At 70.3% G+C, this 112,603-nt stretch carries 108 protein-coding genes (1 of these 108 only partly in view); 70 read left to right on the forward strand and 38 right to left on the reverse strand.

Annotated elements, in window-relative coordinates; translation table 11 throughout:
• The coding region (locus ACWAUO_RS01380) for a substrate-binding domain-containing protein (protein ID WP_460772420.1) at positions 1-499 on the forward strand (499 nt) is incomplete at its 5' end.
• 189 nt (positions 500-688) lie between these two features.
• Here ACWAUO_RS01380 and ACWAUO_RS01385 read toward each other — a convergent pair.
• From ACWAUO_RS01385 to flgN, 7 genes are all read right to left on the reverse strand, one after another.
• Complete coding sequence (locus tag ACWAUO_RS01385; protein WP_460772421.1) at positions 689-5,608, reverse strand: ExeM/NucH family extracellular endonuclease; 4,920 nt, start codon at positions 5,606-5,608, stop codon at positions 689-691.
• A 192-nt stretch (positions 5,609-5,800) separates the two neighbouring features.
• Complete coding sequence (gene rplL, locus ACWAUO_RS01390) at positions 5,801-6,184, reverse strand: 50S ribosomal protein L7/L12 (RefSeq protein ID WP_460772423.1); 384 nt, start codon at positions 6,182-6,184, stop codon at positions 5,801-5,803.
• A 49-nt stretch (positions 6,185-6,233) separates the two neighbouring features.
• Entirely contained in the window at positions 6,234-6,722 is a 489-nt protein-coding gene (gene rplJ / locus ACWAUO_RS01395) for a 50S ribosomal protein L10 (RefSeq protein ID WP_460772425.1), read from the reverse strand.
• Positions 6,723-6,971: 249 nt separating this feature from the next.
• Positions 6,972-7,334, reverse strand: a complete 363-nt coding sequence (gene fliW, locus ACWAUO_RS01400; RefSeq protein WP_460772427.1) for a flagellar assembly protein FliW — start codon at positions 7,332-7,334, stop codon at positions 6,972-6,974.
• A gap of 5 nt (positions 7,335-7,339) precedes the next feature.
• Complete coding sequence (gene flgL / locus ACWAUO_RS01405; protein WP_460772429.1) at positions 7,340-8,224, reverse strand: flagellar hook-associated protein FlgL; 885 nt, start codon at positions 8,222-8,224, stop codon at positions 7,340-7,342.
• A 13-nt stretch (positions 8,225-8,237) separates the two neighbouring features.
• Complete coding sequence (flgK, locus tag ACWAUO_RS01410) at positions 8,238-9,644, reverse strand: flagellar hook-associated protein FlgK (protein ID WP_460772430.1); 1,407 nt, start codon at positions 9,642-9,644, stop codon at positions 8,238-8,240.
• Positions 9,645-9,654: 10 nt separating this feature from the next.
• Positions 9,655-10,137 carry a flagellar export chaperone FlgN gene (gene flgN, locus ACWAUO_RS01415; RefSeq protein ID WP_460772432.1) on the reverse strand — a complete coding sequence of 161 codons (483 nt, stop codon included), beginning with the start codon at positions 10,135-10,137 and terminating at the stop codon, positions 9,655-9,657.
• A gap of 205 nt (positions 10,138-10,342) precedes the next feature.
• On the opposite strand from flgN, the gene ACWAUO_RS01420 reads away from it, so the two are divergent.
• The 28 genes from ACWAUO_RS01420 to csrA all read left to right on the forward strand — a co-directional run bounded on the left by ACWAUO_RS01420 (position 10,343) and on the right by csrA (position 33,471).
• Positions 10,343-11,158 (forward strand): sigma-70 family RNA polymerase sigma factor, encoded by an 816-nt coding sequence (locus ACWAUO_RS01420; protein ID WP_460772433.1) that lies wholly within the window; start codon positions 10,343-10,345, stop codon positions 11,156-11,158.
• A gap of 82 nt (positions 11,159-11,240) precedes the next feature.
• Positions 11,241-12,107: a flagellin N-terminal helical domain-containing protein gene (locus tag ACWAUO_RS01425; protein ID WP_460772434.1), complete on the forward strand. Its 867-nt coding sequence runs from the start codon at positions 11,241-11,243 to the stop codon at positions 12,105-12,107.
• An 80-nt stretch (positions 12,108-12,187) separates the two neighbouring features.
• Entirely contained in the window at positions 12,188-13,567 is a 1,380-nt protein-coding gene (gene fliD, locus ACWAUO_RS01430; protein WP_460772436.1) for a flagellar filament capping protein FliD, read from the forward strand.
• On the forward strand, positions 13,564-13,977 hold the full coding sequence (gene fliS, locus ACWAUO_RS01435; RefSeq protein WP_460772437.1) for a flagellar export chaperone FliS: 414 nt from the start codon (positions 13,564-13,566) through the stop codon (positions 13,975-13,977). The genes fliD and fliS overlap by 4 nt, the downstream gene beginning before the upstream one ends.
• Entirely contained in the window at positions 13,974-14,246 is a 273-nt protein-coding gene (locus ACWAUO_RS01440) for a hypothetical protein (protein WP_460772439.1), read from the forward strand. The genes fliS and ACWAUO_RS01440 overlap by 4 nt, the downstream gene beginning before the upstream one ends.
• A 104-nt stretch (positions 14,247-14,350) precedes the next feature.
• The gene (locus tag ACWAUO_RS01445) at positions 14,351-14,695 is read left to right on the forward strand and encodes a flagellar basal body rod protein FlgB (protein WP_460772440.1); all 345 of its coding nucleotides are present in this window, start codon (positions 14,351-14,353) and stop codon (positions 14,693-14,695) included.
• Positions 14,692-15,084: a flagellar basal body rod protein FlgC gene (locus ACWAUO_RS01450; protein WP_460772442.1), complete on the forward strand. Its 393-nt coding sequence runs from the start codon at positions 14,692-14,694 to the stop codon at positions 15,082-15,084. Before ACWAUO_RS01445 ends, ACWAUO_RS01450 begins: the two co-directional genes overlap by 4 nt.
• Positions 15,084-15,392: a flagellar hook-basal body complex protein FliE gene (gene fliE / locus ACWAUO_RS01455; protein ID WP_460772443.1), complete on the forward strand. Its 309-nt coding sequence runs from the start codon at positions 15,084-15,086 to the stop codon at positions 15,390-15,392. Before ACWAUO_RS01450 ends, fliE begins: the two co-directional genes overlap by 1 nt.
• Positions 15,392-17,059: a flagellar basal-body MS-ring/collar protein FliF gene (gene fliF / locus ACWAUO_RS01460; RefSeq protein ID WP_460772445.1), complete on the forward strand. Its 1,668-nt coding sequence runs from the start codon at positions 15,392-15,394 to the stop codon at positions 17,057-17,059. The genes fliE and fliF overlap by 1 nt, the downstream gene beginning before the upstream one ends.
• Positions 17,056-18,057, forward strand: a complete 1,002-nt coding sequence (gene fliG / locus ACWAUO_RS01465; RefSeq protein ID WP_460772447.1) for a flagellar motor switch protein FliG — start codon at positions 17,056-17,058, stop codon at positions 18,055-18,057. The genes fliF and fliG overlap by 4 nt, the downstream gene beginning before the upstream one ends.
• The gene (locus ACWAUO_RS01470; protein WP_460772449.1) at positions 18,047-18,652 is read left to right on the forward strand and encodes a FliH/SctL family protein; all 606 of its coding nucleotides are present in this window, start codon (positions 18,047-18,049) and stop codon (positions 18,650-18,652) included. The genes fliG and ACWAUO_RS01470 overlap by 11 nt, the downstream gene beginning before the upstream one ends.
• Positions 18,649-19,944, forward strand: coding sequence for a FliI/YscN family ATPase (locus tag ACWAUO_RS01475; RefSeq protein ID WP_460772451.1), 1,296 nt, complete (start codon positions 18,649-18,651; stop codon positions 19,942-19,944). Before ACWAUO_RS01470 ends, ACWAUO_RS01475 begins: the two co-directional genes overlap by 4 nt.
• A complete protein-coding gene (locus ACWAUO_RS01480; RefSeq protein WP_460772452.1) occupies positions 19,941-20,360 on the forward strand; it encodes a hypothetical protein in 420 nt (139 codons plus the stop codon). The genes ACWAUO_RS01475 and ACWAUO_RS01480 overlap by 4 nt, the downstream gene beginning before the upstream one ends.
• A complete protein-coding gene (locus tag ACWAUO_RS01485; RefSeq protein WP_460772454.1) occupies positions 20,357-21,595 on the forward strand; it encodes a flagellar hook-length control protein FliK in 1,239 nt (412 codons plus the stop codon). Before ACWAUO_RS01480 ends, ACWAUO_RS01485 begins: the two co-directional genes overlap by 4 nt.
• Positions 21,596-21,608: 13 nt before the next feature.
• On the forward strand, positions 21,609-22,031 hold the full coding sequence (locus ACWAUO_RS01490) for a flagellar hook capping FlgD N-terminal domain-containing protein (RefSeq protein WP_460772455.1): 423 nt from the start codon (positions 21,609-21,611) through the stop codon (positions 22,029-22,031).
• A 21-nt stretch (positions 22,032-22,052) separates the two neighbouring features.
• The gene (locus ACWAUO_RS01495) at positions 22,053-23,213 is read left to right on the forward strand and encodes a flagellar hook protein FlgE (protein ID WP_460772457.1); all 1,161 of its coding nucleotides are present in this window, start codon (positions 22,053-22,055) and stop codon (positions 23,211-23,213) included.
• A gap of 1,022 nt (positions 23,214-24,235) precedes the next feature.
• Complete coding sequence (locus ACWAUO_RS01500; protein ID WP_460772458.1) at positions 24,236-24,451, forward strand: flagellar FlbD family protein; 216 nt, start codon at positions 24,236-24,238, stop codon at positions 24,449-24,451.
• The gene (locus ACWAUO_RS01505) at positions 24,451-25,278 is read left to right on the forward strand and encodes a motility protein A (RefSeq protein ID WP_460772459.1); all 828 of its coding nucleotides are present in this window, start codon (positions 24,451-24,453) and stop codon (positions 25,276-25,278) included. The genes ACWAUO_RS01500 and ACWAUO_RS01505 overlap by 1 nt, the downstream gene beginning before the upstream one ends.
• A complete protein-coding gene (locus ACWAUO_RS01510; RefSeq protein WP_460772461.1) occupies positions 25,275-26,084 on the forward strand; it encodes an OmpA/MotB family protein in 810 nt (269 codons plus the stop codon). Before ACWAUO_RS01505 ends, ACWAUO_RS01510 begins: the two co-directional genes overlap by 4 nt.
• 54 nt (positions 26,085-26,138) lie before the next feature.
• Positions 26,139-27,071, forward strand: coding sequence for a flagellar motor switch protein FliM (locus ACWAUO_RS01515; RefSeq protein ID WP_460772462.1), 933 nt, complete (start codon positions 26,139-26,141; stop codon positions 27,069-27,071).
• On the forward strand, positions 27,068-27,727 hold the full coding sequence (gene fliN / locus ACWAUO_RS01520) for a flagellar motor switch protein FliN (protein WP_460772464.1): 660 nt from the start codon (positions 27,068-27,070) through the stop codon (positions 27,725-27,727). The genes ACWAUO_RS01515 and fliN overlap by 4 nt, the downstream gene beginning before the upstream one ends.
• On the forward strand, positions 27,724-28,179 hold the full coding sequence (locus ACWAUO_RS01525; RefSeq protein WP_460772465.1) for a FliO/MopB family protein: 456 nt from the start codon (positions 27,724-27,726) through the stop codon (positions 28,177-28,179). Before fliN ends, ACWAUO_RS01525 begins: the two co-directional genes overlap by 4 nt.
• Positions 28,176-29,021 (forward strand): flagellar type III secretion system pore protein FliP, encoded by an 846-nt coding sequence (gene fliP / locus ACWAUO_RS01530; RefSeq protein ID WP_460772467.1) that lies wholly within the window; start codon positions 28,176-28,178, stop codon positions 29,019-29,021. Before ACWAUO_RS01525 ends, fliP begins: the two co-directional genes overlap by 4 nt.
• Entirely contained in the window at positions 29,018-29,293 is a 276-nt protein-coding gene (gene fliQ, locus ACWAUO_RS01535; RefSeq protein WP_460772469.1) for a flagellar biosynthesis protein FliQ, read from the forward strand. The genes fliP and fliQ overlap by 4 nt, the downstream gene beginning before the upstream one ends.
• A gap of 1 nt (position 29,294) precedes the next feature.
• Positions 29,295-30,056: a flagellar biosynthetic protein FliR gene (locus ACWAUO_RS01540; protein WP_460772470.1), complete on the forward strand. Its 762-nt coding sequence runs from the start codon at positions 29,295-29,297 to the stop codon at positions 30,054-30,056.
• Positions 30,053-31,144, forward strand: coding sequence for an EscU/YscU/HrcU family type III secretion system export apparatus switch protein (locus ACWAUO_RS01545; RefSeq protein WP_460772472.1), 1,092 nt, complete (start codon positions 30,053-30,055; stop codon positions 31,142-31,144). Before ACWAUO_RS01540 ends, ACWAUO_RS01545 begins: the two co-directional genes overlap by 4 nt.
• On the forward strand, positions 31,141-33,213 hold the full coding sequence (locus tag ACWAUO_RS01550) for a flagellar biosynthesis protein FlhA (RefSeq protein WP_460772474.1): 2,073 nt from the start codon (positions 31,141-31,143) through the stop codon (positions 33,211-33,213). The genes ACWAUO_RS01545 and ACWAUO_RS01550 overlap by 4 nt, the downstream gene beginning before the upstream one ends.
• 9 nt (positions 33,214-33,222) lie before the next feature.
• Positions 33,223-33,471, forward strand: a complete 249-nt coding sequence (gene csrA / locus ACWAUO_RS01555) for a carbon storage regulator CsrA (protein WP_460772475.1) — start codon at positions 33,223-33,225, stop codon at positions 33,469-33,471.
• Between the two features lie 486 nt (positions 33,472-33,957).
• On the opposite strand, the gene coaA is transcribed toward csrA, so the two are convergent.
• Positions 33,958-34,905: a type I pantothenate kinase gene (gene coaA / locus ACWAUO_RS01560; RefSeq protein ID WP_460772477.1), complete on the reverse strand. Its 948-nt coding sequence runs from the start codon at positions 34,903-34,905 to the stop codon at positions 33,958-33,960.
• 443 nt (positions 34,906-35,348) lie between these two features.
• Between coaA and ACWAUO_RS01565 the strand changes: the two genes are divergently transcribed.
• Positions 35,349-36,134, forward strand: a complete 786-nt coding sequence (locus ACWAUO_RS01565; RefSeq protein ID WP_460772478.1) for a TetR/AcrR family transcriptional regulator — start codon at positions 35,349-35,351, stop codon at positions 36,132-36,134.
• Between the two features lie 741 nt (positions 36,135-36,875).
• Here ACWAUO_RS01565 and glmM read toward each other — a convergent pair.
• From glmM to rplM, 3 genes are read right to left on the reverse strand one after another with little or no spacing between them, the layout of a single operon-like run.
• Positions 36,876-38,231: a phosphoglucosamine mutase gene (glmM, locus tag ACWAUO_RS01570; RefSeq protein WP_460772480.1), complete on the reverse strand. Its 1,356-nt coding sequence runs from the start codon at positions 38,229-38,231 to the stop codon at positions 36,876-36,878.
• A gap of 3 nt (positions 38,232-38,234) precedes the next feature.
• A complete protein-coding gene (gene rpsI / locus ACWAUO_RS01575) occupies positions 38,235-38,717 on the reverse strand; it encodes a 30S ribosomal protein S9 (protein WP_460772482.1) in 483 nt (160 codons plus the stop codon).
• A gap of 27 nt (positions 38,718-38,744) precedes the next feature.
• The gene (rplM, locus tag ACWAUO_RS01580) at positions 38,745-39,191 is read right to left on the reverse strand and encodes a 50S ribosomal protein L13 (protein ID WP_460772484.1); all 447 of its coding nucleotides are present in this window, start codon (positions 39,189-39,191) and stop codon (positions 38,745-38,747) included.
• A gap of 358 nt (positions 39,192-39,549) precedes the next feature.
• On the opposite strand from rplM, the gene ACWAUO_RS01585 reads away from it, so the two are divergent.
• The gene (locus ACWAUO_RS01585) at positions 39,550-40,446 is read left to right on the forward strand and encodes an SDR family oxidoreductase (protein ID WP_460772486.1); all 897 of its coding nucleotides are present in this window, start codon (positions 39,550-39,552) and stop codon (positions 40,444-40,446) included.
• A 354-nt stretch (positions 40,447-40,800) separates the two neighbouring features.
• Positions 40,801-42,303 (forward strand): helix-turn-helix transcriptional regulator, encoded by a 1,503-nt coding sequence (locus ACWAUO_RS01590; protein ID WP_460772488.1) that lies wholly within the window; start codon positions 40,801-40,803, stop codon positions 42,301-42,303.
• Here ACWAUO_RS01590 and ACWAUO_RS01595 read toward each other — a convergent pair.
• Positions 42,296-43,252 (reverse strand): lysostaphin resistance A-like protein, encoded by a 957-nt coding sequence (locus tag ACWAUO_RS01595; protein ID WP_460772489.1) that lies wholly within the window; start codon positions 43,250-43,252, stop codon positions 42,296-42,298. The two genes, ACWAUO_RS01590 and ACWAUO_RS01595, sit on opposite strands and share 8 nt — an antisense overlap.
• A 183-nt stretch (positions 43,253-43,435) precedes the next feature.
• On the opposite strand from ACWAUO_RS01595, the gene ACWAUO_RS01600 reads away from it, so the two are divergent.
• The 4 genes from ACWAUO_RS01600 to ACWAUO_RS01615 all read left to right on the forward strand — a co-directional run bounded on the left by ACWAUO_RS01600 (position 43,436) and on the right by ACWAUO_RS01615 (position 47,669).
• A complete protein-coding gene (locus ACWAUO_RS01600; protein WP_460772491.1) occupies positions 43,436-45,052 on the forward strand; it encodes a DHA2 family efflux MFS transporter permease subunit in 1,617 nt (538 codons plus the stop codon).
• A gap of 106 nt (positions 45,053-45,158) precedes the next feature.
• The gene (locus tag ACWAUO_RS01605) at positions 45,159-45,749 is read left to right on the forward strand and encodes an arsenate reductase/protein-tyrosine-phosphatase family protein (protein ID WP_460772493.1); all 591 of its coding nucleotides are present in this window, start codon (positions 45,159-45,161) and stop codon (positions 45,747-45,749) included.
• A gap of 160 nt (positions 45,750-45,909) precedes the next feature.
• Positions 45,910-46,179 (forward strand): hypothetical protein, encoded by a 270-nt coding sequence (locus tag ACWAUO_RS01610; protein WP_460772495.1) that lies wholly within the window; start codon positions 45,910-45,912, stop codon positions 46,177-46,179.
• 311 nt (positions 46,180-46,490) lie between these two features.
• A complete protein-coding gene (locus ACWAUO_RS01615; protein WP_460772497.1) occupies positions 46,491-47,669 on the forward strand; it encodes an alcohol dehydrogenase catalytic domain-containing protein in 1,179 nt (392 codons plus the stop codon).
• 164 nt (positions 47,670-47,833) lie between these two features.
• Here ACWAUO_RS01615 and ACWAUO_RS01620 read toward each other — a convergent pair whose 3' ends face one another.
• The 3 genes from ACWAUO_RS01620 to ACWAUO_RS01630 form a co-directional block, all read right to left on the reverse strand.
• Complete coding sequence (locus ACWAUO_RS01620; RefSeq protein WP_460772498.1) at positions 47,834-48,952, reverse strand: sensor histidine kinase; 1,119 nt, start codon at positions 48,950-48,952, stop codon at positions 47,834-47,836.
• Between the two features lie 89 nt (positions 48,953-49,041).
• Positions 49,042-49,716, reverse strand: coding sequence for a response regulator (locus ACWAUO_RS01625; RefSeq protein ID WP_460772499.1), 675 nt, complete (start codon positions 49,714-49,716; stop codon positions 49,042-49,044).
• 110 nt (positions 49,717-49,826) lie between these two features.
• Positions 49,827-52,469 (reverse strand): carboxypeptidase regulatory-like domain-containing protein, encoded by a 2,643-nt coding sequence (locus tag ACWAUO_RS01630; protein ID WP_460772501.1) that lies wholly within the window; start codon positions 52,467-52,469, stop codon positions 49,827-49,829.
• Positions 52,470-52,659: 190 nt separating this feature from the next.
• On the opposite strand from ACWAUO_RS01630, the gene ACWAUO_RS01635 reads away from it, so the two are divergent.
• The 5 genes from ACWAUO_RS01635 (at position 52,660) to ACWAUO_RS01655 (ending at position 57,387) form a co-directional block, all read left to right on the forward strand.
• Positions 52,660-54,111: a tyrosine-protein kinase domain-containing protein gene (locus tag ACWAUO_RS01635; RefSeq protein ID WP_460772503.1), complete on the forward strand. Its 1,452-nt coding sequence runs from the start codon at positions 52,660-52,662 to the stop codon at positions 54,109-54,111.
• A gap of 71 nt (positions 54,112-54,182) precedes the next feature.
• A complete protein-coding gene (locus ACWAUO_RS01640) occupies positions 54,183-55,025 on the forward strand; it encodes a hypothetical protein (protein ID WP_460772505.1) in 843 nt (280 codons plus the stop codon).
• A gap of 103 nt (positions 55,026-55,128) precedes the next feature.
• Entirely contained in the window at positions 55,129-55,938 is an 810-nt protein-coding gene (gene aqpZ / locus ACWAUO_RS01645; protein WP_460772507.1) for an aquaporin Z, read from the forward strand.
• Between the two features lie 92 nt (positions 55,939-56,030).
• Positions 56,031-56,840, forward strand: a complete 810-nt coding sequence (locus tag ACWAUO_RS01650) for an alpha/beta fold hydrolase (RefSeq protein WP_460772509.1) — start codon at positions 56,031-56,033, stop codon at positions 56,838-56,840.
• Entirely contained in the window at positions 56,833-57,387 is a 555-nt protein-coding gene (locus tag ACWAUO_RS01655) for a TetR/AcrR family transcriptional regulator (protein ID WP_460772511.1), read from the forward strand. Before ACWAUO_RS01650 ends, ACWAUO_RS01655 begins: the two co-directional genes overlap by 8 nt.
• 261 nt (positions 57,388-57,648) lie before the next feature.
• On the opposite strand, the gene ACWAUO_RS01660 is transcribed toward ACWAUO_RS01655, so the two are convergent.
• A complete protein-coding gene (locus tag ACWAUO_RS01660; RefSeq protein WP_460772512.1) occupies positions 57,649-57,891 on the reverse strand; it encodes a hypothetical protein in 243 nt (80 codons plus the stop codon).
• 723 nt (positions 57,892-58,614) lie between these two features.
• Entirely contained in the window at positions 58,615-59,493 is an 879-nt protein-coding gene (locus ACWAUO_RS01665; RefSeq protein ID WP_460772513.1) for a glycosyltransferase, read from the reverse strand.
• A gap of 239 nt (positions 59,494-59,732) precedes the next feature.
• Here ACWAUO_RS01665 and ACWAUO_RS01670 point away from each other — a divergent pair, with 239 nt between their 5' ends.
• The 6 genes from ACWAUO_RS01670 to ACWAUO_RS01695 all read left to right on the forward strand — a co-directional run bounded on the left by ACWAUO_RS01670 (position 59,733) and on the right by ACWAUO_RS01695 (position 67,013).
• Positions 59,733-61,292, forward strand: a complete 1,560-nt coding sequence (locus tag ACWAUO_RS01670) for a sugar transferase (RefSeq protein ID WP_460772515.1) — start codon at positions 59,733-59,735, stop codon at positions 61,290-61,292.
• Positions 61,293-61,522: 230 nt separating this feature from the next.
• Positions 61,523-62,575: a glycosyltransferase gene (locus tag ACWAUO_RS01675; protein WP_460772516.1), complete on the forward strand. Its 1,053-nt coding sequence runs from the start codon at positions 61,523-61,525 to the stop codon at positions 62,573-62,575.
• Complete coding sequence (locus ACWAUO_RS01680) at positions 62,572-63,510, forward strand: polysaccharide pyruvyl transferase family protein (RefSeq protein WP_460772518.1); 939 nt, start codon at positions 62,572-62,574, stop codon at positions 63,508-63,510. Before ACWAUO_RS01675 ends, ACWAUO_RS01680 begins: the two co-directional genes overlap by 4 nt.
• Before the next feature lie 14 nt (positions 63,511-63,524).
• Complete coding sequence (locus tag ACWAUO_RS01685) at positions 63,525-64,709, forward strand: O-antigen ligase family protein (RefSeq protein ID WP_460772519.1); 1,185 nt, start codon at positions 63,525-63,527, stop codon at positions 64,707-64,709.
• A 214-nt stretch (positions 64,710-64,923) separates the two neighbouring features.
• Positions 64,924-65,841: a glycosyltransferase gene (locus tag ACWAUO_RS01690; protein WP_460772520.1), complete on the forward strand. Its 918-nt coding sequence runs from the start codon at positions 64,924-64,926 to the stop codon at positions 65,839-65,841.
• Positions 65,838-67,013, forward strand: coding sequence for an MATE family efflux transporter (locus tag ACWAUO_RS01695; protein WP_460772522.1), 1,176 nt, complete (start codon positions 65,838-65,840; stop codon positions 67,011-67,013). Before ACWAUO_RS01690 ends, ACWAUO_RS01695 begins: the two co-directional genes overlap by 4 nt.
• Positions 67,014-67,522: 509 nt before the next feature.
• On the opposite strand, the gene ACWAUO_RS01700 is transcribed toward ACWAUO_RS01695, so the two are convergent.
• Complete coding sequence (locus ACWAUO_RS01700) at positions 67,523-68,596, reverse strand: glycosyltransferase family 4 protein (protein WP_460772524.1); 1,074 nt, start codon at positions 68,594-68,596, stop codon at positions 67,523-67,525.
• Positions 68,593-69,333, reverse strand: coding sequence for a WecB/TagA/CpsF family glycosyltransferase (locus ACWAUO_RS01705; RefSeq protein WP_460772525.1), 741 nt, complete (start codon positions 69,331-69,333; stop codon positions 68,593-68,595). Before ACWAUO_RS01705 ends, ACWAUO_RS01700 begins: the two co-directional genes overlap by 4 nt.
• 247 nt (positions 69,334-69,580) lie before the next feature.
• Between ACWAUO_RS01705 and gmd the strand changes: the two genes are divergently transcribed.
• Genes gmd through ACWAUO_RS01720 form a run of 3 tightly spaced genes read left to right on the forward strand, consistent with a single transcriptional unit; the run spans position 69,581 to position 71,875 of the window.
• Positions 69,581-70,609, forward strand: coding sequence for a GDP-mannose 4,6-dehydratase (gene gmd, locus ACWAUO_RS01710; RefSeq protein ID WP_460772527.1), 1,029 nt, complete (start codon positions 69,581-69,583; stop codon positions 70,607-70,609).
• Positions 70,606-71,589 carry a GDP-L-fucose synthase family protein gene (locus tag ACWAUO_RS01715; RefSeq protein WP_460772529.1) on the forward strand — a complete coding sequence of 328 codons (984 nt, stop codon included), beginning with the start codon at positions 70,606-70,608 and terminating at the stop codon, positions 71,587-71,589. Before gmd ends, ACWAUO_RS01715 begins: the two co-directional genes overlap by 4 nt.
• 19 nt (positions 71,590-71,608) lie before the next feature.
• A complete protein-coding gene (locus tag ACWAUO_RS01720; protein WP_460772531.1) occupies positions 71,609-71,875 on the forward strand; it encodes a Dabb family protein in 267 nt (88 codons plus the stop codon).
• Positions 71,876-71,879: 4 nt separating this feature from the next.
• On the opposite strand, the gene ACWAUO_RS01725 is transcribed toward ACWAUO_RS01720, so the two are convergent.
• Positions 71,880-72,365 (reverse strand): DUF4916 domain-containing protein, encoded by a 486-nt coding sequence (locus ACWAUO_RS01725; RefSeq protein ID WP_460772533.1) that lies wholly within the window; start codon positions 72,363-72,365, stop codon positions 71,880-71,882.
• A 29-nt stretch (positions 72,366-72,394) separates the two neighbouring features.
• Positions 72,395-73,249 carry a hypothetical protein gene (locus ACWAUO_RS01730; protein WP_460772534.1) on the reverse strand — a complete coding sequence of 285 codons (855 nt, stop codon included), beginning with the start codon at positions 73,247-73,249 and terminating at the stop codon, positions 72,395-72,397.
• Positions 73,250-73,429: 180 nt separating this feature from the next.
• On the opposite strand from ACWAUO_RS01730, the gene ACWAUO_RS01735 reads away from it, so the two are divergent.
• Both ACWAUO_RS01735 and ACWAUO_RS01740 read left to right on the forward strand, forming a co-directional pair.
• A complete protein-coding gene (locus ACWAUO_RS01735; protein WP_460772536.1) occupies positions 73,430-74,308 on the forward strand; it encodes a glycosyltransferase family 2 protein in 879 nt (292 codons plus the stop codon).
• Positions 74,305-75,558, forward strand: coding sequence for a glycosyltransferase (locus ACWAUO_RS01740; RefSeq protein ID WP_460772537.1), 1,254 nt, complete (start codon positions 74,305-74,307; stop codon positions 75,556-75,558). Before ACWAUO_RS01735 ends, ACWAUO_RS01740 begins: the two co-directional genes overlap by 4 nt.
• Here ACWAUO_RS01740 and ACWAUO_RS01745 read toward each other — a convergent pair.
• The 3 genes from ACWAUO_RS01745 to ACWAUO_RS01755 form a co-directional block, all read right to left on the reverse strand.
• Positions 75,507-76,532, reverse strand: a complete 1,026-nt coding sequence (locus ACWAUO_RS01745; RefSeq protein WP_460772538.1) for a glycoside hydrolase family 6 protein — start codon at positions 76,530-76,532, stop codon at positions 75,507-75,509. The two genes, ACWAUO_RS01740 and ACWAUO_RS01745, sit on opposite strands and share 52 nt — an antisense overlap.
• A complete protein-coding gene (locus ACWAUO_RS01750; protein ID WP_460772540.1) occupies positions 76,522-77,808 on the reverse strand; it encodes an O-antigen ligase family protein in 1,287 nt (428 codons plus the stop codon). The genes ACWAUO_RS01745 and ACWAUO_RS01750 overlap by 11 nt, the downstream gene beginning before the upstream one ends.
• A gap of 97 nt (positions 77,809-77,905) precedes the next feature.
• Positions 77,906-79,318 carry an oligosaccharide flippase family protein gene (locus ACWAUO_RS01755; RefSeq protein WP_460772541.1) on the reverse strand — a complete coding sequence of 471 codons (1,413 nt, stop codon included), beginning with the start codon at positions 79,316-79,318 and terminating at the stop codon, positions 77,906-77,908.
• A gap of 173 nt (positions 79,319-79,491) precedes the next feature.
• Here ACWAUO_RS01755 and ACWAUO_RS01760 point away from each other — a divergent pair, with 173 nt between their 5' ends.
• The 4 genes from ACWAUO_RS01760 (at position 79,492) to ACWAUO_RS01775 (ending at position 83,137) form a co-directional block, all read left to right on the forward strand.
• Complete coding sequence (locus tag ACWAUO_RS01760; RefSeq protein WP_460772543.1) at positions 79,492-80,442, forward strand: DUF6492 family protein; 951 nt, start codon at positions 79,492-79,494, stop codon at positions 80,440-80,442.
• A gap of 46 nt (positions 80,443-80,488) precedes the next feature.
• Positions 80,489-81,877, forward strand: coding sequence for a tyrosine-protein kinase domain-containing protein (locus tag ACWAUO_RS01765; RefSeq protein WP_460772545.1), 1,389 nt, complete (start codon positions 80,489-80,491; stop codon positions 81,875-81,877).
• 179 nt (positions 81,878-82,056) lie between these two features.
• Positions 82,057-82,863, forward strand: coding sequence for a WecB/TagA/CpsF family glycosyltransferase (locus tag ACWAUO_RS01770; protein WP_460772546.1), 807 nt, complete (start codon positions 82,057-82,059; stop codon positions 82,861-82,863).
• Positions 82,864-82,921: 58 nt separating this feature from the next.
• Positions 82,922-83,137, forward strand: a complete 216-nt coding sequence (locus ACWAUO_RS01775) for an antitoxin (RefSeq protein WP_460772548.1) — start codon at positions 82,922-82,924, stop codon at positions 83,135-83,137.
• A 120-nt stretch (positions 83,138-83,257) separates the two neighbouring features.
• Here ACWAUO_RS01775 and ACWAUO_RS01780 read toward each other — a convergent pair whose 3' ends face one another.
• A complete protein-coding gene (locus ACWAUO_RS01780) occupies positions 83,258-84,226 on the reverse strand; it encodes a LysR family transcriptional regulator (protein ID WP_460772549.1) in 969 nt (322 codons plus the stop codon).
• A gap of 42 nt (positions 84,227-84,268) precedes the next feature.
• Here ACWAUO_RS01780 and ACWAUO_RS01785 point away from each other — a divergent pair, with 42 nt between their 5' ends.
• Genes ACWAUO_RS01785 through ACWAUO_RS01815 form a run of 7 tightly spaced genes read left to right on the forward strand, consistent with a single transcriptional unit; the run spans position 84,269 to position 91,443 of the window.
• Positions 84,269-85,603: an MFS transporter gene (locus tag ACWAUO_RS01785; protein ID WP_460772551.1), complete on the forward strand. Its 1,335-nt coding sequence runs from the start codon at positions 84,269-84,271 to the stop codon at positions 85,601-85,603.
• Complete coding sequence (locus ACWAUO_RS01790; RefSeq protein ID WP_460772553.1) at positions 85,596-86,573, forward strand: carbon-nitrogen hydrolase family protein; 978 nt, start codon at positions 85,596-85,598, stop codon at positions 86,571-86,573. Before ACWAUO_RS01785 ends, ACWAUO_RS01790 begins: the two co-directional genes overlap by 8 nt.
• Positions 86,573-87,829, forward strand: coding sequence for an alpha/beta fold hydrolase (locus ACWAUO_RS01795; protein ID WP_460772554.1), 1,257 nt, complete (start codon positions 86,573-86,575; stop codon positions 87,827-87,829). The genes ACWAUO_RS01790 and ACWAUO_RS01795 overlap by 1 nt, the downstream gene beginning before the upstream one ends.
• Positions 87,826-88,713: an NAD(P)-dependent oxidoreductase gene (locus ACWAUO_RS01800; protein ID WP_460772556.1), complete on the forward strand. Its 888-nt coding sequence runs from the start codon at positions 87,826-87,828 to the stop codon at positions 88,711-88,713. The genes ACWAUO_RS01795 and ACWAUO_RS01800 overlap by 4 nt, the downstream gene beginning before the upstream one ends.
• A gap of 27 nt (positions 88,714-88,740) precedes the next feature.
• Entirely contained in the window at positions 88,741-89,148 is a 408-nt protein-coding gene (locus ACWAUO_RS01805) for a carboxymuconolactone decarboxylase family protein (RefSeq protein WP_460772557.1), read from the forward strand.
• 5 nt (positions 89,149-89,153) lie between these two features.
• Positions 89,154-89,951 (forward strand): N-acyl homoserine lactonase family protein, encoded by a 798-nt coding sequence (locus tag ACWAUO_RS01810; protein WP_460772559.1) that lies wholly within the window; start codon positions 89,154-89,156, stop codon positions 89,949-89,951.
• Positions 89,952-89,973: 22 nt separating this feature from the next.
• Positions 89,974-91,443 carry an NAD-dependent succinate-semialdehyde dehydrogenase gene (locus tag ACWAUO_RS01815; RefSeq protein WP_460772560.1) on the forward strand — a complete coding sequence of 490 codons (1,470 nt, stop codon included), beginning with the start codon at positions 89,974-89,976 and terminating at the stop codon, positions 91,441-91,443.
• Between the two features lie 32 nt (positions 91,444-91,475).
• Here the strand turns inward: ACWAUO_RS01815 and ACWAUO_RS01820 are convergent, their stop codons facing one another.
• Entirely contained in the window at positions 91,476-92,495 is a 1,020-nt protein-coding gene (locus ACWAUO_RS01820; RefSeq protein ID WP_460772561.1) for an NADPH:quinone reductase, read from the reverse strand.
• A 102-nt stretch (positions 92,496-92,597) separates the two neighbouring features.
• On the opposite strand from ACWAUO_RS01820, the gene ACWAUO_RS01825 reads away from it, so the two are divergent.
• The 3 genes from ACWAUO_RS01825 (at position 92,598) to ACWAUO_RS01835 (ending at position 95,946) form a co-directional block, all read left to right on the forward strand.
• Complete coding sequence (locus ACWAUO_RS01825; RefSeq protein WP_460772563.1) at positions 92,598-94,139, forward strand: HNH endonuclease; 1,542 nt, start codon at positions 92,598-92,600, stop codon at positions 94,137-94,139.
• Between the two features lie 339 nt (positions 94,140-94,478).
• A complete protein-coding gene (locus tag ACWAUO_RS01830; RefSeq protein ID WP_460772564.1) occupies positions 94,479-95,240 on the forward strand; it encodes a peptidase M23 in 762 nt (253 codons plus the stop codon).
• Between the two features lie 82 nt (positions 95,241-95,322).
• The gene (locus tag ACWAUO_RS01835; RefSeq protein WP_460772565.1) at positions 95,323-95,946 is read left to right on the forward strand and encodes a hypothetical protein; all 624 of its coding nucleotides are present in this window, start codon (positions 95,323-95,325) and stop codon (positions 95,944-95,946) included.
• On the opposite strand, the gene ACWAUO_RS01840 is transcribed toward ACWAUO_RS01835, so the two are convergent.
• The 7 genes from ACWAUO_RS01840 to ACWAUO_RS01870 form a co-directional block, all read right to left on the reverse strand.
• Positions 95,879-96,100: a DUF1653 domain-containing protein gene (locus ACWAUO_RS01840; protein WP_460772567.1), complete on the reverse strand. Its 222-nt coding sequence runs from the start codon at positions 96,098-96,100 to the stop codon at positions 95,879-95,881. The genes ACWAUO_RS01835 and ACWAUO_RS01840 overlap by 68 nt on opposite strands.
• Before the next feature lie 21 nt (positions 96,101-96,121).
• Positions 96,122-96,766 (reverse strand): YoaK family protein, encoded by a 645-nt coding sequence (locus tag ACWAUO_RS01845; protein WP_460772568.1) that lies wholly within the window; start codon positions 96,764-96,766, stop codon positions 96,122-96,124.
• A gap of 83 nt (positions 96,767-96,849) precedes the next feature.
• Positions 96,850-98,421, reverse strand: coding sequence for a hypothetical protein (locus tag ACWAUO_RS01850; RefSeq protein ID WP_460772570.1), 1,572 nt, complete (start codon positions 98,419-98,421; stop codon positions 96,850-96,852).
• Between the two features lie 87 nt (positions 98,422-98,508).
• On the reverse strand, positions 98,509-100,500 hold the full coding sequence (locus ACWAUO_RS01855; protein ID WP_460772571.1) for a sensor histidine kinase: 1,992 nt from the start codon (positions 100,498-100,500) through the stop codon (positions 98,509-98,511).
• Between the two features lie 62 nt (positions 100,501-100,562).
• A complete protein-coding gene (locus ACWAUO_RS01860; protein WP_460772573.1) occupies positions 100,563-102,212 on the reverse strand; it encodes a sigma-70 family RNA polymerase sigma factor in 1,650 nt (549 codons plus the stop codon).
• A 132-nt stretch (positions 102,213-102,344) separates the two neighbouring features.
• A complete protein-coding gene (locus ACWAUO_RS01865) occupies positions 102,345-103,889 on the reverse strand; it encodes an Ig-like domain-containing protein (RefSeq protein ID WP_460772574.1) in 1,545 nt (514 codons plus the stop codon).
• A 123-nt stretch (positions 103,890-104,012) separates the two neighbouring features.
• The gene (locus ACWAUO_RS01870) at positions 104,013-104,471 is read right to left on the reverse strand and encodes an acyl-CoA thioesterase (protein ID WP_460772576.1); all 459 of its coding nucleotides are present in this window, start codon (positions 104,469-104,471) and stop codon (positions 104,013-104,015) included.
• 115 nt (positions 104,472-104,586) lie between these two features.
• Between ACWAUO_RS01870 and ACWAUO_RS01875 the strand changes: the two genes are divergently transcribed.
• Both ACWAUO_RS01875 and ACWAUO_RS01880 read left to right on the forward strand, forming a co-directional pair.
• On the forward strand, positions 104,587-104,721 hold the full coding sequence (locus ACWAUO_RS01875; RefSeq protein WP_460772578.1) for a hypothetical protein: 135 nt from the start codon (positions 104,587-104,589) through the stop codon (positions 104,719-104,721).
• A 66-nt stretch (positions 104,722-104,787) separates the two neighbouring features.
• Complete coding sequence (locus ACWAUO_RS01880) at positions 104,788-104,985, forward strand: hypothetical protein (protein WP_460772579.1); 198 nt, start codon at positions 104,788-104,790, stop codon at positions 104,983-104,985.
• Between the two features lie 225 nt (positions 104,986-105,210).
• Here ACWAUO_RS01880 and ACWAUO_RS01885 read toward each other — a convergent pair whose 3' ends face one another.
• The 3 genes from ACWAUO_RS01885 to ACWAUO_RS01895 are packed head-to-tail and all read right to left on the reverse strand — an operon-like array spanning position 105,211 to position 108,247.
• Entirely contained in the window at positions 105,211-106,032 is an 822-nt protein-coding gene (locus tag ACWAUO_RS01885) for a carbohydrate ABC transporter permease (protein ID WP_460772581.1), read from the reverse strand.
• Between the two features lie 9 nt (positions 106,033-106,041).
• Entirely contained in the window at positions 106,042-106,986 is a 945-nt protein-coding gene (locus ACWAUO_RS01890) for a carbohydrate ABC transporter permease (RefSeq protein ID WP_460772583.1), read from the reverse strand.
• Between the two features lie 28 nt (positions 106,987-107,014).
• On the reverse strand, positions 107,015-108,247 hold the full coding sequence (locus ACWAUO_RS01895; protein WP_460772585.1) for a sugar ABC transporter substrate-binding protein: 1,233 nt from the start codon (positions 108,245-108,247) through the stop codon (positions 107,015-107,017).
• A 237-nt stretch (positions 108,248-108,484) separates the two neighbouring features.
• Here ACWAUO_RS01895 and ACWAUO_RS01900 point away from each other — a divergent pair, with 237 nt between their 5' ends.
• Both ACWAUO_RS01900 and yicI read left to right on the forward strand, forming a co-directional pair.
• Positions 108,485-109,543: a LacI family DNA-binding transcriptional regulator gene (locus tag ACWAUO_RS01900; RefSeq protein WP_460772587.1), complete on the forward strand. Its 1,059-nt coding sequence runs from the start codon at positions 108,485-108,487 to the stop codon at positions 109,541-109,543.
• Positions 109,540-111,831, forward strand: coding sequence for an alpha-xylosidase (gene yicI / locus ACWAUO_RS01905; protein ID WP_460772589.1), 2,292 nt, complete (start codon positions 109,540-109,542; stop codon positions 111,829-111,831). The genes ACWAUO_RS01900 and yicI overlap by 4 nt, the downstream gene beginning before the upstream one ends.
• A 175-nt stretch (positions 111,832-112,006) precedes the next feature.
• On the opposite strand, the gene ACWAUO_RS01910 is transcribed toward yicI, so the two are convergent.
• Positions 112,007-112,462 (reverse strand): SRPBCC family protein, encoded by a 456-nt coding sequence (locus ACWAUO_RS01910; protein ID WP_460772591.1) that lies wholly within the window; start codon positions 112,460-112,462, stop codon positions 112,007-112,009.
• A gap of 122 nt (positions 112,463-112,584) precedes the next feature.
• Positions 112,585-112,603: the 3' end of a metallophosphoesterase family protein gene (locus ACWAUO_RS01915; RefSeq protein ID WP_460772593.1), read on the reverse strand. The gene runs 476 nt beyond the window's last position; 19 of the gene's 495 nt are visible here — the last part of the coding sequence; its start codon lies beyond the right edge, outside the window; its stop codon occupies positions 112,585-112,587.

A 112,603-nucleotide genomic window follows, 5' to 3' on the forward strand; every position in this document is an offset into this window, starting at 1 on the left:
GTTCCTCGGCGGCGGCTCCTCCGTCCGTGACCAGCACGTCGAGACCGCCCGGGTGAAGGGCTACCGCGACGCGATGACCGAGGCGGGGCTGGCCGAGGAGATCCGGCAGCTCCCGGCGCAGTTGTCGATGCCCGACGGCTACGCCGCCGCGGTCGACCTGCTGAGCGACGCGAGACACCGCCCCACGGCGGTGGTCGCCGCCTGCGACGAGGTCGCGATCGGTGCCATGGTCGCCGCCCGGCGCCTCGGCATCCAGGTGCCGTCGGGGCTCAGCATCATCGGGATCGACGACCACGAGTACGCCGACATGTTCGCGCTCACCACGATGCAGCAGGTGCCGCGGGAGCAGGGCGTGCACGCCGTCGACCTGCTGGTGCAGCAGATCGAGGACCCGGACGCGCCGGCGGTCGACGTCATCATCAAACCGCGACTCATCGTCCGCAGCTCGACGGCGCCGATCGGCCGGGGCGCGGTGCCCCGCATCGACGGCGTCGCCTGACCCCCGCCCTCGCGCCGCCCTCGCGCCGCCGTCGCCCCCGCTCTCACCCTCGCCTTCGCCGAGCCACCCCTCTTTCTGCGACCCACCCCCTTTCCTGCGGCAGAAAGAGGGGTGGGTCGCAGAAAAGGGGGTGGCTCGGCGGCGTCAGGCGCAGGGCGCCGGGCCGCGCGTGAGGCGGCAGGCCGGGGGTCAGGCCTGCTGTCGCCGACGGATGCCGACCCGGATCGCCGCGCCCGAGCCGAGCAGGAGCAGCGCCGCGAGCGAGGCGATGCCCGCCGCGTCGAGGCCACCGCCGGTCGCCGCCAGCGTCCGAATCGTCACCTGCTGCCAGCCGATGACGGCGCCGTCGGGTCCGACGACGACGAGCCGGTGCGAACCGGTGACGTCGTCGGGCAGCCGCACGGTGATGTTCCCCTGGGCATCGACCTGGTGCTGTCCGAGGAACACCGGGTCGGAGTACAGCCACACCGAGACCCACTGGCCGCTGAACTGCACGCCCACGTTGATCGTGATCGTGCCGCCCGCCACGAGCTGGCCCGAGATCACCTGGATGAGGTCGCGCAGCGCCGCGATGAGCGCGGAGACCGGGGCCGGCTGCGGCTGTGCGATCGGCGGCACGGGCTGCTCCCCGCCCGGCTGGCCGCCGTCGCCGGGGACGCCGCCGCCGGGCGCCTGCACGGTGACCGGCACGCGCACGGTCGTGCCGCTCTCGGATGCGGTGAGCACCACCTCGACGTCGCCGGAGACGCCGTCGGGGATCGTGAGCTCGACGTCCGCGGCGCCGTCCGTCACCGGGATCGGCGGGTACACGGTGTCGCCGATCCGCGCCTCGAGCGTAGTGTTGCGGGGTGCGCCGAGCGAGGTGAGGTCGAGCCCGGAGACGGAGAACGAGATCGTCCCGCCGGCGCTCGCCGTCTCCGGCGCGCCGGTCACGGCCACGCCGCGGTTGGCGTAGTCGGGGCTGATCGGCGAGCGGTCGGTGAGGAACGCGATCCATGCGTCGCGGTCGACGAGGCCGGAGTCGCGGGTGTCGGTGCCCTCGGCGAGCGTCGAGAAGTTGTCGCCGCCGGTGAGCAGGAAGTTGAACGAACCGATGCGGTACGCCCCGGCGGGGTCGATCGGCTCGCCGTCGATCCAGATGCCGGTGATGCGCGAGCCGCGGGGAGCGGTCGGGTCGGACGTGTAGGTCACGTTCGACGAGACGCCGAGCTGCAGATAGGGGCGCGACGAGCCGTCGGGCTGCCACTGCTCCTCGAGCACGTCCTTGAACTGGGCGCCGGTGATCGTCGTCGTCCAGAGGTTGTTGACGAAGGGCAGCACGGCGTTCGCCTCGGCGTAGGTGATGACGCCGTCGTCGCCGTACAGCAGTTCCGCACGCAGGCCGCCGGGGTTCACGAGACCGATCTCGGCGCCGCCGCGGGCAGGGTCGGACAGCGACGCGACGAGCGAGTCGGCGACGAGGTTGCCGAGCGTGGACGGCGCCGAGCGGTCGTCGCGCCCCTGCGGCACGCCGTCGCCGTCGTCCGGCACGGTGTATCCCGCATCCGTGTAGGTGCCGCCGGTGAACGCGGTCGTGATGTCGCCCGTCACCGAACCCACGGGCGTGCCGCCGACCTCCGCCGCCTCCGCGAGCGCCGCCTCGACGATGCCGGCGACCTCCGCGACACGGGGGTAGGAGGCGATGAGCGCCTCGTCGTCGACGTCGGTGCGGGGCACGTTCCGCGCCTCGTACGAGCGGACGTCGCCGGTGGCGGCGTCGAGCTGCAGCACGACCTGCCCGATGTTCTCGCCGTAGTTGCCGGTCTGCACGATCGGACGGGTGCGGTCGGTGCCGGCGACGGGGCCGTCCCACACGTACTGCTTGTGCGTGTGGCCGGTGAAGATCGCGTCGACCTCCGGGGCGGTGTCGGTGACGATCCGCGCGAACGCGCCGCCGAGGGCGAGTTCGTCGTCGAGGTCGTGCGTCTCGGACGCGCTGTCGACGGCACCCTCGTGGTACTCGGCGATGAGCACGTCGGCCTCGCCGTTGGCGGGGTCGCCGTCGGTGAGGGCGGCGGCCACACGGTTCACCGCGGCGACCGGGTCGCCGAAGTCGATGTCGGCGATGCCGTCGGGCGAGACGAGCGTGGCGGTCTCCTCGCTGACGGCGCCGATGACGGCGACCGTCAGCCCGTCCGCCTCGAGCGTCGTGTATTCGGGCAGGGCCGGGTCGGTCGTGCCCTTCGCGTAGACGTTCGCGCCGAGGTAGGGGAAGTCCGCGAGGTCCGACACGCGGCCCTGCAGGTCGTCGAGCCCCTGGTCGAACTCGTGGTTGCCGACGGCGGATGCGGCCAGCCCGAGCGCGTTCAGCACCTCGATCGTGGGCTGGTCGCCCGCGACGGCGGATGCGAACAGCGACGCGCCGATGTTGTCGCCGTCGGAGAGGAACAGCGACCTGTCGTCGCCGTACTCCGCCCGCAGCTGCTCGATCGTCCCGGCGAAGGCGACGGTGTTCCCGTCGATGCGGCCGTGGAAGTCGTTGATGTTCAGCAGGTTCAGCGGCACGGTGTCGTCCGCCGCATCCGGCAGGTCGAGTCCGACGACGATCGGGTCGTGGTCGCTGGAGCGGTAGGGCGAGGTGTCGTAGAGATCGAGCACGTTCGCGTTGTACCGGCTGTACTCCAGCGCGATGGACTCGCCGGAGTTCACGTTCCAGATGTCGGCACCGGTGACGCGGGCGTCGGCGGCGGGGCTGGCGAGGATGTGGTCGAGCGAGCCGACCGCGCCGTCGTACGCGTACGTGTACTTCCCGGTCTTCGCGCCCTGGTCGACGTAGCCCGCGTCCCGCAGCACCCGGATGGGGTCCTCCTGGGTGTAGGCGTTGAAGTCGCCCATGAGGAAGGCGAGGTCGGTGCCGAGCTCGTCCTGCAGCCGGGCCGAGAAGTCGACGAGCGCCGTGGCTTGCGCGACGCGGGACGAATTCGAGGCACCCTGGCCGTCGCCGGTGTCCGCATCGGCGCCGGTGCCGGAACCCTTCGACTTGAAGTGGTTGACGATCGCGAGGAACACGCCCTCGTCGTCCTCGGCGCCCGCCGGCTGGAAGGCCTGCGCGAGCGGGTACCGAGCGTTGTCGAAGGCCGGGTCCTCGTCGATGACGCCCTCCCCCACCGGGGTCACCGCCGCCTGGCGGTAGATGAAGGCGGTGCGGATGACGTCCTCGTCGGCGGGGACGGCCGCGGGCGAGGGTGCATACGCCCACTCCTCGGTGCCGAGCGCGTCGTTCAGCGCGTCGACGAGGGTGGCCACGGCAGCATCCCGGTCCTTGCCGGCGATGCGGGAGTTCTCGATCTCCTCGAGCGAGACGACGTCGGCGTCGAGGGCGTTGATCGCCGCGACGATCTTGGCCTCCTGGCGGGCGAGGTTCGCCTCGTCGGCGGCACCCCGGACGCCCGGTCCGCCGGTGCAGGTGTTCACCGTGATCGGGTTGCCTTGGCGGTCGGTGTAGAAGGAGCAGTTCGCACCGGCGGCGACCGCGTCGGCGCCGGTCGTCGCGAAGTAGTTCAGCACGTTGAAGGACGCGAGCCGCACGTCGCCGCCGACGTCGGCGGGGCCTGCGGTGCGGGTGTTCCCGAACGTGACCGGCTGCACGTCGCCGGCGTTGTCGGCGGTGAGCTGCTGCACGGGCTGGAGGTTCCAACCGTCGTTGCGGTAGTCGAGCACGACGGGGCGCGTGAAGGTGACGGGGGCGCCGACCCGGACGGGGGCGTCGAGGCTCAGGTACGGCAGCGGGATGCCGGTGTTCGCGGCCGAGGCGAAGTTCAGCGTCGCACCGTCGTCGAGCACGATGGCGCGGGCGGCGGCATCCGCGACGGCTGCGTCGTACTCGGCGGTGCCGGGGCGGGCGATCTCGGTGGGGGTGAGGAGCGGCGTGCCGCCGGCGGCCAGGCCGATGGCGCCGTAGCGGTTGGCGTCGTAGGTGTCGGTGACGGTGAACTCGCCCTGAGGTGCGAGCAGCATCCCCTCGAGCGCTTCGCGGGCGGCCTCGTCGGCGGGCCAGCCGGTCTGGGTGGCGGGCACCTCGGCGGCGGGTTCGTCGAGCACGGTCACACCGGCTGCCGTGGGGCTCAGCTGGGTCATGCCGCGGTACTCGGAGACGGGGCCGGTGACCTCGACGTGGTCGCCGATCGTCACCTTCGCGACCGCCGTCGACCCGTAGACGAACACGGCGTCGGAAGCGCCGGGAGTGGCGTCCTCGGTGCCGCCGGTCCCGGGAGTCTGGAGGTAGAAGCCGTTCATGCCGCCGGAGGGATATGCCGCGGTGACGACGCCGCGGGTGGTGACGGTCTGCCCGGCGAGCGGGCTGGTGTCGCCGGTGCCCTGGATCTCGGCGATCGCGGTCACGCCGGGCGGGGTGGCCGGCTCCTCCGGGTCGGTGGGCTCCGGGTCGGACGGCTCCGGGTCGGAGGGTGCGGGCTCCTCGGGGTCGACCGGCGCGGCCCCGGCCGAGGCCTGCGGGGTCACCGTGGTGGTGACCGTGACGTCGGCGGCGTTGTCGTCGGTGTCGACGAAGTCGGTGCGCACGAGCGAGTTGCCCCCTCCGGCGGGAGAGGCGGCCGGTGCGGTCTCCGACGTGTCGGCCGCGCCGTAGCCGATGAGGTCGACGATGCCCGGCACGTCGACGGCGGACGGCAGCGGCGGGGTCACGCGCTCGGTGGTGTCGGCGAGCCACAGCACACCGTCGGACCCGGACGGCGTGATCGAGGACCCGGTGAGGTCGGCCGTCACCGGCAGCGGCTGCTGCCCGCTCGAGCTGCCGGGCAGTGCCACGAGGAAGTAGTCCCCCGCGTCGATCGCGCCCGAGAGCGCCTGCACACCGATGTTCGTGCCGGTGGCCGACTTGTACTGCAGCGACCATCCGTCGAGGGACTGCGCCGCATCCCCTGCGTTGTACAGCTCGACGAACCGCTGCGTGTACAGCGCCCCGGCGCTCCCGTTCACGTACGCCTCGTTGATGACGACGTCGGAGCCGCTGTCCGCGTGCGCCGGGAGGGGGACGAGCAGGCCGGCGATGAGGGCGGTGCCGATGCCGACGGCGGAACGGTGGCGCAGGCGCGAGGACGCAGCGGACATGAGTCTCCTGAGGATTCCGGGGGTTGGAATGCTCCGAGGCTATGGGGCCACCGGCCTCCGATCATGAGCCGACGGTGACGGACGTGTGAACATCGCAGGAGATTTCTCTCATCCGGGTGCCATGGACGTCCCCGGATGCGGGAAGACCCCCGGACGCCGAGGCGTCCGGGGGTCTTCGAGACCTGAAGGGTCTTACTTGAGGGTGACGGTCGCGCCGGCAGCCTCGAGGTCGGCCTTCGCCTTCTCGGCGGTCTCCTTGTTGGCGCCCTCGAGGACGGCCTTCGGAGCACCGTCGACGACGGCCTTGGCCTCACCCAGGCCGAGCGAGGTGAGCTCGCGGACGACCTTGATGACCTGGATCTTCTTGTCGCCGGCAGCCTCGAGGATGACGTCGAACGAGTCCTTCTCCTCCTCGGCGGCCGCGTCGCCGGCACCGCCGGCGGCACCTGCGACGGCCACGGGGGCGGCAGCGGTGACGTCGAACTTCTCCTCGAACGCCTTCACGAACTCGCTGAGCTCGACGAGGGTCAGGCCGGCAAACTGCTCGAGCAGCTCCTCAGTGGTGAGCTTCGCCATGATGTATCTCCTAGATAGTGGGGGTTGTGGTGAAGAGAACGCCGGTCGCTTACGCGGCCTCTGCGGTCTCCAGCTTTTCGCGAAGCGCGTCGATGGTGGCGGCAGCCTTGCCCATCGTCGCCTTCATCATGCCCGCGGCCTTCGCCAGCAGAACCTCACGGCTCTCGAGCGAGGCGTACTTGTTGACCTCGTCGGCACTCAGGGCGTTGCCCTCGAAGATGCCGCCCTTGATCACGAGAAGCGGGTTGGCCTTGGCGAAGTCACGCAGGGCCTTCGCGGTGGCGACGAAGTCGCCGTGCACGAACGCGACGGCCGACGGACCCTTGAGGTCCTCGTCCAGCGCCGTGATCCCCGCGTTGTTCGCGGCGATCTTGGTCAGCGTGTTCTTCACCACGGCGTACTGCGCGTCCTGACGGATGCTGTTGCGCAGCTCCTTGAGCTGGGCAACCGTCAGACCGCGGTACTCGGTCAGCAGGACGGCGTTCGAGTTCTCGAAGTTCTTCGTGAGCTCGGCGACCGATGCATCCTTCTGCGCCATGGTCACTCCTTGATGTGTACGAGGCGCTCCGCGGTGGCGGGGCGCCGGCCTCGACCGCACCCTGGAATGACGAGAGCTCCGGCGCATGCGCACGGAGCTCTGGATTCCCGGACCGGGAGGACTTCGTACACCTGCGCGGGCCCCTGCATCGCAGAGCTTCGATCGTCTCGCATTCGTACGCGCGACGATGACCAGCGGTCTTCGGCTTCCCTCCACTGTACCGCGCCCGGGCGCGTCGCCCAAATCGGGTCAGGCGAGCGGCGCCCGGAGGGGGTAGTCCTGGTCTTCGAGGATGACCTGCGCGGCGAGCCCGTTCGTGCGGTTGACGACCACCGGTGCCATGAGGTTCAGGCTCGGCCCCTCCGCGGCGGGGTGCACGACGACGAGCACCATGGCGTCGTCGGGCGAGGGCAGCTGCAGATCGGCCGCCTGCTCGTCGGTGAGCACCGGCGCGTATCCGTCCATGACCGTCGCCGGATCGAGCAGGTACAGCCGCAGCCCGGCGTCCTCGACGGCACGGAGCGAGAAGAGGCCCTCGGTGCCCTCGACCGGATTCAGCGCGAAGTCGGTGTGCGGCGCGAGACCGGGAGGCGACTGCACGAAGGTCAGCACCGCCGTCACTGGAGGAACTCCATGAGCGAGGGCTGCAGCACGCGGCCGGTGACGGCGAGGGCGGAGCGGTAGACGAGCTCCTGCGCCTGCAGCTGCACGAGCACCTCGACCGCGTCGACGTCCTCGACCGCTGCGCGGCGGGACTCCAGCGAAACGGATGCACTCACGGTGGCCTCCTTGGCCCGCTCGAGCTGATTCTGCCGTGCGCCGACGGCGCCCTGGACGGAGAGCATAGCGGTGCGCCGGTCGTCGATCGCGCCCAGGTGCGACCCGACGTTCACGCCCGCACGGAGGTCGGCGACGATGGTGTCGAGCAGGGCGAAGACGGACTGGTCGCCGTCGCCGAACACGGCGGCGCCGTCCGCATCCACCCGCACGGTGACGCCGTCGCCGATGCGGCGGTTCACCTCGGCGCCGGGCACACCGGTGAAGGAGAGGTCGGCGGCGAAGGCCGAACCCGCGTCGGTCGTGCCGGCGAAGACGAGGCGGTCCTGGACACGGGTGTTCGCGTCGGAGAGCAGTGCGGAGCGGATGCCTTCGAGCTCGACCGCGATGGCCTCGCGCGCGGTCTCGCTGAGCGCACCGTCGTTCGCGCCCTGCACCGTGAGGTCGCGGGCGCGGGAGAGGAGCGAGGTCGCCGAGGTGATGGCGCTGTCGATCGTGGTGACCCAGGCGAGGCCGTCGTCGATGTTCCGGGCGTACTGCTCGGTGCGGCGCTGATCGGCGTGCAGTCCCAGCGCGGTCGCGGCGGCGGCCGGATCGGCCGACGGGGTGGCGAAGGCGCGCTGCGAGGTCGCCTGCTCCTGCAGCTTGGCGAGCCGGCCCATGTTCGACTGCAGGTGACGCAGCGCGTTGTCCGCCATGGCGGACCCGGTCACACGGGAGATCATCGGTTTCCTCCAGTCATCGGCCGACGAGGCCCATGCGGTTGATGACGGTGTCGAGCGCCTCGTCCACGGCGGTGACGACGCGTGCGGCGGCCTGGTACGCGGCCTGGTACGTGACGAGGTTCACGGTCTCCTCGTCGCCGTCGACCGCGGCCACCGACTGCTGCGCGGCGACGGCGGTGACAGTCGTCGTCTCGGCGAGGCGGGCGCGCTGCACGTCACCGGCGGTCGCGACCGCGAAGGCGGAGACGCGCTGGGTCCACAGCCGGTCGGGCGAGCCCGCACCGCTGCCGAGCTGCGAGATGGCGTCGGCGTTCGTCGCGTCCTGCGCGCCGGCGCCGGGGGCGGCGAGTGCGAGCTCCTCCGCGCCGCCGACCGCGACCTGCAGGCCGAGGGCGGCGGGGCCGGTCGGCGCGAGCGTGAAGAAGTCGCCGCCGGGCGTCCCGGTCGCGGTGGCGCCGGCGCGGTGCGCGAGGTTGACGGCGCCGGCGAGCGTGGTGGCGACGGCGTCGATGGATGCGGCGAGTTCGGCGAGGGTGCCGCCGTCCGAGGCGGGGGCGAGCACCGAGAGCTGCCCGCCGAGCTCCCCCTGCGAGACGGTGACGGCGGCGCCCGAGTCGGCCCAGCGGATCGCGACCCGCTCGCCGGCCTCGAGGCTCTCGGCACCCGATGCCGTGATGGTGCGTGCGCGGTCGCCGGACACCAGCGCGTTGCCGTCGAGGCGGAGGGTCATGGTGCCGTCGGCCTCGAGCCCCGCGGTGACGCCGGCGCTGTAGGCGAGGGTCTGCGCGAGCACGGCGCGCTGGTCGATGAGTTCGTTCGCGGAGCGGCCGGCAGACAGCGCGTCGCGGATGTCGCGGTTCAGGGCGGCGACCTGTTCCGCGGCCGCGTTCACGTCGGTGATCGTGCGGTCGACCGTCTCGCGGGTCTGCGACCACTGCGTGGCGACGCTGCGGTAGGCGGTGGCGAGGTGCGCGGCGACCTCGCGGCCTGACTCGATGACGACCGCGGCCGCGGCACCGGAGGTGGGCTGGTTCGCGAGATCCTGCCAGCTGTTCCAGAACACCGAGAGGCGGGCGGCGAGACCGTCCTCCGTGGGCTCTGCGAGCGCGGCCTCCGCGGTGGTCGCGGCCAGTGCCCGCACCGAGGTGTGCCCGGCGGCGGCGAGGCTGTCGCGCACCCGCGCGTCGAGCACCTGGTCGCCCAGGCGAGCGACGCCGGTGACGGCGACCCCCTGGCCGGGTGCCGCACCGACGCTGAAGCGCCCCTGGGTCGCGGCGGCCGCCACCGCCTCGGTCGTCACCCGCTGCCGGGTGTACCCCTCGGTGGTCTGGTTGACGATGTTCTGCCCGACGACGTCCATGGCGCGTCGTGCGGCGGCGAGGCCGGATGCGGCGGTCTGGAGTCCGCTGAAAGTCGACATGGTCCCCTGCTCACATGCTCGTGTCGATGATGCGGGCGGAGTCGTCCGACGCCTTGCCGCCTCGTGTCGTGTACTCGCCGGTGTCGATGCCGAGCCCGGCGATGGTCTCCTGGGTCGCGCGCAGGACGGTGCGCAGCTGTTGCTCGCTCGTGTCGCGCAGGTGCGCGATCTCGCTCGTCACCTGCGTGAGAGCGCGGAAGTGCTCGGCGAAGATCTCCCGCCACGGCCCCTCCGGCGCGCCGTCGATCAGTTCGCGCAGGGTCGCGGTCTCGTCGAGGCCCCATTCCTCGGCGACCGCGGCCGCGGCGACGACGCGCGAGACACCCGTCCCCTGCAGGCGGCTCAGTACTTCCTCGATCTCGCGGGATGCGTGGTGGATCCAGCGGGAACGGCCTGCTGCGAGGAGCAGTTCCTGCTCCTCGAGTTTGAACAGCAGCAGCTCGAGCAGCTCTCGCTCTCGCCACAGCTGCACCGACAGCTCATTCGGGCCCATCCGGCTCTCCGCCCCATTTCTCGAAACCCCCCCAAAAGGGGGACACGAAAACACTATCGACGGCCGTCCGCGTGTGGTTATGTGAGAACTGGATGAGGACTTCCTGAGAGCTTTACAAGAAATGTCAATGCGTCCCAGCGGCCCTCATCCACCCATCTCGGAGCCGAGAACCCCAGACCAGGCAGAGAGAAACAGGCAGATCCGCATGACGAGCCGCACGGACCGAAACCGCCTCATCGAGGAGAACCTCCCGCTTGTGGGATTCCTGGCGGCCGACGTCCATGCGCGAGCCACGCATCTCGCCCACGAGGACCTCGCCGCGGTCGGCGCCCTCGCCCTCGTCCAGGCGGCGGACGCCTTCGACCCGAGCCTGGGCGTCCCGTTCGGCGCGTACGCGCGCCGGCGCATCCTCGGCGCGTTCGCCGACGAGATGCGCTCGCTGGACTGGGCGAGCCGCGGCATCCGCAAGCGCATCAAGGAGACCACCGCGGTGCGCGACACCCTCACGGCGGCCCTCGGCCGCACCCCGTCGGTCCGCGAGATCGCGACGACCATGGGCGTGCCGGAGGAGCAGGTGACCGAGGCCCTCACGGATGCCGCCCGCACCGTCACCACGATCGACGACCCGACGGCGCGCGAGACGCCGTCGGCGATGGAGCTGCCGGAGGAGACGGCCGAGGCCGCCGAGCGCCGCCGCATCCTCGCCGCCGCGGTCGACGCGCTCCCGTCGCGGATGCGGCTCATCGTCAAGGCGGTCTACGTCGACGAGCGTCCGGTGAAGGAGGTCGCCGAGCAGCTCGGCGTGTCGCACTCGGCCGTGTCGCAGCAGCGGTCGGAGGCGATCCGGCTGATGCGCGACGCGCTGGAGACGTTCTTCGGCGAGGGCGCTGCGCCGCCCGCGACCTCGCGCGCCTCGGTCGCCGTGCGCACCGCGTTCCTCGAGCGCGTCGCCGACGCGCTCGGGCGGGAGCTCCCCGCCGTCCGCACCGAGCGGGCGGCGGAATTCGCGATCTCCGGCTAACGCGCCGGTTCCGACTGCCGATAGCAGTCACACGAAGCCCACGGACGGGCTTCGGCACCACCCAGTCACGGAGGAGAACACCATGGGTATGCAGATCAACACCAACGTGTCGGCGCTCAACGCCTACCGCAACCTGTCGTCCACGCAGAACGACCTGTCGAAGTCCCTCGAGAAGCTCTCGAGCGGTCTCCGCATCAACCGCGCTGCCGACGACGCCGCGGGTCTCGCGATCTCCGAGGGCCTGCGTTCGCAGGTCAACGGCCTGAACGTGGCGGCCCGCAACGCCCAGGACGGCATCTCGGTCATCCAGACCGCGGAAGGCGCCCTGACCGAGGTCCACTCCATCCTGCAGCGCATGCGCGACCTGTCGGTGCAGGCCGGGAACGACTCGAACAACGCAGAGTCGCGCGCGGCGATCCAGACTGAGATCGTCGGGCTTGCCTCAGAGCTGAACCGCATCGGGACCAACACCCAGTTCAACGGCATCAACCTGATGGACGGATCGGAGATGTCGTTCCAGGTCGGCGCCAACGGGAACACCACCGACGACCTGTCAAACACCATCAAGGTCAAGCTCGCCGATCTTGCGGATGACATTGTCACCGTGGCTGTTCTTACGGACACCGGCGCCGACCTGACGGCTGCCGCGATCGACGTCACTGCGGTCGGGGGCGCGGCTCTCGCCATCGAAGCAATCGACACCGCGATTGAGAAGATCTCGACGTCACGTGCCAGCCTCGGTGCCTCGCAGAACCGTCTCGAGTCGACGATCAACTCGCTCGCCGTGTCGGCGGAGAACCTGGCTGCGGCCGAGTCCCGCATCCGCGACACCGACATGGCGTCCGAGATGGTCAAGTACACCGCCTCGAACATCCTGTCGCAGGCCGGTACCGCGATGCTCGCCCAGGCCAACCAGGCCAACCAGGGCATCCTGCAGCTCCTGCGCTGAGCCGCATCCCGCGACGCCCTGCCGGGAGGCCACCCGCCTCCCGGCAGGGCTCACCCGCACCACCGACGGAAGGACTCGGCATGGGTCTCACGCTCCCCGGTCTCGCCTCGAACCTCGACACGGCCGCGATCATCAACGCGCTCATGGACGTCCAGGCCATCCCGCGCACGCTGCTGTCGAACAAGATCGACGACAAGAAGTTCGTCGTCACGCAGCTGCAGTCGCTGAACACCTCGGTGCAGAACCTGGCCACCGCGGCGAAGAAGCTCAGCGGCGCAGATGCACTCAACCAGCTCACCGCGCGCGCCTCGTCCGACGCGGTCACCGTCTCGACCACCGCGAGCGCCGGCGCCGTCCGTGCCGACATCGTCGTCGACCGGCTCGCCCAGCACCACACGGTCGTCACCGCCGCCCTCGCCGCCTGGCCCGACGAGCCGCCCGTGCTCACGCTCGAGAACGCCGCCGGCGAGCGCCTCGAACTCTCCCCCGCGTCCTCCTCCCTGCAGGACATCGCCCGCGCCGTCAACGACGCCGGCTTCGGCGTCACTGCGACGGTCGTCTCCGCCGGCGTCGACGGGCTCGGCACCCCGGTCTCCCGCATCCAGTTCACCGCCACCGAATCCGGGACCGCGGGCTCGTTCCGCGTCTTCCGCGGTGACGAGGCGGCGGTCGCCGCCGCAACCGCGACCGACATCGCCGCAGAACCCGGTGCCGCGGTCGTCGCGACCGGCACCGACGCACAGGTGCGCCTCTGGGCCGGCACCGCCGCCGAGCAGGTCGTCACCTCCTCCGCCAACACGTTCACGAACCTGTTCCAGGGCGTCGACGTGACGGTCGCGAAGGTCTCGGCCGAGCCGGTCACCGTCACCGTCGCCCCCGACACCACCGCGAAGACGAAGACCGTGAACGACTTCGTCACGCAGATCGCGACGCTCCTGTCGAACATCAAGAAGGGCTCGACCGCGACCCCCGCGACGGCGACGGGTGAGACCACGACACTGGGGGTCTTCAGCGGCGACACCACCGTGCGCGCGCTCCGCCAGGCGCTCGAGCAGGCGGTGCAGTATCCCGTCGACGGCGTCTCCCCGTCATCGATCGGCATCTCCATCGACCGCTACGGCGTGCTCTCGTTCGACAGCGCGAAGTTCGCGTCGGCGCTGGAGGACGACCCCGCCGCCGCCGACGCGCTGTTCGGCGCGGTCGCCGGCCGGGTCGAGGCCGTCGCCGTGCAGTACTCCGACAAGTACGACGGCCTCCTCACCTCCCGCATCACCGGGCAGGAGAGCGAGCTGCGCACGCTCGGCACGCAGATGGACGCCTGGGACCTGCGCCTCTCCCAGCGTCGAGCCACCCTCGAGGCCACCTACGCACGGATGGAGACCATGCTCTCGCAGCTCAACTCGCAGTCGTCGTACCTCGAATCGCAGCTGTCCGCCCTCACGACCTCGAGCGACTCGTGAACGCCGCCGCCGCCCTCCGCGCCCAGCAGCGCTACCGCGACGACGCCGTCCTCTCGGCGACACCGGAGCGCCTCGTCACGATGCTCTACGACCGGATGCTGCTCGACATCGAGCGCGGCGAGGCCGCGCAGCGCGCCGGCGACTGGGCCGAGGCGAACCGCCAGCTCCAGCACGCGCAGGCGATCGTCGCCGAGCTGCAGTCCTCGCTCACCGACGCGTGGTCGGGCAGCGCCGACCTCCGCGCGCTCTACGCGTTCCTCACCGCGACCCTCATCCGTGCGAACCTCAGCCACGACGCCGACGCCACCCACACCTGCGCCGAGCTCGTCGCGCCCCTGCGCGACGCCTGGCACGCCGCCGCGGCACAGCTGGCCCCGGCAGCGGCGGCGACCGTCGCCATCGCCGGATGAGCACCGAACGCGCCCGCGCCGAGTGGGAGCGGCTGCTCGACGCCTTCACTGCGGCCGCCGCGGCCGACGCCGTCCCGGCCGCCTGGACCGAGCCGTCGTCGCCCATGCCGCCCGAACTCGCCGAGCGCGCCCGCGAGGTGCTCGCGAAGACCCGCGCGCGCATCGTCGCGACGCAGGCGGAGATGGATGCGGTCGCCGACCGCCTCGGCGCGCTCGACCGGCAGCAGCACGCCGACGCGAGTCCCGTCTACCTCGACGTCACGGGTTGACCTAACGCGGAGGAGGAACCTCCCGATAGTGCCTATGCGAGCAGGGATCGCTCGACGAACCGGCCAGGGATGGGCCATCAGCACCTCTTGATAGGGACGCGCCTGTGTTCGATTCTGTGTCCATCTCTGCGCTGACAAGCGCCCTGGACGGCCTCTCGCAGCGGCAGAACGCGATCGCCGACAACATCGCGAACGTCAACACCCCCGACTACCACGCCAAGCGCGTCGCCTTCGAGGAGGCCCTCGCCAAGTCGGTGGCCGCCGGTGACGGCCGGGTGCAGGCGACCGTCGGCGAGTCGTTGGAGCCGACGCGCACCGACGGCAACAACGTCAACCTCGACACCGAGACGCTCTCCAGCGTCGACACGCTGCTGCGCTATCAGCTGGCGTCGCAGACCCTCAGCGGCACGTTCTCCTCGCTCCGCTCGGCGATGCGGACCGCCTCATGACCTTCGACGCGATCGGCATCGCCGGCACCGGCCTCAACGTGCACCGCAAGTGGCTCGACGCCATCAGCGACAACATCGCCAACGTCAACACCGCGGTCTCGACGAACGACGACGCCTTCCGCGCCCGCTACGTGGCGGTGGCGAACAGCGACGAGTCCCCCGGCGTGTACGTGGCCGGTGTCCGCCTCGGCGACGCGGAGGGACGCCTCGTGCACGAGCCGGACAACCCGCTCGCCGACGCCGACGGCTACGTGCGCTACCCCGACATCGACTTCGGCGATCAGATGAGCCAACTCATCCTCGCGCAGCGCGGCTACCAGGCCAGCGCCGCGGTGGTCGACCGTGCCCGCTCCGCCTATGAGGCGGCCCTCCAGATCGGACGCAACTGATGGACGCCGTGTCGGGCATCGAGGCCGTCGGCGGCCTCTCCTCCCTCGTCTCCCCCACGCAGTCCTCCGCGACCCGCTCCACCGACGGCTCCGCGTTCGCGGCGAGCATCACCGGCGCGATCGACGACGTGCGGGCGCTGCAGTCCGAGGCCTCCGACCTCGCGGTCAAGGCCGTCACCGGTGAGCTCGACGACGTCCACTCCGCGATGATCGCCTCCACGCGCGCCGCCGTCACGCTCGAGCTCGTCGCGGCCGTGCGCAACAAGGGCGTCGACGCGTTCAACGAGATCATGCGGATGCAGGCCTGATGCCCACCGCCGTCAAGGGAGTGCTCGACCGGCTCAAGCAGTTCGTCGCGGGCTTCTCGGTCGCGCAGCGCACGATCGCGCTCATCGGCGCGGCGGTGCTCGTCATGGGCGTCGTGGCGCTCGGCGCATGGCTCAGCCGCCCTACGCTCACGCCGCTGTTCTCGGGGCTCAGCGCCTCCGATGCGAACGCGGTCGTCGAGCAGCTGCGCTCCGCATCCGTGCAGTACGAACTCACCGACGGCGGCAGCACGATCCTCGTCCCGCAGGACGCGGTCTACGAGCAGCGCCTCGTCGCCGCGGCCGCCGGCCTGCCGAGCTCCAGCTCCGAGGGCTATTCGCTCCTCGACGAGATGGGCGTCACGTCGTCGGAGTTCCAGCAGTCCGTCACCTACAAGCGTGCGATCGAGGGCGAGCTCGCTGCCACGATCGGTTCGCTCGAGGGGGTCTCGGCCGCATCGGTGAAGCTCGCGATCCCCGAGGAGAGCGTCTTCGTCTCCGAGGCGGTCGAACCCACCGCATCCGTCTTCGTGAAGACCCGCAACAACGCCACGCTGTCGCAGAAGCAGGTCGAGGCGATCGTGCACCTCACCGCCGCGGCGGTGTCCGGGATGCCGCCGGCCAACGTCGCGGTCGTCGACCAGTCCGGCAACACGCTCTCCGCCGTGGGCGTCGACGCCGCGGGCGGGGTCGACCAGGCCGCCGGCGACTACGAGACCCGCGTCGCCGCGGGCGTGAAGAAGCTCCTGGAGACCGTCGTCGGCCCCGGCAAGGCGACCGTCACGGTCATCGCCGACATCGACCGGTCCGTCACCGAGCAGCTCAGCGAGGTCTACACCCCCGCCGAGGGTGCGCCGCCCGCATCCGAGCAGGTGCGCACCGAGACCCAGACCGGCGGCACCGGCGGTGCGGGCGTGCTCGGGCCGGACAACATCGCCGTGCCGGACGGCGCCGACGGCGCCTACGAGTCCAGCGAGGAGACCCGCAACAACGTCATCAACAAGACGGTCGAGTCCCGCACGACGCCCGCCGGCTCCGTGACGCGCCAGTCCGTGTCGGTCGCGGTCGACACCGAGGCCGCGGAGGGCGTCGGCATGGCGAAGCTCCGCGAGCTCGTCGCCTCCGCCGCCGGCATCGACACCGACCGCGGCGACCAGATCACGGTCGAACTCGTCCGCTTCTCCAGCACGGATGCGGAGGCGGCCCAGGCCGCGCTGAAGGCCGCCGAGGAGGAGGCCGCCGCCGAACGGAACGCCGCGATCCTGAAGACCGTCATCGTCGTGGCGGCCGTGCTGCTCGTGATCGGCGCGATCGCCGCGTTCCTCATCGTCCGCGCCCGCCGCCGGGCCCGGCCGGTCGAGGAGGAGTTCGACAAGCTCTTCGGCGACCGTCCCCCGCCGCTGTCCGCGCTCCCCGCGTTCGACACGGCCGCAGCCACGGCGACGCCGCCGACCCCGCCCGCCGCGGAGCCGCCGACCGTGCCGATGCAGCTCGACCTGCCGGCCGCCGAGGAGACGGTGGCACTGGAGATCGACCCCGACCCGGGTCCGGCACCCGCGCAGATCAGCCTGCAGCGGCGCCGCGCCGAGATCGACGCGCTGGCGCGCACCGACCCGAAGCGGACCGCGGACCTCCTCCGACGGCTCCTCGACGAAAGGCAACCGGTGTGACCGAGCTGACCGGACGCCAGACCGCGGCGGTCGTGCTGATGAACCTCGACCGCGCCCGTGCGGTCGAGGTGATGAAGCACCTGTCCGAGCCCGAGGCGGAGGCGATCGCCACCGAGATCATCCAGCTGCAGCACCTGGATGCCGAGACCACCGCACGCGCCCTGTCGCAGTTCCACCGCATCGCCAGCGGCCAGCTGCCGCCCGGTCGCGGCGGCCGCGAGGTCGCGGTGGGCCTGCTCGAGGCCTCGTTCGGGTCCGAGCGCGCCGCCGCCGTGCTCGGCCGGGTGAGCTCGTCCGAGGACGACTCGTTCGACTTCCTCGGCGCGGCCGACCCCGAGCATCTCGCGACCCTGCTCGACGGCGAGCTGCCGGCGACCGTGGCGCTCGTGCTCGCCCACATGCCCGCCGACCGTGCCGCGACCGTCTTCGCGGCCATGCCGGAGGCGACCCGCACCGACGTCGCACAGGCCCTGGCGACCATGGGCACCGCCACGCAGGAGGCGATCACGATCGTCGCGGAGGCGCTGAAGTCCCGGACGGGGCTGTTCGCCGCACGCAAGACGCCGGAGAGCCTCGGCGGCGTGGTCCCCCTCGTCGAGATCATCAACCGCTCCGACGCGAGCATCGAGAAGGCGCTGCTGGAGAGCATCGAGGACCGCGACAGCGCGCTGGCGGAGGACATCCGCTCGCGCATGTTCACCTTCGCCGACATCGTGAAGCTCGAGGACCGCGACGCCCAGCGGGTGCTCCGCGGCACCGACATCCGCTCGCTCGCGCTGGCGCTGAAGGGCGCGAACCAGGCGATCACCGAGGTCATCCGCCGGAACGTCTCGGAGCGCAACCGCGAGAACCTCGACGACGAGTCGAAGGCGCTGGGTCCGGTGCGCATGTCGCAGGTCGAGGAGGCCCGCGCCGAGATCGTCCGCACCATCCGTGCGCTCGAGGCGGCCGGCGAGATCACCGTGCAGCGCGTGGACGAGGACGAATATGTCTACTGAGGCGTTCGCCCCCGCGGTCTTCCCGCCCCTGCAGCCGCCCGCGGTCTCCGCGGAGCGCGAGCAGGCGCGGGTGCGGGGCTACGCCGAGGGGCACGCCGAGGGATACCGCGCCGGGCTCGCCGCGGCGGCCGTCGAGGCCGAGCGCACGGCCGCCGCGCACGCGCGTGCCGAAGCGGCGCGTGCCGAGGACGCGACGCGCGCGATGGCCGTGCTGGCGGCTGCGGCCCGGCAGCTCGCGCAGCGGATCGACGAGCTCTCGGATGCGGCGGAGCACCGCATCCACACCGCCGCCGTCGAGCTGGCAGAGCTCATCCTCGCCACCGAACTGGCCGACCGCGGCGCGTCGTCGCGTGCGGCCCTGCGGCGCGCGTTCGCGGCGGTCGACGCCGGTGAGGCGCTCGGCGTGCGGCTGCACCCGGATGACCTGGCCGTGCTCGAGGCCGCCGGGCTCGACGTCGAGGGCGTGCCGCTCACCGCCGACGAGACCTTGGCACCCGGCGACGCGGTCGTCATCGTGCCCGACGGGCTCGTGGACGCGCGGGTGGCGGGCGCGCTCGAGCGGGCGCGCGAGGTCGTCGAGGAGTCGCTGCGATGAGCACCTGGGGCGCGGTCCTGGACGCCGCCCGGCCGCTGCGGCTGGGAGAGGTCTCGCGGGTGCGCGGCCTGTCGGTCGAGGTGCGGGGGCTGCCCCGCGCGGTCGGCGACGTCGTCGTGCTCGAGGGCGGGGTGCGCGCGGAGGTCGTGGCCACCGGCCGCGACGGGCTGCGGTGCATGCCGCTCGGCCCGGTGTCGGGGCTCACGGTCGGCGCGCCGGTGCGGCCGCTCGGCGGACGGATGCGGGTGCCCACCGGACCGGGCCTGCTCGGCCGCGTGCTCGACGCGCTCGGCGACCCCATCGACGGGCTCGGCCCGGTCCGCGGGCCCCGTGTCGGACTCGATCACGACACCCCGTCGATCATGGGCCGCGACCGGATCGACACCCCGCTCTCGCTCGGCGTCCGCGTGCTCGACACCATGACCACCGTCGGTCGCGGGCAGCGGGTGGGCCTGTTCGCGGGGTCGGGGGTGGGCAAGTCGTCGCTGCTGTCGATGATCGCCCGCGGCACCGAGGCCGAGGTGAGCGTCATCGCCCTCGTGGGCGAGCGCGGCCGCGAGGTGCGCGAGTTCATCGAGGACGACCTCGGGCCGGAGGGGCTCGCCCGGTCCGTGGTCGTCGTCGCCACGAGCGACCAGCCCGCGATGGCCCGCATGCGGGCGGCGTTCACCGCGACCCGCATCGCCGAGGCCTACCGCGACGAGGGCGCGCATGTCGTGCTCATGATGGACTCCCTCACCCGCGTCGCGATGGCGCAGCGCGAGATCGGCCTCTCGGCCGGCGAACCGCCCGCGACCCGCGGCTACCCGCCGTCCACGTTCTCCCTGCTCGCGGGGCTCCTCGAACGCGCCGGCACCGACCGGGGCGGCTCCATCACCGGGATCTACAGCGTCCTCGTCGACGGCGACGACCACAACGAGCCGATCGCCGACGCCGTGCGCTCGATCCTCGACGGGCACATCGTGCTGGACCGGTCGATCGCGGTGACCGGTCACCATCCGGCCGTCGACGTGCTGGGATCGGTGTCGCGCGTCGCGTCGAAGGTGACCGCGCCGGACCAGCGGGCGATGGCATCCTCCCTCCGCGCGGTGCTCGCCGCCCGCAAGGTGGCCGCCGACCTCATCGACATCGGTGCGTACCAGCACGGCGCGAACCCGAAGGTCGACGCGGCGCTGGCGAACGAGCAGCAGATCTCCGCGTTCCTGCGTCAGTCGCTCGACGAGCGGGCGGATGCGGCCGACTCGTGGCGGCGGCTCGCGTCGCTCGTGGCGGCGTTCGGGGGTGTCGCATGAGCGGGTTCCGGCTGGACGGACTCCTCCGCGTCCGCCGCATCCAGGAGCAAGCCGCGGCCGAGCGCCTGTCGCGCGCGTCGGTCGCCGCGAACCAGACCGCCGCGCACGACCGCCGCGTCCGGGCCGCCCTCGCGGCCACGGATGCGGACGCCGCCGATGTGCGTTCGCTCGCGGCGCTCGCGGCCTCCCGCGTCGCCGCCCGGGCGATGCTCGCCGAACTCGACGCCCTCGCCGAGCTGCAGGCGCAGGAACTCGACACCGCCCGCAACGACCACACCCGCGCCCGCCGGGCGGTCCGCGGCCTCGACCGGATGGCGGCCGCGCACGAGGTGCGTCGCCGCGCCGAGGAGGCGCGCGTCGAGCAGGCCGCGCTCGACGAGATCGCGAGCCGCGACGCCCACGAGGAGGACCGATGACGATCGTGACCGCGACCGATCTCGCCGCCCCGCGCCCCGCCGGGACCGGGCGACCGGGGTCGTCCGCCGCCGCGGACCTGTTCGCGCAGGTGGTCGGCGCCGTGGCGGGGGACGCGGAGGCGCTGCTCGGCGATGCCGCCGCGTCCCCCGACCTCACCGGCGCGCTGCTGCCGGAGGGGACCGTCGCGGAGGAACACCGGGACGCGCTCCCGGACGCGGCGCCGGGCGGGTACCCGACCCTGCCCACGCCGAGTGCGCCCGCGGTCGAGCCCGCGCTCTCATCACCGCTGCCCCCGCAGACCGAGGACGCGCCCACTGCGGACACCCCCGAGGCGCCGGCGTCCGCGACCGAGGCCGCGGTTCCCGCCGTCCCCCCTGCCCCGACGCCTCCGGTCCCCGCCGACTCCGCTGACTCGACGCCTCCGGTCCCCGCCGTCTCCGCGACTCCCGACCCGTTCGCGTCCGTGCCGGACGCCGAAGCCGAGGTGTCCGAGACCACCGCCTCGCGCCCTGCACCGGTCTCACCGACTCCCGTGGCGGCAGCCGCAGCCGCCGCGCCCGCCGCCCCGGCGCCCGCCGCCGCATCCGTCTCAGCCGTGCCGACGCCCGCACTCGCGACCGCGCCCGGCGCCGACACCGCACGATCGGGCGCCGAGCAGGTCTCCACCGCGGCTGCCCCGCTCGTCGCCGACACCGCACCGGAACCGCTCGTGCCCGTGGCACCGGCGACGCCCGCACCGGTCGGGACGATCGCCCCGACGGCACCGGCCGCCCCCGTCGCCCCGCCGCCCGCGGTCCGCGTGCCGATGCAGCCGCAGCCGGTCGCGGAGGCCGTCGTCTCGCTCGCCTCGGCGCCCGACGGCGACCACCGCATCACCGTGACGGTCTCGCCCGAGCGGCTCGGACCGGTGACCGTGCGTGCGACGGTCCACGGCGGCACGATCCACATCGACCTCACCGCGCCGACCGACGCCGGCCGCGAGGCGCTCCGCGCGATCCTCACCGACCTCCGCCGCGACCTCGCCGCGGCCGCCCCGCAGGCCTCGCTCGCGATCGCCGACGGCGACGCACCCGCGAGCGCGCAGGGTGATGCGGACTCCGGTCGCGGCGACACCGCCGACGGCCGCGCCCCGCACTCCCGGCCCGCGGTCGCGGCCGAGGCCTCCCCCCGCATCGCGGCGCCCGCCGCATCCGTGCTCCCACCTTCCGGCGTCGGCCTCGACGTCCTCGCCTGAACGAGAGGAACCCATGACCACCGTCGACCCCATCTCCGCCACGTCGGGGCTGCAGACCGGCAGCACCACCGAGGCGACCGCGCGCAAGACGACGCTCGACGCCGAGGTGTTCCTGAAGCTCCTGGTCACCCAGCTGTCGAACCAGGACCCGAGCTCGCCGCTGAACACGAACGAGATGATCGCGCAGACGACGCAGCTCGCGTCGATGGAGCAGCTCACCTCGCTCACCTCGACGACCTCCGAGGCGTTCGCGCTGAGCATGCGGCAGACCGCCGCATCCCTCATCGGCAAGCAGGCGCAGTACATCGACGAGGACGGCAGCACGAAGTCCGGGCTCGTCGCCTCCGTCTCGTTCTCGACCGGCGTGCCCACCATCAACATCGGCGGCACCGCCATCCGTCTCGACGCCGTCACCGGCCTCGCCGCAATCTCCTGACCTCAGAGAAAGGCATCACCCATGCTCCGATCCCTCTACTCCGGCATCTCGGGCCTGCGTTCGCACCAGACGATGCTCGACGTGACCGGCAACAACATCGCCAACGTGAACACCACCGGGTTCAAGGCCTCCGCCGTGCAGTTCCAGGACTCGCTGTCGCAGCTCGTGCGCAACTCGATGCTGCCGCAGCAGGATGCGGGCGGCTCGAACCCGGCGCAGGTGGGCCTCGGCGTGCAGGTCGCCGGCATCACCACGAACTTCGCGCAGGGCGCCGCGCAGTCCACCGGTGTGCCCACCGACCTCATGATCTCCGGCGACGGGTTCTTCGTCGTGCGCTCGGGCGGCGAGACGCTGTACACCCGCAACGGCGGGTTCTCCTTCGACACCACGGGCCGGCTCGTCACCGCTGACGGCGCCCTGGTGCAGGGGTGGACCGCGCAGAACGGTGTGATCACGGCGGGCCAGGCGCTCGGCGCGATCACCCTGCCGGTCGGTGCGATCGCGGCCGCCACCCCGACCGCCGGTGCCCGCGCGGCGGGGAACCTCCCCTCCGGCACCGCCGTCGGCGAGTCGCTCATGCGCGACATCGAGGTCTACGACGCCGAGGGCGGCACCCGTTCCCTCGAGCTCACCTTCACGCGCACGGCGAGCGGGTGGGACGTCTCGGAGCCGGGCGGCGCCGTCACCTCGCTTGCGTTCACCGACGGCCGCCTGACCGGTCCGGCCGCGATCGTCTCGGGCGGCGTCACGGTCGACCTCTCGGCGGTCACCGGGTTCGCCGACGTCAACACGATCGCGATCGCCGAGCAGGACGGCCGCGCCGCGGGCACGCTGAGCTCGTACGCCCTCGCCGAGGACGGCAGCCTCATCGGCACGTTCACGAACGGCGAGACCGCGGTGCTCGCCCGTATCGCGATGGCGAACTTCGTCAACCCGGGCGGGCTCGAGAAGGCGGGCTCCTCGCAGTACCGCACGAGCGTCAACTCGGGCCAGGCCACCATCGGCGTCGCCGGCTCCGACGGCTTCGGCTCGCTCGTCAGCGGCGCGCTGGAGATGTCGAACGTCGACCTCTCGCAGGAGTTCACCAACCTCATCGTCGCCCAGCGCGGCTTCCAGGCGAACGCCCGCATCATCACCACGAGCGACGAGGTGCTGCAGGAGCTGACGAACCTCAAGCGCTGACCCTCGCCGCGGCGCCGCGAGCACCGGCCACCGCGGGCACCGGCCACCGCGAGCACCGGCCACCGCGAGCACAACTGCGGAGTTCACGGCCGACACGCCGTGCCCACCGCATCCGCCACCGGCGTGTCGCCCACCGACTCCGCAGTTGTGCACGCCCGACCGGCCGCACGCCGCGCCCCACCCACACTTGCGCACGACACCCTCGAGTGCGCAGACCGGCCGCTCCGGCACCCCGGCCGCGAGTGCGCACCCGTTTCGCGAACGAGCACCCGATCGGGTGCGCACTCACGGAACGGGTGCGCACTCGCGTCCCGACCCGGCTCCCGGGCACGCGGATGCTGCGAGCCCGCTGCCGCGCCGTGCGGCCGCCACCGCGAGCACAACTGCGGAGTTCACGGCCGACACGCCGTGCCCACCACATCCGCCACCGGCGTGTCGCCCACCGTCTCCGCAGTTGTGCACGCCCCGCCGGCCCCGGCCCCGGGCTGCGCCGCCGGCCCCTCGGGCACAGCACCCTCGAGTGCGCAGACCCGCCGCTCGGACGCCCCGGCCGCGAGTGCGCATCCGTTTCGCGAACGAGCATCCGATCGGGTGCGCACTCACGGAACGGGTGCGCACTCGCGTCCCCGCGACCGGCCCCGGAGGCACGCGGATGCTGCGAGCCCGCGGCCGCGGCGTGCGGCCGCCACCGCGAGCACAACTGCGGAGTCCACGGCCGACACGCCGTGCCCGCCGCATCCCGCACCGGCGTGTCGCTCACCGTCTCCGCAGTTGTGCACGCCCGACCGGCCGCACGCCGTGGCCGACCCACCGCGCCCGCACGCCAACCCCCGCACACCCACCCGCGCACCCCGCACCCCGCACCCGCGCACCCCGCGCCCCGCACGCCGGCACGCGCGACACCCCACCCCCGGCGCTAACGGACCGCACCGGGCTGCCGACAGTCCGTACCGACGGCCCAGGAGGGGCCGCCGCAGTCCGCCCCGGCGACGGGGTGGGACGACCTTTCCAGGATGGAGCCCATGATCGTCCTCACGCGTCTGAACCGTTCCAGGTTCGCGGTGAACCCGGATGTCATCGAGCGCATCCATGCCGCGCCCGACACCACCGTCGTGCTCGTCGACGGCGCCACCTTCGTGGTGAGCGAGACCATCGACGAGGTCATCGACCGCATCACCGGCTACCGCGCCAAGGTGCTCGCGGCCGCCGCGCGGCTGACGAAGGAGGACGAGCTCTGATGGACATCGCGCTGATCCTCGGCATGGTGCTCGCCTTCGGCGCACTGCTCGGCATGATCTCGCTCGAGGGCGCGTCGGTCACCGCGCTGCTGCTGCCGGCGCCGATGCTGCTCGTGTTCTTCGGCACGATCGCCGTCGGCATCGCCTCCGGCACGATCCGCGACGCGAAGAACGCCGTCGCCGCCCTCCCCCGCGCGTTCCGCGGCGACAAGCGCACCCCGGCGAGCATGATCGACTCGGTCGTCGGCTACGCCGAACGCGCCCGCAGCGAGGGCCTGCTCGCGCTCGAGTCCGGCCTCGACTCCGAGGACGACCCGTTCGTGCGCAAGGCCCTGCAGAACATCGCGGACGGCATGGACCCGGAGGAGCTCCGCGTCGTGATGGAGGACGAGATCGGCTCCGCCGCCGCCCGCAACCGGGCGACCTCCAAGTTCTACAGCACGCTCGGCGGGTACGCGCCGACCGTCGGCATCATCGGCACCGTCGTCTCGCTCACCCACGTGCTGGAGAAGCTCGACGAGCCCTCCGAACTCGGCCCCATGATCGCGGCCGCGTTCGTCGCGACCCTGTGGGGCCTCCTCTCGGCGAACTTCATCTGGCTGCCGATCGGCAACCGGCTGCAGCGCCTGGGCGAGCTCGAGCTCGAGCGGATGAACCTCGTCATGGAGGGGATGCTGGCGGTGCAGTCCGGCGCCTCGCCGCACCACGTCTCCGACCGGCTGCAGGCCCTCGTCTCCACCCCGGCCGGCGGCCGTCGCAAGGCGAAGCCGAAGGCCGACGAGGCCGGCGAGGACGAGCCGTCGCTCGAAGAGGCGCTCCTCCCATGAGCGTGCGCAGGCGTCGCCGGGAGGCGGAACCTGAGCACGAAGGACCCGACGAGCGCTGGATGGCGTCGTACCTCGACATGATCACGGTGCTCATGTGCCTGTTCATCGTGCTGTTCGCCATGTCGACGGTCGACAAGGAGAAGTTCCAGGAGCTCGCCAACTCCCTCGCCACCGGGTTCGGCCAGACCGAGACCGAGCGGCGCGACCTCGCCGAGGGCGTGGTCGTGCCGGAGGAGCTCGTCGAGGAGGACGGCACCGGGTTCGCCGACGAGACCGAGGAGCTCGCCCAGCTCGAGTTCGACGAGCTGTCGGCCCTCCGCGAGCAGCTGCGCAGCGAGCTCGCCGTGCGCGGGCTGGAGAGCGCCGCGACGTTCCGGATCGACGAGGTCGGGCTCACCGTCGGCCTCGTGAGCGCCGAGACCCTGTTCGCGACGAACAGCACCCAGCTCACCGGCAAGGCCGTCGACGTCCTGGATGCGGTCGGCAACGTGCTGTCGCAGACCACGAAGGAGATCTCGGTCGAGGGGCACGCGGACTACCGCACCCCGTCCTCGCCGTTCCCGACGAACTGGGAGCTGAGCTCCGGGCGGTCGACCCAGGTGCTGCGTTTCCTGGTCGAGTCCAAGCAGATCCCGGCCACGAAGATCCGCGCCGTCGGCTTCGGCGACGCGCGCCCGGTGTCCTCGGGCACCACCGATCAGGAACTCGCGGCCGACCGCCGCGTGGACATCGTCGTCCTCTCCGATGCGAGCGAGGAGGTGCGTCACCTCGTCTCCCGGGTCGCCCAGACCCAGCCCGCATCCTGAGACCGTTCCCGGTCTCCCCTAACGCGCGCCGATCGCCTCCCGACAGTAGAGGACGTGGTGATCGAGGACAGCGCGCGCTCGGGCGTGCCCGCGCAGGCGCAGCCCCAGCGGACCGAACCCGAGGTGTACGACTTCGGTCGTCCGGCGACCCTCTCCCGTGAGCACGCCCGCGTGCTCGACCTGTCGCTCGAGACGTTCGCCCGGCAGTGGGCGAGCCAGCTCTCCGCCCGCACCCGCAGCCGCGTGCAGCTGACGGTCGACGAGCTCGCGATGCTCACGTACGACGAGTACGCCGACTCGCTGCCGCCCACCACGATGGTCGTCACCTTCGCCCTCCCGGGCGAGGACGCCCGCGCGATCCTGCAGTTCCCGGTCGCGACCGCGGTCGGCTGGATCGTGCAGATGCTCGGGGGCAGGAACGCCCCGCAGTCGCCCGACCGTGTGCTCACCCACATCGAGCAGGCACTCACCCGGGCCCTCGCCACCGAGGCGATCGAGACGCTCACGATCTCGCTCGGCGGGCTGCTCCCCGCAGGTGCGACCGTCGCCGGCATCCACTACAGCGTCCCGTTCGCGCAGGCCGCCGCTGCGGGCGACCTCGTGATCGTGTCGCGGCTCACGCTCCGTCTCGGCGACGACGCGGTGCCGGCCAGCCTCGTCCTGCCCGCACCGGTCGTGCTCGCCGGGTTCAGCGCACAGGGAGAGACCGCCGCCCCCGTCTCGCCCGGGCTCATGCGCCGCCAGGTCGAGTCCACCCCGGTCGGGCTCGCGCTGCGGCTCACCGCGCGGTCGATGCGCCCGAACGAGGTGCTGAACCTCGCCGTCGGCGACGTGCTGCCGCTCCCCCACGCCGCCGACCGCCCCCTCGACCTCGTCGTCGGCGACCAGGTCGTCGCGACCGCCGCCGTCGGCACCAGCGGCGCGCGCCTCGCCTGCGTCGTCACCGCCACCGCATCCGCCCCCGCATCCGACCAGGAGTCCGCGTGACCAGCACCACCGCCTACGAGACCGCCGTCGCCGCAGCCTTCGCCGCCCGGCTCCCCACCGCCGGGGTCGTGCACGCCCGTGCCTCGCAGGGATCGGGCGCCGCCGGCGCCGCGGTGCTGGCGACCTTCGTCGGTGAGGCGAGCGCGGAGCTCGCGGTGCAGCTGCTCGACGAGCAGGCGCTCGTCGACGGCCTGGCCGACACGCCCCTCACCACGCGCCTGCGCGAATCCCTCGAGGCGGCCACCGCCGCGCTCGGCCACGGGGCGCTCGGCGAGGCCGTGCTCGGTGACGCGTCGGCGACGTTCGCGAACCCGGCCGCGCAGGTGTTCGACCTCGTCGACGACGCCGACCGCGTCATCGGCCGCATCGCGGTGCGCATCACCCATCAGCCGCTGACCACCGCGGCGCCCACCGGGCGCCTCCACCGGATCGCGGGCGTCGAGATGGAGCTCACGGTCGAGGTCGGCCGCACGCGCATGGCGGTCCGCGACGTGCTCGAACTCGAGCCCGGCCGCATCATCGAGCTCGACCGGTCCGCCGGCGCCCCCGCCGACGTCCGCCTGAACGGACGCATCATCGCGCACGGCGAGATCGTCGTCGTCGACCAGGACTACGCCGTCCGCATCACGCGGATCCTCGAGAACGCCGAGGTGTGACCCTGGACGATCTGCTGCTGGCGCTGCGCGTCGGCGTCTCCCTCGCCGCGGTGCTCGGGGTCATGTGGTACCTCCAGCGCCGGTTGTCCCGTCGCGCACCGCGCACGCGTGCGAAGGCGCCGATCACCGTCCTCGGACGGCAGGGCGTGGGCGCGAAGGCGCAGATCGTCATCGTCGAGGCAGACGGCGTGCGGTACGTGCTGGGCGTGACCGAGCACGGCATCACCGTGCTCGACCGCGGCGACGGTGCGACGCCTACGGCCGCATCCGAGCCCGCGCGCACCGAGGCGCCCGCGTCGTTCGAGCAGATCCTCGCGTCCACCTCGCAGGGGTTCGACGAGACGCACGTGCCGCGGCTGCGCGAGCGGCGGCGCCACGACCCGCTGCGCGGCTCGATCCTCTCGCCGCAGACCTGGCGCGACGCCTCGGAAGCGATCCGGCGCGCCCGATGACCCTCGTCCGGCGCGCTCGTCGCGGCCGGGCGCTGCACCGCCCGGCCGTCGCCCTGGTGGCGGTGCTGCTCGTGGCGGCCGTGCTCGTGCTCCTGGGCGCCGGGCCGTCGTGGGCCTCGGTCGTGCCGCCCGACGCACCGGAGGCTCCGACCTCCCCCGATGTGCAGCCCTCCGGCGTCACGATCGACATCAACGGCGTCGACGGCACCCCGTCGGCGTCGATCCTCACGCTGCTCGGCATCACGGTGCTGTCGGTCGCGCCGGCGCTGCTGCTCATGGTCTCGTCGTTCACGAAGATCTTCGTGGTGCTGGCGATGACCCGGAACGCGCTGTCGCTGCCCAGCATCCCGCCGAACCAGGTGCTCGCGGGCCTCGCGCTGTTCCTGTCGCTGTTCATCATGTGGCCGGTGCTGATGGACATCAACACGGTCGCGCTCCAGCCCTACCTCGCCGGCGACATCACGTTCGAGCAGGCGTTCGAGCTCGGCCAGGTGCCGTTGCAGCAGTGGATGCTGGGCTACACCCGCGAGGAGGACCTCGCCCTGATGAGCCGGGTCGCCTCGCAACCGAACCCGACCGACCCGTCGGACGTGCCGCTGTACACGCTCATCCCCGCGTTCATGATCTCGGAGCTGCGGGCGGCGTTCATCATCGGCTTCGTCATCTTCGTGCCGTTCCTGGTGATCGACATCGTCGTCTCCGCCGCGCTCATGTCGATGGGCATGATGATGCTCCCGCCGGTCATCATCTCGCTGCCGTTCAAGATCCTGCTGTTCATCCTCGTGGACGGCTGGGGGCTCATCATCCGGTCGCTCCTGGAGAGCTACGGGGGTGTCGGATGAACCCGGAGGCCGTCCTCGACATCGGCACGCAGGGGCTCATCCTCGCGGCCAAGCTCGCGGCGCCGCTGCTCATCACCGCCCTCGTGGTGGGCCTGGCGATCTCGCTCCTCCAGTCGATCACGCAGGTGCAGGAGGTCACGCTCTCGTTCGTGCCGAAGTTCGCCGCGGTCGGCATCGCCCTGCTGGTCACCGGCAACTGGATGATCTCCGAGATCGTCACCTTCACGAACGAGATGTTCGCTCGCATCCCGATGCTGCTCGGCGGGGGATGACGTGTTCATCCCGATCGACATGGCCGTGCTGGAGGGGACGCTGCTCATCGCCGTGCGCGTGACCGCGTTCCTGTTCATCGCGCCGCCGTTCTCCTACGGCGGCTTCCCCGCCCGCATCAAGGCGATGCTCGCGGTGGGCCTGTCGATCCCGATGGGGGCGGCCTTCGCGGGCGATCACGAGAGCCTGGACACCGGGCCGTTCCTCGGCGCGCTCGTGATGCAGCTGCTCATCGGGGCGCTGCTCGGGTTCCTGGTGATGGTCTGCTTCTCGGCCGTGCAGTCCGCGGGCAACCTCATCGACACGTTCGGCGGGTTCCAGCTCGCGCAGGCGTTCGACGTGTACTCGATGGTCAACGGCGCCCAGTTCACGCGCCTGTTCCAGCTCACCGCGCTCGCGCTGCTGTTCGCCTCGGGCGGCTACCAGCTCATCATCGCGGGCCTCGCCCGCAGCTTCGAGGCGGTGCCCCTCACCGGCACGATCGCGGTGTCCGAACCCGCGCAGCTGCTCGTGCACGCGGTGTCGCAGATGTTCGTCGCCGCCCTGCAGATCGCCGGCCCGCTCATCCTCGTCCTCTTCCTCGCCGATGTGGGACTCGGGCTCGTCAGCCGCGTCGCGCCGGCGCTGAACGCGTTCGCCCTCGGCTTCCCGCTGAAGATCCTCCTCACGCTCACCCTCGTCGGGATGACGTACCTCGCCCTCCCCGGCATCGTCGACGCCCTGGTGTCCGACAGCCTCGACCTCATCCGGGGGGTGGGGCGATGAGCGACACCGACAGTGGCGAGCGCAGTGAGAAGGCGAGCGACCGGCGCCTGCGCGAGGCTCGCCGGAAGGGCAAGCTCTCCCGCAGCCAGGACCTCACCGCGTGGCTCGCCATCGCGGCCGCCGTGGTGACGCTGCAGGCCACGCTCGCCGCCGGCACGTCCGCCGCCACCGGGCAGTTCCTCGCCGTCGGCGGTGCGGTCACCGACCCGACCCCCGTCCGCGCCGTCGCGATGCTCGGCGAGGGGCTCTCCAGCATCCTGCCCACCCTCGCGCTCATGCTGGTCGCGGTGGCGATCGTCGCGATCGCGGGCGCCGCCATGCAGGGCGGCGTGCACCTGCGCCCGCTCACCGCCCGGGTCGAGCAGTTCAATGTCGTCGCCGGGGTCAAGCGGATCTTCGGGATGCGGTCGCTCTGGGAGGGCGCGAAGGCGCTGCTGAAGACGGCGGCCATCGGCATCGCACTGTGGGTCATCGTGAGCGGCCTCGTGCCCGTCCTCGCCGCGAGCGGCGCGTTCTCGATCTCGCGCCTGCTCGCCACCGCGGCCGGTGGCATCATGACCGTGCTGTGGGCGGCGATCGCGGTCGGCGTCGGCCTCGCGCTCGTCGACGTGTTCGTCGTGATGCGCCGCAACCGCAAGCACACCCGCATGACCAAGCGCGAGGCGCGCGACGAGCACAAGCACTCCGAGGGCGACCCGCTCATCCGGCAGCAGCGGCGCTCCCGCCAGCTCGCGATGAGCCGCAACCGCATGATCGCGGCGGTCTCCGGCGCCGACGTGGTGCTGGTGAACCCGACGCACGTGGCGGTCGCGCTCCGCTACGAGCCGGGCAAGTCCGCCCCGCGCGTGGTCGCCACGGGCGCGGGCGTCGTCGCCGACCGCATCCGCAAGGAGGCGACGACGCACGGCGTGCCGATGGTGCGCGACATCCCCCTCGCCCGGGCCGTGCACGCCGCGTGCCGGCTCGGCGACGAGATCCCCGAAGAGCTCTACACCGCCGTGGCCCACGTGCTGGTGTTCGTGGCGGCCCTGCGCCGTCGCGGCGCCGCGCGGGGCGTCCACACCCTTCCCCCGAGGAGTGCGACATGAGATCGGTCCTGAACAAGTCCGCCGTGCCGATGGGGGTGGTGGGCATCCTGCTGCTGCTGGTCGTGCCCGTGCCGCCCTTCCTCATGGACGTGCTCATCATCGTGAACATCATGTTCGCGCTGCTCATTCTGCTCACGACGATGTTCGTGAAGAAGCCGCTCGACTTCTCCGTCTTCCCCTCGCTCCTGCTGGTGGCGACCCTGTTCCGGCTGGGCCTGAACGTGGCATCCACCCGCCTGGTGCTCGGCGAGGCGTACGCCGGGCAGGTCATCGAGGCGTTCGGCGAGATCGCGGTCGGCGGCTCGCTCATCATCGGCGCCGTGGTCTTCCTCATCCTCGTGGTCATCCAGTTCGTGGTGGTCACGAAGGGCGCGGAGCGCGTCGCCGAGGTCGGCGCGCGCTTCACCCTCGACGCCATGCCGGGCAAGCAGATGGCGATCGACGCCGACCTGAACGCGGGGCTCATCACCGACGCGCAGGCACGGGAGCGCCGCGCGGAGGTGGCCGCCGAGGCCGACTTCTACGGCGCCATGGACGGCGCGTCGAAGTTCGTCAAGGGCGACGCGATCGCCGGCATCGTGATCATCGTCATCAACCTCGTCGGCGGCATCGCGATCGGCATGATGCAGCACGGCATGTCGATCGACCAGGCCGTGAGCACGTACAGCCTCCTCACGATCGGTGACGGACTGGTCACCCAGATCCCGGCGCTGCTCATGGCGGTCTCCACGGGCATGATCGTCACCCGCTCGAACGCGGAGTCCGAGATGGGCAGCGAGGCGGCCTCCCAGCTCACCCAGTCGCGAAACGCCCTCACGATCGCGGGCTGCGCCGCGATCGCGCTGAGCCTCATCCCCGGCATGCCGATGCTGCCGTTCCTCGCCGTCGGCGCGCTGCTGCTGTTCGCGGCGCAGCGGGTGCGGGCCTCGGCGAAGCGCAAGGCGCAGGACCAGCAGGATGCGGCGGCCGCCGTGCCCGCGGCATCCGAGGGTCCGGAGGAGCTCATCGAGCAGATGCGGGTGCACGCGCTGGAGATCCTGCTCGCCCCGAACATCGTCGATCTCGTCACCGGTGGGCCCGACGACCTGCTGGCGCGGGTCAAGGCGCTCCGCCGCCGCATCGCGCTCGATCTCGGGCTCATCGTGCCGCCGGTGCGCACCCGCGACAGCATCGAGCTCGGGCAGTCCACCTACGTCATCCGGCTCGCGGGGGTCGAGGCCGGCCGCGGTACCGCCCCGCCCGGATCGCTTCTCGCGCTGGGGCCGGGCCTCGAGTCGCTACCCGGCACCGCGGTCAACGACCCGGTGTTCGGGCTGGAGGGCAGGTGGATCCCGATGGAGCTGCGGCACAGCGCCGAGCTCGTCGGCGCGACCGTCATCGACCGGGCGAGCGTCATCATCACGCACCTGTCGAGCGTCATCCAGTCGGGTGCGGCGCGCCTGCTCAGCCGCGAGGACGTGCGGCAGATGACCGACTCGCTGAAGCAGGTGTCCCCCGCGGCGGTGGAGGAGCTCACCCCGGGGCTCCTCTCCCTGGCCGAGATCCAGCGCGTGCTGCAGGGCCTCCTCGCCGAGCGGCTGCCGATCAACGACCTCGGCCGCATCTACGAGGCTCTCGCCCTCCGCGCGAAGGTGTCGACCGATCCGGAGGGGCTCGTCGACGCGGCCCGCGAGGCGCTCGGCCCCGCGGTCGCGGCCCGGTTCGCCGAGGCGGGCGTGCTCCGCGTGATCATGCTGAACCCGCTGCTGGAGCAGTCGATGCTGGAGAGCCTGCGTCCCGGACCCGACGGCACGCAGATCGTGCTGGAGCCGCAGCGGATGGAGGCCGTGATCACCTCGGTGAAGGATGCGGTGGCCGCAGCATCCGCGGCCGACGGCGGCGAGCCGGTGCTCGTGTGCGCGCCGGCGCTCCGCGCCCCGGTGCGGCGGCTGGTCTCGGCGCAGACCGACGGACTGCCGGTGCTGTCGTACACGGAGGCGACGGCCGGGTCGCTCACGATCGAGACGATCGCCGTCGTGCGCGACACCGCGGGACTTCCGGCCGGTGCCGACGGCGGCCTCGCGCACTAGGCTGGTCTCGTGCTGGTGTTGACGAGACGGATCGGTGAGAGCGTCGTCATCGGCGGCGACATCGAGGTGACCGTCCTCGACATCAAGGGCGAGAGCGTCCGCATCGGTGTGAAGGCGCCGCGGGAGACGTCCATCCAGCGCGCCGAGATCCTCGCCGCCGTGAGCGAGGAGAACGCCGCCGCGGCCGCGGACGCCGCCGCCGTGAGCGAGGACTCGATCGCCTCCGCCGTCGGTCGCCGCCAGCGTCCCGCCGGCTGACGCACGCGGGTTCGGGTTCCCGCTGCTTTTGCGCGCTCGCGGAACCGCGCTGCTTTCGCGCGCTCGCGGAACCACACTGTTTTCGCGCGCTCGCGGAACCACACTGTTTTCGCGCGCTCGCGGATTCCCACCTTCGCCGACCCACCCCCTTATCTGCGAGCCACCCCCTTTTCTGCAGCAGAAAAAGGGGTGGGTCGCAGAAAGAGGGGTGGCTCGCGGTGAACGCGCCGCACTGCGCGCACCGCTGGGCACCGGGCGCGACAGCATCCCGCGCGCGCCGCAGCGCCCGCGTGCGCGCCCGAACTCCTCAGTTTTCGTCGCTCAGCGTCGGGGCGGGGCTCCGAGACACCGGTATTGAGGAGTTCGGGCACCTGACCCGCGCGCTGACCACGCGCGCAGCGCCCGCATCCCGCGCCGGGCCCAGTGGCGCCTGGGCTTGACCACGCGAACCGCGGGCGCGGTGCAGGCGCGACCGGATGCGGCGGGTCAGAGCTTGCGGAGGAGCACCCGCTCGACCGCGTGCGATCGGCCCTTCTGCAGCACGAGGGTCGCGCGGTGCTTGGTGGGCAGCACGTTCTCGACGAGGTTCGGCAGGTTGATCTCGTTCCAGAAGTACGCGGCGCGTTCCACCGCCTCCTCGTCGGAGATGTCGGCGAACACCTGGAAGAACGAGTTCGGGTTGCTGAACGCCGCCTGTCGCAGCGCGAGGAACCGCTCGGTGTACCACTGCTGGATGTGGGCGGGTTCCGCATCCACGTAGATGGAGAAGTCGAACAGCTCGCTGACCGCGACGTCGTTCGGCGCCGGGGCCGGCTGCAGCACGTTCAGGCCCTCGACGATGACGACGTCGGGGCGGCGCACGGTGGTGTGCGCGTCGGGGACGATGTCGTACCGCATGTGGGAGTAGAACGGCGCCCGCACCTCTGGCTCGCCGGACTTCACGGCGGTGAGGAACTCGACGAGCGCGCGGCGGTCGTACGACTCCGGGAAGCCTTTGCGGTCCATGAGTCCGCGCCGTTCGAGCTCGGCGTTCGGGTAGAGGAAACCGTCGGTCGTGACGAGCTCGACCCGCGGGGTGTCGGGCCAGCGGCTCATGAGTTCGCGCAGCAGTCGCGCGATGGTGGACTTGCCGACCGCGACTGAGCCCGCGACGCCGACGACGAAGGGCGTGGTGGTGTCCTCGTCGCCGAGGAACGCGCTCTCGTCCGCCCCGAGCCGCTTCGTCGCCTTCGCGTACAGCGACAGCAGCCGCGAGAGCGGCAGGTACACCTCGCGCACCTCGTCGAGGTCGAGCCGGTCGCCGATGCCGCGCAGCTGCACGACCTCCGCCTCGGTGAGCGGCTGCGCCATGCCGGCGGCGAGCCGGGCCCAGTCCGCCCGGGCGATGTCGCGGTACAGGGACAGCGCGAGCGGCGGGCTCTGGACGGGATGCACGGCCCCATCGTAGCGGTGCGCCCGCGCCGCGGGCGGTGGGGTCGGGAACGGCGGATGCGGCGGGTCCGGGCCCGCGATCGCGGCGTCGCCCCGCGGCGGATGCGGCGTCGCGCCGCGGCGATCGGCGCGTCGCATCGCGGCGTCGCCCCGCGGCGATCACGGCGTCGCACCGCGGCGATCACCGTTCAACCTCGCCCTGTAACAGCGTTCCGGCGGCGGGGTGCGCGTCGTAGACTGCATGCACCCCGACGCCCGGCGAAGCCGACCCCCAGCGCCGGCCCGCCGGGCGTCATGAGTGACCGGCGACCCCCCAACGTGGGCGGAGGCCGCGAAGCGTCCGAACGTCACCGGTAGATCGAACCTAAGCCAGTCCCGCCCTCCCGACAAGACTCTGGACTTACAGTCCAGTAACGATGCGGCACCCGACCGTTGATGAGGCACCCGTGAACCCCGCCCCCGCCACCCCTGCGCGCAAGCGTTTGCCGCGCGAGGAGCTGCGCCGCCGCATCCTCGATGCCGCGCAGGACCTCCTCGCGACCGGCGGCCTCGCGGTGGGACTGCAGCACCTCAACATGGAGGAGCTCATCCGCAGCGTCGGCGTGCCCCGTTCGTCGGCGTTCGCGGCGTTCGGCGGCAAGGAGGAGCTCGTCACCGAGCTCATGGTGCATGCGCTGGAGGCGCCGGACCCGGCCGCCGCGGTGGGCTACTCGCCGCCGACGGTGCTGGCCGCCCGCCGGGTGCTCGAGGAGCATGCCGACCGTCTCGTGGACGCGGACGGCCGCCCCGACCCGGCCGGGCAGGATGCGGTGCTGCGCGAGGTCGTGCGACAGGTGCTGCGGATCAACGTCGACGACATGACCGTGTCCACGCAGTGGCAGACGTACATGGCGCTCTCGGTGTCGGTGCGGAGCCTGCCCGCGGGCCGGCGCGAGCGCGTGCACGAGGCGTTGCATGCGGCCGAGGCCCGGTTCATCGACGACATGTGCGCGGTGTACACCCAGGCGTTCGCCGCGCTCGGTCGCCGCCCCCGCGAGGGCCTGACCCTGCGCCACGTGGTCACCGCGGGCGCCTCCGTCGTGGAGGGCATCGTCAGCCGCCGCCTGGTGGGATCCGCGGATGCCGACGCGATCATCGTGCAGCCCGGCATCGACGGCGCGCCGGTGGAGTGGCACCTCGCCGCCGTCGCGTTCCTCGCCCTCATCATGGAGCTCACCGAGCGCACCGCCTGACCCGCCGCATCCGCCCGCCCGTCACGACTCCGCAGCCCGACCGGTGCACGCGAGCGAGCATCCGTTTCGCGAACGAGCATCCGATCCGGTGCGCACTCGCGAAACGGGCGCACACGGCGGTGCGACCCACGGCATCCGCCCGCCGCATCCGCCCGCCGCGTCGTGCGCCGGCCGCGTGCACAACTGCGGAGTCCGCGGCCGACACGCCGTCACCGGATGCCGAGGGCACGGCGTGTCACGCACGATCTCCGCAGTTGTGCTCGCCCGGCGGCAACCGGAACCGCGGACGCACGAGCGAGCATCCGTTTCGCGAACGAGCATCCGATCCGGTGCGCACTCGCGAAACGGCTGCGCACTCAACGGTGCGACCCGCGGCATCCGCCCGCCGCATCCGCCCGCCGCGTGCACAACTGCGGAGTCCACAGCCGACACGCCGTCACCGGATGCCGAGGGCACGGCGTGTCACGCACGATCTCCGCAGTCGTGCTCGCCCGGCGGCAACCGGAACCGCGGACGCACGAGCGAGCATCCGTTTCGCGAACGAGCATCCGATCCGGTGCGCACTCGCGAAACGGGTGCGCACTCAACGGTGCGACCCGCCACATCACCCCGCCGCAGACGCGCCCGCCGCGTGCACAACTGCGGAGTCCACGGCCGACACGCCGCCCACGGATGCCGAGGCCACGGCGTGTCGCGCACGATCTCCGCAGTTGTGCTCGCGCAGCGAGCCCCCGACCCCCGCTACAGCGCGAGCCGCTCCCGCACGACGTCGGCGAGCTGCTCGGCGATCCGCTGGGCGGCGTCGGCGTCGGATGCCTCGACCATCACGCGCACGAGGGGTTCGGTGCCGCTGGCGCGCAGGAGCACACGGCCGCTGTCGCCGAGCTCCTGCTCCGCTGCGGCGACGGCTGCGGCCACCCCGGCGTCGCCGACGCGGGTGCGGTCGACGTCGCGGACGTTGATGAGCACCTGCGGGTACACGGTCATGACCGATGCGAGCTCGGCGAGGGTCTTGCCCTGCCGCGCCATCTCGGCCATGAGGTGCAGGCCGGTGAGCACCCCGTCGCCGGTGGTGGCGTACTTGCTCATGATCACGTGGCCGGACTGCTCGCCGCCGAGCGAGTAGCCGTGCTCGTTCATCTCCTCGAGCACGTACCGGTCGCCGACGCCGGTCTGCACGACGCGGATGCCGTGCTCGGCCATGGCGCGGTGCAGGCCCAGGTTGCTCATGACGGTGGCGACGAGCGTGTCGTCGCGGAGCACGCCGCGCTCCTGCATCGCGACGGCGAGGATCGCCATGATCTGGTCGCCGTCGATCGTGCGGCCGGCCGCATCCACGGCGAGGCAGCGGTCGGCGTCGCCGTCGTGCGCGATGCCGAGGTCGGCACCGAGACGCACGACCTCCGCGGAGAGGTGCTCGAGGTGGGTCGAGCCGACGCCGTCGTTGATGTTCAGACCGTCGGGGTCGGCGCCGATCACGGTCACGCGGGCGCCGGCGTCGCGGAACGTCTCGGGCGAGACCCCGGATGCGGCGCCGTGCGCGCAGTCGAGCACGACGTGGAGGCCCTCGAGGCGGTGCGGCAGCGACTGCAGCAGGTGCACGACGTAGCGGTCCTCCGCGTCGGCGAAGCGGCGGATGCGGCCGACCTCGGCGCCGGTGGGCTGCAGCTTGGGCCCGCTGAGGGCGTATTCGATGCGCTGCTCGACGATGTCGGGCAGCTTCACGCCGCCGCGGGCGAAGATCTTGATGCCGTTGTCCGGCGCGGGGTTGTGGGATGCGGACACCATGACGCCGAAGTCGGCTTCGATGTCGGCCACCAGGTATGCCGCGGCGGGCGTGGGGAGCACGCCCGCGTCGAGCACGTCCACCCCGGAGGACGCGAGTCCCGCGGCGACCGCGGCGGAGAGGAACTCCCCGGAGATGCGCGGGTCGCGGGCGATGACGGCGGTGAGCCGTTTGCCGGCCGCGCGGCGCGCGTCGGCGGTACGGCCCTGGCCCAGGACGACGGCGGTCGCCTGGGCCAGGGTGAGTGCAACGTCGGCGGTGAGGGGGCCGTTGGCCAGCCCCCGCACACCGTCGGTGCCGAAAAGCGCCAAGGTTTAGCGCTTCGAGTACTGAGGAGCCTTACGCGCCTTCTTGAGACCGGCCTTCTTGCGCTCCTTGACGCGGGCGTCGCGGGAGAGGAAGCCGGCCTTCTTCAGGGTCGGGCGGTTGTTCTCGGCGTCGATCTCGTTCAGCGCACGGGCGATGCCGAGGCGGAGCGCACCGGCCTGACCCGAGGGGCCACCACCGGAGATGCGGGCGATGACGTCGTAGCCGCCGACGAGGTTGAGCACCGTGAACGGGTCGGTGATGAGCTGCTGGTGCAGCTTGTTCGGGAAGTAGTCCTCGAACGTCCGGCCGTTGATGGTGATGGTGCCGGAGCCGGGGACCAGGCGCACGCGGGCGATGGCCTGCTTGCGACGGCCGACAGCGGCGCCGGGGACCGAGAGCACCGGGCGCGGGGCCGCGGCAGCGGCCTCCTCGGCCGGGGTCTCGGTGGAGTAGTTGGTCGTTTCGATGGAGTCGGAGATCTTCGCCACGAGTGTGTCCTTATTCTTCAGCGGCGCTTACTGGGCGACCTGGTCGAAGGTGTACGTCTTGGGCTGCTGGGCGGCGTGCGGGTGCTCGGCACCGGCGTAGACCTTGAGCTTCGTCAGCTGCTGGGCGCCCAGGCTGTTCTTGGGGAGCATGCCGCGGACGGCCTTCTCCACCGCGCGGACGGGGTTCTTCTCGAGCAGCTCGGCGTAGGTCACAGCCTTGAGGCCGCCCGGGTAACCCGAGTGGCGGTACGCCTTCTTCTGCTGAAGCTTCTGGCCGGTCAGGGCGACCTTGTCGGCGTTGACGATGATGACGAAGTCACCGGTGTCGACGTGGTTGGCGAAGGTGGCCTTGTGCTTGCCGCGGAGCAGGGTGGCCGCGTGCGAGGCGAGGCGTCCGAGGACGACGTCGGTCGCGTCGATGACCAGCCACTCGCGCTGGATCTCGCCAGCCTTGGGGGTGAAAGTGCGCGTCACAGTAGTGCTGCTTTCTTGATCGAACGGAGGTGGTCGTGAATCCCGCTCCGGGGTGCTTTCCTGCGGCGGATGCTGCCGGAAAGACGCCAGTGGAGGGCTCACGTTCGTGGACCCGACCGCAGTGGCCGAGCACCAAACGGATAGCCTAGCACGCCCGAACCCCTGATCACGAGCCGGCTCACGCGTGCACGCCCGTCGACCGTGCGCCGCCGCATCCGCACCCGGCGACCGCACCGCATCCGCACCGGGCGCCCCCGCGGCATCCGTCGGCTACCGCGCGACCCCGGCGCCGCGCAACCCCTGGGGCGCATGTCCGGGCGGCGCGGAGCATGGACGCATCCCACCGGAAGGATGCGAGATGACCCGCGACCAGTACACGTTCACCGATCCGACCACGCTCTACGCCGAGATCGAACCGAAGCAGCAGAAGCAGCAGGAACCCGGGCTCGACGCGGAACTCGAGCCGAAGCCCGACCTCGGCGAGGAGTCGTACCGCGGCACCGGCCGCCTCAAGGGCCGGAAGGCGCTCATCACGGGCGGCGACTCCGGCATCGGCGCGGCCACCGCGATCGCGTTCGCCCGCGAGGGTGCCGACGTCGCGATCGCGTACCTGCCGCAGGAGGCGACGGATGCGGAGCGCATCGGCGGCCTCATCGAGGCGGCGGGGGTGAAGGCCGTGCACCTGCCGGGCGACCTGAAGGACCCGGACTACTGCCGCGACCTGCCGGCCCGCGCGGCGGCGGAGCTCGGCGGCCTCGACATCGTCGTGAACAACGGCGGCAAGCAGATCTTCAACGAGGACATCACGACCCTCCCCGACGACCAGTGGCAGGACACGTTCGACGTGAACGTGCGGGCGACGTTCCTCATCACGAAGGCGGCGGCGTCGATCCTGCCCCCGGGCTCGACGATCATCAACACGACCTCGAGCCAGGCGTACAGCCCCTCCCCCGTGCTGCTCGACTACGCGTCGACGAAGTGGGCGATCAACGGGTTCACCAAGGCCGTCGCCCAGCAGCTCGCGCCGAAGGGCATCCGCGTGAACGCGGTGGCGCCCGGCCCGGTGTGGACGGTGCTGCAGGTGACCGAGGGGCAGCCGCAGGAGAAGATCGCGGAGTTCGGCAAGGACACCCCGCTCGGCCGCATGGGCCAGCCGGCGGAGATGGCCCCGGCCTTCGTCTTCCTCGCCTCGCCCGAGTCGAGCTACGTCGTCGGCGAGACCCTGTCCGCGAACGGCGGCAAGCCCACCCCCTGACCTCGTCCCGAGCGCACGGACGCCGAGACTGCATCTGGTCGCCGAGACTGCGGAGTAACCCCGCTGTCTCGGCGACCAGTTGCAGTTTCGCGGCCCGGGCGTTCGGGTCGCCCGGGGCCGGGGCGAACGTCCCGCCGCGCGTTGGGGGCTGTCGGCGGGACGACGCAGACCGATCCTGGTACACGGATCGGATGCGGCGGCGCCGGGCGGGCGCAATCACCCGCGCTTTCACCCGCACCGCCCTGGGGACGCGGCATCCGTCCAGCCCGCGGGCAATAGCATGAGGGCGGTCGGACCCGGCTCCCCCTGCCCGCCTCTCGCGGGACGCCGCCCGCACCGTTCCACGGAGTACGCATGTCGGAGCGCCCGCACCCCTTTCCCGCCGCCGAGGAGATCCTCGTCGCGTGGGCACGGCGCGACGAGGCCGGGATGCTGTCGCTCATCGAGCGCAATCCGCTCCAGGTCTGGTACGGCCTGGGCCCCGACCGCCTCGACGCGATCCTCGCCGACGTGCCCGACGCCGAGCAGCGCCGGAGCTCCGTGGTCGCGCTCATCACCCGCATCCGGGAGCTGCCCGGCAGCGTCCGCGCGGGCAGCACGCCGCAGTACGAGCCGTCCGAACTGGCGACGCAGGCCGCGTACATCATCGGCACGCGCTGGCGCGGGCGCCCGGCCGCGGCCGCCCGCCTGATCGACCGGTGGCGGCCCACACAGGCCCAGCACGCGCAGCGCTTCCTCGCCTCACCCGGCGGCGCGTCGTTCGCGGCGCTGCAGACCGGCATCACCATGATGGGCGCCGGACGGTTCGGCGAGGCGCTCACCGCGTTCTCCGAGGCGGTGCGGATGCGGCCGCCGGAGTACCTGTGGATCGTGCCGCGCGACGCCTACGTGAAGTCGGCGATCGTGCACGCGCTGTACGGCGATCCGCGCATCGCCCGCGCGCACCTGCGCACGGCCGAGACGCTCCCCCGCACCGCGAGCTGGCTGGAACCCGCCATCGACGCGCACGCCGAGATCGCCGCCGCGGTCGTCGACGAGCCCGACCCCGAGACCGCGATCGCACGGCTCGAGGCCGTCCCGGCACCGCGCATCGGCGAGCTGTGGCCGTTCTGGCTCGAGGCGCTCTCGCGCGCGCACCTGCGGGCGGGTCGCGGCGACGACGGCATCCGACGCGTGAGCGAGCTGCGCGCCGCCACGCTCGCGGGCAGCGCCGGCGACGGCTACCCGGCCGCCGTGCTGCCGATGCTCCGCAGCATCCATCGACTCTCGAACGGCGACCTGGGGCAGGCCCGCCGCGAGCTCGCCGGCATCGACGACCACCAGATCATGGCGAACGTGTGCCGCGCCTACATCGCCGTCGGCGAGGACGACCTCGACACGGCGGTGCGGATGCTGGTGGGCGAGCAGGCGCACACCGGCACCCTCGCGCGGGTCGACGCGTCGCGCCGGCTCATCCTCGCCTGGGCGCTGCTGCGCCGGGGCGCGACGGCGGATGCGGCCGCGCACCTGCGTGCGCTCCACGAGCAGTGGCGGCAGCCGTCGTGCAACGGGCTGCAGATGGTCCCGCAGGAGCTCGACGCGTTCGCGGCGGCGAACGTCGACGGGTGGCGACCGCATCCGACCGCCTTCGCGCCGCCCCGCGCGGGCGCCGCGCCGCACTTCAGCGCGCGCGAGCTCGACGTGCTGCGGCTCCTCGCCTCCGACCGCACGCGCGAGCAGATCGCCGCCGACCTGTTCGTGTCGGTGAACACCGTGAAGACGCAGATCGCCGCGGTCTACCGCAAGCTCGGCGTCTCGTCCCGCGTCGACGCGCTGCTCATCGCGCACGACCTCGGACTGCTGACGCCGATCAGCTGAGCACGGGGCCGGATGCGGCGCCCACCCCGAGCATCGTGCCGGCGAGTGCGAGCAGCACGTAGCCGCCGTTGAACGCGATGTGCAGGAGCACCGCCGACCAGATGCGACCGGTGAGGAGGACGAGCAGGCCCCCGGTCGCGCCGACGAGGGCGATCGAGACGGCGCCGTCCCAGGTGGGGACGAGCGAACCGGTCAGCTGGTGCAGGAGCACGAACAGTCCGGTGGAGACGAGGAGGGCGCCCAGGCCTGCGACGATGCGCACCTCGGTGAGGCGGCGGAAGACCGTGTAGAGCGCGACGAGCAGGAAGCCGTGGAAGAAGAACTCCTCGAGCACGGGGCCGACGACCACCGGGATGAGCAGCTCCTGCAGCCACCAGTCGCCGGGGAGCGCGCCGTCGACGGTGCCGTAGCTCGGCCACGTCGCGGCGCCGGTGGCCGCGGCCTCGAGGGCGCCCTGCACGAAGCGGAGGGCGACGCCGAGCACGAGCCCGAACAGCAGGTCGGCGGGCCGGAACCGCAGGAGACCCCGCGGCGTCGACATCCGGTACGCGAAGACGACCGGGAGGAGCATCGCGAGCCACAGCGCGACGGTGCCGATCCAGCCGCCCGCGACGCCGCCGATGAACTCGGTCGCGGCGGTCGCGACCAGCACCCCGGCGCCGAGCGCGACGACGGCCCAGCCGACGAGCACCCAGTTCCAGTGCTGCACGCTCGTGCCGCCGAGCCGCCATTCGCGGCGGCGGCGCGGCCGCGGGCGCGAGCGGCGGCGGAGCCCGGGCTCCTCGGCCGACTCGTCCGTCAGCGCCTCGGCGTCCGGCTCGTCGGTGTCCGCGCCGGCGGGCGCGGTCACGGCCACACGGCCGGCGAGCGCGTCGGCGCGGCGGGCCGCGGCGTCGTCCTCGATCGAGTCGGGGGTCGCGGCGCGGGGCGCTCCGGTGCCGGTGTCCATACGGATAACGTACCGACGCCGCATCCGGATCGCCGATTCGCGCCCGCCGCCTGCGCACAACTCAGGCAGAATCGCCGCATCCGGGCCGAAATCGGCCGCAGAGGCCGATTCTGCCTGAGTTGTGAACGCGTGAGTTGTGCACACCGCCGCCGAACTCACAGTATTGCTAGATAAGCTAGCTACATGACCGAGCCCTCATCGCGGCGACGCTGGATCGCCCTCGTCTTCATCAGCATCGCCGTCTCGCTGATCATCGTGGACTCCACGATCGTGAACGTCGCGATCCCCGCGGTGGTCGATGAGCTCGGGATCACCTCGACGCAGGTGCAGTGGGTGCAGGAGGCGTACACCCTCGTCTTCGCGTCGCTCCTCCTCCTCTTCGGCGTCTTCGCGGACCGCTGGGGCCGCCGCCGACTGCTGCTGATCGGCGTCGCGATCTTCGCGCTCGCCTCGATCGCCGCATCCTTCTCCCCGTCGGGCGACCTGCTCATCGCCTCGCGGGTGCTGCAGGGCATCGGCGGCGCGATGATCCTGCCGACGACGCTGTCGCTCATCAACGCGACGTTCCACGGCCGCGAGCGCGGCATCGCGTTCGCCGTCTGGGGCTCGACGATCGGCGGCATGGCCGCGGTCGGACCACTCCTCGGCGGCTGGCTCACCACCGCGTTCTCGTGGCGCTGGGCGTTCGGCATCAACATCCCGCTCGGCATCCTCATCATCGTCGGCGTGCTGCTCACGGTGACCGAGTCGAAGGCGCAGCGCCCGGGCGGGCTCGACCTCGTCGGTTCGGCGCTGTCGGTCGTCCTCTTCTCCACGCTCGTGTTCGGGCTCATCGAGGGCCGCACCTACGGCTGGTGGACCACCGAGGAGGGCCTCGCCTTCGGCGACTGGGAGTGGCCGTGGTCGGTCTCCCCCATCCCGTTCGCGTTCCTCATCGCGGCGATCGCGCTCACGCTCTTCATCGTCCGCGGCATCCGGCGCACCAGGGCCGGCAGGCCGACGCTCATCGACTTCTCGCTGTTCGGGCTCTCGTCGTTCCGCAACGGCAACCTCGTCGCGATGGTGGTCTCGCTCGGCGAGTTCGGCATCATCCTCGCGCTGCCGCTGTGGCTGCAGTTCGTACTCGGGTTCGAGGCGGTGCAGACCGGCCTCGTGCTGCTCGCGCTGGCGCTCGGATCGTTCGCCGCGAGCGGCGTCGCCGGCTCACTCACCGGCAAGGTGCGCCCGGTCGCGGTGGTGCGCTGGGGCATGATCGCCGAGATCGTCGGCATCGCCGCCATCGGCTTCGTCGTGGGCCCCGACACCCCGTGGGGGCTGCTCCTGCCGGGCCTCGCGGTGTACGGCTTCGGTGTGGGCCTCGCGACCGCCCAGCTCACGGGCGTCATCCTCGTGGACGTGCCGGTGGAGCTGTCCGGCCAGGGCTCCGGGATGCAGTCGACCTCCCGCCAGATCGGTTCGGCGCTCGGCATCGCGATCCTCGGCACGGTGCTGTACGCCTCCACCGCCGCGGGCCTCGACGCGCGCCTCGCCGACCGCGGCGTGCCCGAGGAGCAGGCCGACCAGATCGTCTCGGCCGTCGTCGACAGCGCGGGCGGCGCGATCGCCGGCCTCGCCGAGAACCCGCAGACGGCGGACGCCGCATCCGACGCCGCCGCGGCGTTCTCCGACGGCACGCGCATCTCGGCGTTCACCGCCGCCGGGTTCCTCGTGGCGGGACTCCTCGCCTCGATCTCGCTCGGCCGGGGGTCGGCGGGCCGCAAGCCCGAGTCGGCGGCCGCGGAGCCCGCCCCCGCCGCCTGAGCCGTTCCCGAACTCCTCAGTTTCCGCAGGTTCGGCGCCCGTCCGCCCCCTGAACCCCCGGATCTGAGGAGTTCGGGCAGGCCCCCACCGCTAGCCTGGGAGCACCATGCTCGAGATCCTCACCGTCTGCACCGGCAACGTGTGCCGCTCCCCGTTCGCCGAGGTCGTGCTGCAGGCGGAACTGCCGCAGATGAAGGTGCACAGCGCGGGCACGCGCGCGCTCGTCGACGCCCCGATGGAGCCGGATGCGGGACAGCTCGCGCGCCAGTACGGCATCGCCGACGAGGCGATCGCCGCCCACCATGCGCGCTGGCTGAACGAGTCGCACCTGGTCTCGCCCGACCTGGTGCTGGCGATGTCACGGGAGCACCGCCGCGAGATCGTCGAGCTGTCGCCGGCGAAGCTCCGCTCGACGTTCACCGCCCGCGAGTTCGCCCGCCTGGCGTCCCACCTCACGGACGACGAGGCCCGGGCGACGGCGGATGCTGCGGGCACCGACCCGTCGGCCCGCCTGCGCGCTCTGCTCCTCCAGCTCGCAGCGCTCCGGAGCGAGGTCGGTCCGCCGCTGGACCCGGCGGAGGACGACGTGGTCGACCCGTACCGCCGCAGCTGGACGACGTGGGAGCGCATGGCGACGGAGCTCATGCCGTCGCTGGGCGAGGTCGTCCGCATCCTGCGCATCGCCGACCCCGCCTGACGTAGCACCACCGCCCGCCGCAGCCGTGCATCTGAGGCAACTCGAGCACGAAAGCGATGGGTCACAGGGCGAAATCACTCTTCCGTGCGCTCACAGCGTTCTGCCAGGATTGCGTCGGCCCGCACGGACGCGGGTCGTCCCCGAGAGAGTGGAAACCCGAATGACCCAGACAGCACCTGCCGGCACCAGCTACCCGGGCAAGACGCTCGGCATCGTCGGCCTCGTCCTCGCGTTCTTCTTCAGCGTCATCGGCCTGATCCTGTCGGCCGTCGCGCTGTCGCAGTCGAAGAAGGCCGGTTACAAGAACACCCCGGCGAAGGTGGGCCTGATCCTCGGCATCATCTTCACCGCGATCAGCGTGATCTGGACGATCATCGTCATCGCTGGCGCGGTCGCCGCCGCCAGCGCGGGCTACGTCACCGTCGGCTGACACCGGCGAAGACCCGACCCGGCGGGCGGGTGGCAACTCCCCCAAGTGCCACCCGCCCGCTCGCTGTTCCCGTGAGGTCACAGCGTCGGGTTCCCCCCAGACCAGGTCATGTTCGGGCCCGGTCCTGGAATGCTAGGTCGGCGGCCCTGGCCGCTAGGTGATTCCACCTACGCCCGCCGAAACCGCGGCGACCCCAGCCGAAGAGCCGCCGGCCACTGCCACGCTTCCTCCCCGCACGCAACCGCCCGCCCGCCGCATCCGCCCCGGCGTAGCGTCGCCCGCACACCAGCCGACGACGAAGGAGCGACAGGATGCGGGCACTCACCTGGCAGGGACGACGCAACGTCACCGTGGAGACGGTGCCGGACCCGGTGATCCAGGAGCCGACCGACGCGATCGTGCGGATCACCTCGACCGCGATCTGCGGGTCGGACCTGCACCTGTACGAGCTGCTCGGTCCGTTCCTCGACAAGGGCGACGTGCTGGGTCACGAGCCGATGGGCGTCGTCGAGGAGGTCGGCGCGGGTGTGACGAACCTGAAGCCCGGGGATCGTGTGGTGGTGCCGTTCAACATCGCGTGCGGCACCTGCTTCATGTGCCGCCACGGCCTGCAGTCGCAGTGCGAGACGACACAGGTGACCGAGTACGGCAGCGGCGCCTCGCTCTTCGGGTACACGAAGCTGTACGGCCAGGTGCCGGGCGGGCAGGCGGAGTTCCTGCGGGTGCCGCTGGCCGACTACAACACGGTGAAGGTCGGCACCGACCTGCCCGATGACCGCTACCTCTTCCTCAGCGACATCCTCCCCACCGCGTGGCAGGGGGTGCAGTACGCGCAGGTGCCCGACGGCGGCACGCTGGGCGTCCTGGGCCTCGGCCCGGTCGGGCAGTTCGTCGCCCGCATCGGCGTGCACCTCGGGTACCGCGTGATCGCGGTCGACCCGGTCGCCGACCGGCGCGAGATGGCGGCGCGGCACGGCGTCGAGGTGTGGGACGACGTCGACGTCGTCGAGCGGATGCGGGATGCCACCGAAGGCCGCGGCGCCGACTCCGTCGTCGACGCGGTGGGGCTCGAGGCGCACGGCACGCCGGCGATCCACGCCGCGCACACGGTGATGGGGCTGCTGCCGGATGCGATCACCCGCCCGCTCATGGACAAGGCCGGCGTCGACCGGCTCGCCGCGCTGTACGCCGGGATCGACATGGTCCGTCGCGGCGGGACGCTGTCGCTGTCGGGCGTGTACGCGGGCGACGCGGACATCCTGCCGATGAAGACGATGTTCGACAAGCAGCTCACGCTGCGGATGGGCCAGTGCAACGTGAAGCACTGGATCGACGACGTGCTGCCCCTGACGGAGGCCGACGACGACCCGCTCGGCATCGACGACCTCGTCACCCACCACGCCTCGCTCGAGGACGCCCCCGCGCTCTACGAGACGTTCCAGAAGAAGGAGGACGGCTGCATCAAGGTCGTCCTACGCCCCGGCGCCTGACCCGCCCCGATCCTGGGCCGCGAGACTGCATCTGCGCGACGAGACTGCTGACAATGGATGCAGTCTCGTCGCGCAGTTGCAGTCTCGGCGTCCGCGCGCCGGCCGCGACCCGTGCGCCGGCGACCCCCGCCCGCGCGCCCGCACCCGCCCGCGACCGCCCGCCCCTACCGCAGCGGCACGCGGAGCAGCAGCGTCGCGCCGCCGCCGTCGCCGGGCGCGAGGGTGAGGTCGCCGCCGAGCACCTCGGCGCGGCGGCCGAGCCGGGCGATGCCGGAGGGTACGGCGTCCGCGGGCGGGGCGACCCCGTCGCTGTGCAGCGCGAGCGTGAGCATGCCGGCGTCGACGGATGCGGTGACGCGGATCGCCTGCGCGCCACCGTGGCGGAGCGCGTTCGAGAAGGCCTCCTCCGCGACCCGCACGATGACGACCTTCGCCTCGAGCGACAGCCGCCCGTCGAGGTCGGCGAGCGTCTCGGACGCGTCGTCGTGCACGCTCACCCACGCGGGGAGCCGCGCGAGGAGAGTGCGCAGCGCCGCGTCGGTGCCGCGGGCGAGGTCGACCGGGTAGAGCCGGGCGCTGAGCGCGCGCAGCTCGTGCTCGCGCAGGGTGCCGAGTTGCCCGGCGATGCCGTCGAGCTCCGCCCGCGCCGTGTCGTCGACGCCGTCGCCGGCGGCGACCCGCCGCAGCTGCGCCTCGAGCACGACGAACACGCCCTGCACGCTGCCGTGGATGGTCTCGGCGATCTCGCGCCGCACCCGCAGCTCCTCCTCCTGCAGCTGTCGCAGCAGGTGCAGCGCGCGGTCCTGGGCGGCCGACCGCATCCGTTCGCCGCTGCGCGCCCGCCGCCACAGGGCGACGAAGATGAGCCCGACCACCTGCGCGAGCACGAGGATGGTCGCGGTGGTGAGCGCCTCGATCACGAGGGTGACGAGGCCGTCGCCGTGCCACGGGTCGTACACGCCGGTCGTGGCCTGCAGCATGCCGCGCACCGCGGCCGAGCCGAGCGCGAGCCCGACCACGGCGAGCGAGCGGGGCAGGATGCGGAGGTGCTCCGGCCGCACCAGGATCACCCCGAACACGAGCACCGCCCCGCCGACCAGGTTGACCGAGATGCGGACGACGAGTTCCTTCCACGGCACCGGCTCGCTGCCGCTGATGGAGTGCGAGAAGGCGCCGAGCACCATGACCGACTGCAGGCTCGTAAACACCGCGATGACGGCGACGAGCACGGCGAGGGTGCTCACCATGATGCGGCGGTCGGTGGCCTCGTCGGCCCCGGTCATGTCCGCATCCGAGACCCCCGCAGCATCCTCGAAGCCCACGCCCGACACGCTCCCGGCGCCCGACGCGCCGGAGACCCTGCGACCGTCACTCACCATGGGGCGGGCGCGGTGTATTCGAGGTAGGCGCGCACGGCTTCGACGCGGGGGTTGCGGTCCTGGTGCGCTTGGATGCCGAGTCCGGCGTAGACGGCGTTCAGGTGCGCGTCGACCGAGCGCGGCGAGAGGCCGAGCTCCTCGGCGATGGCGGCGTTCGTGTAGCCCTCGGCGACGAGGCCGAGCACCTCGCGCTGGCGGACGCTGAGCGAGGCGAGCGGGCTCTGCCGGCGCACCTCGCGGCGGGCGCGGATGGCGGGGTCGAGCACGGTGCGCCCCTCGGCGACGGCGCGGATGGCCCAGAGGAGCGCGGGCGCCGACAGCGACGACGTCTTGGAGAGGTAGCCCCAGCCGTGGGCCTCGGGCTGCGGGATGTCGAGCAGCACGTGGGTGGAGTCGGATGCGGACAGGAGCAGGGCTCCGAGCCGCGGGTTCCGCTGCCGCAGCCGCCGGCCGACGGTGAGTCCGTCGCCGTCGCCGAGGCGCAGGTCGAGCAGGGCCACGTCGACCGACCGCCCGTCGAGGTCGGCGGTGGCCGCGGCGTTCTCGTACTCCCCCACCACGGTGAGCCCCTCCGCACCCGCGATGAGCATCACGAGCATCTGCCGGTAGAGCGGCTGGTCCTCGACGACGACGACGCGGAGGTCACGGACGGTGTGCGGCACTGACATCGGGGCCATTGTTCCAGTTCCCTCGGACGACACGCGGAAGGGGGCGGGCCTGTCGCGGCCTGCCCCCCCTCCCTCGAAGACCCGAACAGCCGGTCGGACGGATGCGGTGGCTACACCCGTGCGCGGCGACGGCGCGCGACGATGACGACGCCGAGACCGAGCATGAGCGCGCTCATGGCGGCGAAGCCGCGCAGGTCGGGCGCGCCCGTCGCCGCCACGACACCGGTGCCCGTGGCGCCGGACCCGCCGGCCGGCACCGGCTCGACGGCGGCCGACACGGAGACGGGCGCGGTCGTGAGGGTCCACAGCAGCGGTTCGTCGCCCGCATCCACCCCGTGCGCGCGGCCGACGGTCACGGCGACGGTCAGCTGCGCGCCGGCGTCCTGTTCGTTGGCGGTGTAGGTGGATGCGGTCGCGCCGGGGATGGCGACGCCGTTACGCTGCCACTGGTACGCGCGGGCCGCGATCGGCGAGATCTCCCCGGCGGGCGAGAGCCAGGTGCCGCCGGTCGCGGTGAGCGTATCGCCGACGACCGCGGAGCCGGTGATCGCGGGGGCGAGCAGCGGTTCGGGCTGCGAGCCGATCGGCAGCGCGAGCACGAGGTCGAGTCGCTCGGGCGGCACCTCCATCGAGCCGGTCTGCACCGACGCGCCGCCGGCGGTGGCGACGAGCTTGTAGGTGGCGGGCACGACGTCCCACCCGAAGGTGCCGTCAGCCGCGGTGCGGTCGGGATTGACACGGTTGGCGGGCGACATCTCCGACCCGACCGCGAGGCGCCAGTCCTCCACCGGGATGTCCTCCCAGGTGTACAGCTCCACGGTGGCGTCCGCGACGGGCGTGCCGTACCGGTCGACGACCGTGCCGCTCGGGTCGATGTAGATGTCCACCGTGAACGTCTCGGTCGTGCCGCCTGCGGCGGTGAGCACCGCGGTCAGGGTGTAGCGGCCGGGTGCGGTGATGCCGGAGAGGGTGTCGGTGTAGGTGCCGGCGGGCGACTCGGCGAGGGTGCCGGTGCGGATCGTCCGCGCCGTCTCGTCGGCGAGGGTCCAGGTCGCGCTGACCGCTCCCGGGTCGCCGGTGACGACGAAGGCGAACGCCTCGCCGTGCGGGATCGCGACCCCGCCCTGCCAGGAGGGTGCGGAGGGCTGGATGTCGACGCCCTTCGGGAGTCCGGTGCGCGAGACCGTGAACGTCGCGTCGCGCTGCGCGGACGGCTCGACGACGACCTCGAAGACGCCGCCGGCGCCGTCGGGCGGGAAGACCTGCACGTCGTAGGTGCCGCGGGGCGCGCTGTCGAAGCGCACCTCGCCGGGGTCGCCGCCGAGCCGGCCGGAGATGCCGTGGAGCTCGACGTCGCCGCCGCGCCGGGTGGCGAGCACGGGCACGTCGTCGATCGGGTCGCCGGCCTCGTCGACGATGTGGATGCGGATCGAACCGGGCGCCGGATCGGTCGTGGCGCCGGCGGAGGTCGCCTCGGCGAGCGCGGAGGACTGCCCCTCCGCGCTGCCGGTGACGACGACGCGCAGCCGGGCGCCGAGGTCGTCGGCGGTCGGCACGTGGGTCGCGGCGGTCGCGTCCGCGATCGCCGTCGCCGTGTCGCCCACGACGCGGTACCACTGGTAGGCGAGGGTCACGTCGGCCGGCGACCACGTGCCGGGATCGGCGGTGAGGGCCTCGCCGATCTTCGGGCTCGCGGGCACGGTGACCGTGCCGGGCTTGATGCCGTAGACGGCGTCGATGCCTGCGGTGCGCTCCTTGGCCGTGACGATCACGGGGGTCGCCGCGTCCGAGGTGGTGGCGTGGTCGTAGTACTGCCGCGCCTGGAAGCCGTCGGCATCCTCGCCGAACGCCACGGTGTAGGTGCCGGGCGCGACGATCGCCTCGTAGGCGCCGGATGCGTCGGTGCGGGCGGTGCGGCTGACGCCGTCGGCGTCGGTGAGCTGCACCGTCGCTCCCGCGACAGGCGTCGGGACGCCGTCGTCGTACCGGGTCACGGTGCCGGCCACGACGCCATTCGGCATGAGCGCGGCGCCGATGCCGGAGACCTGTGCGCCCTCCGCGAGGTCGACGGGTTCGGCGTGATCGGCGTCGGCGGCACCCGGCCAGTACTGGTCGGCGTAGCCGTACGGAGCAGCGGCGCTCGTGCCGTCGACGTGGAAGCGCACCGCCGCCTGCGCGGGGAAGAGCCCGTCGATCCGCATCCGGTACTCGCCGTTCTCGTCGGTCTCCGCCGAGGTCGGCTCGATCGCGTACGGCGAGCCGGGGAAGACCGAGACGTCGACGGACGCGTGCTCGATCGGCTCCCACGTGAGCCCGTCGTAGACCGAGCCCGAGACGTGGACGGGCGGCAGCACGTCGAGCCACGCCCAGAAGGTGCCCTGGTTCGGCACGATGTCGATCCACCGGGCCTCGCCGGGGTTCACGGTGTCCTCGTAGTACTCGACGAATTCGCCGTCGTAGTCGAACGAGACGCGGTAGGCGGGCACGTCCGGGTCCCAGCCGTCGATGGTGGTGAGGGTCAGCTCGCCGTCCTCGTCCGTGACGCCGGTGTACGAGGCGCCGTCGCCGGGGTACGGCTCGATGCGCACCGTGACGCCCGGGAGCCGGTTGCCGTTGGCGTCCAGGGCGCGCACTTTGTGGAAGGTCGGCGCCGCCGCCTCCGCCGCGGACGGGATCATCACGATCACCGCCGCGATGAGGAACGTGATGATGAGTGCTGCGAGCGCGCGCGAGCGCCGGACGATTGAAACCACGTCGTCGTTTCCCCCTGGAAGCCGTGGAGGTCGGGTCCTCCGCTCCGCGAACATAGCGAACATCCGGCGTCGTTCACCAATCAGTTCACTCGCGTCGCCGATCTCGCGCGCGTCGCCGATCGTCACGGTTCACGAAGGCGAAACAGCGCCTATGGCAGGATGATTGCAAACCACCGACCTGAGAGGCGTCATGGAGCTCAGCGATTACATTCGCGTCCTGCGCAAGAACTGGCTTGTGATCGTTGTCATCACGCTCGTCGGACTGGGGGCGGCCGCGGCATACTCCCTCACCCGGACACCGATGTACGAGTCGCAGTCGTCGGTGTTCGTGTCGACGCAGAGCGCCAGCAACGTGCAGGAGCTGAGCCAGGGCTCAACCTTCACCCAGCAGCGTGTGACGACCTACGTCAACCTGGTCTCGAAGCCCATCGTGGTGAACCAGGTCATCGCGGAGCTCGGGCTCGAGACGACCGCAGACGAGCTCGCCGAGCAGGTCAGCGCCTCGAACACGCTCAACACGACCCTCATCACGATCGCGGTGCAGGACGCCGACCCGGTGCTCGCGGCCGACATCGCGAACGCCCTGGCGGCGAGCCTCACCCAGACGGTCGAGAACGTCGAGACGACGGATGCGGGCGGCACCAGCCCGGTCAAGCTCACCCGCGTGCAGGACGCCCTCCCGGCGACCGCCCCGGTGAGCCCGAACGTGCCGCTGAACCTGGCGCTCGGCCTGCTCGTCGGCCTCGCGCTCGGCGTCGGCGTCGCGGTCCTGCGCACCGTGCTCGACACGAAGGTGCGCACCGTCCGCGACCTCAACCAGCTCACGGACCGGCCGATCATCGGCACGATCCCCTACGACCCGAAGGCGTCCGAGCGTCCGGTCATCCTGCACGCCGACCCGCACAACACGCGGTCCGAGGCGTTCCGCGCGCTCCGCACGAACCTGCAGTTCCTCGAGATGGACGGCGGCCACACGTTCGTGGTGACCTCCAGCATCCCGAGCGAGGGCAAGTCGACCACGACGGTGAACCTGGCGATCGCGCTGGCGGATGCGGGCAAGCGCGTGGCACTCATCGACACCGACCTGCGCAAGCCCCGCGTCGCGGCGTACCTCGGCATGGAGGGCGGCGCCGGTCTCACCGACGTGCTCATCGGCCGCGCGAAGGTCGGCGACGTCATGCTTCCGTGGGGCAAGCGTCCGCTGTTCGTGCTGCCCGCCGGCAAGGTGCCGCCGAACCCGAGCGAGCTGCTCGGCTCGCGCCAGATGGCGCAGCTGCTCGAGGCGATCGCGGCCGACTTCGACGTCGTGCTGCTCGACGCCCCGCCGCTCCTGCCGGTGACGGATGCGGCGATCCTCGCCCGCCAGACCACCGGCGCGCTCGTCGTGGCCTCCGCCGGTCGCGTGACCACGAACCAGTTCCAGGGTGCGCTCACCGCGCTCGAGACGGTCGAGGCCAACGTCGCGGGCATCGTGATGACGATGGTGCCGACCCGCGGTGCCGACGCCTACGGGTACGGCTACGGGTACGGCGGCTACGGCGCGTACGGCGACTACGCGTCGCCGATCGAGAAGGCCGCCGCCGGCGGTGGCGCCCGCAGCGGTCGCAAGCGCAAGGCGCCCGAGAGCGCGCCCGCCTCCTGACCACCCGACGCCCGCCGCGCAGCGGCTACGGTAGGTGCCGACTCCACCCCTGACGAACACGGATGAGCGTGATGTCCAGACGACCCCCTCGCGGCCCCGGCCGTTCCGGCGCGGTGGGCTGGCTCGCCGGTGTCGGCGTGGCGGTCGTCGCGGTGATCGTGGTGGTGCTCGTGGTGCTCGCGCTGCAGCACGCACGCGGTGACGGCACGACGGCCGCATCCCCTCGCCCGGTGCCGACGTTCACCGAGGCGACCCCGACCGAAACCCCGACGCCCACGCCCACCCCGACGCAGCAGCCGATCGCCGCGCCCGGCGCCGGCGAGCGGTTCCTCGCGGTCGGCGACGGCGCGATGTGGCGTGCGACGGCCGGACAGTGCGGTGGCCCGGCCCCGGTGATCGAGCGTTCGACCGACGACGGCGCCACGTGGGAGGACGTCACCCCGACCTACCGCGGTATCGCGCAGGTGCTCTCGCTCGACCCGCTCGCGGGCGACCAGGCCGAGATGATCGCGCGCATGGGACCGGCCTGCGAGGTGCAGGCGCTCCGCACCTTCACGTACGGCCGGTTCTGGGAGCCCTACCCCGACGTGCTCGCCGCGTCGACCTACATCGATCCCGCGAACACCGGGTCCGTCATCCGCCCCGACGGCGCGATCGAGGCGCCCTGCACCGCGGCGTGGGGCCTCCGTTCGCAGGCCGGCGTGGTGGGGCTCATCTGCGACGGCACCGCCTATCGCCTGCTCGACGACGACACGTGGGAGGCGCTCGCCCCGGATGCGGTCGCCGTCGCGATCGCGGACGACAAGGTCGTGCCCGTCACCGCCGCGCAGGCGACGGCTCCCGCGGCCGCGTGGCCCGTCGCCGACGGCCTCCTGGTCTGGTCGGGCGACGTCCTCATCCCGCTCGCGCGCTGACCCGCCGGGGACCGAGCGTTACGAGACGCGGACCGCCCTCCGCACGCCCCTCTCCCAGCTTCCTCTCAGGAAGCGCTATGTTGAGCGCGAGAGGAGGTCGATCATGACCACCAATGACCCGCGTCCCGACAGCGACGTCACCAAGACCCCGCTGGAGCACGCACCCGATCCCGGCCCCGCAGGCCCCTCGAATCTCGCCCGCTGGAGCGCCGAGGTGCTCGGCACGTTCCTGCTCGTGTTCGGCGGCGTCGGCTCGGCGCTGTTCGCGGCGACGTTCGGCCTGGCCGACAACGGCACCCCGCTCGGCATCGGCTTCGTCGGCGTCTCGCTCGCGTTCGGCCTCACGGTCGTCGCGGGCGCATACGCCTTCGGTCCGATCTCGGGCGGCCATTTCAACCCGGCGGTGACGATCGGGCTCGCGACCGCGGGCCGGTTCGAGTGGAAGGACACCGGCGGCTACATCGTCGCGCAGCTGGTCGGCGGTGCGCTGGCCACCAGCGCGATCGCGCTCATCGGCCTCTTCGGCCCGGCGGAGTGGCTGTCGGCGGCACGGGAGGGCGGGTTCGCGAGCAACGGCTTCGACGACCTCTCCCCCGGCGGGTTCGGGATCGGCGCGGCCATCGTCGCGGAGATCATCCTGACGGCGCTGTTCGTGCTCGTGATCCTCGGCGTGACGCACACGACCCGGGGCACGCCGGCGATGGCCGGGCTCGCGATCGGCCTCACGCTGACGCTCGTGCACCTCATCCTCATCCCGATCGACAACGCCTCGGTGAACCCGGCGCGCTCGATCGCCGCAGCGCTCTACGGCGGGCTCGACCCGCTCGCGCAGGTGTGGGTGTTCATCGTGTTCCCGATCATCGGCGCCGTCCTGGCGGGCGTCATCGCCCGCGCCCTCGACCGCCGCCGCTGAGACCACGCGGAGGCCCGGCCTGTTCCCGAACAGGCCGGGCCTCCGCATCCTTGGCTATTGCAATTAGCCATAAAGCTATGCACAATAGCCGCATGACCACGACACAGTTCCTGCAGCGCCCCGAGGGCCGCATCGCCTACGACCGCGTCGGCGAGGGTCCGCTCGTCGTGCTCGTCCCGGGCATGGGCGACCTGCGCCAGACCTACCGCTTCATCGCGCCGGCGCTCGTCGAGGCCGGCTACGCCGTCGTCACGACCGACCTCCGCGGCCACGGCGACAGCGATCCGACCTTCACCGCCTACGGCGATGAGCCGACCGCCGCCGACCTCGTCGCGCTGATCGAGGAATTCGACTCCCCCGCGATCGTCGTCGGCAGCTCGATGGCGGCCGGTTCGGCGGTGATCGCCGCCGCCCGCCGCCCGGAGCTCGTCGCAGGCCTCGCACTGGTCGGCCCGTTCGTCCGCAACGGCAAGGTGAACCCGGTGATGCAGGCGTTCATGCGCGTCGCGATGGCGCCGGCCTGGGCGGCGAAGGTGTGGGGCTCGTACCTGCCGACCCTCTACAGGGGCGCCCGGCCCGCTGACTTCGACGTCTACCTCGCACAGGTCGTCGGTGCGCTCAAGCGCCCGGGATACGCGCGCGCGTTCAGCCGCACGACCCGCACGTCGCACGACCCGGCCGAGGCGGCGATCGGTTCGGTGGCGGCGCCGACCCTCGTGGTGATGGGCGAGCTCGACCCCGACTTCACCGATCCGCGGGCCGAGGCCGAGTGGGTCGCAGCGCAGCTGCAGGGCGAGGTGGCGATGATCCCGGATGCGGGCCACTACCCGCACGGGCAGCAGCCGGACGCGGTGCTCGCCGCACTCCTCCCCTTCCTCAGCGGGGTGACCGCGCGTGCCTAGGGCCGGACTCGACCGCGCGACCGTGATCGCCGACGCGGCGGCGCTCGTCGACGAGGCGGGGCTCGAAGCGCTGTCGCTCGCGACACTCGCCACCCGCCTCGGCGTCAAAGCACCGTCGCTGTACAAGCACGTCGACGGCCTCGGCGCCCTCCGCGCCGGGGTCGCCGTCGTCGCGAAGGACGACCTCGCCACGGCCCTCGAGCGAGCGACCGCCGGCCTCGCCGGCGCGGATGCGGTCCGCGCCCTCGCCACGACCTACCGCGCCTGGGCGCACGAGCACCCGGGTCAGTACCCGCTGACGATCGTCGCGGCAGACGCCTCGGATGCGGGCGACACCGCCGCCTCCGAGCGGCTCTATACGGTGGTCGCCGCGGCGCTGCGGAGCCTCGGTCTCGCCAAGCAGGACGAGGTCGACGTCATCCGCCGCCTCCGCGCCGCCCTACACGGTTTCGTGAGCCTGGAGTCCGCCGGCGGCTTCGGGATGCCCCAGGACGTGCAGCGCAGCTTCGATGGGATGGTCGACTCGCTGGTCGTCGGCATCGGCTGACCCGGCCGTTCAGAACTCAGGCGGAACCGCCCTGCGCGCGCTCCCACGCGCGCCGGGTGCCAGTTCTGCCTGAGTTGTGCGCACGTCCGCGTGCCCGAACTCCTCGGCTATCGGCGGCCTCCACGTCGGATGCGGCGCCGCACCCAGTTCTTGAGGAGTTCGGTCTCCACGAACCACCGTCGGCCATCGCGCACGCCGAAGGGGCGCCCCCGAGGACCGCCCCTCAGTGACTCGCTCAGACGAGTCGGCGTCGTGCTGCCATCACGCAGCCCCACCCAGCGGGAGCAGGATGCCGCTGCCGAGCGCGATGCCCAGTGACGCCTCCGCACCGGTCGCCGGGAGTCCGGTCACGGTGATCTGCGACCAGCCGACGACGGTGTCCCCCGACATGACGACCACGCGGTGGCTGCCCGCCGTGATCGACCCGGGGGTCTTCACGATGATCACGCCCTTGGCGTCGGCGACGAACGAACCCGCGTAGGTCGGCGTGGAGAAGAACCACACGTCGTACTGGTGGCCGGGCTCGAGGCCCCGATGGTGAGCGATGCACCAACGGGCACCCGGTTCGAGCCGAGATCGAAGTTGCCGCGGTTGCCGTCGTTCAGCTGGGCGGCGTCGGGGGCCCACGGGCCCGCCGGTGCTCGGCTGCGGTACCGGGGTGGACTCCGGGGTCGGGGTCGGCGTCGGCGTAGGCTCCGGGTCCGGCGTCGGCATCGGCTCCAGGTCCACGGCCGCGGTAATGGCCGTGGTTGGCTCCGCCGGGCCAAGACCGACGGGGGCTCGACGGGCGTATCCGTCGGCGGTGGTGATTCCACCGTTTCGGGGGTCTTCACCGGCGCGGTCATCGCCGGTGCCGGCTCAGGAACGCGCTCCTCGGCGGATGCCGTCGGTGGCCCCGGTGACCACAAGTGCGACCGTCGCGATGAACGCAGCGAACGAAGTGAACAGGCGCGAACGCGCGCCACGGCTCTGAGCCATGCGATATTCCCCCAACTTTGAGCCGACCGAAGTCGGCTCCCCCGCCGGCGAACGTAGCAGACGCACTATGAATCTCAACGCAACCTGCCACCCAGCGCCGATTGCGGCCACCGGATGAGCACACGTTTCGAAGCGCCCGTTGCGTTGCGTAAGCGCGCCAGAGACCACGAGACGACATGACCGACTCGGACTCTCAATGCGCCTTCCGACTCAATTCTGCGGATCAGCACCGCACGGGAAGAACTCTGCTCAACCCACAGAAGACACTCCAGGGTCGCCTGCAGTACCGACAGAAAGCTCAATAGGTGCCGAGATTATGCCAGCGGGCCGCGCACCAATGCGCGTAAATTTCCCTCGCGCTAGCATTCGATAGAAAACGGATCGGGGCAGCACCCGCCACATGACTGCCTTAGAAAGGGTCTTTACCCGCGCCCGGGCAGACGACTGCTCCTTCCAACGGGTGATGACGGCCGCTAGAGTGTACGTTGTACTACGCCCCCCGATTTCAAATTCGCAGACGACAGCACCTATAAACAGGGCACCCACGCATTGCACTGCCCGCGCAGTGTATTGACCGTCCGCTCCGAGAGGGCGATCTAGCGCATATCGCGCTCGTTCGTAGAACGTCCGCGGATAAAACGTAGACTGGTGCGGGGGCATTTCCAACGCCCGCGACTCCATGCCCAGCCCGGGGCGAAGATACAAGTCGTTCCCCCAACGCTCGACGCTATAACCGACCAGCACACGCCCCGACCCTAAGAATGGTCTCAAGACATTGACTGAGAACTCATCGTCGATGAGGTCACCGGCGTTGATGAACAAAACGTAATCGCCATGAGCCCGCTCAATCCCCTTGTTCATCGCGTCATAGAGGCCCGCATCTGGCTCATGTAGCGAGTGACTGCCCATAGCGGCGATCTCGGCCCGGCGGGAAGCGACCTCCCCGTCCGTGCCGCCATCGATGACCCAATGCTCTACATCAGACCCAAGAGGGAGTCGCCACACACTCTCAAGCGTCCGAGCAAGACCCGGCCAATCGTTATATACGACCGTCACAACGGTCAGCACAGGGCGCGCCTGAGCTCCTGGCACATCAACCAACTCCCCCACACAACCCCCAGCGCGCACAAACGACAGCGTGACGGAATGCTACATGGCTGCGAGCCCCGACCGCTGAGCGAGCCGACGAGCAGACACCGTGCACCATCCCCCGAATGCCTGCGCACATCGCGAAACGCCTGAGTGGGGCGATATTCGCGCGGAGACTCCGCGATCGCAGCTCGCACGGAGTGACGCGTCATCCTGAGGAAAAATGACTTGCTACCGTAGCGGGTGAGTCAAGATCCGAACTAGCAGAAGGGGCCAGTATGGCTGCACGCCGGCACTACAAAGCCGGACGCGGTGAGTCACAACAGGCTCAGTCCCCCGAGGTCGCCGCCGGGTCCGCAGCGCAGGTGCAGCCGCGCGATCGGTGGCCCGATGACTGGCGGTCTCGCTACGCCAGGCGTTTGTGGATAAGCGACTTCGTTGCTTTGGTCTGGGTCGTCTATGGAACGCAGATTGCGTGGTTCGGTCTTGGAAACGCTCAGCTCGCCATGTCGGCAGACTCACGAATATCCGATATATCGTACTGGCTATTTTCAGCGGCATTAATTGCCCTATGGATGGGGGCACTGTCATGGAGCGACTCAAGAAGCCATCGCATTATTGGCGCCGGCACATCCGAGTATATCCGCATAGCTGATTCAAGCCTCCGCCTATTTGGCGCTATCGCAATTGTCGCGTTCCTCACCCGCATCGACCTGGCGCGAGGATTCTTGCTCATCAGCCTTCCGGTGGGCGTGCTTGTCCTGCTTATCGTAAGATGGCTCTGGCGCCAGTGGCTGCTCGCGATGCGCAAACAAGGGGGTTATTCCGCACGTGTACTTCTCGTCGGATCTGCGAGTTCAGTAGCACAAGTAGCTCGCGAATTAGGCAGGCTGCCGAGCGCTGGGTACACCGTCGTAGGCGCTTGCACCCCTAGCCCCGCCATCGGTGGCGTAATTCCAGGCACACCGATCCCAGTAGTGGGAGATGTTGAATCTACGGAGCAGTCAGTCAAAGCAACGCACGCCGACACCGTCGCTATCACTAGCACGGACGAACTGCCGCCCGATAAAGTCAAACAAATATCGTGGGGGCTACAGGCGGGCCGAGAACATCTCGTCCTTGCGCCTAGCATCGTGGACATAGCGGGCCCACGTCTACACACCAGACCTGTCGCTGGTTTACCCCTTATCCACGTGGAAACCCCGCGTTTCAGCAAGGGGCAGCTCTTCCTTAAGCGATTGCTGGATCTCGCTGGCAGCCTCTGTGGCCTGATAGCCCTCAGTCCTCTCTTTGCCATTCTTGCGATCACAATCGCATCAACATCCCCTGGTCCAGTTCTATTTCGCCAGACCCGAATTGGACGAGGCGGGCATGAGTTTACGATGCTAAAATTCCGCTCGATGGTGCAGGATGCTGAAGAACGCCTTGACGTACTGCATCAGCACCGCCTCGAGTCGGGGATTGACGCCGGCAACGAGGTTCTCTTCAAAATGAAGAACGACCCGAGGGTCACTCGGATCGGTCGAATAATGCGCAAGTACAGCCTCGATGAATTGCCCCAGCTAGTAAACGTTCTTGCCGGTTCCATGTCTCTCGTCGGCCCACGACCCCCGCTGAAGACGGAGGTCGAGAAGTATGCCTCTCACGTTCACCGACGGTTCCTTGTAAAGCCAGGTATTACCGGACTGTGGCAGGTGAGCGGGCGCTCCTCTTTGTCCTGGGATGAGACTGTACGGCTAGATCTTTCGTACGTCGAAAACTGGAGTCTCCTCGGGGACATGGCGATCCTCGCAAAGACTGCTCGGGTCGCACTGATGCCAGGAGAATCGGCATACTAAGACCGGAGGACTTGAGGCCACCCGAACACGCGTGGGCGCACAGGCGTGCCCTTGAGAACTTCGACGCCGGAATTCTCGTCGTTTGGCTCTCCTTTCCCCGCGCGCCCAATGACATTTGGAGTGGAATCTTGGACCAAGCGAAGCAAGTTGCACTCGTGGCGTTTGCAGCGCGCCCCGGGTACGGGAGCGAAGGCGGCGTCGGGTGGGAATTTCTTCGCGCAGCCTGCCTTGTGGCGAGCGCGAACAAGATCAATCTCCACGCCCTCGTTGATAAGCGCGATGAAAGCGAACTCGAGACTGCGCTGAGCGAAGAAGCACTAAGCCGTTTTGTGAAGCTCCACCCGGTGCCCGTCCCGCGGTGGGTCGGGGACCATCACGTTCACGCGAAAACCCGCATGGGCTACCTGGCCTGGCGTCGGCCCTGCTTGACGCTGCTGTCGCGACTAGCCGCTGACGGCCCTCTCGACATCGTCCATCAAGTCACCTTCGCCTCGGGCACGCTTCCACCCGCCCTTCCACGGAGCGCGCGTCGCACCATCTGGGGGCCTATCGCGGTTCCAAGCAGCAGGGGGCCTATATTCAGCTTGGCGAGAGCGGCCGCCAAGACCTTCGCAGCCCAAGCCGATCTCGTGATCGCAAACAATGAGCGCTCGTTCGATTTCCTGTATCGAAGCGGCGCGGATGGTCAAACTCACGGGAACGTCGCCTTCGAACCAAATGTTGTAGTTCCTCACCACTCGATTTCGGAAGCTAAAGTACGTAATCGCGTGGCAATTGCCGGCGTGCTCGAAGCGCGCAAACGCCCGTGGATCGCAATTCAGGCGATGGCGACGCCGCAGCTCGCAGCTGCTCACTTGATAGTGATCGGTGACGGCCCACTCCGCAGTCGTCTTGAGGACTTCACTTTCAAGATGGGGCTCCAGAATCGAGTCGAGTTCGTAGGTCGCGTTCCACGCGAGGACGCCCTCAAGTTGATCGCTTCCTCATCCGCCCTTGCTCATCCCTCGTCTCGTGAGGGCTCTCCTTGGGTGATCGGTGAAGCCGCGTCAGTAGGGACGCCTTCTATCGCTTACGAGGGATCGGGCGCAGACTCCATGGTTCGCGCTTCAGACATTGGCGGGGCCATCGTGCCGTCAGATGCTTCGCCGGAGACGTTCGCGAGGGCCGTGCACGACGTTCTGACAGCTCCCCAGCCCGAGCCCACGCGACGTTGGGATCGAAGTAGACTGGTGCCCCTTCTCACTGAATGGTGGGGGCTGGGGAGCAGCGGCGGAGGAAAATGAAGATCGGATGGCTTGACCCGAGTGTCTCTAGCCGAAACCTCGGTGACGAGATCATCCACGACGCGGTCGGAGTTGAACTTAAGGATTTACTCGGCGACGACGATGTTCGCAAGCTACCGACTCAACGTCTACCCACCCGACGCGAGCGCGCGGCGATTCGATCATGCGAAAGCTTCGTAGTGGGCGGGACGAACCTACTTAATGGCAACATACCGCGCTACATCCAGTGGAAGCTTGATCCAGGCATTGCTCGTTCGTACGGCGGGCGAACGAACTTGTTAGGCGTCGGCTGGTGGCAGTATCAGGATGTTAACTGGTTCTCGCGGTCGATCTGGCAGCGACTGTTGCGCGACCGCACACACAGCGTGCGCGACGCGTACACGAAGGAGCGTCTCGAAAGCTTCGGCCTTAAGGCCATCAATACTGGCTGCCCCACTATGTGGCGATTGGATGATGTAATTCATCATCCCGAAGAGCGACGCAACGTCATTGCGACGATCACCGATTACCATCGAAACCCCACACGAGACCGGAAAATGCTTCTTGCACTCGGGGAGTTGTACGACAGCGTCAGTGTTTGGTTACAGGGAGCCAAGGACAAGAGTTACGTTGAGTCGCTCGAGGTAGATGTATCGTTCATCCCTCCCAGCCTGCACGCATTCGACGAGGCACTCGATAAACACGACTCGGATTACTTTGGGACGCGTCTTCATGCGGGTGTTCGCGCGCTACAACACAATGTGCGAGCAACAATAGTCGCAATCGATAATCGAGCGACTGAAATTTCAGCCGACACTGGCCTACCCATCGTCTCTAACGCGTTCACTCACGCCGATGTCGCGCACTCGAAGAGTCGGTCTTCCACATTGCTTCGCATCGACAGAGAAGCCATTACTGAGTGGAAGAAGCTGTTTGTCGAGGAACTCAAGCTCTAATGCGAGCGAGCCATATGCTTACGGCAACCGCGCGGGATGCTCGCCCTACGCCTCTCGCTCGTCTGCCCCGCACCACTGCTGCCGCATTGGTAATCGCAGCACTCGACTCGATCGGAATCCTTGAGCACAGCACTCTAGGTTATGGCGCTGTCGCCATCGGACTTGTTATCACCGCGATGCTCGATAGCCGACGCGACATACCCCGCGGAAGAATTTCTCCCACGGGTGCCGCGGTCTCCATCTTGCTCGCCATCCTTCTGATCTACCTAGTCATCATCGCCATTGATGCAGGGCGCTTCGCGCAAGATACCTTCATCATCGTCTACGGCGCGGGTCTGCTCGTTCTTCTCGAGTTCTCCTACGTCGCGTTGCGGGCGCGTCCAAACCGGCGTAAAGAAGTCGCCTGGGTGCCTCTCGCCGCTGGCCTGTTCGGTACAGTGACATTGATCGACGGTGTCCTCACCCTCTCAGGAGGGTCACCCAATACTGGCTTGAGTCACGAGCGGATCTTTCTGGCGATCTGGGCATTCACGCTTGTCCCGGAACGCCGATGGCGACTTGTCCGCGTACTGCTCGTCGCGGCGATGGCCTTATCGTTGTTGCGTTATGCCTCTGCGACCTCCGTAATAGCGATAGGGACCGCATTTTTCGTTGCGCTTCTATTGAAAAGTAGAAACCGATTCCGGGCGACCACCCTGTTGATAGTGAGCATTGCGGTGATGATGGTCGCTCTGCCCTCCCTTTCGCGGCTTGTAGATGACTTCTACGTGCGTTTTGGTCGCGTAAACAACACCACGACGCGCGAAGGGCTTTGGCGCCAAGCTAGCGACATCTTGGAGGCGAATCCATTCTTCGGCGGACGTGCACAGGCGTCGATAACAGGCCTGGCCAACATTGACGGTCGCATCCAGCTGGTTCCGTTTCATAACACGCTGCTGACGGTTGGAACCGTGGGCGGGTGGATTGCGGTCGGTTTGCTCGTATTGTTGATCGCTATCGCATTATTCCGGGGTCTACTTGCTGTCGGGAGTGAACGACAAAGGGCGGCTACCTGGCTGCCCGCGCTTGCTAGCGGTTTAGCCTGCATCTCCGTGAATCCCGTTCTCGAGAAACCTGGCACCGCCGTAGCGTTCTATGTTCTCATTTTTGTAGCGTTGCTCCGGTTTCCGGAAGTTGATCGGAGCAGAGTTGAACCCTAACGTTATCTTCATCGAGGGGGTTCCCTTCGCGTCTCGCCTTCACGTATTGGAATGTCTAGCCGACGGCGCCGTCCTTACGGGCGCCCACGTCTCGATTCATTCCTTCTCGCGACGCCCTGACACTGATCTTGTCGAGTTCGCGCATACGAATAACGTCGTCTGGTTCGGCTCGCACAAGATGACCTCGCCTCGGGACCCGGTGACTACACATAACATGCGGGCCCTTCTGGGAGCTGCTTTGCGGGAAAGTCAGACAGGGGATGGGCGCATCGTCGTTCTCACCGCGATAGACGATTACCCGCGCGCCCTTCTTCTACTGGCCCTAAGGCTACGCGTCGCCCGCCGGACTCACACGATCTTCGTACGGTACCGTGTGGATGATTATCGCGAGGTTCAGCCCCGCCGCGGGTTTCGCCAGATTGTGAAGAAGTTCTACTTTGACCTAGCTCGCGCTATTGCGGGCGCGTCGGTAGCTGTGTTCGATGAACGACTCGAAGGGCGCTCTGGCGTCCACGTACTCCCCGACCCGTGGACGGGCCCCTTCGGCACCTTCGAGCAAGCAGAAGCGAGACGCGTCCTGAATATTCCCGCGGGTGAGCGGGTCGTGCTGCTGGTGGGGTACCAAGATCGTCGAAAGGGGTTTCCGTTCGCAGTTGATCTCCTGCTTGGCACGCGTTCGCGCGACAAGAATACCCGGCTATGGCTCGTAGGCGGGGTCGCTCCTGAGTACGCACACCAGCTCGACAGTCTTCGTGAAGCTTTTGGATCCGATTTTGTTCATGAGGCCGCGTACATCACCGACGTAGACCTAGCTCACAGGATGGCCGCCGCAGATGTGGTGCTTATGCCGTACGCGCCGGAGTTCCTCTCAACGTCCGGGGTGCTCGTACGTGCCGCTGCCAGTGGGACTCGTGTACTTGCTACTGATCACGGGTTGGTCGGTTGGCGCGTGAGTACCTACTCCCTGGGCACTGTTGTGCCGTACGGAGACCTACAGTCCGGGATAGACGCTCTAGCCCGTCTCTTAGAGGCCGAGGCCGCACCAGGCGCGTCGGAGTTTGCGGAGTCTTCGACACGCGGCGCCGTTTCGCGCAGATTCGCGGCAGTGCTCCGTCAAGCGCAGAGCAAATGAAACACTACGTCGGTCTGGCGCTTTCACAGGCGGCGCAAGCAGGCGTCTCCTTCATTGCAACGCTACTCTTTGCTCACGCGATGAGTCCGCTGCAGTTTGGTCTTTACGCCGCTATTCTGTCCGTGTCGATGATATTGCTCGCCGCTATCCGCGCCGTGCTCGGCGAACAACTACTGGCCGGCAATACCCGAGGCGAAGGGTATCTAGACCTAATTGTCTTTATCACGACAGTTCTCATCCTCATACTGGGCACGTGGGGCTTCTTCGCCGGTGGGATCACGGTGGCCACCGCCGCCGTCTATGCTGCCGCTTTCGTCGGTTCAGATGCCGCCCGATATATGGCGTTCAATGAAGCAGGAAGCACCCGGGCTCTGACGCTCGTTAATGCGGCTGAACTATGCCGCCTCATCCTAGTTACGATTGGAGCCGTAGCCGCGTGGAAGAGCGCGCACACGATCGCCTACACATTCGCGCTTTCGTCGGCGCTCGTATGGCTAGGTTGGGCCCTAGCGCGGACCCGCTTCCCTCGAATTTCGCGAGCAATCATTTATGTCGGACGGTTGGGGAAGTTCGAGGCGGCTACAGTAATTCAATTCACCGTCGGTAGCGTGGCGGCGCAATTGATTCCGTTCCTTGCGCTGGGAGCGTTCGGCGCCGCGTCATTTGGGTCCCTCAAGCTTGCACAGAGCCTAACGGCCCCGATCTCCTTGGTCGGCACAGCCTTCACTCCGGCGATTATTCGGTCAGTTGGTCGAACGCAAAGCGCCGCCGCTCAGGAGCGCATGACCCTCAAGCTCTTTTGCCTCGCAGCAGTGGTGGCTATTGTTTCGGCACTCGTTGCCATCTATGGACTGGCCTGGATTGGGCCCGCCCTGACACCACGCGAAAGTTGGCGGGCGGTATCGACGATCTTGGTTCCAATCGTGTGCCTGACCACGCTTGTCCTGTTGGGCCAGCCCGGAAGTGCTCTTATCAGGGCCCGCCGGATGGCTCGCGTTGCGATACTCGGCCAGATCGCCGGTGTCGCAGTCGGCTGGGCCATAGCTATATGGGCCGCAAGCGAGAACCTCGTTACCTTCGCGTGGAGCCTCTTCATCGGTTCCGCCGCGACGGTCCTAGCGACCTATGTTCTACTGCTAGTTGAGCTTCGGCGAAACAGGAACGGCCGGTGAGCCCACAACGGTAACGCCGGCGCCCACATCGCTGAGAACTAGACTCTGCGCGCCGACCGTCGCGCCTGGGCCCACGACGATTGACCCTAGGAGGACTGCGCCGGTGCTAAGTAGAACGCCTTCCCCGACGGCGGGATATTCCTGAATCGCGTCCTTCGCTTCTACCCGGCGACGCCCGAGCACAACACCACTCATTAATGTGCAGTGACTACCCAGAGAAGCTCCGCCGCCGATGACTACCCCGCTCGGATGCTGGATAAGGACTCCCGGACCGATATTCGCTCGCGGATCGATGTCAGCCCCATGAAGCGCCAGATTCATCGAAGCGAAGAGCTTCCTCAGCACACCAGGGCCTCGGGAGCTCAAGCGGAACAACAATGCCGTGCGGAAGGCTGGGTGGAGAACCGCCATGCGCACTACATCGCGCCATTTCGGCGGATGAGGCGTAATCCTCGCCGCGTCTGACATTATGAGCGATCGCAACGTGAGCGTCTGACGCACGGTCTCCCCTACCCTCGGACAGTCGTTGTAAGAATGCCGTCCCAGGCGTTACGGAACGCACGCTCGCTGTGGAGTTGTTCATAACGCCGAAGACACTCTTCTCGACGGCGCTCCATCTGCTCATCGGTGCTGTCGGCCCAGGAGAGCACGTGTCGAAGCATGGCGGGGCGATCAGCACACACGACTCCCGTCCCCCGCACTAGTTCGGGTATAGACCCCTTCGCGTACGCGATCGTTGGCGTCCCGGCAGAGAGAGCCTCGATGATCGCGAGAGGCTGTGCCTCAAGCGCGTAACGAGTGGGATAGAGCAGCGCAACCGCCCCCGAGAGCAGTTTGCTTTTCTCTAAGCTACCGGCGATCGGGCCTCGATACTCGATGTTGTCGAGTGCGGCGATACTGTCGATGAGCCCAGCGAAATACTCGGAATCAGCAGGATGCCCATATAGTTCGAAATGAGCACTACTACCGATACGTTTGCACTCACGCGCGATCTCTACAACATCACTGGCGCCTTTATCAGGGAGCAAATTGGCGAGAAATACGAACTTACTAGCGTCCCTCTTCGCCTCAGCTAGCCAATGGGCAGGCACTGCATTCGCTACGATAGCGATTTCTTGCTTGGGCACGAAGGCGCGGACATCATCGGCGACACTCTCACTGAGACATACGACGCGGTCGCTTCTCTTGAAGAACCATCTAACGACGGAGCGAAGAACACTATTTCGCCCCGCAAGGGCACTGAATCCTACAGAGTGTAGATAATACACAATCTTGACCCGAAAGACGGTCGCGATAGCGCATACAGCGAGGTCCGACACGAAGGATGCGGGCCGGTTCGTCGCAAAAAATATGAGAAGCTGAGGGCGCCGGGCCAGCATACGAACGGCGCGGGCAAGTAGCGAGAAGAACGCTCCGACCTTTCGAAGCGAAATCGTCCCGACCTCTGACACGTTTCGGCTGTACCGACGATCGAGTACACGCACCCGATCCCCACGGCGCCGGAGTAGCTTCACTAGTTGCTCGGTAACGACAGTTGACCCGTGGACTGGGGGCGGCAGCTGGCTAAACACTACGACTCTCATCGCCCACCCCGCACGGCCCAAAGAAACTGAACGTTACCCACCAGGTATCGACGGCCCAATCGTCGCGGTTCGCGCAGAAGTCGGTAAAGCCATTCGAGGCCCGATCCACGCAGCCATGACGGGGCCTCCCGTACCGTGCCAGCGTAGAAGTCGAAGGCAGCACCAACGCCCACACAGGGTACGGAGAGTCGTCGCGCTAGTTCGCTCGTCAGAAAGTCCTGCTTGGGCGTCCCCATACCCACCCAGACCACGTCCGCGCAGTCTGCGGTGGCACGCGCGACGACTTCGTCAATAAGTTCAGGTGTAATTGGCCCGAATGGAGGCGCTATAGAGCCCGCAAAGTTCCGTTCGCGTCCCCGCGCACGCATCTTCACCCGGATCTGCTCCAGCGTTTCCGCTCTAGCGCCAACGAATAAGCCGCGAAGTTCTGTTTGCTCCACCACGTCGCGAAAAAGCGATGGCCCCCGCACCAAGTACTTTCTTCGGTCCTTCTGCGACGTTCGGCGCGACATCAAAGCAGCCACCGGAACTCCGTCGGCAAAATTCACGCCGTCCGACTTCAGTAGGTGTGCGTACGCCAAATCACTTTGAGCCAGCGTGACACAGTAAGCGTTGGCTAAGCGAACGCTCACACCCTCCCGCCGTCGTGCCGAATCGAGCAGGAGCGCCTTGGCACTATCGCTTGAGGCTAAGACGAACGGAACAGCACCTATTGTCACCGTCGTCAGGTCTCTCACGTACGCTCCTTGATGTAGAGGCGATGTCCTCAAGACACGCCAAGTCTACCGGGCGGGTGGTGCGACTCCGCACGGCGCTTTACGACTCACTGCTTTCGCACCCGTTTCCGATGTGCACTCCGCCGAGTCGAAGTGCGCTCAGACGTGATCCTCACGTGGCGCATAGTTCGGGACCACGGCGGCAACAGCATGGACACATAACCACTGTATTGTTGCCAGCGTCTGTCGTTCCGCGGAAGGATCCAAGTTGACGAAGCGTGCCCTCATTACTGGAATCACCGGCCAGGATGGCTCCTACCTGGCCGAGTTGCTCTTGTCCAAGGGGTACGAGGTCCATGGGCTGATCAGGCGCGCCTCGACCTTTAATACCCACCGAATCGACCACCTTTACACGGATCCCCACGACCCCAATGCGAAGCTCTTTCTGCACTATGGGGATCTGAGCGATGGCGCCCGCCTCGTCACCCTGATGGCAGAGATCAATCCGGATGAGGTCTACAACCTCGCTGCCCAGTCCCACGTCCGGGTTTCGTTCGACGAGCCAGAGCACACGGCCGACACCACCGGGACCGGCACGATCCGTCTGCTTGAGGCTGTGCGCTTGTCGGGGATCAAGACGCGCTTCTACCAGGCTTCGACGTCTGAGCTCTATGGCGCCACCCCGCCGCCGCAGTCCGAGACGACTCCGTTCTATCCGCGTTCGCCGTACGCTGCCGCGAAGCTCTACAGCTACTGGATCACGAAGAACTACCGCGAGGCGTATGACATGTTCGCGGTCAACGGCATCCTCTTCAACCACGAGTCCCCGCGGCGGGGCGAAACTTTCGTCACCCGCAAGATCACTCGCGCTGTTGCACGCATCAAGGCCGGTGTGCAGAAGGACATCTACCTCGGAAACTTGGACTCGATTCGTGACTGGGGCTATGCCGCTGAGTACGTCGAAGGCATGTGGCGCATGCTGCAGGCAGACGAGCCCGAAGACTTCGTCCTCGCCACGGGCGTCGGCCTCACCATCAAGGATTTCCTTGAGACCGCGTTTGGCCACGTCGGCCTCGATTGGCAGGAGTTCGTCAAGTTCGACGAGCGCTACCTTCGTCCCACCGAGGTCGACGCTCTGATCGGCGACCCGTCAAAGGCAGCTGAGAAACTCGGGTGGGTTCCCACGATCGATGGGAAGGAACTGGCCAAGCTGATGGTTGACGCAGACATGCAAGCACTCGAACACGGGGCCGATTGGCGCGACACCGTCAAACTGGCCTCCTGGGGAACCGCATGACCACCGCCGTCGACGGCGTCGAGTACACGCCGGCCGAACTCGATCGAGACGCGAACTTCTACGTCGCTGGACACCGGGGGCTCGTCGGATCCGCCATCTGGCGCAAGCTTGAGGCGTCCGGCTTCCAGCGACTCGTCGGGAAGAGCTCAGCCGAGCTCGACCTAAAGAACCGGGATGCGGTCTTCGAGTACATGTCGTCGGTGAAGCCGAAGTACGTCGTCCTCGCTGCGGCGAAGGTCGGCGGCATTCTCGCGAACTCGACCTACCCGGTCGACTTCCTCTCCGACAACATGCGGATTCAGATCAACGTGCTCGACGCTGCCCTCGCAAACGATGTCGAGCGCGTGCTCTTCCTCGGTTCGTCCTGCATCTACCCCAAGTTCGCCGAACAACCGATCCGCGAGGACTCGCTCCTCACCGGGCATCTCGAGCCGACCAACGACGCCTACGCGATCGCGAAGATCGCTGGGATTCTGCAGACGCAGGCCGTCCGGCGCCAGTACGGGCTGCCATGGATCAGCGCGATGCCCACGAACCTGTACGGGCCGAACGACAACTTCTCCCCGAAGGGGTCGCATGTGCTTCCTGCGCTCATCCGCCGGTACGACGACGCTGCGAAGAACGGCGCGAAGTCGGTGACGAACTGGGGTACTGGAAACCCGCGACGCGAGTTCCTCCACGCGGACGACATGGCGGATGCATGCCTGCACCTGCTGGAGCACTACGACGGGCCGGATCAGGTCAACGTCGGCACCGGCAGCGATGTGACGATCCGAGAGATCGCAGAGACGATCGCGGGTGTGACGGGCTTCCAAGGCGAGACGGAGTGGGACACCACGAAGCCCGACGGCACCCCGCAGAAGCTCCTCGACGTGTCGAAGCTGGCAGAGGCCGGCTGGACGTCCAAGATCAGCCTCCACGAGGGCCTCGAACAGACCGTCGCCTGGTACCGCGACAATGTAGACCGCCTTCGCGAGTAGCCAAGTGTTTCGTCACGTCGTGCTCTTTCGCATACACGACGACGCCAGTGATGCGCAGGTGAGCGGAGCTCTCCAGGAACTCCGCTCACTCGCGCTGCTCCCGGGGGTCATCTCGTGGCGGGTAGAGACGTCGCTGGACGCCCGCAAAGGACGAATCCTCGTGGAGGACGCGACGTTTACCGATGCCGAAGCGTTCGATCGGTTTCAAACCCACTCGAGACATCGGGAGGTCGGCGACTTTATGGCGACGATCTCAGACTGGTGGATCGGGGACTACGTCGAATGAGCCACTAACTCCAAAGAGGCATGCGCTCGAAGAGTTCGCGGCAGCCAGGCCACAGGTCGCCCGGGAGGTTCTGGCCGTCGAAGAACGCAAAATCGATCGCTTCGTTTCTCGGTTGCGGAGCGCCGGATAACTCAAGCACATAGGACAATCCGACCGCGTGCTTGCGAGGATCATCGCCGAACACAGTGCCATCCGACGGCGCCAGGGGCGGAGGAAACCATTCGTAGACGTAGTCCGGCTGCGCGTTCGGTGCCAACACGGGTGCGATACCGATTGTTTCCGTAGCATGGCGGCGCAACGCAGCGGTGATGGTCTCGCCCCGCAGCACGCGCCCTCCTAAATGACACCACACCCGACCGTGAGGAGAGTCACGAAGGATCAGCCCGACCTGACGGACACCGTCGATCTCTCTTACGAGGACGAAGTCCACGCAAAGGATGGGCATGGATGATTCGATTTGTGCATACCGATCGGCGGGCAGAAAGCTCATGCGTCCATCGTCCCCTCTACACCACCGTTCTATTTCGGTAGCCAGATCATCGTTTCGACCCAGGGATTGACGACGCCACGGGTCGGACTCCCGGCGGCGGGATCACCTGTGAGTTGTGCGCGAACCACAGCGATATACCCCTGCGACTTGCGATGCTCGGTGCTGATCCACCGCTTCGAGAACGCGACGGGGGCGTGCAGTTCGACACATTCCACGAGCGCTCGCGCCGCCGCTTCCGTCCCGTACGTTCCAAGACCCGCGGCGATCGTCAACGTCGTGCGCTGGCCGCCCAGCGGGTTCGGGCAACGAAGCACCATGCCGACCACCTCATCGTCGTTGCGTGGCTTGGTGACGACCCCGGCCACCGTCAGCACGTCGTAGCCGCCGCCGGCACCGTCCCGGTCTCGGGTCTCGAATTCGAACCCTTTAGGCAGTCGGGAGGCGAGATGGGTTTCGAGGAGTTCGCGCGTCACGCTGTTCGTCTTCGGTCCGCCGAGAACGATCAAGTCATGAGTGAACTCACCTCGGGTGAGATGGCAATCGTGCGAAAGCATCACACGTCGGTCGTCGAACACCGACCGATATGCCCGCGCCAGCGAACTCCCGAACACCGCCAGTCCTCGAACCTGCCCGATTCCTGTTTGCGGTCGCTGGTAGTTGTTCGCGCCCTGATAAATGGAACTGGTCGCCAGCACGATCGTCGGGTACGGAGTGGGCCCCCACAGGTCGAGCGCCGACCGGCTCGGACCCCATACTCGAGCTGCCTTCCGAAACTGGAGAAACTTCACGATCAAGAAGGTCACAACCGGGATCACGATCACCGTCGAGATGAAGTCGGTGATGACGCTGTCGAAGAGTCTCTGCCCGTAGTCGACGATGTCCAAGCGGCCCCCAATGCTCTCGCCTCAGGAACGCGACCCCCACGGCCGCTGAGACGCGCTTCCACACTACGAGGTGTCACTCCTCTGACCGCACTCCTTCCGATCACCGAGCGCCGCGCCCAACCTCTAGGCTGGTGCCGTCGCACGCACCACATGGCGGCACCGCATCGGCTTTGGGGGAGCATGATGGTACGCGCGAGCATCGTCATCCCCGCGCACAACGAAGCCACCGTGATTGACGGATGCCTGACGCACCTCCTCGCGGATGCGGAACCCGGCGAGTTCGAGGTCATCGTCGCCGTCAACGGTTCCAGCGACGACACCGCCGCCCGGGCACGCGCCGCGGGTGCCGACGTCATCGAACTCGCGACGCCCTCGAAGACCGCCGCACTCCGCGCGGCCGACGCGCACGCGAGCGTCTTCCCCCGTATCTACCTCGACGCCGACATCACCCTCACAACCGAGGCAGCCCGCCTCATCGTCGCCGCACTCGACACCGACGTACCCCGCGCGGCCGGCGCCCGCATGGTCATCGACACCACCGCCTGCAGCGCCCGGGCACGCGCATACTTCCGCATTTGGGCGCAGACCGACTACCGCACCGCGCACATGATCGGCTCCGGCGTCTACGCGGTCAACGCCGCAGGCCACGCCCGCATCGCCGACTGGCCGGCACTCATCGCCGACGACCTGTTCGTCCAGCGCAGCTTCACCGCCACCGAGCGCCGCATCGCCGACGCCGAGTTCATCGCACGCCCGCCGACCACCCTGCGCGCGCAGGTCCGGCGCGCCACCCGCTGGCAGCGCGGCAACGCCGAACTCGACCGCTACGGCGCCGCCCACCCCGGCCGCCTCCACGAACCCACCACGACCGGCGGCTCCGTGCGCGCCCTCCTCGGCCGGGTACTCCCCCAGCCGCGCCTGTGGGTTGACCTCGCCGTCTACATCGCCGCCTACGCAGCCATCCGCATCCGCGCGCGCTTCGGCCGGCAGCCCGCCGACACCTGGGAACGCGACGACACCAGCCGGCTCACCACCGCGGGCGCCGAGGCCGCACGATGAGCGCACCCCGCATCCTGTTCGTCGCCGACGAGTTCCTGCACCCCAAGCACAGCGGCAACCGCGTCGAGACCGCCAACGAGGTCATCCTGCTCAGCCAGGTGCTCGGATACGACGTGCACCTCTTCATGCCCCGCGACCCGTGGACCACCCCCGAGCTCGAAGCCGCCCACCGTGCTGCGGTGCCCGTCCCCACGACCTTCTACGACCGACCCCCGCGCCTGCGCGCCATGCTGCAGCGGCCGACGACGCCCTACATCGGCGCGACACGGCACCCGATCGGTCGGGAACGGGCTCGGATGCTGCAGGCCGCCCGCGACGCCGGGCCCTTCGATCTCATCTACACCGCCCACGACTTCATGTGGCCGTTCGCAGACGACCTCTCCCGCTCGCTCGGCGGCGTCCCTGTGCTCATCCGCAGCCACAACGACGAGGCGCGCTTCTTCCGCGAGCTCGTCCCCGGAGCCCGCAACGCCGCCCTCCGCTGCTATTTCCGGTGGGAGGAGCGCGCCAGCCGCGCCCTGCGCCGACGCTTCCGCGTCCGGGCTGCGGCCGTCGCCGTGCTTTCCGATGCGGACGCAGGCGCTTACCGCGGCGCGACCGTGCGCTACCTGCCGCCGCTCGTCCACACGGGCGCCCTCCGCGAGCTGCCGGCGCCCGCAACCCCCGAGGGCCGCGACACCCTTCTCTTCGTCGGGGCACTCGACCAGGCGCTCTCGAGCGAGGGACTCGAATGGTTCCGCACGACCGCGCTGCCTTTGCTCGCCGCCCAGCGGCCCGGCACCCGGCTACGAGTCGTCGGCCGCGGCGCACCCGCCGAGCTCGCCTCGAAGCTGCACGCAGACCCGAACGTCGACTTCGTCGGCGAGGTCGACGACCTCGACCCCGAATTCGCCCGCGCACGCGTGTTCGTGAACCCGGTGCTCGGTGGCAGCGGCGTCAACATCAAGATGGGCGGCCCCGCCGCATCCGGTGTGCCGATCGTCACCAACCGGCTCGGGGCCCGCGGGTTCGATGGACTCAGCAACGGGATCATCCTCGCCGAGACCCCCGCCGAGTTCGCCGCTGCGTGCGCTCAGCTCCTCAGCGACGATGCCGCCTGGTCGCAGCGGTCCGCGGCGATCGCCGAAGGGTTCGCGGCGCACTTCTCCGTCGACGCCGTCACCCGCGCGTACGCGGACGTGATCGCAGAGGCGGCCGGTCAGTCCAGTTCGCCCATGAGGCGGAGCGCCCCCTCAGCCCAGAAGAGCTGACCCGGCGTCGAGCCGTTGCACGGGCCGTCCGGTTCGCCCGGCGCCTTCACCCACAAGTAGGCGTCCAGCCCGCCGCCGGTGAACAACTGCGGTTCCTCCCCCAACCGGGCGGTGAGCGGATTGCAGACGTCGCCGTTCTCGACCGGTGCGCCGTTCCGGCTCGTGTCGACCACGTAGTGCGCGTCGGGGATGCCGAGCTCCGCGAGCCGTGCTCGGATCCGCTCGGCGTACTCGATCTCGTCCTCGGTAGGACGGAAGTTCGACACGTTCGTCGAGAACCCGCGCACCTCGGCGACCCCGACCTCGACGAGGCGGTCCGCCATCTCCTCCGGCGAGTGCCACCCCGAGTGGCCGGCGTCGATGTACACGTCGGCACCCGTCGTGGCGAGCCGCGTGGCCGCCTCGCGCAGCAGCTCGGTGCGCACGTCCGGGTTCGGGCAGGTGTCGAGCATCGGCAGCGCATCGGGCTCGAGAATGACGATCGCATCGGAGTCCGCACCGAGCCCCCGCACGACACCGTCGACCCACGGCAGGTACTCGTCCACCGTGAAGCCGCCGACCGACAGCCCGCAGTCCCGCTCCGGGATCTCGTAGAGCACCAGCATCGGGATCGCCCCCGCCGCCGCGGCGGCATCCACATACCGGCGCGTGTCGTCCTCGACCGACTCGACCGTCGTCCAGCCCGCGAGCCAGCGCGGCTGCGGCACCGCCGCGAGCGCATCGAACCGGGGGTCCTCGGCAGCGGCCTTCGCGGCGTTCGAGTCGGTTGCGACGAAGAGCACCGCATCCGTCCTCGGGGTCAGGGTCGGTGTCGGCGCAGCAGCCTCGCCGAACAGGTCGGCCAGCGACAGCTTGAAGACACCGACCACCGCGAGCACCCCGGCGACGACGATCGCGACGCCGGCGATCGACCCGACGAGCCACACGTTCCGGCGCTCCCGCCGCGTCAGCCTGCGCTCCCGATCACGCCGCACCCGCGCTTCCCTCCTTCGACGCCTCGCGCTTCGGCGCGAAGAACAGCACGCACAGCGGCACGAGCCCCCCGACCCACTGGCGCGACCCCGTCACGAACCCTGAGACGACCTCGAGCGCGCCGCTGGTCGCGATGGCGATGAGCAGCATGGCCGCCACCGTCAGCAGCGGCGTCCCGACCCGGGTGATGTCGTACCCGATGACGCAGAACCATGCGATGAACAGCACTCCGAGCACGAGGCCGCCAGTGACGAGCATCTGCAGCACGTCATTGTGCGCGTGCACGGCACCGGCGTGCAGCGGCGACGTCTCGGTGAGCGCCATGCGGGTATACCACTCCGCATCGAGCCCGAACCAGAGCGCGTGCTCGGTCCACTGCTCGAGCGACACGTTCCAGATCACGCCGCGCACGCTGAACGCGTCGTCGTCCCAGCCGAGGAACGGCAGCGCCGCCGCCACCGCGAGGGCACCCGCCGCGCCGAGCCGGGCGAGGAGGGATGCGGCCCGCATCCGCTCGTACAGCCGCAGCCCCGCGATCACGAGTCCTACGACCGCGACGACGGCGAGGGTGATGAGCCCGCCGCGGCTCGAGCTCCAGGCGATCGCGAACGCGGTGCCCGCGAGGAGCAGCAACCGCAGCCAGAGGGGCCGCACGAGCAGGATGCTGGCGACGCCCAGCACGAGGAACCCGGCGAGCGTGTTCTCCGAGGTGAACATGCCCTGCAGGAGTCCGAGCGACGGGAAGAGGGCCTTGTCGCTGCGCACCCGCTCGGTGCCGTCGGCCTCGCGCACGATGCCGGCATCGGGGGCGACGAACCCGAGCACGACCGCCACGATCGCGGTGAGTCCCACGAGCACGCCGACGGCGGCCAGTACGCGCGGCCGCGGCCGCAGGGCGGCGAGCGCCAGCACGAGAAGCGGATAGAGCAGCGCATCCGGGGCGACCTGCCCGGCGTATGCGCCGCGGGTGAGCTGCCAGAGCCATGGCACGAGCATCACGGCGATTCGCCAGAGCCCCGGGCGGGTGATGTCGTTCAGATGGAACAGCACCGCGACACCGCACACCGCGAGCAAGGCCACGTAGGCACCCTGCGAGACGGCCGACGAGAGCGCGGAACTCGCCGCCTCCTCTCCCACGCCCTGCGAGACCTTGTCGACGGTCAGCGACAGGGCGATGAGCTGCCCGACGCTCCGCACCCACAGCAGCACGATGATGACGACGGCCGCGGCGTCGGGAGAGATCCACAGCCGCAGGCGCGTGCGGGCGGGCGCGCTCACACGCGCTCCAACGGTCCCGCTCATCGACTCCCCCAGCCCGGCCCCACCCGCAGCACTCCGTTTGAGGCTACCCGTTGCGCCCGCCCGTCGCGGGGAGTCAGCGGCGGATGCTGCGCGCCAAGGCGCGGACGTCGCCCCGCACCGCGGGCACGGCCAGCGATGCCGCCATGACGACCGCCCACACCGCGAGCCCGGCGAGCAGTTCGGTGAGCGCCGGCACGGGCATCGCCTCGGTCACCCAGAACGCAGCGAGGAACGCGATCCCGGCGACCACGGCCGGGCGGACGGCGAGCCGGACGATCGCGAGCGTTTCGATGCCGGCCCGGTGGACGACGATCGTCGACCCGACGAAGATGACGAGCTGGCCGACGCTCATCGCCGCCGCGACCGCCCACGCCCCGACCGGCGCGAGCAGGAACGCGCCCGCCACCATGACGACGCGACCGGGCAGCTCCGCCACGAGCAGCAGGCCGGTGCGCGCGCGGGCGAGGAGGCCCCAGTAATAGACGTAGCCGACCGCCTGGAACGCCGCGCCCGCGCACAGGATGCGGGTGAGCGGCCCCGCACCCTCCCATGCTTCGCCGAAGAAGACGACGATCCCGGCCGGGGCGACCGCGGCCAGGAGCGACACCGCCGCGAGCAGCGGGAGGACGATGACGGACTGGGTGCGCTGCAGGTCGCGGTTGAAGTCCGCATCCGTCTCGGCCTTCGCGAGGCGCGGCAACGACACCCGCGTGAGCGGCGACACGATCTGCAGGATGAGCATCGACACGAGCTGCGACGCCCGGCTGTAGAGCCCGAGCACCTCGGCACCGAGCGACCGGCCGACCATGGCCTGGTCGAACGAGGTGCTCACGAGGTTGGCGAGCTGCAGCGCCAGGCTGTTGCCGCCGAAGACGAGCATCGAGCGCACCTCACGGATCGGCGCTGGCCGCGTCGGCAGCCACCGCGCCTGCGCGACCGCCATGACGACCAGCACGAGGGCCTGCGTCACCGACTGTGCGGCGAGCGCCCAGTACCCGGCGCCCGCGAGCGCGGCGGCGGTCGCGGCGATGAGACCGGCGAGGGCGGAGAGGACGTCGGCGAGCGCGAGCGCGCCGTAGCGGCCGGCACGGGTGAGCTCCACGCGGAACTGCACGCTCACGCTCGACAGCAGCAGCGGGATCGCGAGCACGAGCGTCAGCAGAACGAGCCGGGGCTCGCCGTAGAACAGGGCGAGGAGCGGACCGAGCGCGCCCACCACGACCGCTGCCGCCAGCCCGGCAACGACGTTCAGCCACAGCAGGGTCGATTTCTGCCCCTGGGTGAGGGTCGGCGCCTGGATGCCGGCGAGGCTCAACCCGAAATCGGCGAACACCCCGGCGATGACCACGACCGGCGCGACCATCGCGACGAGCCCGAACTCGGCCGGGTCGAGTAGGCGCGAGAGCACGATGAAACCGACGACCTGCACGAGCAGCCGGGTCCATTGGCTCGCCAGCGTGACGCGTGCGCTGGCGGCGATGGACATATGACGCCCCCACGTCGAATTCCGGTGCGACCGGGCGAGTGCCCGCGCCCGTCCTTTATACCCGCTCGAGCGCGCTCCCCCGCGCGGGTGGGCCGCCGCGAGCAGCCGCGCGCCCGCGTGGTAGCGTGCCCCTGCCGCGCCGCACGGGCGGACGGCATGGGGGACAACGGATCGTGACCGCGCACACGCGCGCGCCGACACAGGCGCGCATCCTCACCTGCTCGTACGAGGGCGACCTCGAGGCCTGCCGCATCCTGTGCGAGAGCATCGACCGCTTCGTGTCGGACGACATCGACCACTGGGTGATCGTGCCGCGCCGCGACCTTGACCGGTTCGCGCCGCTGGCGACCGAACGCCGGCGCATCGTGCCAACTGACGAGTGCTTCCCGCCCGGCTTCCATCAGGTCCCCATGCCCACGGCTCGCGTGCGGCGGATACTGCACCTCCCCCGCCGCAACGTCTACGTCACGCCGTACAGCGCGCCCGTGCGCGGCTGGATCGCGCAGCAGATCCTCAAGATCGCCGTCGCCGCCGCATCCGAGGTCGATGTCGTCATGCACATCGACTCCGACCTCGCCTTCATCCGCCCGCTCGGCATCGACGACGTGCAACGCGACGGCCTCGTGCGGCTGTACCGGCACCCCGACCGCATCGACCTCGACGGGCACCGCAGCTGGCACGACGCCGCAGACCGCCTGCTCGGCGTCACGACGCGGTCGCCGGAACGCGGCGAGTACATCGACCAACCGATCATGTGGCGCGCGTCCGTGGTGCGCGCCATGACCAAGCGCATCACGCAGGTCGCCGGACGCCCGTGGTGGGTCGCGCTCGCCCGCACGCAGCAGTTCTCCGAGTACACCCTCTACGGCGTCTTCGTCGAAGAGGTCATGGGAACGGATGCCGCCGGCCACCGGCCGGACTCCGGCTCCATGATCCTTGCGCGCTGGGAGGACCCGTTCACGGGGCCGGAGGACGAAGCCCGATTCGTGGCGGAACTCCGCCCGGAGCACGCACTCTGCCTCATCCAGTCGACCATCCCGACCGAGGTCGAGCAGCGCCGCCGGATCTTCCGACAGGTCGAAGAGGCCGCGGCGCGCCCTGCCGAAGAGCGCCCGCTATATTGAACCGAGCGGGGGCTGGGGCCCCGCAGAATCCGACCAGGTGGGGGCCATGGATCTTCGCAGCTACATCCGTCTGCTGCTGCGCCGGTGGCCGGTCTTCCTGGTCGTCACCATCGTCGTCGGCGCCGCGATCGGGGCGGGATCGTTCTTCATCCCGCCGGTGTACACCGCGACCGCGCAAGTGTCGTTCGCGCCCGCGCTCCCGGCGAACACGACGATGACCGACCGCCGCACCGCCGCGACCTACGTCGCCGAGCGCATGGAGACCTACGCCCAGGCGGTGTCCACCGCCGAGGTGCTCCGCCCCGTGATCATCGAGGAGGACCTCGACCTCAGCGTCGGCGAGTTCGTCCGCGAGCTCGCCGTGACCGTCCCCACCGGCACGACGGTCATGAACATCTCCGCCAACGGCGCCACGGCCGAGCAGGCCGCCTCGATCGCCGACAGCGTTGCCGCGAACCTGCCGCCGGCGATCGCAGCCCTCGAGGGCGCAGCATCCGTCGCGAGCTCGCCGGTCGAGGTGTCGGTGCTGCAGGCGGCGCTCCCGCCCGAGCAGCGCACCTCGCCGAACCTGCGACTGAACCTCGTCGTCGCCGCCGTCATCGCGCTCTTCGTCGGCGTGCTCGCCGCCGTGCTCGTCGACAACTTCGACACCCGCATCCGCCGCGGCCGCGACGTCACCGCGCTCGGCATGCCCTACCTCGGCGGCGTGCCCGTCGCCCGCGGCGACGAGGTGCGCGACCTGCTGCACTATCCGGTGCAGACGCCCGAGCGGAAGGCGTTCCTGCGCCGGGTCGCGATCGACGTGCTGTTCCTCTCCGACGGCTCGCCCGCGCACGTGCTCGTCACCTCGGCGCTTCCCGGGGCCGGCAAGACCACAGTCGCGGCGAGCCTCGCCGCCGCCCTCGCCGAAGCCGGCAACCACGTCGTCTACATCGACGCCGACATCCGCGGCGGTCGCCTCGCGTCGCAGCTGCGCCTGCCGCAGACCCACGGCATCACCGACGTGGTGGCCGGCAAGACCCCGCTCGACGAGGCACTGCTGCCGTGGGACGAGGGCGGGTTCACGATCATCCCGTGCGGCGCGAGCCTCACCACCGTCTCCGACCTGCTCGCCGCCGACCGGTTCGCGCAGGCGCTCACCGAGCTCGACCGCGAGTTCGACGTCGTCATCGTCGACGCCCCGCCCATCACCAACGCGAGCGAGGCCACGCGGTTCACGCAGCACCTGCGGAACGTGGTCGTCGTCGCCGAGGCGGTCGAAACCCGTCGCGCCGACCTCATGCGCGTGGTCACCTCGCTCCGACACGCCGGGGCGACGATCACCGGTGTCGTGCTCGATCGGGTCTCGTCCGTCGAGCTCGCGGCGGCCACACCCGCCGAGATCGGCACTCCGGACACCGCAGAACTACCGGAATCGGTGAGCGCGAACACTTGACATCGCAGCGGTGAAGTCCCGCGGTTGGGACCGCTCCCGAGGCGGATGCGTGGAATCGCCGACCCGGCCCGGAAACCCGCTTCGGAGCCGCTAATGTGTAGTCCGAATGGGGGACAAACGCGATCACGCGTTTGTGAAGCCTTGGGGGAGGCGACACTGTGGCACGCCGGTCTGCGCGCGTGGCCGTCACCCTGGACGTCGAGCACGACGGCCGGGTCGGCTTCCGCGGTGCACCCTTGTTCGAGGGGACGCTGAGCGACCTGCTCGACACGATCGACGACCGCGTGCGTGACGGCGTTCCGCGCCTCGTGGTCACCCCGAACGTCGACCAGGTGCTCAACCTCGAAGACGACGCGGCCTGGTGCGAGGCCTTCGACGCCGCCAGCGTGCACATCGCCGACGGCGCCCCCATCGTCGCGCTCGCCCGCACCCTCGGTGCCCCCGAGGTCCACCGCATCGCCGGCGCCGACCTGCTGACCGCCGCGATCGTCGAGAGCCCCGCGCGCGGGTGGCGGATCGCGATCCTCGGCGGCAACGACGCCTCGCTCGCCCGCATCCCCGAGACCGAGCACCTCCGTACCGTGCCGCTGCCCATGCTCGACGGGCCCGGCGACCCGGCGAGCCTTCCCGCGATCGAGGTGCTCCGCAGCATCCGTCCGCACCTCGTCTTCATCTGCCTCGGCTCGCCCAAGCAGGAGAAGTGGTTCATGGCGTGGCGGCACCTGCTGCCCGCCGCCGTGTACGTGGGCGCCGGCGGGTCGGCCGATTTCCTCGCCGGACGCTTCGCCCGTGCGCCTCGGGCGGCCCAACAGCTCGGCCTCGAGTGGCTGTGGCGCCTCGCGCAGGAGCCCCGCCGGCTCGCGCACCGCTACCTCGTCAAGGGTCCGCGATTCGTGGGGGTCTTCCTGCGGTCGCTCCACGCTCGCGGGCGAACCGCGGTGCCCGGCGTCCTCCCCGCGGCCGGCGCGGTGTCGGACGACCGCTGAACGCCCGAGAATGGTCGAAGAGCCGCTGCATCCGAGCGGCCGCGTGAAAGGAACCGCCATGGGCCTCGAAGACCTCATCAACAACGGCAAGAAGCTGTACGACCAGAACCAGGACAAGATCCAGGCCGCGCTCAAGAGCGAACAGGCCGAGCAGATCAGCGACAAGCTCCTCGACGGCGCCTCGGGTGTCGCGAAGAAGGTCACCGGCGGCAAGTTCGACTCCCAGATCGACGGCGCCCGCGACGCCGCCGACAAGGCCGTCGGCACCGAGTAACCCCGACTCTTCCGCGCGAGTGGGCGCTTGTGGCGGCTTCCGGCCTCGGACAGCCGCCGCGAGTGCCCACTCGCGCGTTCGGGTCAGTCCTCGGCGACCCGGACTCGGCCGCCTCAGGTGCTACAGCTCGTGCACCTGCACGAACGTGGTGCAAAGGTCGCGGATCCACTGGTTCTCGATGAGCCCGTCGACCTCGGTGCGCCACAGCGCCGAGATCGTGAACCGCGGCATCTGGATCGGCACCGGGGAGAGCTGCAGATCATGGATCTCGGCGAGCCGCGCCGCCACATGCTCGGGCACCGTCGCGATCACCGGCAGGCTCAGCAGCAGCGCGCCCAGCCCGCTGAAGTGACTGATCGTGCAGAGCGTGTCACGCCGCTGCCCCATCCCGGCCAGCACGTCATCCACCCAGCCGCGCTGCAGGTCGTACGACACCCGTACGTGCCGCGTCTCGATGTACTCCGTCGTGGTCAACGGCGACGAAAGCCGCAGCAGCGCCGGGTTGTACACACAGCGGTAATCGCCGGAGAACAGCGGCTCGGCGCGGAAGTCGGCGGCCGTGTGCGGCGGGGTCGTGGTCAGGACCAGGTCGATGATCGGGTCGTCGAGCGTCTCGCGCCACAGATGACTATTCGTCTGGTGAATGGCGAAGTTCACGCCCCAGTTGTGATCCAGTTTCTGGCGAGCCACCCACGGGCTGAACAGCATCTCGATGTCGTCCGACATCGCGATGTGGAAGGTACGACTGCTCTGCCACGGCTCGAACTCGACGTCGTCGAGGATCACCGTGGCGATCGCACTGAGGCTCGGCCCCAGCGCGAGCGAGAGCGACAGGGCCTTCGGCGTGGGACTCATTCCTGCGCGGGTGCGCTCGAAGAGTTTGTCGTCGAACAGCGTCCGAAGGCGTGACAGCGCGGCGCTGACCGCGCTCTGCGACAGGCTCAACTTGTAGCCGGCGCGCGTGACGCTGCCCTCCTGCATGAGTGCTTGGAAGACGACCAGGAGGTTGAGGTCGACCTTCTGCAAATCGATGGGGTTGATAATCGCCATCTTAATCATTTGTTGGACTGCTGAGTCGACGGAGCACACACTGAAGCGGACGGTTTGCCGGACGAACGAAGGAGCTCGCGCATGGACAACCTCACCACCGGCTCGACCGACGAGGCCGCACCCCTGACGGCATCGGTCGCGCTCACGAAGACCGACCGCACCCGCCGCATGGTCGCGGTGGGCATCGGCAACTTCATGGAATGGTTCGACTTCGCCATCTACGGCTACTTCGCCGCGATCATCGGCGCCCAGTTCTTCCCCTCGGGCAACGCGACGGCCGAGATGCTGTCGGCGCTCGCGGTGTTCGCTGTCGGGTTCATCTCCCGGCCGTTCGGCGCCCTCATCCTCGGCCCCCTCGGTGACCGGCTCGGCCGCCGCAGCGTGCTGATCATCACCGTGCTCGGCATGGGCATCGTCACCGCACTCATCGGCCTGACGCCCGCCTTCGGCACGATCGGGATCGCGGCGCCCATCATCGTCGTCATCCTCCGTTTGCTGCAGGGCGGCTTCGCCGGCAGCGAGTGGACGAGCGCCGCCGCCTACATCGGCGAAAGCGCCCCCCGCGCCCACCGCGCGGTCTACGCCAGCGTCGTCACCGGCACCGCGGGTCTCGCGTTCCTCGTCGGCACCGTGACGGCGGCCGCACTCACCGCCGCCATGCCGGAAGACGCCCTCGCGTCGTGGGGCTGGCGCATCCCGTTCCTGGCCTCGCTCCTCATGGCCGTGATCGCCATCTACATCCGCCGCAAGCTCGAGGACACTCCGGTCTTCGAAGAGGTCGAGCGCAAGCGCGCGAACAACACCCTCGAGCACACCCCCGCGGGCGCCAAGGTCAAGGCCTTCGTGATGACCCTCGCGTTCTCCGGCATCTTCGGCGTCGGCCTGTACTACCTCATCACGTACATGAACAACTTCCTCTCGGGCCCCGTCGGGATGCCGCGGCTCGAAGCCCTGCTCGTGTGCGGCGCGGTGATGGTGGTCTACGTCGCCTTCAACCCCACCGTCGGCGTACTCGTCGACAGGTTCGGTCGCCGACCGATGCTGTACACCGGGCTCATCGGCCTGATCGTGTGGAGCGTCCCCGCGTTCTGGCTCATGTCGACCGGCAACGGCTGGCTCGCCTTCCTCGCGCTCGTCCCGTTCTCGTTCTTCGTGGCCTGCACGGCGGTCGTGAACAACGTGCTGCTCGTCGAGGTGTTCCCCGCATCCATCCGCGCCACCGGCGCCGCCATCGGCTACAACGTGGCCTACGCGTTGCTCGCCGGCCCCGGCCCCCTGGTCGCGGCGGCCCTCGTCGCCGGCACCGGCATCCTCATCTCCCCCGCGTTCTACGTCATCGCCGTGGCCGTCGTCGCGACCGTCGTGCTCCTTCCCACGCTGAAGGAGACCAAGGGAATCGACATCTCCCGTGGCTGAGTCCGTGAACACCCCCACGAAGGTCGCGGTCGTACAGGCCTCGTCGATCCCGTTCGACGCGACCGCATCCACCCGCAAGGCGGTCGCCCTCCTGGGCGAGGCCGCCGCTGCCGGCGCGAAGCTCGTCGTGTTCCCCGAGGCGTTCATCGGCGGGTACCCGAAGGGCAGCACCTTCGGGGCCCCGGTGGGCATCCGCACCGAACAGGGCCGCGACCAGTACCGGCACGTGTACGAATCCGCGGTGACGCTCGAGGGTGAAGAGGTGGGCGCGCTCGCGAACGCCGCCCGCGAACTGGGCGTCTCCGCCGTCATCGGGATCATCGAGCGACTGGGCAACACGCTGTACTGCACGGCGCTGATGCTCGACCCGCAGGAGGGCCTCGCCGCCATCCACCGCAAGCTCATGCCGACCGGCGCCGAGCGCGTGATGTGGGGTTTCGGTGACGGCTCGACACTCGGCACCATGGAGACCGAGGCGGGGCGCGTGGGCACCGTGATCTGCTGGGAGAACTACATGCCGCTCCTGCGGCAGGCGATGTACGCACAGGGCGTCGAGGTCTACTGCGCGCCAACCGCCGACGACCGTCCGACGTGGGCCGCCACGATGGTGCACGTCGCGGTCGAGGGACGCACGCACGTGCTGTCGGCCTGCCAGTACATCACCGCATCCGCCTATCCCGAGCACCACACCTTCGACGAGGAGCCTCCCCACGGCGACATCGTCATGCGCGGCGGCAGCATGATCGTCGCCCCCGACGGCGAGGTGCTCGCGGGACCCGTGTTCGACGAGGAGACCATCCTCTACGCCGAGATCGACCCAGCACGCAAGGTGCGCTCGCACCTCGACTTCGACGTGGCCGGGCACTATTCGCGCCCCGACGTGTTCCAGCTGCGCGTCGACACCCGGGCGAAGCAGTCCGTGCGGTTCGACGGCGGGCTCACGGCACCGGCGCCGCAGCAGGTGCGCTGATGCCCATCCCCGAGCAGCTCCTGCAGCGCGCCGCCTCGCCGGCGCCGGCGGTCGCGCGCGGGGTGCGGCTGGGGTTCGCGCTCGCCGCCGAGACGTGGCAGGCGGGGGTCGCCGTCGACGACGGGATGCTGTCGCTGACCCCGGAGACCGCGGGCGCCGCGTTCACCCTACGAGGTGACGACGCGACCTGGAGCCGTCTGCTCGACGACGCCCCGCAGCCAGGCTGGCAGAGCGTGCTGCACCTCGTCCGCACCGGGTCGCTCCAGGTGGAGGGCGACGAGCGGGCGTACTTCCGGCACCTGCACGTGGTGCGCACGGTCGTCGAAGGCTCACGACGCCCGACTCCGCAGGAACCGCGGGTGCGGCGCCCGCTCACCGCGCGCGGGTCGTATGCGCGCGTGAGTTCCGCGCTCGGCACCGGCGACGTCTTCGTGGAGCGGTGCGGACAGGGCCCGCAGCTGCTCGCGCTCGCGACCGCGGGCAGTGACACGTCGCAGTGGCACGGGCTGATGACCGACACCGACCTCACCGACCGCTACGAGCTCGTCACGGTCGACCTGCCCTGGCACGGCAAGTCGTCGCCCACGTTCGGGCGGGAGGCCGGGGCGTGGCGGCTCACCCCCGACGCCTACACCGAGTTCATCGTCGCCGCGGCCGACGCGATCGGGCTCGCCGGGCCCGTGCTGGTCGGGGCTTCGATGGCCGGCGCCGCGGTCGTGCACGCGGTCGCCACCCATCCGCACCGGTTCGCGGGCGCGGTCGCCTGCCAGGCCGGGCACCGGGTGGCGAACCGCGCGTCCGACCTCCTCCGCGCCGTCGATGTGGACCAGTCGACGCTCGTGCCGGAGTGGACGTACGGCCTCATGAACCCGCAGTCGCCCGAGGAGTTCCGCACCCGCGTGTGGTGGGGCTACTCCTCCGGCGGGCACGGGCTGTACGCCGCGGACATCGACTCGTACCTGCAGTGGGACTTCGACCGCATCGCGGCGCAGCTGACACCGGGCAGCCCGCACATCGCGGTGCTCAGCGGCCGCTTCGACACGACGGTGCCGCCCGCCGCATCCCGCGCCCTCGCCGAGGCGATCCCGAACGCCTCCTTCGCGGAGATGCCCGAACTCGGCCACTTCCCGCACGCCGAGAACCCCGCACGCTTCGCCCCGTATCTCGAGGACGCCCTCACCCGCGTGCTCGGCACCCCATCCCCGTCGGCCGCCGGCGCGGCCGCATCCCGACCAGAAGGAGACACCCCGTCATGACCGCATTGTTCATCGGCCTGGGAATGATGGGCGAGCCGATGGCCCGCAACCTTGCCGGCGCCGTCGACCTCGCGCTGTACGACGTGAACGCGGACGCCGCGGCCCGGCTCGGCGAGGAGCTCGGCGTGCCCGTGCTCGACGGGCTCGACCCGCTCCCCGACCACATCGACACGGTCATCCTCATGGTGCCGAACTCCCGCATCGTCGAATCGCTCGTGCGCACGGACACCGCGCTCCTCGAGCGGCTCCCTGCGGGGTCGCTCATCATCGACATGAGTTCCTCGGAGCCGGAGAGCACCCGCACCCTGGCCGCAGCGGCGGCGCAGCACGGCATCGACTACGTCGACGCGCCCGTCTCGGGCGGTGTCGCGAAGGCGAAGACGGGTGAGCTGGCCATCATGGTCGGCGCCACCGAGCCTGGCTTCGAACGCGCCCGGCCGTACCTCGAGGTGCTCGGCGCCAGCATCCACCACGTCGGCGATCCGGGCGCCGGGGATGCGGCGAAAGCGCTGAACAACCTGCTCTCGGCCACCAACATCGCTGCGGCCGCGGAGGTCATCACCGCCGCTGCGCGCTTCGGGATCGCCCCGGAGAAGATGGTCGCCGTCCTCAACGCCTCCACCGGCCGCAGCCAGGCCACCGAGGTGAAGTACCCGAACTTCATCCTCAGCGGCACGTTCGCGTCGGGGTTCGGCATGGACCTCATGCTGAAGGACCTCGCCATCGCGCGCTCCCTCACGAGCGGTGCGGGCCTGGTCACCCCCGTGACGGACTCGGCGGGCACGGTCGCCGAGCGCTCCCGCGCGGTCGCCGGCTCCCCGCCCGATCACACCGAGATCGCCCGGTACTACGAGACCAGCAACGACGTCCTCATCCGTCGCTGAACCACACCCAGAAAGAAGGAGACCCACATGACCGCCGAAGCACAGGACTACATCGACGACATGGCCCGCAAGCGCGGGTACGTGCTCGACTATCACAAGGTGATGGCCGCCGCAGACTTCCCGGTACTGAAAGCAGCGAACCAGGTCGTGAGCGCCGCGTACCTCGACCAGCGCCGACTCGACCGCAAGACCAAGGAACTGCTGTTCATCCTGAGCCTCACCGTGATGCGCGCGCCCATGCCCCAGCTGCGCAGCCACATCCAGGTCGCGCTCGACCTCGGGCTCTCCCCCGAGGAGATCCTCGAGGCCATCGAGATCTCGCTGCCCGAGGCCGGGATCGTCGCGTTCCAGTGGGGCGTCGAGGCGTGGCAGAGCGTGGTCGGTGCCGAGCGCATGGAGCCGACCGTCGACGTGCACAGCGGCAAGGACGACTGATCGGCATGGCGGTGCCCGGCGACAGCGCCCAGTACCGCGTGTACACCTTCCGCCACGGCACGCGCGAGACGCGTCGGTCCGAGGTCTTCCTCGACTACGCGGCATACGGCGAGGCGGACGGTGCGCACGTCGTCGACTACTACTTCTGGCTGGTGCGCAACGACGAGCGCGCGATCCTCGTGGACACCGGGTTCGCCGCCGACGTCGCGGAGCGCCGCGGGAGGGTCGTGCTGCACGACCCCGTCGAGATGCTCGAGGCGCACGCCGGCATCCGGCCAGAGGACATCGACACGATCGTCGTGACGCACTGCCACTACGACCACATCGGAAATCTCGCCCGGTTCCCGAACGCCCGCGTGCACGTCGCCGAGCAGGAGCTCGAATTCGCGTTCAGCGGTGTGCTCGACCGTCGCCTCGTCGGGCATTACACCGAGCCGCACGAGGTCGCCGAGTTCGAGCGGCTCCGTGGGCAGGGCCGGTTGGTCACCGTGCACGACGAAACCGACATCGCCCCGGGCGTGCGGCTGATCCCGGTGGGCGGGCACACCCCCGGACAGCTCATGCTCGAGGTGGACACCGCATCCGGGCCCGTGCTCCTCGCATCGGACGCGCTCCACTTCTTCGAGGAGCTGGAACGGGACATGCCGTTCATCTCCTCGATGGACCTGCCCGCGACCTACCGCACGTTCGATCTCATCCGTGCTCGCCGCGACTCCTCCGCCCGCCACCTCGTGCCGGGGCACGACGCGCAGGTGTTCGCCACCATGACCCCCGTCGCCGACGACGTCGGCGTGCTGGGCTGAGCAGCTTCTGAAGGGAACCCCCGTGGTCATCGACATCGACGCCGCGCTGCGGCACGCGCCGACCGGCGTCTTCATCCGGAACGAGTTCCGCGACGCATCCGACGGCGGCCGGTTCGGTGTCACCGACCCGGCGACGGGCGAGATCCTCACCGAGATGGCCGACGCGACCGTCGACGACGCGATGGACGCACTCGACGCGGCGACGAGTGCGCAGGCCGACTGGGCCGCGACCGCGCCCCGCCGCCGCGCCGACATCCTGCGCAGGGCATACGAACTGCTCATCGAGCGCCGGGAGCCGTTGGCCCTGCTCATGACGCTCGAGATGGGCAAGCCGCTCGCGGAGTCGGAGGCCGAGATCACCTACGGCGCCGACTTCCTGCGGTGGTTCGCCGAGGAGGCCGTGCGTGTGAGCGGGCAGACCTCGACCTCACCCTCGGGCGAGAGCCGCATCCTCACGCTCCGGCAGCCGGTGGGGCCGTGCCTGCTGGTCACGCCGTGGAACTTCCCGCTCGCCATGGGCACCCGCAAGCTCGGGCCCGCACTCGCAGCGGGCTGCACCGTCGTCATCAAACCCGCGACGCCCACCCCGCTCACGATGAACGCGCTCGCCGCGATCCTCGTCGAAGCCGGCGTGCCCGCCGGCGTGGTCTCGGTCATCCCGACCACGGCGTCCGTCGAGACGGTCGCCGCGCTTATGGCCGACGGACGCCTGCGGAAGATCTCGTTCACTGGGTCGACGCACGTCGGGCGGCAGCTGATCCGCCAGTCCGCCGACCAGGTGCTGCGTCTGTCGATGGAACTGGGCGGCAACGCCCCGTTCATCGTGTGCCCGGATGCCGACCTCGACCGGGCCGCCGATGAGGCGATGAAGGCGAAACTCCGGAACAACGGTGAGGCCTGCACTGCAGCGAACGTGTTCTACGTGCACGCCGATGTGGTCGACGACTTCACCGCGGCGCTGGCCGAGCGCTTCCGCGCGCTCGTGGTCGGTCCGGGCTCCGACCCGGCATCGACCGTGGGGCCACTCATCGACGAGCACGCCGTCGACCGCATCCGCGGACTCGTCGCCGATGCGACCGACCGCGGCGCATCCGTGGTGGCATCCGTCCCGGTGCCCGCTGACGGTCTCGGCGCGTACTTCTCACCGACGCTGCTGCGTGATGTCCCCGCCGACGCGCGGATCGTGCGGGAGGAGATCTTCGGCCCCGTCGCGCCCGTCGTCACTTGGCATGACCGAGCCGAACTGATCGACCAGGTGAACGCGTCCGAGTACGGATTGGCGTCGTACCTCTTCACCCGGGATCTGCACGGCGCCGCCGCCCTCGTCGAGGCGCTGCACGTGGGAATGGTCGGGGTGAACCGGGGCGTGCTGTCTGACGTCGCAGCCCCCTTCGGGGGCATCAAGCACAGCGGGTACGGGCGCGAGGGCGGCGCCGTCGGCATCGACGAGTACCTGGAGACGAAATACGTGGCGCTCGACGCAGGCTGGTGATCACCCCCGCTCGGGTGCACGCGGGTAACAGGTCAGTCCTCGGCGACCCGGATGAGCACCTTGCCGACCGTCGCGGCCTCGACCGCCGCGTGGGCGCCCGCGGTGTCGGCGAGCGGGAACCACGTGAGCGGCAACCCCGCATCCTCCCCCACCGGCAGCGCGCCGTCTTCGAGCGCGGCCGTGATGTCGTCGGCGCCCGCCGTCCACGCGGCCTCGCCGACGGTGTACATGAGCAGCCCCTGCCAGCGCATGTTCTTCACGAACGAGAACACCGGCACACGCAGCTCGTCGCCGCCGTCGTTCGCGTAGTAGGCCACCGACGCGTGGTTCGCGGCGACCTCCACGTCGAGCGCGGCGTTCTGCGCCGGTGAGACCTCGACGATCTGATCGACCCCGTCGGGCGCGAGTTCGCGGATGCGGTCGGCGACGCCGAATTCGCGATAGTTCACCGTGTGGTGGGCACCGGCGGCGGTCGCCAGCGCGGCCTTCGCATCGGAGCTGACCGTCGCGATGACGGTCGCGCCCGCCCAGACGGCGAGCTGGATGGCCGCGTGCCCCACCGCACCCGCGCCGCCTTGCACCAGCACGGTCCGGCCGGCGAGGGCACCGGGGGCGAGCCGCGACGGCCCCTGGTCATGGACGGTGAGCGCCCGGTGCGCGGTGAGCGCCGGGACGCCGAGGCTCGCGCCGACCTCGAAGGTGGCCGCATCCGGAAGCCGCACGGCCCGCGACGCCGGCACCACCGTGTACTCCTGCGCGGTGCCGGTCGGGCGGGCGTGCTGCGCAAGGTAGAGCCACACCCGGTCGCCGACAGCGAGGGAGTCGACGCCGTCGCCGATCGCATCCACCACCCCGGCGCCGTCCTGGTTCGGCACGACCTCCGGGAACTGCATGGGGCTGCTCGATCCGGCCCGCGACTTCCAGTCCGTCGGGTTCACGCCCGACACGACGACGCGCACGCGCACTTCGCCCGGGCCGGGCTCCGGCACGGGTCGCTCGACGAGGGACAGCACGGACGGATCACCGGTGGTCGTGTAGATGACTGCTCGCATGGAGGGTCCAACGGGATGTGCGGTGAGGCATTCCCTCATGAGTTCTCAGCTTCGTCGCTCTGTACGAGGTTCAATGTCGGAGGTGGGTGCGAAGATTACTACATGCATTCGATGGAGATGTTCCCCAGCAGCGACGGCGATCTTGCCGAGCTGGCGGAGATCGTCGCCGTCGCCGAGCGCGTGCGGGCCGACGAAGCGGCCGTGCAGGTGCGCAGGGTACGGATGCTGGCACGAGCCGCCGACCTCGCCGCCAAGCAGGCCGCGCGCTCGTCGGCGAAGGTGCGGGAGCGGGAGATGGCGCTGCGGTCCATCGCGGCGGAACTCGCCGGGGTGCTGCAGCTGAGCGACCGGTCCGTGCAACGCCAGATCGACGACGCCCGCGAGTTGGTCGACGACTACCCCGCCACGCTCGAGGCATGGGAGGCGGGGCGGATCACGCGGGCGCACGTTCGGGTGATCACCGACCTCGGGATGATGCTGCCCCAGGACATCCGGCACGAGTACGAGCTCGCCGCACTGGAACTGTGCGATGGGAAGACCCCGAACCGGGTGAAGGAAGACCTCGCGATCCTCGCCGAACGGATGCATCCCCGCACCCTGGGCGAACGCCACCGCGACGCGAAGGAACAGCGGATGGTGTGCGTGCGGACGCTGCGCGACGGGATGAGCGAACTGGTTGCGGTGCTGCCAACGCTGCTGGCGGCGGGGATCTACGACAGGCTCACCCAGCAAGGCCATGCGATCGCCGAACACCGCGAGCAGGCGGCCGCGGAACTGCGGCGGCGGGAGAAGGCGGAGGCTGCGGCTGCGGCTGCCGGGTTGCTCGATGGGGCGGCGGGTGTCGCCGGCGCGGGCGGGGCCGCCGGCGTCGGCGCGTCCAGCGCTGATGGGCTGTTCGACAGCCCGAGCGCCGACCCCGCCGCCGGGTCAGGCAGTGACGCGGGCACGAGCGCCGCGAGCACCGGCCCGCTGGCCCGGGTCGACACGAACCACCTGGCCATCGCCGCATCCGACCCCCGCACGATGGACCAGCTCCGCGCAGACCTGTTCGCCGACATGCTGCTCACCACCACCCCCGACGCCGACCCCACCCGCGACGACGACGGGCCCGGCATCCTCGGCGCGTTCCGCGCCAAGATCCAGGTCGTCGTCTCCGCACTCACCCTCCTCGGCACCGACGACGGCCCCGCCAGCCTCATCGGCCGCGCCCCCATCGACCCCGACACCGCCCGAACCCTCACCGAAACCACCAACAGCCCGCTCGAACGGCTCCTCACCGACCCGGTCACCGGCATCGTCCACCACGTCGACACCTACCAACGACCACCCCGCATGGACCGCTACCTCCGAGGCAGAGACCAACGCTGCCGAGGATTCGGCTGCACCATGCCCGCCATCACCAGCGAAGTCGACCACACCCACGACTGGGCACTCGGCGGGAAAACCGAAACCGGCAACCTCGCACACCTGTGCCAACGCCACCACTCCATGAAACAGTTCACCCCCTGGAAAGTCCGACAACTCGGCGACGGCATCCTCGAATGGACCTCCCCCACCGGCCGCACCTACATCGACGAACCACCCATCCCCGCCGTCCACTTCACCCCCGACGCCTACGGCATCGAAGACACGGCACCGTTCTGACCGCGCGGGACGAGTGCGCCCCGCGCCGACAACGGCGCCCGGCACCGCGCACCGACCACCGCGCACCTGGCACCGCGCACCGACCACCGCGCACCTGGCACCACGCACCGGGCACCGCGCACCGGGCACCGCGCACCGCGCACCGGGCACCGAGCACCGGGCACCGCGGCACCCAGCACGGGGCACCGCGCACCGCGCACCGCGCACCGCGCACCGCGCACCCAGCACCAGCACCAGCACCAGCACCAGCACCAGCACCGGCACGAGGCACCAGGCACCGGGCACGGCACCTGGCACCGCCCCAGCGCACCCATACACAACCGTGGTGGAATTGCGGGCATGGCCCGCGCAGCATCCCGCCCCTCCGGCGGCACCCGCGCGTCCACCGGCCGGCGCCCGTCCCGCCCGACGACCCCCAGGCGCACCACCACCCGCCGGAAGCCCGGCCGCACCCCCGCTCAGCGCCGCCGCGCCGCCGAACGCGCCCGCCGCTGGCGCATCGCGCTCATCACCACCGGCTGCACCCTCGCCGTCGCGGCCATCGCCGGCGTGACGATCCTCGTCGGATCCGCGATCCGCGCCTTCAACGACCTCGGCGACGGACTCGGCAACCTCGGCACCGCCCTCAGCGAACCCGCCACCCCCATCGACCCGCTCGCCTGGTACGGCGACGAACAGATCGGCAACGCCGCCACCATCGTCACCGCCGCCTGCGACCTGGGCCTCGGCGTCCGCGACCAGACGATCGGCGTCATGACCGCGATGGGCGAATCCTCGCTCCGCAACATCGACTACGGCGACTGGGAGACGAACGGCGTCACCAACCCCGACGGTTCCCGCACCACCTCGATCGGCCTCTTCCAGCAGCAGGACGGCTGGGGCAGCCGCGAACAGCGCCTCGACCCCTACACCTCGGCGACGCTCTTCTACCGCGCGATGCTCCGCAAGGTCCCCGACCCCGACCGGCAAACGCTCGAGCCCACGGTCGTCGCCCACCGCACCCAGATCAACCGCGACCCCAACCACTACGCGAAGTACTGGGACGGCGCCGGCCGCATCGTGCAAGAACTCCGCGCCCGCGGCATCGGATGCGGAGAATGATCCGGCGAATCGCGTCATAAACCGCGCACTCGCGCGTCTCTTCTCACGACGGCACCGCCGCCGTGAACCCGAAGGAGACCGCATGCCCTCACCGACCACGCTCCGTGTGCCGCATCCGTTCCGGATGATCGTCGTCACCCCGGCCGAGATCCGCGCCCTGTCGCGCACGCCGCTCACCGGCGCCGCGCCCGACCCCGACGTCGACTGGGACACCGTCGCCCGGGCACTCGAGCGCGTCGGCGACACCCTCTCCTACCCGCCGAACTTCCGCCGCGGCCACGACATGACCGTCCCGCTCGACGCACCGCTCACCGGCCGCGAACGCACCCTCGCCGAACTCTGGTTCACGCCGGGCGTCGCCCCCACGCTCCACGCCGTCACCGGCACGATCACCGGCGACATCCACTGGCTCGGCGGGGTCCTCCGCACGGCGCGCACCCGCATCCCGCTGCGCCTCGCCCTCTTCGACGAGATCGCGCGCGCCGGCACCCTCACCCCCGAGGTTCGCACCGAGGTGCGCAATCAGGCCCGGGCCACCCTCGCCCGGTTCACCCGCGGGATGCTGCGGCAATCCCCGCTCGCGACCGCATCGCTGCACCGCCTCGCCGAGGACGCACCCGGCGACATCCCGGAGCGCCCTACCCGCGGTCGTCGACGCGTCGGAATCGGGGCCCTCGGTAGCCGTTTCGCTCGACCTGCGCTGTGAACATCGCGAGCGGCCGCACCCAGCATCCGCCGTCGCCGTACAGCTGCCGATAGAACACGTGGGGCTCCTCGGTCTCACTGTGCCGGCCGACGCCGATCACCTCGTACCGGGCACCCTTGAAGTGCTCGTAGACGCCGGGGGTCACCTCGCTCATGCCACCAGCGTACGGATGCGGTCAGCCCCGCGCCGCGCGCACCCGCAGCGCCACGGCCACCGCGAGCGCCCACGCCACCGCGAGCCACAGCACGACCTCGCCCCACGCCCGTTGCGCCCACGCGCCGAGCACGGCACCGAGCAGGATCGCCGCCCACAGCAGCAGGTACCGCGTCCAGGCGGTCGGGCTGCCGCCGCGGAACGCGTGCACGACGCCCTGCCCGATCTTCACCAGCGCACCGGTCATGTAGGTGATGCCGAACGACACCTCGCCGCCGCCCGAGAACGCCGTGTTCACCGCACCCATCGCGAACGCGAGACAGGCGGCGGCGGCCAGCTCGATCCGGAACGCCGCGAGCACCGCGCCCGCCGCGAGCGCGACCGTCACGAGCAGGAGCACGAGGAACTCCGACCGCCGCCGACCCGGCTTCGCGATGACCGTGCCCGCCATGGCACCGAGCACGAACGCGACGATGAGCGACAGGCCGAGCCCGGCCGCCGCGAGGTCATCGGCCGCGACCCCGACACCGACCCGGGTCGTGTTGCCGCTCATGAACGACACGAAGTAGCCGCCGAGGTAGACGAAGCCGAACCCGTCGACGAAGCCCGCGAGCATCGCGAGCGCCGCCACGAGCACCACCGCCGGCCGGCTCAACGACTGCACCACGACGTCTCCTCCTCACGGCGTGGGCGGCCCCACACCCCGTTTCACGCTAGCGCCGCGCGAACGATGCACGAGACGTGCCGGGCTCAGCGGTCGAGCGGACGCCCGGCCGTACCCTGACGCGGCACGCGCGGCCGCGGGGCCTGCGCCGTACGGATCCACTCCTCGACCCGGTACGACGGCACCCGGAACAGCCGGGCGATCGCGGGCGCCGGGTACCCCAGCTCGAGCACGGCCGCGACCGCGAGCTCCTGCGGCGTCTCGAACTCGCGCCCCTCGAACGGGCCGCTCCGCAGCTCCTGCATCGAACGCGGGATGCGGCGGGGCCTCGGGATCGCCCCGGTCGCCGGCCGCGCGCCCGGGAACTGCTGCGCAGGCGCCTGCGGATGCTGCTGTGCGGGCGCGTACTGCGGCTGCTGGGCCGGCGCGTACTGCGGCTGCGGGGCCGGATATGCCTGCACCTGCGCCGGCGGGTGCGTCTGCACCTGCACGGCCGGGTACGCTTGCGCCGCCGCCGGGTATGGCTGCACCTGCGCGGCCGGGTGCACCTGCACCTGCGCGACCGGCGGATGCGGGTACTGCGGTGCGACGGGTTCGACCGACGTCAGCGGCACAGTCGACGGCACACCGGACGGCACAGCGGGCGGCACGGCCGACGGCACAGCCGGCAACGTCTGCCGGGCGACGGGGCCGGTCGTGGCGGAGCTCGGCAGGACGCGGATCTGCACCGCATCCGGATCTGCCCACTCTCCCTCGGCAGCGACGGGCACGCCCGAACCCGGCTGGCTCATCGACGCATCACGGGCGGCGCGTTCGGCCTTCGCGGCCGCGGCCTCGGCGGCGGGCGCCGGCTCCTGTTCCTGCGACTCTTCGGTCGGCGGCTCCCACAGCTCGGGCATCTCGAGCGGCACATACCCGGGAGGAACCTCATCCGCTGCCGGTGCCGGCGCGGGCTCGAACACCTGCTCGGACGCCGGCTCGACCGCCTGCTCGAACACCGGCGCAGGTGCCGGCTCGGACGCTTCCTCGAACACCGGCGCGGCAACGAACACCGGCGCCGGTTCGGACACGGGTTCGAACACCGGCGTCGCGGCGGCCTGTGCCACAGCGAGTCCCGGCTCGACCACCGGCACCGTGTCCGTCGCCGGCTCCCACAACTCCGGGATCGGCAACGGCACGTATCCCGGCGGCGGCTCCACGGCCTGCCGCGCCGCGAACGCGGTCGGCGATCCGCCGTTCGGCGAAGGCTTCTCCGGCTCCGTCATCTCAGCGACTCCCCCTTCGTCGCCCACCTCGACCGCATCGTCGACGGTGTGGTCTTCCGCTGCCGCCTCGGCCGCCGCAGCGGACATGGCATCCCCCGCCGCGTCCTCGAGGACAGGCTCGTGCGCGTCGCCGGTGGTCGCCGCATCCCCCTGCGCAGGCCCGGCCGGCGCCCGATCGGCGGGCGAGACTGCCGCGATCGCGAGCTCGGCGTACCCCCGGTCGAAGTCCACGACGGCCTGCTGCCGGAACCGCTTCAGTTCACGCCGGCGGCGACGCCGACGAGCGACCGGCGGCAGGAACGCGACGCCGATCGCGGCGGCCGCGACGAGCAGCAAGCCGGCCCCGCAGCCGATGACGAGGACCAGGTTGTCCTGCAGCCATGCCGCGTCCATCCGGTTCCCCCGTCATCCCGCGCCCCCAGCGGTTTCGTCACATCGTAGCGCGGACGAAAACCCCGCTCACCGTGAAAACCCGATGCGTCATACCGAGCGCGGCAGTCGCAGCCGCACGGTCGTCACGCCCGACGGGTCGGAGGCGAGCGTCAGCTCCCCGCCGATGCGGGTCGCGAGCGCCTCCGCGATCGTGAGCCCCACGCCGCTGCCGGGCGCAGCATCCGCCACCGCCCGGGCGCCGCGGTAGAACCGGTCGAACACGTGCCGTTGCTCGTCCGGGGCGAGCGGATCGCCGAGGTTCGCGATCTCCACCACGACGCCATCGCTCTCGCCGCGCACCGCTACCGACACCACCGTCGCCGGATACGCGAACTTCACCGCGTTGTCGAGGAGGTTCTCGAGCACCTGCTGCACCTCGAGCACACCCGTCGTCACCCGCTGGGGCCCCGTCGCCGCCACCTGCACGGCGACCTTCGAGGTCCGCATGTTCGGCGCCGCATCCTCCACCGCCTCCTGCACGAGCGACACCAGGTCGACCTCGCGCCAGTTCGGCTCCGGCAGGGTGTCGGCCGACCGCGTCGTCGCGATCACGTCGCTCACGAGCGTCGCGAGCCGCTCCGCGTTCCGCACGATCACCTCCGCCCGCCGCTTCGACTTCTCTGGCAGCGGGTCCATCGACAGCAGGTCCGCATGCCCGAGGATGTTCGTCACCGGCGCCCGCAGCTCGTGGTTCACCGCACCCACGAACACCTCCTTCTGCCGGTCGAGCTCCTCCAGCTGCCGCTTGCTCGCGCGCTCCATGTGCAGCGTCCGCTCCCAGGCCTCCGCCTCGGCGAGCTGCTGCGTCACGTCCAGCACCTCCGCCACCGCGAGGTTGCCGATCCGCGGATTGTGCACCCGACGCGACCGCACCGCGATCGTGCGCCCCGACTCCGACCGCAGCGTCGCCTGGTGGTCCTTGGAGTCGGCGAGCGCCGCGGCCACCACCCGCTCCACCTCGCTGCCCGCCCGCAGGTACAACAGACTCCCCTCGTGCGCCAGGTGCTCCCGCAGCGCGGCGCGCGCCTGCGGGCTCGAATCGAGCACCTCCAAGCGCCCCGGCAGCAGCACCGACTCCCCCAGGCACAGGAACCCGGCATGGTTGTCGATGATGCCGCCGCGGAGCAGGTCCTCCCGCACGCTCACCTGCAGGTCGCTCGCCGCCTGCTCGTTGCGCAGCGCACTGCTGACGAGACAGGTCACGGCGATCGCCACCCAGAACGCCTGGATGTACGGCGTCCACATTACGATCGAGACCCCGTCGAACGCCGTACTCCATTGCAGCGCCACGGCCGTCCCGAACGAGACCGCCCCCACCTCCGTCATGACGATGCCGGTGCGGAACCGCAGCACCAGCCACATGAGCGTCGGGAAGATGAGGAACGTCAGCGAGAACCGGTCGTCCGGCAGGAACATGACCGCCACGACGAGGAACGTCACCGCCACCTGCGCCGCAAGCTCCACCCGGCGGACGGTCGTGTAGAAGCGCCGCGACAGGTACGGGAACGGCAGCAGCATCACCCCGGCACTCAGGTGCGACGCGAACGCGCGCAGCGCGGCTGCGGCGGCCTCCGCCGGGAGCGCACCGACCGAGAGCGCGATCCCGCTCACCCCGAGGGCGAGGAAGACCGCACCGGCGGCCACGGCGAGGATGATGCGCAGCGCCGCCCGCAGCCCGAAGGTGTCGGACGGCCGGGGCTGCGGCAGCAGCGCCCCGACGATCCCCACCTCGATCGCCACGAGCACACTCGTCGAGATGGCGACCAGCGGATCCTGCGCCTGCGAGAAGTTCAGCACGGTGGCCCCCACCGCGATCGCCATCGTCAGCACGAGCCGCTCGGGGATGCCGCGCGCCGCGAAGAAGGCCAGCGCCCACACCGCCGTCGACGGCCACCAGGGCGCGGTGAGCTCGTCGATCGGGCGCAGCACGATGAGGCTGTACGCGACGAGCAGACCCAGCAGGAACAGGGCGGCGAGCGCGAGCCTGCGTCCCCGCGACCCCGCGGCGAGCAGGCGATCGACGATGCTCCTGCCTCGCATCGGATCCCCCTGCCGGCCGTCACCACTGACGTGTGGTGCAGCGAATCTAGCCGATCCGACGGTCAGGGATCGATCACGTCGGCCAACACCACCATGAGCGGCTCGCTCTCGACGCCGTCCTCGGAGACCGCGGTGAACGACACCGTCTTCGACACGTTGGCCCACGCGACCGTCGCGACGAAGGCGACCAGGCCGTCCTCATCCGCGACCGCCGTGGCATCGGTCGCGCCGTCCAGCCGCGCGACGACCGTCTGGCCGGGGTCCACCTGCAGTCGCATGGTGACCGCGACCGTCGTGCCCTCGTCCTCCCATGACGACTCCACCAGGGTGGGCGCCGCGGGTGCCACCGGCGTCGGCACAGGGGTCGGGGTCGGGGTCGGGGTCGACGAGGACGTCGGCGACGGGGTCGGCGTCGGCGTCGGCGTCGGCGATGGAGACCGGAACGCCGTGGGCTCGGGCTCGGGCTCGGACGAGGCGTCCGGCACCGGCACGCTCGTGGGCGCCGCCGTCGACGGCCGCTGCGGCAGGGGGGCCGCTGAGGACCGCGGGGCCGGCGCCGCCGACTCCACCGGCGCGGGCACGTCCTCCGGCTGCGGATCCGACGCCGGCGCCTGCGCGGCGTCCTCCGCCGGCGCCGGTTCCTCGGCGGCCGGCGCCGCCGCCTCGATCGCGACGTACGGTTCATCCGCGGCGGAGTCCCACGGCGCCGCCACCAGGAGCGCCGCCGCCCCGACGAGCGCGAGCACCGCGACCCCGACACCGACGCCCATCAGCATCCCGGACCCCGCCGCGGCACCCGCCGCCGCACCGGATGCGGCGCCCGCCCCGCCCGTCGCGCCACCCGACGAAGCCGAGCCCGCCGCGCCCGCGCCACCGTCGCCGACACCGCCCACACCGCCGGCGCCCATCGCCACCACGGCCCCGCCGGCGGCCTTCGACATGCCCGACAGGTACGCGGCCGCGGCGACACCGCCGCCGAGCACGAGCGGCAGCAGCACCATCGCGAGCCGCTGCGTCTGCACGTCGGCTTCGGCGAGCACCCGCGGGCAGTCGTTCTCGCACGTCTCCAGGTGCGCCTCGATGCGCGCCGTGTCGCGCCGGGACGTCCGCCCGCGCGCGTACGCGGCGAGGCGCGCGGTCGTCCATACGCAGTCCGGGTCGTCGCCGACCACGTGCAGGTGCGCCTGCACCCACGCGTCGCGCAGGCCCTCCCGGGCGCGGAGCGACAGCTGCGCCACCGCGCCCGGCTTCATGCCGAGCAGCGGCGCGACCTCGGCGGGCTTCAGCCCCTCGACCTCGGTGTACCAGAGCACCTCCTGCCAGCGGGCGGGGAGTCCCTTGAAGGCGGCGTCGACCAGCATCCTGTCGTCCAGATGGTCGGGCTGGTCCTCCGGCGGTGCCGGCATCCACTCGAGCTCGTCGGTGCTGAGCTCGCGGCGGGCGCGCCCCCAGCTGGTCGCGATGTTGCGCACCGCGGTGAGCAGATACGGACGGAACCCGTTCCGCGGGCCGCCGCCCTGCCGGATCGCGGCGAGCACCGCGAGGTACGCCTCCGCGACGAGGTCGTCGGGGTCGAACGTCGACGTGATCGACCGCGCCGCGGCGAGCCCCGCCTGGCGATGCCGGCGCCACAACTCCGCATAGGCGCCGTCGTCCCCACCCCGGACGTCCTCGACGAGCTCCATGTCGGATCGATCGCTCAGCATCCGCATGTGATCACCCCCTCGGCCGCGAGACCGTGTGCAGATTCTTCCCCGGATCGCCCGCATCCGCCAGACGGCACGAAACACGCCGAAGCGGGGATGCCGGCACCACCCGGCATCCCCGCTCCCCGCTGCGCTCGTTCAGCGGCCGTCACCACGCACCCTTCGGAACCTCGACGCCACGAGGAGCGCGAGCCCCAGCGGTCCGGCGATGACGAGCGCGAGGACCGCGAGGTTGGGCCCGTCGCCACCGGTGGCGGCGAGGTCGCCCGATCCCGACGTGGGGGCGGCGGGGGTCGGGGCGGAGATGGGCGTGACGGGGGTCTGGGGCTCGGTGACCGCGGGGGTCACCGGCGGGTCCGGTTCGACCGGCGTCGCGGTCGCCGTGTTGGTGAGCACCACCGCGACGGTCTCACCGGCGGCGGGCACGACCTGCGCACGACCGTCGCCGAGGTCGGTGACACCGGCGCCGCTGTAGGCGGGGACGCCCCAGTCGACACCGTCGATCGCCGGGAGGTCGATCTCCTCGATCGTGTACGCGGTGCCGCCGGCGGCGCGGACGGAGAACTCGGCGGGCGCGCCCGGGGCGAGCGCCATCGTGTGCCGGGCCGGGTCCGCGCCGATCGTGTAGACGACGGTGAACACAGTGTCATCGGGCACGAGCGCGCCCTCGTCGACGAGCGCCTTCTCGATCGAGAACCTGCCGAGCATCGCACCGGAGCCGTCGCCGCCGCCGGTGGCGACCCACGTCTTCTCCGCGTGCAGCGCCGTGCCCGCGACCGTCGCGACGTTCTCGAAGACGTCGTCCGCGTACACCGCCTCGACCGGGGACGTGAAGTAGTACACCCAGTACGCGCGGTCGGCCGTGAAGGGCCCCGGCAGCGTGAGCTCGAACCCCGTGCCGTCGGCGTTCCAGCCGCCGGTCCAGCCCGAGACCGGGAGCCAGTCGTTGCTGCCCTCGACCCGGGAGTACACGCCGATCCAGCCGTCCGTGTTCCGGTGCGCCTGGGTGTCGGCATCCGCCGGGGCGAGTGTGTCGCTCACCGTCGCCGTGCCCTGGCCGACGAGGGCGGAACCCGGGAACACGATGCCCCAGCCCAGCGAGCCCTCCGCCGTCTGCCAGCCGTACTTGTACGACGAGGTCGGCAGCGGGTCCACCCCGCCCGTGCCCGGCTCCTCGATACCCGGGCTCGGCAGGTCCACGGCCACCAGCTCGCCGTCGATCTCGAACAGCACCGACGATTCGGTGGTCGCCGCCCCCGCGGTCACCTGGAACCACAGCGATCCGCCGACCCCGGTGCGGCCGTCGACGTAGTTGGTGAGGGTGCAGGTGAGCACCGCGGGGGTCCCTGCGACCGCGCAGGTGGCGACCGTCTGCGAGGGGTCGTCCGCCGCCGGCAGCGAGAACGTCTGCGTGTACCGGTCGAACTCGGCCGGCAGCGTCATCCCGAACGTCTGCCCCGCGACCGCATCGTCGGGCACCGACCAGCTCGCATCGATGCGGAGCCGGTCGCCCACGTTCACGACGGCGCCGCCGGAGACGACGACGGATGCGGGATCGACCGCCCCCGGATGGTCGTACGCCGCCGCATGGGCGGGCAGGGCGAACCCGAGGACGGAGGCCGCGGCCGCGATCAGTGCGATCGCCACCGCCGCGACACTGCGGAGGATGGAGCGGTCAGACATTGTGGTCAATCCCTCGTTCGGAAACCTGTCGGTTACAGACAGGACGAACGACCACGCGTTCCATCACGCGATTCGCGGAACTTTTTTCCGGCCGGTTCCGCTCCGGGCCGATGCGCGCTGCTGCTAGGGCAGGCGGAGGGTGCCCGTCGCCGGGTGCTCGTGCGGCATCCGGTCGCGGTTGTAGGTGATGTCGGAGTAGCCGTGGGGCTTGGGCGCCCCGTGCTCGTCGACGCTCACGAACACGATCCGCTCGATCGTGAGGATGCGCTTGCGGGTGATCATGTTCCGCACCACCGCGCGCATGGTCAGCGACGTGCGGCCGAAGTGGGTCGCGGTGATGCCGAGTTCGATGAGGTCGCCCTGCAGCGCCGACGCCTCGAAGTTGATCTCGGAGATGAGCTTGGTCACCACCCGGTAGTTGCCGAGCTGGATGATCGCGTAGATCGCGGCTTCCTCGTCGATCCAGCGCAGCAGGCTCCCGCCGAACAGGGTGCCGTTCGCGTTGAGGTCCTCCGGCTTCACCCACTTGCGGGTGTGGAAGTTGATGCCGTCCTCGGACCAGGGCTGGGTCGCTGCGCTCACCGTCCGAGCGTATCGAGCGGGCCTGAGCCGGTCGCCCCGGCATTCCCAGCTGGATGTGACGCCCGCGCGTGTTCCCGGAAACGGTGATGAAACCGCATCCCCGTACCGTCTGTGCATGACCCGAACCAGGAGCCGCCGCCGGCGCTCCCGCATCCCCCGGCCGCAGCCGCATTGGTCGGTCTACGTCGGCGCGCTGCTGCTCGCGAGCGGCGTGCTGACGCTCGCGGTGCTCGCCGTGATCACGCACTGACCCACGCGCGCGCACCCCTGCGTCAACCCCCTCGTCCCGGGCGTCGCCGTGGCGTGTACTGCCGGGATGAGCACACCCACGCACGACGACGAGCACAACATCCAGGGCACCCCCGGCGGCGACGAGGAGGCCGACACCGCGTCGGGCGGCTCGCCGGACTCCGGCACGGGCGACGCTGCGTCCGACGGTTCGGCCGGCTCCGCCGCCGGCACCGAGACCACCGACGACGAGGGCCGGCCCCTCGACAACCCGTCGGGAGGCTGACCGTGAGCATCCCCGGCGCACCCGACGACCCGCGCCCCGACGGGCCGCCCCTCGACGATCCGCACGCCCCGGTCGACCCCGACACCCCGGTCCCCCCGACCGAGGACCCGCCCGACTGACCCGCACGCACAACGACCGCGAGACTGCATCTGACCGCCGAGACAGCGGGGTTACCCCGCAGTTTCGGCGACCGGATGCAGTCTCGCGGTCCGCTGCGTCAGCGACTCAGGACTTCACGGCACCGCCGAGCGCGCCCGCGGCGATGTACTTCTGCGCGACGACCAGCAGCACGATAGCCGGCAGCGACGAGATCACGGCGGTCGCGAGCACGGGCGCCCAGCTCTGCACGTTGCCCTCGAGGTAGTCGTAGATGCCGAGGGTGATCGGCTTCACGACGTCGGACGACGTCAACGTCAGCGCGAAGATGAAGTCGCTCCACGCGAACAGGAAGCTGAACAGCGCCGCCGTGATGAGCGAGTTGCGGCTCACCGGCAGCACGATCGACCAGAACGCCCGGAAATGCCCGGCGCCGTCGACCCGCGCCGCCTCGACGAGCGAGGGCGGCAGCGAGATCATGAACGCCTGCATGATGAGGATCGCGAACGGGATCGCGTGCGTCGCATCCGCGAGGATGAGCCCCGGGATCGAGTTCAGCAGCCCCAGCTCGTTGAACATCGTGTAGAGCGAGTTCGCGATCACGATGCCGGGAATCATCTGCGCGATGAGCAGCGCGAACTGGAACACGCCCTTGCCCGGCAGCCGGAACTGCGCCAGCGCGTACGCGGCGGGTGCCGCGATCGCGAGCGTCAGCACGACCGTGCCGAGCGAGACCAGGATGCTGGTCAGCAGGTTGCCGGTCTGCTGGCTGAGCGCCTTCTCGTACCCGGAGAAGTCCGGGTTGAACGGGAAGATGTCGCTGCTGGCCGCCATGCCGCCGCCCTGCAGCGACACGTTCACCATCCAGTACACCGGGAACAGCATGAAGGCGAGGATGACGACGCCGAGCACCGTCATCGGCACCGTGCGGCGCGGGGAAGTCGAGTTCATTGCGATGCCTTACTCGTCGACCTGCTTGCGGTTCACGCGCAGGTAGATCACGGCGAACACGAGCGAGAAGAGGATGAGGATGTTGCTGACCGCCGCACCCGCGCCGAAGTCGAACTCGCGGAACGACCGGAAGTAGGAGTCGGTGGCGAGCGTCTGCGTGGAGTTCGCCGGGCCGCCGCCGGTGAGGCCGAGGATGATGTCGAGCACCTTCAGCGTGTAGATGACGCCGAGCACGAGCGTCACGGTGACGACCGGTCGCAGGCTCGGCCAGGTGATGTGCCAGAACGCCTTCCACCCGGTCGCACCGTCGAGGGCGCCCGCCTCGTACAGCTCGTCGGGGATGTTCTGCAGCCCGCCGTACAGCAGCGCGACGTTGAACGGGATGCCGAGCCACACGTTCACGAGCACGACGGCGATGAGCGCGACGTCGGGGCTCGTGAGCCACGGCACCGGGCCGATCCCGACCAGGCCCAGCGCCTGGTTCAGCACGCCGCCGTCCTGGTCGAGGATCCACTTCCACACGGACGTGGAGGCGATCACCGGGAGCAGCCACGGCAGCAGGAGCAGCGAGCGCAGCACGCCGCTCAGCGGGAACCGCTTGCGGAAGAACAGCGCGAACAGCAGACCGATCACGAACTGGCCGACGATCGACCCGAGCGTGAACAGCAGCGTGTTCCCGACGGTGATGCCGAAGAAGGTGCTCTGCACCACCTCCACGTAGTTGGCCAGGCCGACCCACGGGGCCTCGCCCGTGAAGAACGTCTTGGTCGTGTACTCCTGGAAGCTCATCACCAGGTTCTTCACGACGGGGTAGCCGAAGAAGACCACCACGTAGACGATCGCCGGCGCGAGGAACAACCACTGCGCGAACGTTTCCCGGCGCACGCCCCTGCGGGGGCGCGGCCGCGAGGCGCGCACGGGGGTCCCCGTGCGCGCCTCGAGCACTGTCGACATCACCGAATACCTGTTTCCTGTCGGGGGATCAGCCGGCCGCCTGCTCGAAAGCCTCGGCCGGGGTGGCGCGACCGGTCAGCGCGAGCTGCTCGGCCGTGTAGATCTGGGTCGCGGCCTCGGGCCACTCCTCACCCAGGATCGCGGTGCGGGCGCGGGCGTCGGCGACGATGCCCACGAACGGCGCGAGGAGGGCGTTGTCGGCGGCGATGGTCTCACCGGCGCTCGCGCCGGCGGGCACCGCACCGCGGCCGTTGGCCATGGTGATCTGGTGCTCGTCCTCGGTGAGGCACTTCACGAACTCGCCGGCGGCCTGCATCTTGGCCTCGTCACCGGTCTGCGGCACCGTGAAGGTCTCGCCGCCGAGCGGGGCGACCGAGGTGTCGCCGGCCGCGGGGACGGGGATCTGCACGACGTCGAAGTTCAGGCCCTCGGCGGCGGTGAGCTTGGGCAGGTTCCACGGGCCGTTGACCATCATCGCGGCGTTGCCGGCGATGAACTGGTCGTTCACGTCGTTCTGGCTCCAGCCGACGACGCTCGAGGAGACCGAGCCGTCCTGCACCATGTCGTTGAGGAACGCGAGCGCCTCGGCGACCTCGGGCGAGGTCAGGTCGTCCTCGTTGCCGCCGTTGCTCCACATGAACGGCAGGAACTGCCAGGTGCCCTCGAAGCTGTTCGCGGCGCTGAGCGCGAGGCCGTAGCGGCCGTCGGTGGTGAGGGCGGCGGCCGCGGCGCGCAGCTCGTCCCAGGTCTCCGGCACCTCGACGCCGGCCTCGGCCAGCGCGTCGACGTTGTAGATGAGGCCGAGCGAGTTCACGACCGGGGCGATGCCGTAGAGGTCGCCCTCGTAGCTGCCGGCGTCGATGATGCCCTGCGGGAAGCCCTCACCGGTGATGCCGTAGTCGGACAGCGGGCTGAGCGCGCCGGAGGCGGCGATCTGCTGCACGTCGGGGTTGTCGAGCATGAGCACGTCGGGGAGCGTGCGGGAGGACGCCTGCTGCAGCACCTTCGCGATGAGCGCGGAGCCGGCGACGTGGGTGGCCTCGACGGTGACGCCGACCTCGGCGGCGCAGGCGTCGTAGACCTCCTGGTACACGGGGGCGCTGGTCTCGGAGAGCGTGTCGGTCAGGGTGAGCGTGATGTCGCCGTCCTCGGACGAGGACGATGCCCCGCCGGCCGAGCAGCCGGTGAGCAGGGCGAGCGAAAGGGAGGCGAGTGCTCCGGTGGTGATCAGGGTGCTGCGTTTCGCCGCGTTGCGGTTCACCTTGGGCTCCTTTGCGTGGGGTATCGGGAATCCGCCCGACCGTCGATCGGGTCCAGGCATTCTGACCACGTCCGACCGAGTTAGTCAAGCGGTTTACCGATCATAGGTGAAGCGGTTTACTTTTTCGAGTCCGCCCGCCTACACTGGGGTCGCTCCCCTGGGGACGGGGCATCCGGCACACCATCGGATCCCGCCTGTCTCCAGCCCTTTTCCCGACTCTGCTCCCAGGAGGTGACGATGGCGACGATGCGCGAAGTGGCTCAACGGGCCGGCGTCTCCGTGGCGACCGTCTCGTTCATCGTGAACGGCACCAAACCGGTCTCCCCCGCCACCCGCGAACGCGTCGAGGCCGCCATGGCCGAACTCGGGTTCCGGCGGAACGTGCTCGCCCGGGCGCTCGCCAGCCAGCGCACCCGCATCATCGCGATCGCGTTCCCCCGCGAGCAGCACCGACTGGGGTCCACCGCGCTCGACATCATCACCTCGGCGGCCGCCGCAGCCGCCGACCACGGCCACAGCGTCGTGCTCTGGCCGGTCGGCTACGAGGACGGCCGGCTCGAGGAGTACGCCCGCGGCGGCCTCGTCGACGGCGTGCTGCTCATGGAGGTCCGCCAGGACGACCCGCGCATCGCCGTGCTCGAGCGACTCGAGGTGCCCTTCGCCCTCATCGGCCGCTCCCGCGAGGACGAGACGCTGCCGTTCGTCGACCTCGACTTCGCCGGGGCGGCGGTCGACGGCATCCATCACCTGCGCGAACTCGGCCACGACGCGATCGCGCTCGTCGTCGGCGAGGAGAGCGACGAGGGGTACGGCGGGTACGGCCCGATCCTGCGCACGACCGACGCGTACACGACCCGGATGCGGCAGCTCGGGCTCGAGCCGGTCGTCATCGAGTCCGCGCACACCCCCGCCGGCGGGATCGCCGCCGCATCCCGGCTCAAGGCCGAGCACCCCGAGGTCACCGCGACCCTGGTGCTGAACGAAGCCGCGCTCGTCGGGTTCCTCAGCGGCGTGGTCCGCGTCGGCTACGCCGTCCCCGGCGACCTGTCGATCATGGGGCTCGCGACCTCCGCCGACAACGTCGCGATCGCCGACCCGGTGCTCTCCACCGTCGTGGCGCCCGGCGCCGAGGTGGGCGTGCTCGCCGTCACGCAGATGATCGAACGGCTCGACCGCATCGCGGCGGGCGACCCCGACCTTCCCCCCGTGCGCACCCTCGTGCGCTGCATCCCCCAACTCGCCGGGTCGACCTCCGGCGTCCGAGCACGCGCTCACCGTACGAAAGGCACTGCATGAAATTCACCGACGGGTTCTGGCACCCGCGCCCCGGCGCCGCGCTCCACTACGCGCGGGAGATCGACCGGGTCGAACAGCGAGGCGCGAAGCTCGTGGCGGTCGCCCCGACCAAGCACGTGACCAAGCGCGGCGACACGCTGAACCAGCCCCTGCTGACGGTGAGCGTCTCGGCCCCGATGCCCGACGTGCTGCGCGTGAACGTGCTGCACCACGCCGGCCGCCCCACCCCGGTGCGCTTCGACGTCACCGGCGACGCCGACCCCGCGGCGGTCACCGCCGACGGCGAGCGCGGCGAGATCACGAGCGGCCGCCTGCACGCGAGCCTGACCAGCGGCCCCGAGTGGGATCTCACCTTCGACGTCGCGGGCGAGGCGATCACCCGGCACGGCCTGAAGTCGCTCGCGTGGGCCGACGTCGCCCCCGACGCGAAGGTCGAGTCGGGCCCGATCGAGCTCAGCCGCACCGAGCGCACGAGCTACATGTTCGCGCAGCTCGACCTGGGCGTCGGCGAGACCGTGTACGGCCTCGGCGAGCGCTTCGGGCCGGTCGTGAAGAACGGCCAGACCGTCGACATCTGGAACTACGACGGCGGCACCTCCAGCGAGCAGGCCTACAAGAACGTCCCGTTCTACCTCACCAACCGCGGGTACGGCGTCTTCGTGAACGACCCCGGGCACGTCTCGTTCGAGGTCGGCAGCGAGGCCGTCGAGCGCGTGCAGTTCTCGGTCAAGGGCGAGTCGCTCGAGTACTTCCTGATCTACGGCCCGACGCCGAAGGAGATCCTCGAGAAGTACACCGCGCTCACCGGCCGCCCCACCGCCCTGCCGGCGTGGACGTACGGCCTGTGGCTGTCGACCTCGTTCACCACCGACTACGACGAGGAGACCGTCAACCGGTTCGTCGACGGCATGATCGAGCGCGACCTGCCGCTGTCGGTCTTCCACTTCGACTGCTTCTGGATGCGCGGCTTCAACTGGTGCGACTTCGAGTGGGACCCGCGCACGTTCCCCGACCCCGAGGGGATGCTGGCCCGCCTGCACGAGAAGGGCCTCAAGGTCTGCGTCTGGATCAACCCGTACATCGCGCAGGAATCGCCCCTGTTCGCGGAGGGCATGGCGCAGGGCTTCCTCGTGAAGCGCCGCGACGGCAGCGTCTGGCAGTGGGACCGCTGGCAGGCCGGCATGGGCCTCGTCGACTTCACCAACCCGGATGCGGCCGCCTGGTTCAAGGACCACCTGCGCCGCGTCGTGCGCCAGGGCGTCGACGCGTTCAAGACCGACTTCGGCGAGCGCATCCCGGTCGACGTGGCCTACGCCGACGGCTCGGACGGCGAGCGCATGCACAACCTCTACACGCACCTGTACAACCAGGCCGTGCACGAGGTGCTGCTCGAGGAGCTCGGCGAGGGCCAGGCGACGCTGTTCGCACGGTCGGCCACCGCGGGCGGGCAGAAGTTCCCGCTCCACTGGGGCGGCGACTCCACCTCATCCTTCGCCTCCATGGCCGAGAGCCTGCGGGGCGGCCTGTCGCTCGCCTTCAGCGGCTTCGGCTACTGGAGCCACGACATCGGCGGGTTCGAGGGCACGCCCGACCCGGCCGTGTTCAAGCGGTGGATCGCGTTCGGGCTGCTCTCCAGCCACAGCCGCCTCCACGCGAGCGAGTCGTACCGGGTGCCGTGGGTGTTCGACACTGACGAGGCCGACCCGCAGTCGGCCGTGAACGTGCTGCGCCGCTTCACCCGGCTGAAGGCGTCGATCATGCCGTACCTGTTCGACACCGCGACCGAGACCGTCGAGCGGGGGACGCCGATGATGCGCCCGATGCTGCTGGAGTTCCCGGACGACCCGGCGGTGGAGCACCTCGAGCGGCAGTACATGCTCGGCGGCGACCTGCTCGTCGCTCCCGTGTTCAACGCGGCGGGCGACGTGGACTACTACCTCCCCGAGGGCACCTGGTACTCGGTGCTGACGGGCGAGGCGGTCGAAGGCGGTCGCTGGGTGCGCGAGCGCCACGACTACACCTCGGTGCCGCTCCTGCTGCGTCCCGGCGGCGTCGTGCTGCTCGGCGACGAGGACGCCCGCCCGGAGGACGCCCGCGGCACCGGCCTGCTCGTGCACCCGGACTTCACCGGGGAACGCGTCGTGGCCTGCGCCGACGAGACGTTCACGGTGCGCCGCGAGGGCGCCGAGCTCGTCGCCACCGGCCCCGCGCGCGACTGGACGCTGCAGGTCGCCGGCGGCGCAGTGGTCGCCGCCGCCGACGGCACCGCCCGCATCCGCCTCGCCTGACCCACACGCACAGAACCGCGAGACTGCCGGAGGCAATCTCGCGGTTCTGTGTGTTCAGGACTCGTCGGTGTCGCCGACGGTGCCCTCGGTGTCGGTGCTCGTGGCGTCGTCGTCGCCGACGTCGCCCTCGGCCTGACTGGGCTTGTCCGGGATCGAATCGCTCATGGTCTCGTCCTCACTTGTCCACGTCGCCGCGCCACGCGCCGGACTCGGCACCGCGCGACTCGATGAAGCGCTTGAAGTTCTCCAGGTCCTTCGACACGGCGTGGTCGTCGACGCCGACCACGGCGCCGAGCTTCTCCAGCGCGCCGGTGGGCTCCCAGTCGATCTGCACCGTCACGCGCGTCGACGTGTCGGTCAGCTTGTGGAAGGTCACGACGCCGGCGTGGTTCTCCTCGCCGCCGACGCTGTTCCACGCCACCCGCTCGTCCGGATGCTGCTCCGTGATCTCTGCGTCGAACTCGCGCTGCTGCCCGCCGATGTTCACCACCCAGTGGGTGAGGGTGTCGCCGACCTGGGTGATCGACTCCACGAAGTCGAGGAAGTGCGGGAAGGACTCGAACTGGGTCCACTGGTTGTACGCCGTGGACACCGGCACATCGACATCCACGGTCTTGATCACCTGCGCCATAGGGGTGCCTCCTTCTCGAAGTCGTCGGGGCTGCGGTCGCGCCCCGCATCCCAGTGAACGCGCGCGCCCCCGCCGCTCCCCGCCCCTTGCGGGCCCGCCCGGGATGCCCTAACCTCCCCGGTTCACACCTCGAGGAGGAGC

The organism is Microbacterium sp. GXF7504 (assembly GCF_054798235.1).

What these genes read in the sequence shown, in the direction of transcription:
- ACWAUO_RS01385 (WP_460772421.1), bottom strand. Translation starts at nt 5,608, where the DNA reads ATGTCCGCTGCGTCCTCGCGCCTGCGCCACCGTTCCGCCGTCGGCATC.
- rplL (WP_460772423.1), bottom strand. Translation starts at nt 6,184, where the DNA reads ATGGCGAAGCTCACCACTGAGGAGCTGCTCGAGCAGTTTGCCGGCCTG.
- rplJ (WP_460772425.1), bottom strand. Translation starts at nt 6,722, where the DNA reads ATGGCGCAGAAGGATGCATCGGTCGCCGAGCTCACGAAGAACTTCGAG.
- flgL (WP_460772429.1), bottom strand. Translation starts at nt 8,224, where the DNA reads ATGATCTCCCGTGTGACCGGGTCCGCCATGGCGGACAACGCGCTGCGT.
- flgK (WP_460772430.1), bottom strand. Translation starts at nt 9,644, where the DNA reads ATGTCGACTTTCAGCGGACTCCAGACCGCCGCATCCGGCCTCGCCGCC.
- flgN (WP_460772432.1), bottom strand. Translation starts at nt 10,137, where the DNA reads ATGGGCCCGAATGAGCTGTCGGTGCAGCTGTGGCGAGAGCGAGAGCTG.
- ACWAUO_RS01420 (WP_460772433.1), top strand. Translation starts at nt 10,343, where the DNA reads ATGACGAGCCGCACGGACCGAAACCGCCTCATCGAGGAGAACCTCCCG.
- ACWAUO_RS01425 (WP_460772434.1), top strand. Translation starts at nt 11,241, where the DNA reads ATGGGTATGCAGATCAACACCAACGTGTCGGCGCTCAACGCCTACCGC.
- fliD (WP_460772436.1), top strand. Translation starts at nt 12,188, where the DNA reads ATGGGTCTCACGCTCCCCGGTCTCGCCTCGAACCTCGACACGGCCGCG.
- ACWAUO_RS01440 (WP_460772439.1), top strand. Translation starts at nt 13,974, where the DNA reads ATGAGCACCGAACGCGCCCGCGCCGAGTGGGAGCGGCTGCTCGACGCC.
- ACWAUO_RS01450 (WP_460772442.1), top strand. Translation starts at nt 14,692, where the DNA reads ATGACCTTCGACGCGATCGGCATCGCCGGCACCGGCCTCAACGTGCAC.
- fliE (WP_460772443.1), top strand. Translation starts at nt 15,084, where the DNA reads ATGGACGCCGTGTCGGGCATCGAGGCCGTCGGCGGCCTCTCCTCCCTC.
- fliF (WP_460772445.1), top strand. Translation starts at nt 15,392, where the DNA reads ATGCCCACCGCCGTCAAGGGAGTGCTCGACCGGCTCAAGCAGTTCGTC.
- ACWAUO_RS01470 (WP_460772449.1), top strand. Translation starts at nt 18,047, where the DNA reads ATGTCTACTGAGGCGTTCGCCCCCGCGGTCTTCCCGCCCCTGCAGCCG.
- ACWAUO_RS01475 (WP_460772451.1), top strand. Translation starts at nt 18,649, where the DNA reads ATGAGCACCTGGGGCGCGGTCCTGGACGCCGCCCGGCCGCTGCGGCTG.
- ACWAUO_RS01480 (WP_460772452.1), top strand. Translation starts at nt 19,941, where the DNA reads ATGAGCGGGTTCCGGCTGGACGGACTCCTCCGCGTCCGCCGCATCCAG.
- ACWAUO_RS01485 (WP_460772454.1), top strand. Translation starts at nt 20,357, where the DNA reads ATGACGATCGTGACCGCGACCGATCTCGCCGCCCCGCGCCCCGCCGGG.
- ACWAUO_RS01490 (WP_460772455.1), top strand. Translation starts at nt 21,609, where the DNA reads ATGACCACCGTCGACCCCATCTCCGCCACGTCGGGGCTGCAGACCGGC.
- ACWAUO_RS01495 (WP_460772457.1), top strand. Translation starts at nt 22,053, where the DNA reads ATGCTCCGATCCCTCTACTCCGGCATCTCGGGCCTGCGTTCGCACCAG.
- ACWAUO_RS01500 (WP_460772458.1), top strand. Translation starts at nt 24,236, where the DNA reads ATGATCGTCCTCACGCGTCTGAACCGTTCCAGGTTCGCGGTGAACCCG.
- ACWAUO_RS01505 (WP_460772459.1), top strand. Translation starts at nt 24,451, where the DNA reads ATGGACATCGCGCTGATCCTCGGCATGGTGCTCGCCTTCGGCGCACTG.
- ACWAUO_RS01510 (WP_460772461.1), top strand. Translation starts at nt 25,275, where the DNA reads ATGAGCGTGCGCAGGCGTCGCCGGGAGGCGGAACCTGAGCACGAAGGA.
- fliP (WP_460772467.1), top strand. Translation starts at nt 28,176, where the DNA reads ATGACCCTCGTCCGGCGCGCTCGTCGCGGCCGGGCGCTGCACCGCCCG.
- fliQ (WP_460772469.1), top strand. Translation starts at nt 29,018, where the DNA reads ATGAACCCGGAGGCCGTCCTCGACATCGGCACGCAGGGGCTCATCCTC.
- ACWAUO_RS01545 (WP_460772472.1), top strand. Translation starts at nt 30,053, where the DNA reads ATGAGCGACACCGACAGTGGCGAGCGCAGTGAGAAGGCGAGCGACCGG.
- ACWAUO_RS01550 (WP_460772474.1), top strand. Translation starts at nt 31,141, where the DNA reads ATGAGATCGGTCCTGAACAAGTCCGCCGTGCCGATGGGGGTGGTGGGC.
- ACWAUO_RS01585 (WP_460772486.1), top strand. Translation starts at nt 39,550, where the DNA reads ATGACCCGCGACCAGTACACGTTCACCGATCCGACCACGCTCTACGCC.
- ACWAUO_RS01590 (WP_460772488.1), top strand. Translation starts at nt 40,801, where the DNA reads ATGTCGGAGCGCCCGCACCCCTTTCCCGCCGCCGAGGAGATCCTCGTC.
- ACWAUO_RS01595 (WP_460772489.1), bottom strand. Translation starts at nt 43,252, where the DNA reads ATGGACACCGGCACCGGAGCGCCCCGCGCCGCGACCCCCGACTCGATC.
- ACWAUO_RS01600 (WP_460772491.1), top strand. Translation starts at nt 43,436, where the DNA reads ATGACCGAGCCCTCATCGCGGCGACGCTGGATCGCCCTCGTCTTCATC.
- ACWAUO_RS01605 (WP_460772493.1), top strand. Translation starts at nt 45,159, where the DNA reads ATGCTCGAGATCCTCACCGTCTGCACCGGCAACGTGTGCCGCTCCCCG.
- ACWAUO_RS01610 (WP_460772495.1), top strand. Translation starts at nt 45,910, where the DNA reads ATGACCCAGACAGCACCTGCCGGCACCAGCTACCCGGGCAAGACGCTC.
- ACWAUO_RS01615 (WP_460772497.1), top strand. Translation starts at nt 46,491, where the DNA reads ATGCGGGCACTCACCTGGCAGGGACGACGCAACGTCACCGTGGAGACG.
- ACWAUO_RS01620 (WP_460772498.1), bottom strand. Translation starts at nt 48,952, where the DNA reads ATGACCGGGGCCGACGAGGCCACCGACCGCCGCATCATGGTGAGCACC.
- ACWAUO_RS01625 (WP_460772499.1), bottom strand. Translation starts at nt 49,716, where the DNA reads ATGTCAGTGCCGCACACCGTCCGTGACCTCCGCGTCGTCGTCGTCGAG.
- ACWAUO_RS01635 (WP_460772503.1), top strand. Translation starts at nt 52,660, where the DNA reads ATGGAGCTCAGCGATTACATTCGCGTCCTGCGCAAGAACTGGCTTGTG.
- ACWAUO_RS01640 (WP_460772505.1), top strand. Translation starts at nt 54,183, where the DNA reads ATGTCCAGACGACCCCCTCGCGGCCCCGGCCGTTCCGGCGCGGTGGGC.
- aqpZ (WP_460772507.1), top strand. Translation starts at nt 55,129, where the DNA reads ATGACCACCAATGACCCGCGTCCCGACAGCGACGTCACCAAGACCCCG.
- ACWAUO_RS01650 (WP_460772509.1), top strand. Translation starts at nt 56,031, where the DNA reads ATGACCACGACACAGTTCCTGCAGCGCCCCGAGGGCCGCATCGCCTAC.
- ACWAUO_RS01670 (WP_460772515.1), top strand. Translation starts at nt 59,733, where the DNA reads ATGGCTGCACGCCGGCACTACAAAGCCGGACGCGGTGAGTCACAACAG.
- ACWAUO_RS01680 (WP_460772518.1), top strand. Translation starts at nt 62,572, where the DNA reads ATGAAGATCGGATGGCTTGACCCGAGTGTCTCTAGCCGAAACCTCGGT.
- ACWAUO_RS01685 (WP_460772519.1), top strand. Translation starts at nt 63,525, where the DNA reads ATGCTTACGGCAACCGCGCGGGATGCTCGCCCTACGCCTCTCGCTCGT.
- ACWAUO_RS01690 (WP_460772520.1), top strand. Translation starts at nt 64,924, where the DNA reads ATGCGGGCCCTTCTGGGAGCTGCTTTGCGGGAAAGTCAGACAGGGGAT.
- ACWAUO_RS01695 (WP_460772522.1), top strand. Translation starts at nt 65,838, where the DNA reads ATGAAACACTACGTCGGTCTGGCGCTTTCACAGGCGGCGCAAGCAGGC.
- ACWAUO_RS01700 (WP_460772524.1), bottom strand. Translation starts at nt 68,596, where the DNA reads ATGAGAGTCGTAGTGTTTAGCCAGCTGCCGCCCCCAGTCCACGGGTCA.
- ACWAUO_RS01715 (WP_460772529.1), top strand. Translation starts at nt 70,606, where the DNA reads ATGACCACCGCCGTCGACGGCGTCGAGTACACGCCGGCCGAACTCGAT.
- ACWAUO_RS01725 (WP_460772533.1), bottom strand. Translation starts at nt 72,365, where the DNA reads ATGAGCTTTCTGCCCGCCGATCGGTATGCACAAATCGAATCATCCATG.
- ACWAUO_RS01735 (WP_460772536.1), top strand. Translation starts at nt 73,430, where the DNA reads ATGATGGTACGCGCGAGCATCGTCATCCCCGCGCACAACGAAGCCACC.
- ACWAUO_RS01740 (WP_460772537.1), top strand. Translation starts at nt 74,305, where the DNA reads ATGAGCGCACCCCGCATCCTGTTCGTCGCCGACGAGTTCCTGCACCCC.
- ACWAUO_RS01755 (WP_460772541.1), bottom strand. Translation starts at nt 79,318, where the DNA reads ATGTCCATCGCCGCCAGCGCACGCGTCACGCTGGCGAGCCAATGGACC.
- ACWAUO_RS01765 (WP_460772545.1), top strand. Translation starts at nt 80,489, where the DNA reads ATGGATCTTCGCAGCTACATCCGTCTGCTGCTGCGCCGGTGGCCGGTC.
- ACWAUO_RS01775 (WP_460772548.1), top strand. Translation starts at nt 82,922, where the DNA reads ATGGGCCTCGAAGACCTCATCAACAACGGCAAGAAGCTGTACGACCAG.
- ACWAUO_RS01785 (WP_460772551.1), top strand. Translation starts at nt 84,269, where the DNA reads ATGGACAACCTCACCACCGGCTCGACCGACGAGGCCGCACCCCTGACG.
- ACWAUO_RS01795 (WP_460772554.1), top strand. Translation starts at nt 86,573, where the DNA reads ATGCCCATCCCCGAGCAGCTCCTGCAGCGCGCCGCCTCGCCGGCGCCG.
- ACWAUO_RS01800 (WP_460772556.1), top strand. Translation starts at nt 87,826, where the DNA reads ATGACCGCATTGTTCATCGGCCTGGGAATGATGGGCGAGCCGATGGCC.
- ACWAUO_RS01805 (WP_460772557.1), top strand. Translation starts at nt 88,741, where the DNA reads ATGACCGCCGAAGCACAGGACTACATCGACGACATGGCCCGCAAGCGC.
- ACWAUO_RS01810 (WP_460772559.1), top strand. Translation starts at nt 89,154, where the DNA reads ATGGCGGTGCCCGGCGACAGCGCCCAGTACCGCGTGTACACCTTCCGC.
- ACWAUO_RS01820 (WP_460772561.1), bottom strand. Translation starts at nt 92,495, where the DNA reads ATGCGAGCAGTCATCTACACGACCACCGGTGATCCGTCCGTGCTGTCC.
- ACWAUO_RS01825 (WP_460772563.1), top strand. Translation starts at nt 92,598, where the DNA reads ATGCATTCGATGGAGATGTTCCCCAGCAGCGACGGCGATCTTGCCGAG.
- ACWAUO_RS01830 (WP_460772564.1), top strand. Translation starts at nt 94,479, where the DNA reads ATGGCCCGCGCAGCATCCCGCCCCTCCGGCGGCACCCGCGCGTCCACC.
- ACWAUO_RS01835 (WP_460772565.1), top strand. Translation starts at nt 95,323, where the DNA reads ATGCCCTCACCGACCACGCTCCGTGTGCCGCATCCGTTCCGGATGATC.
- ACWAUO_RS01840 (WP_460772567.1), bottom strand. Translation starts at nt 96,100, where the DNA reads ATGAGCGAGGTGACCCCCGGCGTCTACGAGCACTTCAAGGGTGCCCGG.
- ACWAUO_RS01850 (WP_460772570.1), bottom strand. Translation starts at nt 98,421, where the DNA reads ATGGACGCGGCATGGCTGCAGGACAACCTGGTCCTCGTCATCGGCTGC.
- ACWAUO_RS01855 (WP_460772571.1), bottom strand. Translation starts at nt 100,500, where the DNA reads ATGCGAGGCAGGAGCATCGTCGATCGCCTGCTCGCCGCGGGGTCGCGG.
- ACWAUO_RS01860 (WP_460772573.1), bottom strand. Translation starts at nt 102,212, where the DNA reads ATGCGGATGCTGAGCGATCGATCCGACATGGAGCTCGTCGAGGACGTC.
- ACWAUO_RS01865 (WP_460772574.1), bottom strand. Translation starts at nt 103,889, where the DNA reads ATGTCTGACCGCTCCATCCTCCGCAGTGTCGCGGCGGTGGCGATCGCA.
- ACWAUO_RS01875 (WP_460772578.1), top strand. Translation starts at nt 104,587, where the DNA reads ATGACCCGAACCAGGAGCCGCCGCCGGCGCTCCCGCATCCCCCGGCCG.
- ACWAUO_RS01880 (WP_460772579.1), top strand. Translation starts at nt 104,788, where the DNA reads ATGAGCACACCCACGCACGACGACGAGCACAACATCCAGGGCACCCCC.
- ACWAUO_RS01885 (WP_460772581.1), bottom strand. Translation starts at nt 106,032, where the DNA reads ATGAACTCGACTTCCCCGCGCCGCACGGTGCCGATGACGGTGCTCGGC.
- ACWAUO_RS01890 (WP_460772583.1), bottom strand. Translation starts at nt 106,986, where the DNA reads ATGTCGACAGTGCTCGAGGCGCGCACGGGGACCCCCGTGCGCGCCTCG.
- ACWAUO_RS01900 (WP_460772587.1), top strand. Translation starts at nt 108,485, where the DNA reads ATGGCGACGATGCGCGAAGTGGCTCAACGGGCCGGCGTCTCCGTGGCG.
- yicI (WP_460772589.1), top strand. Translation starts at nt 109,540, where the DNA reads ATGAAATTCACCGACGGGTTCTGGCACCCGCGCCCCGGCGCCGCGCTC.
- ACWAUO_RS01910 (WP_460772591.1), bottom strand. Translation starts at nt 112,462, where the DNA reads ATGGCGCAGGTGATCAAGACCGTGGATGTCGATGTGCCGGTGTCCACG.